This window comes from Centipeda infelix ATCC 43532 (assembly GCF_000234095.1).
GTDB classification, from domain to species: Bacteria; Bacillota; Negativicutes; order Selenomonadales; family Selenomonadaceae; genus Centipeda; species Centipeda infelix.
In genome coordinates, this window is sequence record NZ_JH376797.1 from 251,836 (window position 1) to 365,370 (window position 113,535).

Genomic DNA, 113,535 nt, shown 5'->3' on the forward strand with positions numbered 1-113,535 from the left:
ATGGCGGAAAAGATTTTGGCGAGCGGAAGATAAGGCGCACAAAAAAACGGACAATATCGTCCGTTTTTTTTAGAATTACACATTCATGCGCGGCGGTGCAGATACACCCGAGGAGGTAATGCCCGCAGCTTTATCCTTCTCACGCTCTTCTTCGAGGTAGTAAGAAGGATCAACGCCAAGCTCATGAATGAAGTGGTAGAGGTCATTGCCCGTCGGGACGACCTGTATGGAGGCTGCGCCGTCCTTTTCCTCCGAGAGGTCGATGACCGTCCGTTGATCGAGCAGCTTTCCGTTGGCGTCGGCGAAGAGAATGATGACGGGGGTCGTCGTCCGTCCAAACTTGCTTTCCTTTACAACGGCAAAGCCAAAGGTGGTCTTGAGTACCGCGCCCTCCGGATAGAGAGCGACATTGTTAAAGAAGGTCTCAAGAAGTTTTTGGTCGAACTGCCCTTTGTTGATGTTGTGCATGATGTTGTAGGCAATGTTCGGCATATACGCCTTCTTATATGGGCGTTCACTTGTCAACGCGTCGTAGACATCGGCAATCGCCGCGATCTTGGCGTAACGGTGCATTTCCTCGCCCTTGAGCCCGCGCGGATAGCCCGTACCGTCGATGTGCTCGTGATGCTGTCCTGCAATCGCCGCAAGGATGCTTGCCTTCGGCAAATCTTTCATCTTCAGGATGCGGCGTGCGCCGTCTGCAGGATGCTTCTTCATGATATCGAACTCGCTCTTCGTCAAGCTGCGGTTCTTCGTGAGGATGTCCGTGTGCACGTCGATTTTTCCAAGATCGTGCAAGAGACCGCCGAGCGTGATGAGGGACAGCTCCTCCTTCGGCAGGTGACAGAGCATTCCCATCATCGCCGAGAGAACAGCGACATTGACACTGTGTGCGAATGTATAGGCATCGTGTGTACGGATGTCCGTGAGCTGTACGAGGTTCGTGTGGTTGTCGAAGAGATCAAAGACGATGGAATCCGTCACCTTTTGCAGGGCGGGAACGTCCAGTGTTCCGTTTTCTTCGATGGATTGAAACGTGTTGTAGACGGCACTGATTGCGTTGACGCGCGTCTTTTCCTCGATGACATCCGGCGGCGGTAAAAGTTTGTGGTTCGGATCCATTGATGTCACTGTGATCGACTGGATACCAAGCTTTTGCATACGGCGGATATAGTCAATCGTGACGGGTTGTCCCTTGACGAGGTAGCTGCCCCCTGCGGTATTGAACAAACTCTGTCCAAGTACCATGCCATCCTTTAACTTCGAGATAGGAAGTCGTAGCATTTTCTCCCCCTTGTTGCGTTTCCTTGTGTATCGCCGCATCCTGCGTGATATTGGCGCAGTTTCCCCGACTGCGGAAGATACAGAGTGTGCCTAAGGAATCACTGATAAAATGGAGTCCGTCAAGATGGCGCGGCTGAATTTATTAGTGTTCCCCTAATATGTATGCGTTTTTAGTTTACATGAAATACTATTTTTTGTAAAGCTGTATTATGGTGTACGAAGTTCCATTTGATTTGCATGGAACTTTTGTTTTTGTTATACTGTAGAGAAATCATCTGGAAGGACGATATACGGAGTGAAACAGGGGAAAACGGCGCATCTGTCAAATGAACAGAATCATGTGTTTCTAAAATATGCAGGAGCGGTCTTTGCACTCTCCTTTCTGCTTGTTTGCGCCATTTATTATTACGGAAACCATGTCATGTCAGGATCGCTGCGCGATATGAATGCATTTGCGGATATGGCGGAGAACGATCTCGGCTATGTGCTCATCATGGGGATTGACCGCAGGGCTGAGGATATCGGACGCAGTGATACGCTGATGCTTGCGGCGGTCGACGAGAGGCAGGGACGTGCCGTGCTGCTTTCCATCCCGCGCGATACGCGCATCGAGGTTGGCAGCTACGGGTATGATAAGATCAACCATGCCTATGCGTTTGGTGGGCACGAGATGACACTTGCCTCCGTGGAAAAACTCGTGGGCGTTCCCGTGACGCATTACGTTCTGATCGATACGTCGGCATTTGAGCGTATCGTAGATGCCGTCGGAGGCGTGGACATCAACGTCGAAAAGCGGATGTACTATGAAGATCCGTGGGATGATAATGGCGGTCTTGTCATTGATTTGCAGCCCGGCGAGCAGCATATGAGCGGCGCACAGGCGATCCAATATGTGCGCTACCGCGACGGCGAGGGGGATATCGGACGCATTGCGCGTCAGCAGCATTTTATGCGCGCGTTGCTCGCACAATTCATATCCCCGCAGGTGCTTCCGCGTATTTCCTCTGTGATTGACGAGGTGAAAAACTCTGTCGAAACCGATCTGAGTACGCGTCAGCTCCTGACACTTGCAAATCGGATGAAGGACATTGCGTCGGGTGGCATGACGATGCAGATGGTCGCAGGTACGCCTGCCTACCTCGGTGATATCAGCTACTGGATTCCGGATCTCGTAGAGACACGGAAGGAACTTTTTGCAGCGATGGGCAGGGAACTGCCTGCACGGATGCAGGAGCAGGCGGAACGTGATGCGGCTGCTTACCGCGCAGATATGCCGGAGCGACTGCGTGTCATGACGGAGCCTGACAAACGGGAACTTCTGCCCTCATCTGACGAACTCTTGGCGGAGGGGGATCGCGTCATCGAGGCACAGCGCACGGAACGTGGGATTGTGGCGAAGAAGTCCGACGAGAAAGAGAACACGGCAGCACGCAATGAACATGCGGCAAAGGATCATACGAAGGATACGGCGCAAGACATCTCCGTCATGATTATCAACGCGAGCGGCATTGACGGTGCGGGGGCAGAGATTGCGGATACCCTGCGTGCAAAGGGATTTCGCATCAGCGGTGTGGAGACGGGCAGTGCTTCGGATCGACCAAAGACCGCTGTGATGACAACGGAGGCTCATGTGAACCTGTTCTATGGGATGCCGTTTCCCTGCGTCATCATGCCCGTTGACGGAGCGGGCGAGAAGCAGGCAATTGTAATCATTGGGCGTGACTATCGCCCTGATGCCGTGCATGGAGATGGAGACAAGTAATATGGGAAGTTTGAAGGTTATCGGGCTCGAGAAGGCGTTTGGTATACGCACGCTCTTTTCCCATGTGAATTTTGAAGTCATGCGCGGGGACAAGGTGGGTCTCGTCGGGGCGAACGGCACGGGCAAGACAACACTGATGCGGATTCTTCTCGGCTGCGACGAGAGTGACGGCGGACAGATCGTGATGGATCGCGCCGATACGGTCGGCTATGTCGAGCAACAGGCATCGTTCACCCATGATACTCTCTATGAGGAACTGCGCAGTGCCTTCTCGGATCTCATCGCACTGCGTACAGAGAAGGAGCGGATGGAGGAGGAGATCGCTGCGGGGCGTGCAGGTTCGGAGGAGCTGACTGCCTATGGGAATCTCGTGACACGGTTCGAGGCGATGGATGGCTACGACTTTGAGAGCCGTATCCGCCGTGTGGCGTTTGGGCTTGGTTTCTCCGAGGTTGACCTTACAAAGGATGTGCGACATTTTTCGGGTGGGCAGACAACGCGCATCTGCCTCGCAAAAGCCCTTCTGCGTGAGCCGGATTTTCTCTTTTTGGATGAGCCGACAAATCATCTCGATATCGGCATGATCGAGTGGCTTGAGAAATTTCTCCAATCCTATCGCGGCGGTGTGCTCCTGATCTCGCATGACCGCTATTTCCTCGACCGTGTGGCAACGCGTATCTTGGAGCTCGACCACGCCGAGGTCACGGCGTACACGGGCAACTACACGCACTATATGCGTGTGAAGAACGATCGGCGCGCGGCACTGCAGAGTGCGTATGAGAAACAACAGATGCAGATCAAGAAAACCGAGGAATATATTGCGCGCTATAAGGCAGGCATCAAGGCGAAACAGGCACGCGGACGGCAGAGTCAGCTGAACCGCCTTGAGCGGATTGTGCTCCCCCCCGAAGCGGCACGCTTCAAGTACTTTACGTTCGCGAAGCCGACGGAGTGTGCGCAGCGTGTGGCGGAACTCGAGGACATTACATTCGCATATCCCGGCGGGCAACGTGTGCTTGACCGAATCTCTCTCCTCATCCGCAAGGGGGACGGCGTGGCTCTCATCGGCGAGAACGGTGTCGGCAAGACGACGCTGCTGCAAATCCTTGTTGGGGAACTTGAGGCGACGGGGCGTGTGAAAATCGGCAGCCGCGTGAAGATCGGCTATTTCTCACAGCAGCATGAGGGGCTTGATCCCACAAAGACCATATTGGATGAGATCTGTTACACATACAGTCTGGATGAGGAGACGGCACGCGGCTATCTTGGTGCGTTTCTCTTTCACGGGGACGATGTTCTGCGGCTCATCGGTGCACTCTCGGGCGGCGAACAGGCGCGTGTGGCATTCCTCAAGCTCATGTTGACGGGCGCAAACTTCCTCGTGCTCGACGAGCCGACGAACCATCTCGACATCCCTGCACGCGAGGCAGTGGAGGAGGCGTTGATGGCATTCCCCGGCACGTTTATCGCCGTGTCGCATGACCGCTATTTTCTCGACAAAACGGCAAACTGCACTCTTGAGCTAAAGGATGGCAGGATCACGGAGTACCTCGGTAACTACAGCTACTATCTGTTGAAGAAGGAAGCCGAGGGAGAGGCGGCTGCGGATGTGCCGTGCGCGGAGAAGAAGGCGCAGAGTGCGCCTCTCGTACAAGAGAAAAAAGTCCGCGCGGAGGCACCTGCTGCGCCGAAAGCCGCGGTACACAGTGCCATCCCTGCCGCCCGCCGGCAGGAGATGATTGAGCGCACAGAGGCAGAAATCGCAATGGCGGAGGCGGAACTCAAGGGGCTTGAGTACGAGATGAACCGCCCCGAGACGCAGGCGGATCCGGAGCGCAGTCATGCGATCGCTGAAGCATATGCAGCGAAGGAAATTGAGATCATGCAGCGTTATGAGAAGTGGGAACAGCTGACGGAGGCGTGACATGGAACTCCAACAAAACCTTGGGTTTCACACCGAGGAAGAAGAGCTGACAGGCGTTGTTGATCATGTCATCTTCTCTGCGGGCGACGGTGCATTCGCCGTCTTTCGCCTGCGTATGGAGCACGCGGGGAAATGCACGGCGACAACGAAGGGGGGGGCTCCGTTGGTCGGGCAGGAGGTTCGTCTGACGGGGAGCTGGATCACGCATCCGCGTTTTGGGCGGCAGTTTCAGGCAGTGCGTATGCGTGTCAGTGCTCCGACGAGTGCGGGCGGAATTGAGCGCTTTCTCGCATCGGGCACCATCGACGGGATTGGTCCCGCAATGGCACGGCGGATTGTCGAGAAGTTCGGTGCGGAGGCACTTCTCATCATCGAGCGTGCGCCGAGCCGACTCAAAGAAATTTCGGGCATTGGCCCGAAGACCGTCGAGAAAATCACTGCCTCCTATATGCGCCAGTCCGAGCTGCGCGACATCATGCTCTGGCTTGAGGAGCACGGTGTGAGCGGCACCTACGCGGCGCGTATTTTCAAGGCATACGGATCGCTTGCGGTCGAGGTGATGGAGAAAGCTCCCTATCGTCTCGCGCAGGAGATTGACGGGATCGGCTTCATTACAGCGGATACCATTGCCATTGCCGCAGGATGGGAAAAAAACTCCTCTCCGCGCATTGCTGCAGGGCTTTCCTATGAGCTTACACAAATCTCCTCGGGCGGACACTGCTGCATTCCCGAATCCATGCTTGCGGAGCAGGCGGCGAAGCGTCTTGGCGTCACGCGCAGTGAGGTCATGGAGGTGCTCAGCCGTGAGGTGAAGATGAGCCGTCTCTATGCAGTGGACGAGATGGGGGAGCGTCTCATCTACGCACCGCAGCTCTACAAGGCGGAGGCGGAGACGGCACGGCTTCTGCGGATGCTGCAGAGAAAGGCGGATCACATCCACGTTCACGATACTGCAGCCCTCGTTACGGCGTGGGAGGCGGAGCATCGTGTCAGCCTCGCTGCAGCGCAGCGTGAGGCGGTCATTGCCGCGCTCGAACACGGCGTTCTCGTTCTGACGGGAGGCCCGGGCACGGGCAAGACGACCGTCGTGCGCAGCATGATCGACATCCTCGGGGCGCAGGGGCTTGAGATCCTGCTTGCCGCCCCGACGGGACGCGCGGCAAAGCGTCTCGCGGAGGCGACGGAATGTCCTGCAGCGACCGTTCATCGTATGCTTGAGGCGCAAGGCAGGGAGGACGGCGAGATGCGCTTTGGGCGTGACGCAGAGACGCAGCTTGAGGCCGATGTCATCATTGTGGACGAGGTCTCCATGATGGATATTGTGCTCATGCAGCATCTCCTCACCGCCGTCCTCCCGGGGGCGCATCTCATCCTCGTCGGCGATGTGGATCAGCTCCCTGCCGTCGGTCCGGGTTCCGTGCTCAAGGACATCCTGCGCTCGGGTGTCATTCCGAGCGTCCGTCTGACCGAGATCTTCCGTCAGAACAATACGGGCACGATCGTCCTCAATGCACACGCCATCAACTCCGGCCGCGTGCCATCCTTCACGGAGGCGGATTTTTCATTCGTCACAGCAGTATCGAGCGAGGATGCTGCCGCGCAGATTGTTTCCATTTGCGCACAGCTCATTCGCACAGGCACTGATCTCATGGATCTGCAGGTGCTCTCGCCCATGCGGCGCGAGGCATGCGGTGTGGATCTGCTCAACCGCAGTTTGCAGGCGGCACTGAATCCGCCTGCGGCAGACAAGGCGGAGGCAGTCGGATTCCGCCTCGGCGACAAAGTCATGCAGACGCGCAACGACTATATGAAGAATGTGTTCAACGGCGACATCGGACGCATTGTCCAAATCGATTCGGAGCACCTTGTTGTCGCATTTGCGGAGGATGTGGAGATTCCCTATACGCGGGACGAGTTCGGTGCGCTCACGCTTGCCTATGCGATGAGCGTGCACAAGAGCCAGGGCAGCGAGTACGACATCATCATCCTCCCGCTTGTGCGTGCGCATCACATTATGCTGCAGCGCAATCTCCTTTACACTGCCGTCACGCGTGCGAAGAAGGGGGTCATCCTCATCGGCGACCGCACGGCACTCTTTTCCGCCGTCAGCAATGACCGCACCCGTCGCCGCTATACCCTGCTCGCGGAACGATTAGCGGAGAAAATCTAATGCTGGATCGCCATGCAAGCGGTTGATTTTTGTATTCGAAAACGGTATAATGAGAAAAATAAAAGGGCACTGTGGCAGTGCTTCCGAACATATCACCTTTTAAGAGGTCCTGTGAGGCCTTAAGGGAGTTTTCAATGAAACACACAACACCATCCGTCTATCCAATTTTAGAATGCAAAGCTTTCTTACGCCTTTCTTTTGGCATTGGAAAGCTTTTTTAGTGCGTGAAAGGGGATGCACATGAGTCAGGAGTTATCACTCAAGGGACGGGATGTTCTTGCGCTCGAAGATTTTTCGGCGGAGGAGATTCGTCTCGTTCTGAACACGGCACGCGAGATGAAGAACATTGTCGGCCGCGACATCAAGAAGGTGCCGGCACTGAGGGGAAAGGCGATCGTCACGCTGTTCTACGAGCCGAGCACACGCACGCGCACGTCGTTTGAACTCGCGGGGAAATATCTCGGTGCGGATGTCGTGAACATCACGGCGAGTGCGTCCAGTATCGTGAAGGGAGAGAGTCTGCGTGACACGCTCTATACGATTGAGGCGATGGGAACGGACGCAATCGTCATGCGGCACAAGGCGGAGGGCGCTGCCGCGTATGCTGCCGATGCTGTTTCTCCCGTGATTATCAATGCGGGCGATGGCGCACATGCACATCCCTCACAGGGACTGCTCAACCTCTATACAATCGAGGAGAACAAGGGAAAGCTCGCGGGGCTGAAGATCGCCATTCTCGGGGATGTGCTGCACAGTCGTGTTGCACGCTCGGATATTCAGGGCATGCGCAAGATGGGCATGGACATACATATTGCGGGGCCGCGTCCTCTCCTGCCGCGCTTTCTGCATGAGGAGGAGGGCATCACCATCCATGACCGCATCGAGGACGCGGTCGAGGGTGCAGATGTCATTGAGGTGCTGCGCATCCAACTCGAACGCATGAAGGGCGGACTGTTCCCGTCGACACGTGAGTATGCACGCATCTATGGGCTGAATGAGGAGCGTCTGGCACTGGCAAACGATGCGCTTGTTCTTCACCCCGGCCCCATGAACAAGGGGTGGGAAATCTCGGAGTCCGTTGCGTACGGCGTGCAGTCACGGATTCAGGAAGAAGTGAAAAACGGAGTTGCCATCCGCATGGCACTCTTCACATTGGTTCTGATGGGAGGGAAAGCCTGATGAGCGCATTGATTTTGAAGGGCGGTCGGGTGATTGACCCCGCCGCACAGCGAGATGAAATCTGTGATGTCCTCATTGCGGACGGTGTCATCCGTCAGGTTGGGAAAGATCTGGGTGCAGATGGTGCCGAGGTCTATGATGCCTCCGGCAAGATTGTCGCACCCGGCTTGATTGATATGCACACGCATCTGCGTGAGCCTGGACAGGAGGCGAAGGAGGACTTTGCCTCCGGTTCACGTGCAGGTGCGGCGGGCGGCTATACGACGATTGCAACGATGCCGAATACGCGTCCCGTCGTGGATGATGCGGCACTCATTACGAGCCTCATCAAACGCGCGGAGGATGCTGCCGTCATCCATATCCGCATCATCGGTGCGGTGACGAAGAATCAGGAAGGCAAGGAACTTGCGGAGCTTGGCGATATGGTCGAAGCGGGGGCGGTTGCGTTCTCGGACGACGGTCATTATGATCCGTCGGCAAAGGTGCTGCTCAGTGCGTATGACTACCTCGTTCCCTTTGACAAGGCCATCATCAATCATGAGGAGGACACCTCCCTCGTCGAGGATGGCGCGATGAACGAGGGACATCGCAGTGCGATGCTCGGCATCAAAGGGCGTCCGATTGTGGCGGAGGACATTGCCGTCGCGCGTGATGTCATGCTCGCGGAGTACGCAGGTGCGCATGTGCACGTTGCACACATCAGCTCGGGGCGCGCCGTGCAGCTTGTCCGCGAGGCAAAGACGCGCGGTGTGCGTGCGACAACGGAGGTCACACCGCATCATCTGACACTGACGGATGAATGTGTAGACCCACGCGACAGCTCGACGAAGGTGAATCCACCGCTGCGCACGGAAAGGGATGTCGAGGCGATGGTCGCAGGGCTGCTCGACGGAACGATTGAAATGGTCGTTACCGACCACTCGCCGCACGCACCCGAGGAGAAAGATCGTGAGTACATCTATGCGCCAAGTGGATTCCCAGGGCTTGAGACAGCACTTGGCGTACTGCTGACCGACCTCGTTCACACAGGGAAAATCCCGCTTGAGACACTGATCGAACGCATGACTTACGGCCCCGCGCGCGTCTTCAAGCTGAACGCAGGCACACTCAGTGAGGGTGCGCCTGCCGATGTCACGGTGATCGATCCCGATCTCCAATGGACAGTTGACGTGAACAAGTTCTATACGCGGGGCAGACACTCTCCGTTCAACGGACGGCAACTCAAGGGAAAAGCGGTGCTCACCGTGGTTGATGGCAAGATTGTTATGAAGGATGGGGTCATAGTAGTATGAAAGGGAAACTGATACTGGAGGACGGTTCAATCTACACAGGTGAACTGTTATGCAGTGATACAACAGCCGTGGGTGAGGTTGTGTTTACCACGACGATGACGGGATATCAGGAGAGCCTGACCGATCCTTCGTTCTGCGGACAGATTCTCACGATGACGTATCCGCTGATCGGTAACTACGGTGCGGCGGCGAAGTTCATGCAGTCGCGCCAGTCTTTTGTACGCGGTTTCGTCATCGGCGAACTCTGTGACGCGCCGAACAACTGGCAGTCAGAGGAGAGCCTGACGGACTTCCTGACCGAGCACAAGATCCCATGCCTTTACAATGTGGATACGCGTGCCATCACGCGTCACATCCGCTCTGCGGGTGCCATGAAGGGCGTAATCGTTCCCGCAGATCTGGGGGAGCGCGAGATTGCAGCATTGCAGACGGAGGAACTTCCGCGCAACGTCGTGGAAATCGTTACGACCCCCGAGGTCTACACACTTGAGACAGAAATGCCCGATGCACCGCATATTGTGGCAATGGATTTTGGTGTGAAGCGCAGTATTCTACATAACATCAATCGGATCGGAGCAAAAGTTACGGTTGTACCTGCGCAGACCAGTGCAGAAGAGGTGCTTGCACTGAACCCTGACGGAGTGTTCCTCTCGAACGGTCCCGGCGACCCGACGGATGTGCCGGAGATTGTGGAGGAAATCCGTAAGCTCGCGGAAAAGAAGCCGATCTTCGGCATCTGTCTCGGACATCAGCTGCTCGCGCTTGCGTTTGGTGCTAAGACGTACAAGATGAAGTTCGGACATCGCGGCGGCAATCAGCCCGTCAAGAATCTCAAGATGGGCAAGGTGCACATCTCTGCACAGAACCACGGCTATGCGGTCGATCCTGCCTCACTTTCGGGCACACCACTTGTTGTTACACATACAAATGTCAACGACGATACGATTGAGGGACTGCGTCATACATCGCTGCCGATCTTCTCCGTGCAGTATCATCCGGAAGCTGCGCCGGGACCGGACGACAATATGTATCTCTTTGATGAGTTTTGGAATCTGATGAAGGGGGAGTGACGTATGCCGCGCAAGGAAAATTTGAAGAAGGTCATGGTCATCGGCTCCGGCCCTATCATCATCGGACAGGCAGCAGAATTTGACTATGCGGGCTCGCAGGCGTGCCGTGCACTGAGGGAAGATGGTCTTGAGGTTGTGCTTGTCAACAGCAACCCCGCGACCATTATGACGGATTCGAATATTGCAGACCGTGTCTACATCGAGCCGCTGACGCCGGAGTTTCTTGAGGAGATCATTGCTAAGGAAAAGCCCGATGGTCTCCTGGCGACGCTTGGCGGACAGGCGGGGCTGAACCTCGCCGTACAGCTTGCCGAGAAGGGCGTTCTCGCGCAGCATGGCGTGGAACTGCTCGGAACTTCACTCGAGGCAATCGAAAAGGCGGAGGATCGGGAGCGATTCAAAGAAACGATGGAAAAACTCGGCGAGCCAATTCCCGAGAGCACAATCGTTGAGGATGTCCATGCAGCCGTCGAATTTGCAAAATCAATTGGATATCCCGTCATTGTACGCCCCGCGTATACGATGGGTGGTACAGGCGGTGGAATTGCCGAGAATGAGGAAGAGCTCATTGCGACGGTCATCAAGGGGCTCAACTATTCGATGATCGGTCAGGTACTCATCGAGCGCAGCGTCGCCGGATGGAAGGAAATCGAGTTTGAGGTCATTCGTGACAGCAATGACAACTGCATCACTGTTTGCAGTATGGAGAACTTTGACCCCGTTGGCGTTCATACAGGTGATAGCATTGTTGTTGCTCCTGCACAGACACTGACGGATCACGAGTATCAAATGCTCCGCAGTGCGAGCATTCGCATCATCCGCGAACTCGGCATCGAGGGTGGTTGCAATGCGCAGTATGCACTCGACACAAAGAGCAACAAATACTATGTCATTGAGGTCAACCCGCGCGTCAGCCGCTCCTCGGCACTTGCGTCCAAAGCGACAGGGTATCCGATTGCAAAGGTGTCCTCAAAGATTGCGATCGGATACACACTGGACGAGATTGTTAACTCGGTCACAAAAAAGACGAAGGCATGCTTTGAGCCTACGATTGACTACTGTGTGGTGAAGTTCCCACGCTGGCCGTTTGATAAATTTATCTACGCAGACCATACACTTGGCACACAGATGAAGGCAACGGGCGAGGTTATGTCGATTGATCGCAGCTTTGAGGGGGCAATTCTCAAGGCAGTGCGTTCGCTTGAGATCGGCGTGAACCGTCTCTACATCGACCGCTTTGCTACGTGGGACGATGAGCGCGTGGAAAAGCAGCTCGCACTTGTCAATGACGAGCGCATCTTTGTTATTGCCGAAGCTCTGCGACGCGGTAAGCTGTCCGTTGATGTCATCTCGGATATCACGAAGGTGGATAAATGGTTTATCCACAAGCTCAAGCACATCACGGATGTGGAGAATCAGCTTGCCGCCTCGCCGCTCACACCGAAGCTGCTTGCAGCAGCGAAGTGGGTGGGGCTTGCCGATGTCTCCATCGCCGAGCTCACGAAGAAGACACGCGATGAGATTCGCACGATGCGGCGCACGCACAACATCCTGCCATGCTACAAGATGGTGGATACCTGTGCTGCCGAGTTCGAGGCAATGACACCGTACTATTACTCCACGTTCCATGGCACGGAGGACGAGGTTGCTGTCTCCCATCGGAAAAAGGTGATCGTACTCGGCTCGGGGCCCATCCGTATCGGGCAGGGAGTCGAGTTTGACTACTGCTCCGTGCATTCGGTCTGGGCACTGCGCGAGATGGGCATCGAGGCGATCATCATCAACAACAACCCCGAGACGGTCAGTACGGATTTTGACATCTCCGACCGTCTCTACTTCGAACCACTGACGGTCGAGGATGTGCTGAACATTGCTGACAAGGAGAAACCGGACGGCGTTATTGTTCAGTTTGGCGGACAGACCGCGATCAATCTCGCGGCGGAACTTGAACGTGCAGGGCTCCGCGTCTATGGAACATCTGTCAACGATATCGACCGCTCCGAGGACCGTGAGCGTTTTGACGAGGTGCTGACACAGACGGAGATTTCACGTCCCGAGGGGATCAGTGTGACAAATCTCGCGGACGCTGTGGCGGGAGCAGACCGCATCGGCTATCCCGTCATGGTGCGTCCCTCTTACGTCCTTGGCGGGCGTGCGATGGAGATTGTCTATAACGAGGAAGAACTGCGCGATTATATGAGCCGTGCGGTCAAGGTCACGCCCGATCATCCCGTGCTTGTCGACCGCTATATGCAGGGAACCGAGGTCGAGGTCGATGCCATCTCCGATGGGGTGGATGTCGTCATCCCCGGAATTATGGAGCATATCGAGCGTGCCGGCGTCCACTCAGGCGACAGCATCGCAGTCTATCCGCCGCAGACGCTGCCCGCGCGTGTGATCTACACCATCATCGACTATACGAAACGGCTTGCCGTCGCGCTCCATGTCAAGGGCCTGCTCAACATCCAGTTCGTTGTCGCACGTGATGAGGTCTTTATCATCGAGGTCAATCCGCGTTCGAGCCGTACCGTACCGTTCCTCTCCAAGATCACAAACGTCAACATGGTCGGTGTTGCGACGCAGGTGGCGATGGGGGCGACGCTAAGAGAACTCGGCTTCCACTCAGGGCTGATTCCGCCGCGTCCCTATGTTGCGGTCAAAGCTCCCGTCTTCTCCTTTGCAAAGATGACGGATGTCGACATCTCGCTCGGCCCTGAAATGAAGTCGACGGGTGAGGTCATGGGGCTGGACTATCACTATGCGCGGGCCCTCTATAAGGCGATTGTCGGCTCGGGGTTGAACATCCCGACAAAGGGCTGCCTGCTATTTACCGTTGCGAACAAGGACAAGGAGGAGCTCAAGCAGCTCGCAAAGGCATTCTCCGAGTTCAACTTTGACATTGTGGCGACGGAGGGCACGGCAAAGGCGATCGCATCCCTCGGCATTGACGTGGAGGTGGTCGGCAAGGTGCATGAGCGCAGCTCGGACATCATTGAGATGATTAAGAGTGGCAAGATCAACATGGTGATCAACACGCTGACGCAAGGAAAACACTCCGCACGCGACGGCTTCAAGATTCGCCGCGCCACCGTGGAGCATGGCATCGCCTGCCTTACCTCACTTGATACGGCATGGGAGGTGCTGCGCGTGCTTGAGTTTATGCGCAATCGTCGTCTTGTCTATACACTCGCATTACAAGACTATGTTGGCGGAGGGGATGACCTTGCCTAAGGTAATCGAGGAGGCACGGATTCTTTCGCACGAAGCACCGATTTCGGGCGTCGATATTCTGACGCTCACCGCTCCCCAGATTGCACAGACATCCTTGCCGGGGCAGTTCGTACAGGTTTCCGTACCGGCGGATGCGGGATTTTTGCGCCGTCCGCTCGGCATTGCGGAAGTCTCGCGCACAGAGGGGTGGATTCGCCTCATCTATCGACAGGTGGGGCGCGGAACGAGGGGACTTGCGAATGGTGTGGCAGGAACACTCGTCTCCGTCCTTGGCCCTCTTGGGCATGGATTCAATACTGCGCTCAAACATCCGCTCCTTGTCGGCGGGGGCATGGGGCTTACGCCGCTGCTCTTCTTTGCGACGGCGCACCCGAATGTCTCCGTTCTGATGGGGGGGCGCACAAAGGAAGAAGTTTTCTGGGAAGAAATTTATCATCCCCATGTGCGCGAATGCTTCATCACGACGGACGATGGCTCATATGGAACACAGGGATTTGTGACAACACTTCTGCCGAGACTTCTTGCGGATGGCAGTTATGACGGCGTTGCGGTCTGCGGCCCTCCCGTCATGATGGAGCGCGTCGCCGATATTGCAAGCAAATACGGGATTCCCTGCGAGGTTTCGCTTGAAAAGCGCATGGCGTGCGGGCTTGGCGCGTGCCTGTCCTGCGCTGTGGATACAAAGAGCGGGCGACGTAAGGTCTGCAAAGACGGCCCTGTCTTTCCGGCGGGGGAGGTGTACTATGCCTCCTAGTACAGCAAAATATCCGTATGATGACCTCCTGCGTACGAATATCGCCGGCATCGAGATGAGAACCCCCGTCCTCACAGCATCGGGGACGTTTGGCTTCGGCGAGGAGTTCGCGGACTGTGTCGATCTGGCACGTCTCGGCGGTGTCATGGTCAAGGGGACGACGCTCGCCCCTCGTCGAGGAAACGATGGCGTACGCATTGCAGAGACACCGCAGGGAATGCTGAACTGCATCGGACTTGAAAATCCAGGGGTAGAGCACTTCCTGACGGAAATCCTGCCACGTATCCAACCGTACGGTATGAATGTGATCGTCAATATTTCGGGAAGTTCTGTCGAGGATTACGCGGAAATCGCCGAACGTCTGAATGTTGATGGCGTTGCTGCGCTTGAGATCAACATCTCCTGCCCGAACGTCAGGGAGGGGGGCATCGTCTTTGGCACAGACCCGCGTGCGGCGGCAGATGTTGTGCGTGCGGTGGTGTCGGCATCCGAAAAACCTGTCATTGCAAAACTCTCGCCGAATGTCACGAGCATTACGGAGATGGCACTTGCCGTCGAGGAGGCGGGGGCAGATGCGATCTCGCTCATCAATACGCTCGTCGGAATGCAAATCGACATCCATCGCCGCTGCCCAGTTCTCGGCAACAGAACGGGAGGGCTTTCGGGACCCGCTGTAAAACCCGTTGCCGTGCGTATGGTCTGGGACGTGGCGCATGTTGTCCACGTTCCCGTGATCGGGATGGGCGGAATTTCCTCGTGGGAGGATGCCGTCCAGTTCTTTCTCGCAGGCGCATCTGCTGTCGCCGTTGGGACGGCAAACTTTGTCGATCCCACCGTCACGATGAAGATTTGTGACGGCCTTGGATATTACTTGCATGAAAATCATTGTTCCAATATCGCCGAAATTATAGCAAAGGCGTGGAAATGACATGGCTTTATGAAAAAATTTCTCACAAAAAGGATTTCATGTTCGTAAGGATTCATCTCGGCCTATACCGTACAAGGGCTAGGGTGAATTTTGACACCTGCACCCCATATGTGGTATAATCTTCGCGTTGGTATGAGAAACCGAGACAATCGCGTCCATCTATGGGCGAGGAAAGTCCGAGCTCCACAGGGCAGTGTGCCGGATAACGTCCGGCGAGGGCAACCTTAGGGACAGTGCCATAGAAATTTATACCGCCGATCTTCGATCGGTAAGGGTGGAAAGGTGCGGTAAGAGCGCACCAGCAGTCGGGTGACTGGCTGGCTTGGGTAAACCCCACACGGAGCAAGACCAAATAGGGAAGGGCTAAGGCGGCCCGTCGACCTTCCGGGTAGTGTCGCTTGAGGCATCCGGCAACGGGTGTCCCAGATAAATGATTGTCACCGTCCTTTGGACGGCACAGAACTCGGCTTATTGGTTTCTCACATCAATGCTATGAAAAAGCATTTATTGTGCTCAGGGTTTCCCCGGGCATCCGTGGAAGGAAGTGTTTGCTTGCGAAAGAAAATTAAGATTCTTGCATTATCCGCAATGCTTCTCTGCTCCGCATCCATTGCGAGCGCAGAGTCATTCCAGCTTGGCGATCAGGGAACGGACGTAGCTGAAATTCAAGGGCAGCTGTCCAGCTTTGGTTATGACGTTGTCGCTGACGGTGATTTTGGACCTGCAACGGCAGAGGCTGTCAAGGATTTCCAGGCGTCGCAGGGGCTCACAGTCGATGGGATGGTCGGTCCAACGACATATCAAGCACTTCTTGGGAAAACCATGCCGCAGGTCAGCCGCGGTTCGAACTACATCGTTCGCCGCGTGATCTCAGACTCCATGCAGTACATTGGGGTTCCGTATTCCTTCGGTGGCACAACGCCTTCCGGCTTTGACTGCTCGGGCTTTGTGCGCTACGTGTTTGCCAATGCGGGCATCTATCTTCCGCGCACGGCAGATGCACAGTACGATGTTGGCTATCCTGTCTCGTCGTCGGAGATGGTTCCCGGTGATCTCGTCTTCTTCTCGACGTATGAGTATGGTCCTTCGCATGTCGGCATCTATCTCGGCAACGGCAACTTCATCAACGCCTCGTCGAGTCGTGGTGTTGCGATTGACAACCTGTATGGCGGCTACTGGGGGGCCTGCTATATCGGAGCACGTCGCATTATGTGATGATACAGAATCTTGGGAGGGGCATAGCCCCTCTTTTTTCATAGGAGGAGACAATGTCCGATCTATTTCTTTGCCTTCTCATCTTCCTCATGCTATACTATGTGTTCGGTGACGAACTCTTCCCACGATAAATGTACTACATTAAATAGAAAATATTCCTGCCGGTTGCAATCTGCTATAAATTTATGTAATATGGGGAGCGTGCAGTCATGGAAGATCGATGGTATTTAGCCGCACTCCTGCAGTGCCGCCAAATGGGAAGTGTCCGAATGCGTCGCCTGTGTGCCACCGTATCGGACATGCGTACGATTTGGTTGATGAATGTGGGAGATCTCCGAGAAACAGGTGCGCTCACGGAAGCGTTTGCCGAGGCACTTGCCCGTCACAGTGCGATGCACCCTGAACTGCCCGCGCAGATCAGGGAGGATTGTACGCGGCTGAACATGGGGCTCATTACGATCGACGATGCGGATTATCCTGTTGTTCTGCGTGAAATCTTTGATCCGCCGCTCGTCCTCTATTATCGTGGAACACTCGTCCCAGATGCACGCCGGATCAGCATGGTCGGAGCGCGTAAATTTACCGCCTATGGAGAGGCTGCAGCAATGGAGTTTGCCGAGCGTCTTGCGGCGGCAGGGGTCACCGTTGTAAGCGGTGCGGCACGCGGCATTGATACGCGTGCACATCGCGGTGCACTGCGCGGCGGGCGAACGGTCGCCGTCCTTGGCTGCGGCGTGGACATTGCCTACCCGTCTGAGAATCACCGTCTGCTTGCACAGATCGTCGAGATGGGCGGCGCGGTCATCTCCGAGTATGCGCCGGGCACACAGCCGCTGCCCGTCTTTTTTCCTGCGCGGAATCGAATCATCAGCGGGCTCTCCGAGGGAACACTTGTCATCGAGGCGGCACAGCGCAGTGGCTCGCTCATCACAGCAGAGATGGCACTCAGCGAGGGGCGGGACGTGTACGCAGTTCCGGGGAGCATCTACTCACCACAGAGCGGCGGCTGTCACAACCTCATCCGCGCGGGGGCGCGGTTGGTCGAGTCTCCGCAGGAGATCCTTGAGGAGATGCGTTTGGTTGAACCCCCGCGTCGTTCCGCGCGCGAACAACTGACACCGGAAGAAGCCCGTATTTATCAAGTATTGTCCTTCGATTATGCACTGAGCATGGATGAGATCCTGGATAGTATGCCGGAGCACGATGGGGCAAATATCCCACTGCGCCTGCTGCAAATGCAGCTCAAGGGAATTATTACAGAGAATGAAATGCACGCCTATCGGCGCGCTGAAAGGAACTGACGGATTGGTTACGCTGAAATCTGCATCCAAAACGAAAACATCGAAAACAAAAAGCTCCAAAAACACAAAGACAACGGAAAAAAAGTATTGCCCAAAACGCTTGTGATTGTAGAGTCTCCGGCCAAGGCAAAGACCATCGAGCGGCATCTCGGAAAGAACTATATTGTCAGAGCTTCCATGGGACATCTGCGCGATCTTCCGAAGAGCCAGTTCGGCATCGATGTCGACAATGAATTTTCGCCGAAATACATCAATGTACGCGGTAAAGGCGAGCTCATTCGTGCGCTCAAAAAAGATGCGAAGAATGCGGACAAGATCTATCTTGCGAGCGATCCCGACCGTGAGGGGGAGGCGATCGCGTGGCATTTGGCGCACATCCTTGGGGTCAACCCGAATGATGACTGCCGCATTGTTTTCCATGAGATCACAAAGCCGGCGATTGAGGAGGCGGTGCAGCATCCGCGCCCCATTCACATGGAACAGGTAGATGCGCAGCAGGCACGCCGCATGCTCGACCGCATCGTCGGCTACAAGCTCTCGCCGCTCCTTTGGCGCAAGGTTCGCAAGGGGCTGTCTGCGGGGCGCGTGCAGTCTGTGACCGTACGTCTGATCTGTGATCGGGAGCGTGAGATCGAGGCATTCCGGTCTGAGGAGTACTGGACGGTTGAGGCGAAGCTGAAAAAGGGAAAGAATGCGTTCATGGCAGATGTCACCCATGTGCGCGGAAAGAAACTCACGCTGCGCAGCGAGGAAGAGACGAAGCAGCTGACTGACGATCTCGCACGGCAGGAGTTTATCGTCAAGGAAGTGAAGCACAGCGAACGCCGCAAAAAACCTGCACCGCCGTTTACAACCAGCTCCCTCCAGCAGGATGCGGCGCGCAAGCTCGGTTTTACCTCGGGACGGACGATGATGATCGCTCAGCAGCTCTATGAGGGCATTGCCTTAGGGCGGCATGGATCTACAGGTCTCATCACCTATATGCGAACCGACTCGACACGCATTTCAAATCTTGCCATCGACGAGGCGCGGAGCTTTCTCAGCGAGGAATACGGCAAGGACTATATCCCGACGCGTCCCACCATCTATGCAATGGGCAAGAAGGCGCAGGATGCGCATGAGGCGATTCGCCCGACGAGCATTCTGCGAACCCCGAGTGAGGTAGAGCAGTATCTGAACCGCGACCAACAGCGCCTCTACACGCTCATTTGGCAGCGCTTTGCGGCGAGCCAGATGTCCGCCGCCGTCTACGATACAATTGCTGCGAAGATTGCGGCGGGGGACTATCAGCTGCGTGCACACGGCTCAAAGCTTAGGTTCAAGGGCTACACTGCCGTCTATGTAGGTGCAGAGATTGCGAAGAAGGAGAAGGATACCATCCTGCCGGAACTTGCGGCGGGAGAAGCTCTCGCACTCTCTGCGCTGAAGCCCGAACAGCACTTTACCGAGCCGCCGCCGCGCTATAACGATGCGTCCATTGTTAAAACACTTGAGGATATGGGGATCGGTCGCCCAAGCACCTATGCGCCGATCATCGAGACCATTCAGAAGCGCGGCTATGTGGAGCGGCGTGAAAAGCAGTTCCGCCCGACGGAGCTCGGCTTCATTGTGACCGATATGCTTGAGGAATATTTCAAGGACATCGTGGATGTAAAGTTCACGGCGAATCTTGAAGGGGAGCTGGATGAGGTCGCGGACGGCACGCTCAATAAGAATACCCTCCTCCGTAAATTCTACGATCCGTTCGAGGAGACGTTGAAAAAGGCGGAAGATGTCATCGGCGAGGTCGAGATTCCCGACGAGGTCACGGACATCCCCTGCGATAAATGCGGGCGTATGATGGTGGTCAAGCAGGGGCGATTCGGTAAGTTCCTCGCTTGCCCCGGCTTCCCCGACTGCCGCAATGCAAAGCCACTTCTGCGCGATACGGGAGTTGCCTGTCCGAAATGCGGCGGCAAGATCGTTGAGCGCAAGAGTCGACGCGGACGCGCCTTCTTCGGCTGTGATCACTATCCAGACTGTGACTATACAACGTGGGATGAGCCACAGCAGGAAAAATGTAAGGTATGTGGTTCATTCATGCAGAAACACCGCTACCGTACAGGGCGAAACATCCTCTATTGCAGCAACGAAGCGTGCTCCTCACGCATTGGCAGCCCCATTGAGAAGGAGCTGGCGCGCCAGAAAGAGCGTGCACAGGCGGCAAAAAAAGCCCCCGCCGCACCACCCGCTGCAAAGAAGAAGTCTACACGCCGCAAGGGGACGCACGCATGAGAAAGATCATCGTCGTCGGTGCCGGACTCGCGGGATGCGAGGCAGCATGGCAGACCGCCGAAGCAGGTGCGACGGTCGAGCTCTGCGAAATGCGCCCCCTGCGCAGATCGCCCGCCCACCAAACGAATAGATTTGCCGAACTCGTGTGCAGTAACTCCCTGCGCGGTGCGGGACTTGAGAACGCCGTCGGTGTCCTCAAGGAGGAGATGCGCCGGTTCGGCTCGCTCATCATGGAGGCTGCGGATGTAACCACTGTCCCTGCAGGCGGAGCACTCGCTGTGGATCGCACGAAGTTCAGCGATTATGTCACAGCGCGCATTCAGGCACATCCGAATATCACAGTACATCATGAAGAGATCACGGAGATCCCACAGACGGATGACAAGATCGTTATCATTGCCTCGGGCCCGCTGACCGATGGGGCGCTTGCTGATGGAATCGCCGCCCTCCTCGGTAACGATTCCCTCTATTTTTATGATGCAGCAGCACCGCTCGTGAGTTTTGCAAGCATTGACATGAGTACTGCCTACCGTGCCTCACGATATGGGAAGGGCACGGCGGCATACATCAATTGCCCGATGGACGAGGAGCAGTATGAGGCATTCTACACGGCACTCACCACAGCAGAGACGATGCAGGCACACGCCTTTGAAAAGGAGATCTTCTTTGAGGGGTGTATGCCCGTCGAGGTCATGGCATCGCGTGGAAAGAATACTCTGCTCTACGGCCCTCTCAAACCCATGGGGCTTGAGCACCCCGAGACGGGCATACGCCCGCACGCTGTTGTCCAGCTGCGGCAGGACAACACCGAGGGCACGATTTACAACATCGTCGGCTTCCAGACACGGCTGAAATGGGGCGAGCAGCAGCGCGTTTTTCGGATGATTCCGGGGCTTACACATGCGGAGTTTCTGCGCTACGGCGTGATGCACCGCAACAGCTTCATCAACGCTCCGCGACATCTGCGCCCAACCTTTCAGACACAGACGAACGCTGCCTTGTTCTTTGCGGGGCAGATGACGGGGGTGGAGGGCTATGTCGAGTCGGCGGCATCCGGTCTGACGGCGGGTGTGAATGCCGCACGGCTTGCGGCAGACGAGGAGCCGCTTGTGTTCCCGAAGACAACCTGTCATGGAGCACTTGCACACTATATCACCTCATGTGATCCCGCCCATTTTCAACCGATGAACATCAACTTTGGGCTTCTCCCTCCGATCGAGAATCCGCCACGCCGTATGCGTAAGCCGGAGAAAAAACGGATGCTTGCGGAGCGTGCGTTGACAGCACTCGCAAGATTTCAGGCAGAGCATATGAAAGGACTATGCACAGTATGACATTTCATGCAACAACCATTGTCGCAGTCAAGAAGGGAAACAAGGTAGCCATTGCGGGCGACGGACAAGTGACCTTTGGGGAACGCGCGATTATGAAGGCAAACGCACGTAAGGTACGCCGTCTCTATCATGGAAAGATCCTCGCGGGATTTGCGGGTTCGGTCGCGGATGCATTTACCCTGTTTGAGAAATTCGAGGTCAAACTCGAATCCTACAGTGGGAATCTGCAGCGTGCCGCTGTCGAGCTTGCAAAGGACTGGCGCACGGACAAGGTACTGCGCAAGCTTGAGGCACTGTTGCTGGTCGCGGACAAGGAAGGCATTCTCATGATCTCCGGAAACGGTGAGGTCATTGAGCCTGACGGAGACTGTACCGCAATCGGCTCGGGCGGCTTCTTTGCACTCGCCGCAGCGCGTGCACTCACCGCTCACAGCACGATGGACGCATCTGAGATCGCGAGGGAATCCCTGTCGATCGCAGCGGATATCTGCGTCTATACCAATCATAACATCACGGTGGAGGTACTGGAATCATGAGTCAAATCGGAGTCAATGAACAGACCCCGCGCGAGATTGTTGCCGAGCTGGACAAATACATTGTGGGACAGCATGAAGCAAAGCGCTCCGTCGCCATTGCACTCCGCAACCGCTGGCGCAGCCGTCAGCTCGACGATGAGATGCGTGAGGATGTCATTCCGAAGAACATCCTGATGATCGGCTCGACCGGTGTCGGCAAGACCGAGATCGCACGCCGTCTTGCGCGTCTCGTGCATGCACCGTTCCTCAAGGTTGAGGCGACGAAGTTCACAGAGGTCGGCTACGTCGGGCGCGATGTCGAGTCCATCGTGCGTGACCTTGTCGAGACCTCCGTGCGCATGGTGCGTCAGCAGAAAATTGACGAGGTGCAGGAAAAGGCGAAGGAGAATGCCGAGGAACGCCTCATTGATGTCTTTGTCCCTCCGGCAAAAAAAACAGCCAATCCCCTCAGCAGCATTTTCTCCTCGGATACGGAGGAGAAACAGGAGACCGAGGAACCGCCGAAGTATCAGGCGGGGCGTGAGTGGGTACGTAAGCGCCTACAGAGGGGCGAACTAGAAAACGATGTCATCGAGATCGAGGTGGAGGAGTCGGCGCGTCCTGCCGGCAATATGTTCTCCGGCTCGTCGCTTGAGGGGATGAGCGACAACCTCCAATCCATGATCGGCAAACTCGTTCCAAAGAATCGCCGCAAGCGCAAGGTCACAGTTGATCAGGCACGCAAGATCTTTGCGGCGGAGGAGGCGGACAAGCTTGTCGACATGGACGCAGTCGCCGAGGAGGCGGTGCATACGGCCGAATATAGCGGCATTGTTTTCCTCGATGAGATCGACAAGGTAGCTGTCAGCAATGGACGCAGCGCAGGTGCGGACATCTCACGTGAGGGCGTGCAGCGCGATATTCTGCCCATCGTCGAGGGCTCGACCGTCATGACAAAGTACGGTCCCGTAAAGACCGACCACGTCCTCTTCATCGCGGCAGGAGCGTTCCACACGGCAAAGCCCTCCGACCTGATCCCGGAGCTGCAGGGGCGTTTTCCTATTCGCGTGGAGCTGAAGTCGCTCGTCAAGGAGGACTTCGAGCGCATCCTTACGGAGCCGAAAAACGCGCTCATCAAGCAGTACAGCGCACTCCTCGGTGTCGAAGGAATCTCCCTCCGCTTCGCGGACGACGCCGTCAGTCGGCTTGCCGAACTCGCGGAGACCGTCAATGAGCAGACCGAGGACATTGGCGCACGCCGACTCTATACTCTTTTGGAAAAATTACTTGAGGAGCTGTCCTACGATGCCCCCGACCTTGAAGAGAAGGACATCGTCATCGACAGTGCCTATGTGGATCGTTGTCTTGCGGATATTGCTGGTGATCACGATGTATCTCGCTTTATTTTGTAAATCACAGAATCCCCCGTCAGTGCGGGGGATTTTTTATTATCGGTAGATTGTAAAATCAAGTTGCACATATAAAAAGTCCATAGCGGAAGCCTTGTGGTAAAATAGGATTGAACAGACCAATCTACCAAAGGAGAGCCGCTATGGATCAACTAAAGTGTATCACAAAATCGCCGCATTGCAAAGGGGCACATCTCACATTCAAAGTACGTTTATTCGCAAAATAGAATTTCCGCACAGAACATCTTTTGTGCAGCAATCCCATTTTTCTTGTGTGAATCGAGAAAAAGCGATAGAATATAGATAAGTAGATTTATCGATCTTTTTCTGTTGCCTAAGTTCCACTTTTATGCGATAATTCATTATGAGAAAATATGGGAAGCACTGATAAAACTCAGCGATTCTTACGCGTATAGGAGGTGAGCGCAGTAATGGACGAACAGGGCGGACTCTTTGAGCATGCTGCATATCAGCCGCTTGCGGAGCGCGTTCGTCCACGTTCGCTCGAAGAATTTGTTGGACAGGAACACCTCCTTGGTAAGGGGAAGGTATTGCGCCGCCTAATCGAGAGCGATCATATCACCTCTATGATTTTCTGGGGACCTCCAGGCGTTGGCAAGACAACGCTCGCACAAATCATTGCGGCGCAAACACAGGCGAAGTTCATCAATTTCTCTGCGGTGACGAGCGGGATCAAGGATATTCGTATGGTTATGCAGGAGGCGGACCGCCGCCGTATGTACGGCGAGCGCATCATTGTCTTTGTCGATGAGATTCACCGCTTCAACAAGGCACAGCAGGATGCCTTTCTGCCATTTGTCGAAAAGGGCAGCATTGTGCTGATCGGAGCAACGACGGAGAATCCTTCGTTCGAGATCAACAGTGCTCTCCTGTCGCGCTGTCGTGTCTTTGTCCTGCAAGGGCTGAATACGGAGGACATCGGGCGCCTGCTCCGCCATGCGATATCCTCCGAGCGTGGGCTTGGAGGTCAGCGTATTCATCTCTCTGAGGACGGACTGGCAGCGATTGCCACCTTTGCAAACGGCGACGCGCGGAGCGCACTCTCCACACTTGAGATGATCGTCCTGAATGCAGAGGAGCGCGATGGAGAGATCTATGTGACGGAGGAAAATCTCGCCCAATGTATTTCGCGGAAATCCCTTCTTTACGATAAGAGCGGTGAGGAGCACTATAATCTCATCTCGGCACTGCACAAGTCGATGCGCAACTCAGATCCCGATGCGGCGGTCTACTGGCTTGCGCGGATGCTTGAGGCAGGGGAGGACCCCCTCTATGTCGCACGGCGTGTGGCGCGCTTTGCGGCGGAAGATGTCGGGCTTGCCGATCCGAGAGCACTTGAGCTTGCTGTTGCGGCATATCAAGCCTGTCACTACATCGGATTCCCCGAGTGCAACGTTCATTTGACTGAGGCGGTGATCTACCTATCTCTTGCGCCGAAGTCCAATGCGATGGAGACGGCATACCTAACCGCCGCTGCAGATGCGCGGAGTATGTTGGCCGAACCCGTTCCGCTCGTTATTCGGAATGCGCCGACCAAGCTCATGAAGGATCTCGACTACGGGAAGGGCTATCAATACGCACATGACACGGAGGAGCATATCACGAATATGCAGTGTATGCCGGACAGTCTTGTCGGAAAAACATACTATCATCCGACCGAGCAGGGGATGGAAAGCCGCTTTCGAGAACGTCTGGATTGGATTAAAGACTGGAAAAAAAGTCACTCCAAAAGCGATTGAAATAAATAATATTAAATAACTAAAAAATACGATAAATAATAAAAAATAAAGTATATCATGACGATTCTATGCGTCACAGAGAGAAAGGAAGGAACTCCGGCATTGGATGGGAAGCTGAAATTATATGGGTTTAACAACCTCACGAAGGCGTTGAGCTTCAATATCTATGATATTTGCTATGCGAAATCGGCGCGTGAACAGCGGGATTATATTAAATACATTGATGAACAATATAATTCCGATCGTCTCACAAAGATTCTTTCGCAGGTTACGGATATGATCGGCGCACGGATTCTCAACATTGCCAAGCAGGACTATGAGCCGCAGGGAGCAAGCGTTACGATGCTGATTGCGGAGGAGGCGGCGGTCGTCTCCGGCAGCAAGAAACCTGTAAAAGAAAAGCCGCCCACGTCGGAGACCATCCTCGCACATCTCGACAAAAGTCATGTCACCGTGCATACCTACCCAGAGTATCATCCCGATACGAGCATTGCGACGTTCCGCGTCGATATCGACGTGGCTACCTGTGGGGAAATCACACCGCTGCAGACGCTTGACTATCTCATCAGTCAGTTCGACTCGGATATTATCACGATGGATTATCGCGTACGTGGATTCACGCGTGATCTGCAGGGGCGCAAGCTCTTTATGGACAGCAAGATGACCTCTATTCAGGAGTTTATCAAGCAGGAGACCTTGGACGAGTATGATGCCGTGGACATCAACCTTTATCAGGCAAGTCTTTTTCACACGCGTATGCTCATCAAAGAGCCGCAGCTGCAGAACTATCTCTTCAATACAGATGTTGACGAGATTCCTCCGAAGACGCGTCTGCTCATCAGCACTAGTCTACGCCGCGAGATGATCGAGATCTTCAGCGGAAGGAATGTCTACTGACGATTGCTTTCATCTGTTTATTGCCACCGTATGTGGAGGGGGGACAATCTTATGCCCATGTTCAAAAAATCTCTCCTCATCCTTCTTGTTATTGCACTTGCGGTTCTCGGCGGCACGATGTACGGATCTTATGCGGGGCAACAGGCAATCACATTGGATGAGGGGACGCGTGAGAAGGCTTCTATGCCACGCTCCGTTGTTGTCTATGTGACAGGCGAGGTGAAAAAGCCCGGGCTTGTCACCCTGACGGAAGGGCAGCGCATTGCCGATGCGGTAAATGCGGTGGGGGGCGTGATTGAGACAGCGGATATCGAACGTGTCAATATGGCGGCGCTCCTTGAGGATGGTATGCAGGTTCGTGTGCCGGAGCGCATTGGACGAGATGCTACACCTGTAAAAAATGCATCGGTGGGGAAAACTGCAGGAGGGCAGATCAATCTCAATACGGCGAGCGAGAAGGAACTGCAGGAACTGCCCGGCATCGGCCCCGCCATGTCTGCGCGTATCATTGAATACCGCGAAACAAACGGCGATTTTCAAACAATCGAGGATATCAAAAAGGTGCGTGGTATCGGCAATGCTAAATTTGAAAAGCTGAAAGACAAGGTGACTGTATGAAGATGGGGCAGTATCCGCTCTCCTTCCTCTGCGGTCTCCTGGCGGCGTTTGGTCTGGGAACTTTTTGTAGTGCGTGGCTGCATATTTCTTTTGTAACATATGCGCCGTATTTCATCTCGTTGCTCTTGGCAGCAACCCTTACATCGGCAGTCCTCGCTTTGAATGCAAATAAGCGGACGTGGATTGCCTTTGTAGGGCTTTTTTTCATATTGGGGCTTTTTCGCTTTGCCGCTGCATACGAGCTCTCCGCGCATGATATTTCTCATGCAGCAGGCGAGCGTGCGCGCGTTGTTGGGACGATTGTGGCCGCCCCCGTGGTCCGCACGGATGCGAATCAGGTGCAGCACATACGCTATACGGCGGAAGTTCACCATATAACGCGGGGACATGAGAAACATGCAGTCAGCGGAAAAATCTATATCTATATGCGTCATCAAGGGGATAATGCTCTGTCATACGGACAAATCGGCGATGAGATCACGGCGGAGGGGACGATTCGCCGTCCGCACAGCTATCAGAATCCGGGACTGATTGATACAGTATTTTTACTTCGCTGTGATGGAATTACGGCACGTCTCTTTGCAGAAAACAGCGAAATAGAGATCGTCCCCAACGAGACACCGACCTTTGCACAGGAATTTCTTCGGTATGCGGCACTGGTGCGCGTGCATTATATCGACCGTATGACGGAGGTCATGCCACGCGAAGATGCCGCCGCAATCTTTGCCATGCTTTTCGGTGGATACGAGGGCATCCGTCCGGAACTGCTCGAAGCCTTTACGGTCACGGGGATTGTGCACATCCTATCGGTCTCTGGCTCTCACATCAGCCTCCTCGCCGCAGTCATCGCGTGGATTGCGTTATTTTTTCGACTGCCGCGCGCCCTTTCTGCAGCAGCGGTCATCCTTGCGATTATCATCTATGTGATCCTCGCGGGTCTTGTTCCTCCCGCCATACGCTCGGGCATTATGGGGGCAGTTGCATTTCTGGGACTTGTGCTCGGACAGGAACGCGACGCACGATATATGCTGGTTCTTACGGGACTGCTCATGTTGATGGTCTCGCCTCTGCTCTTCTTTCATATCAGTTTTCAACTGTCTTTTTTGGCGACAACGGGGCTGCTCTTTCTTGCTCCCGTCCTTCGTGAACGAATGAAGCCTCTGCCACGCATACTCGCGGCAAGCCTCTCCATTACAATGGGAGCGCAGCTTGCGACACTGCCTGTTCTCGCGTGGCATTTCAACCAGATCTCCGTATCGTCGCTCCTTGCAAATCTCATTGTCGTACCTCTTGTTGATGTTATTATTATTCTCGGACTAGGCGGCGGTATTGCTGCCTTTTTTCTTCCATTTCTCGGTAAAATTGTCTTTGGTTTTGACAGCCTTCTGCTTGGTATGACGTTTGAAATAACGCGGGGGGTGGCAGCATTGCCCCTCGCACAGCTCGAACTCCCCTCCATGGGGGTATGCGCAGGGCTTTTTTACTATGTGTTTCTTGCATTCTTTATTTTACCGCAAGAAAATCAGATAAAAATATTTGAATTGATACGACGCTTTTATATAATTATCGTTACTATTCTTGTAGTGCTTGTTGTTGCTGTATTTTCTTGGCATATTGTGCGCCCCAATGAGATGGAAGTTCATTTTATCGATGTTGGACAAGGGGATGCAGCTCTCGTTTTGACACCGCACGGTCATGCTATGCTCTTTGATACGGGCGGCACGCGGGATGGTACGTTTGATATCGGTGCGCGTGTCGATGTTCCGTATCTGCGCCATCATGGGATTCACGCCGTGGACTATATATTTCTCTCACATGCGCACGAGGACCATGCGGCAGGTGCAGGTGCCATTCTCTCCCGTCTTCCGGTAAAGCATGTCTATACCGCCGACGAGGGAACTGCCGCATACGCACGAAGTATGCGACTGGGGGATGGAAATCCTCTCCTGATGAAATTGGGCAGGGCGGAGGCAGGGCAGTCAATTGTTTTGGACGGGGTGACGGTTGATGTTCTCTATGCCCCCGGCTATGGGGAGGTGGAACATGCAACGGGCAATGAAGTGTCGAATGTCTATCGGGTTCGCTATGGAAATGCAAGCTTTCTTTTTACGGGCGATCTTGTGAAGGAGCACGAGGAAAAAATGATTGCACAGGGAATAGATCTCCATGTGACGGTGCTCAAGGTGCCGCACCATGGTTCGGATACGTCCAGCAGTGAGGATTTTGTTCGTGCGACGCACCCGCTCTACGCTGTTTACTGTGTGGGTGCGGACAATACGTTTGGACATCCGCGCACCTCTGTGGTGGAACGATATGAACGTATGGGCGTGCGATCTCTGCGTACAGATCGGGACGGTGCGGTTGTCTTTCGCACGGACGGGGAGCATCTTTCGGTCAGCACCTTTGTCGAGGGGAAAATTTTGCGTGACTGATGACACAACTTGGCTTTTTCTTTTTATTTACTTGTGTAACATATCTATTGTAATCCTACAAAATCCTACATATCTCACAAAATAAATACTTGCTTTTTTTGCGAAAAGTTGATAGAATACTACCTGTTGTTGTCGGGATGTGGCACAGTTTGGTAGCGCGCATCGTTCGGGACGATGAGGCCGCAGGTTCGAATCCTGTCATCCCGACCATCTATATCGACACATAAAGACCAGCCGACAGGCGGGTCTTTTTCTGTTTATACACGGAATGTGAGGTATGTATGACATTCGAGGAAAAACGCTGTGCGGAAGAATTGGTTGACTTTATTGAGGCTGCGACATCGCCGTATCATGCGGTGGAGCAGAGCAATAAATCCCTGTGCGCTGTTCCCATGGAGGAAAATGAGAAGGTCGCTGCAGGACAAATTTATTCTTTTCCGCTCTACCACACCGGGATGGTTTTTGTTGTGATTGGCGAAAATGCGGCGCAAGGACCGCTTCGCATTGCATGCGCGCACACAGATTTTCCATGCCTGCGTGTAAAACCCAACCCCGTACTCCGAGAGCATGGCTATGGCAAGCTGAATGTTGAGGTATATGGGGGACTGATCCGCAGTACATGGCTGGATCGTCCGCTCTCGCTCGCGGGTGCGGTCGCTCTGCGCGGTGTGGATCCCTTTGCGCCGACATTGCGGCTTGTGGACTTTCGCCGTCCGCTCATGATTGTGCCAAATCTTGCAATTCACATGAACCGCAAGGTGAATGAAGGGGTTGAGCTGAAGCCGCAAAAGGATCTTCTGCCATTGTTCTTCCAAAACGGCGACGGCGATGAGGATGATACGAAGAAACTGCTTGTCCTGCTCGCGGAGGAACTCGGCGTTTCGGCGGAGGATATTCTCTCCTATGATCTGAATGCCTATCCCTATGAGTGCGGCTGTCTTTTGGGATGCGACGACGCTTTTCTCTCCGCACCGCGCCTTGACAACCTCTCATCAGTCAAGGCGTGTATGGATGCCATCCGAGAATGGAACGGTGAAGGTATTCGCGTTGTGGCTCTCTTCGACAATGAAGAGGTGGGGAGCCGCACAAAGCAGGGCGCAGGCTCAACGGCACTCGCTATCCTGTTGGAGCGTGTCTGCTACAAGCTGGGGCTTGACCGAGAGGAATATCTCAGAAAAGTTATGGAAGGGTTCTGTCTTTCTGTAGATGTTGCACATGCCCTGCATCCGAATGCCCCCGAGAAGGCAGACCCGACGAATCAGCCTGTGCTGGGCGGCGGCACTGTCCTCAAGGTCGCTGCGAATCAGTCCTATGCCGGCGATCCCGAAGCATTTGCCGTTGTTGCGGGGCTTTGTGAAGGTGCGGGGATTCCGTATCAGGTCTTTACAAATCACTCCGATGCGGCGGGCGGTGCGACACTTGGGTCGATTCTCTCCACGCAGGTTCCGATGCGGACGATGGACATCGGCGCACCAATTCTTGGAATGCATTCGGCACGCGAAACAATGGGAGCACGGGATCAGTTCGCCCTCACGCAGCTGCTTATGTCTTTTTTCTCCGCTTGAGAGACATTCACATAGAAGCGTGTTATAATAGGAAATATTGGGTAGAAAGAAGGGATTTCTTGCGTGCGGTCGTCACACGAGTGAAAGAAGCGTCCGTCGAAATTGAAGGACGTATCTGTGGGCAGATTCAGGTCGGCTATCTTATTTTGCTGGGGATTGCCCCCGAGGATACATGGGAGGATGCTGCGCATCTGGCGGAAAAAGTCGTTCATCTGCGTGTGTTTTCCGATGAAAACGGAAAGATGAACCGTGCGCTTGCCGAGGTGGATGGTGCGGTACTTGTGATTTCACAGTTTACCCTGTTTGCCGATCTCAAAAAGCGTCGCCCGGGATTCTCCAAGGCGGCAAAACCGGAGCATGCAATCCCGCTCTATGAAGCGTTTATGAAGGAGCTCAGGGAGCGCTGTGTGCATGTCGAATGCGGAGCGTTCGGCGCGGATATGCAGGTGTCCTCGCTCAACGACGGCCCCGTCACCCTGCTCTTTGATACGACCGAGGTATGAAATGAATACGGATTTATTAAAAAAATACGCAGCTCTTGTGGTTCGTGTTGGCGTCAACCTCCAGAAGAATCAGCCGCTTGTCATCCATGCACCGATTACGTGTGCGGACTTCGTACACGCGCTCACATCAGAGGCATACGATGTCGGTGCCTATGATGTTGCTGTCAACTGGAACGATGAGGAGTTCTCCCACATTCGCTTTCAGAAGGCAAATGAGGAGCGCTTTCGCGAATTCCCTGCGTGGCGCAAGGCGTTTTATGACGAGCATGCGGCACAGGGTGCGGCATTCATCTCGATTGCGGCATCGGATCCCGACCTCTATTCGGACATCGATCCGAAGCGTCTCACGGAGGCGAGCCAGACGGCGGGCAAAGCTCTCATGGACTACCGTGCGCGTCTGATGAGCAATAAGAACACATGGTGTGTTATCTCTGTGCCGACAACAGCATGGGCACGCAAGGTGTTTCCAAATTGCTCGGATGCGGAGGCGGTGGAGCGTCTTTGGGGAGAGATCCTCAGTGCTGTGCATGTCTCCGAAAATGAGGATGCCGTATCTGCGTGGCGCACGCACATTGATGTTTTGCAAAAGAGGACAGCCTTTCTCAATGCACAGGCATTTACGGAGCTGCACTATCGGAATCATCTTGGTACGGATCTGCGCATTGAACTGCCAAAAGGTCATATCTGGATGGGCGGTGCGGAAAAATCCGCAGAGGGAACGCTCTTTGCCGCCAATCTTCCGACGGAAGAGGTATATACGCTTCCGAAACGCGACGGGGTGAACGGTACGGTCGTTGCCTCGAAGCCGCTCCACTACAACGGGAATCTGATCAGCGGATTCACGCTTACGTTTGAGGCGGGGCAGGTTGTCTCCTACAAGGCAGAGCAGGGGGAAGAACATTTGAAGGAACTGCTCCATACGGATGAGGGCGCGTCCTTCCTCGGCGAAGTGGCACTTGTGCCGTATGACTCTCCGATCTCGCAGAGCGGCATCCTCTTTTACAATACGCTCTTCGATGAGAACGCATCCTGCCACCTTGCCTTTGGGAAGGCCTATCCGACCTGCATAAAAGGCGGAGAAAGTATGACAGAGGATGAACTTCGTCAGCACGGTGTCAACCATTCGCTTGTCCATGAGGACTTTATGATTGGCACGAAAGACCTCACGGTGGTCGGACGGACATCATCCGGCGAATCCGTTACCATCATTGAACATGGAAACTTTAGGAATCACTGATAAAATGAAGTCCGTCAGATTGGCGTAGATTTTTTCATCCGAACAAGAAGGCAAACCGGACGCATAGCCAAAGCTATGTGGAGGATTTGCCGACGAAGTGCGGGCAAAAAAGATGCGTCAAGATGGCATGGCTGAATTTATCAGTGCTTTCGTTACCTTCTAACGAGGCATGAGGTGAGAGGATATGCAGAGATATTTTCGTTACAGTGTGCTGATGCTTCTTTGTCTTCTTTCTTTCCTGTTCACTTTGGATGGAGAAGCTGCGGGCAAGATCAAAGCAGAGGACTTTTCCTATCAGAACATATCGCTCGGAAACTCTGAGGAGAATCTGCGTGCACGCTGGGGAGAGCCTGATGTTCAGACCGAACAAGTCATCTGGGGCATTCATCTCAAGACTTTTACCTATGGGGATATTGTCGTTTCAACTACAGTTACAAGCGGAAAGGTGGTTGATATCAATCTGATCGGTGAGAAGTATCGTCTGCGCAAGGATGTCCACTATGGCTCGACGAGTAGTTATCTCATGAAGGTGTATGGAAAAATGCCGCGTCATTTTTTGGACGGCAACACTTGTTATGTATTCTCCCATCCAGAACATCCACGTGAGCGTTTGATTTTGAATCTCGATGCAGAGAACCATGCGCTTACATCGGCGCGTATTACAATGCTCCCACTCAGTGACGAGGAAGCTGACGAGATGGCTCTGTCCGATGACGAATCCTTTGTCGAGCTCGATCTGAAGCACAGCTTTATTGCATCCAAGGAGATTGATGTGTCCAATCTTCCAAAGAACGACAATGTGAAGCTGGGAGGCTATGTCAAATGACACATGAGCTGCATATGCGCGTACTTGGACACCGCGTCATGCGCTATGCCGGAATCGCTCTCGGCTGCCTGATCGCAAGCTGCTCAATCAATCTCTTTCTCGTTCCTGCCCATCTCCTCACAGGCGGTGCAACGGGCATTGCGATGATAGTATATTATCTTTTTGGTCTGCCCATCGGTCTTCAGACATTCGTCTATAATATCCCGCTGCTCTTCATGGCGTGGCGGTTGATGGGACGGGCGTATACCGTTGATATCATCATCGGTACGGCGATCTTCTCGTTCTTTCTCGACTTGACGCGACCACTCAATGCCTATGCGCCCGTGAGTGACATGATGCTCACCACTGTATACGGCGGTGTCTTTGCAGGGCTGGGGTACGGACTTGTCTTCCGCATGAACGGCAGTACGGGTGGTTTTGACATCCTCGCTGCGATCGTTCGCAAATACTATGACCTGCATATGGGCGGCGTTCTTTTCTCGATGAACTGTTTCATCATGCTCATTGCGGCGTTTCTGTTCGGGATGGCCCCCGCGATGTTTACCCTCATCTATATGTTCATCAATGCAACGGTTGTAGATAAGATTGTCGCAGGCTTCAATCATCGCAAGGCGGTTCTCATCATATCAAATAAACACAAAGAAATTGCCGAGAGCATTATTGATGAAATGCACCGTGGCGTCACGTTTCTGCATGGACAAGGGGCATACACGCGCCGCGAACGAAATGTAGTTTTCGTTGCGGTCGGTACAACGCAGGTCGGCAAACTAAAATTTATTGTGCACAATGTTGATCCCCATGCCTTCGTCATCATCATGTCCGCGAATGAGGTCATGGGACGCGGCTTCGGGCGAATCAATCAAAATGATGCTTCGGCATCAGACGATAACTATGAAGAAAAGGGAGGGAAATAAACGCTATGGACGTAACCTATTTGCTGAACAGTGGTTTTCTCGTGCGTGTGGATGATGTCCTGCTGGTCTTTGACGCATTTGACGACCCTGCGGGTGTGCTCGATCAAGAGTTGGCAAAAGACAACTTTACACATCTGTATTTCTTTGCCTCCCATGCACATTTCGACCACTTCAATCCGATGATCGCACGTTATGCCGATAAGGTGCAGCGGTATCTCCTGAGTGAGGATATACGACGAACTCCGGGGGCTGCACGTATCCCTGCGGACCAGATCAGCTGGATTGGTCTCTATGACGCATGGCAGGATGATCGTATTACGGTGACAAGTTTTTCTTCGACTGACGAAGGGACATCCTTCCTTGTGGAGACCAACGCCAAACGCATCTTCCACGCCGGGGATTTTAACTGGTGGGATTGGACGGGGGAAACTGACGAAAACCGAAAACTTGCGGAGAACGGCTTTCGTAAGCAGATAAAACGGCTCGCGGGCCTGTCCTTCGATCTTGCATTTTTTCCCGTGGATGGGAGGCTCGGTCCGTCGATGGAACGCGGTGCAAAGGTGTTCTGTGCTGAGACGCACCCAAAGGCTCTCGTTTCCATGCACTCCGTCGGCTATCCCGCATGGCACCCGTCCGAAGGATTCTTTACGGCAGGACGTGAGATTCCGATCTGGTCGCCGACCAAAGCGGGCGAGCAACATTCTTTTTGAAATATAGGTTGAAATATAGGAGGGCATTCGGTAGAATGGGGAAGAAATTTTATCTTTTGACAGTCGGCGTTCTTGTTGCTATTGCTGCAGTACTATTTGCAGCACACAGCGGGAATGCTGGGATGTCATTCAATATGTTGTTGGATCAGGAAAAAGGAGAGAACAGAGCAGTGACAAAAAATCGCATTGCAGAATTTACAACGAACAAGGGCACGTTCGAGGTGGAACTTTTCGAGGACAAAGCTCCCATTACAACAAAGAACTTCATCGATCTCTCGGAAAAGGGCTTCTATGACGGGCTGATCTTCCATCGCGTCATCGACGGTTTCATGATTCAGGGCGGTGATCCGAGCGGAAACGGGACGGGCGGTCCAGGATATACGATCCCCGATGAGTTCGATCCCTCTCTCAAGCATGACGATGAGGGCATTCTCTCTATGGCGAACGCAGGTCCCAATACGGGCGGCAGTCAGTTCTTTATCACACTTGCTGCCACCCCGTGGTTAAACAACAAACACGCGGTCTTTGGCAAGGTTATTGAGGGCATGGACGTGGTGTGCGACATCGGTCATACGCCGACTGGATACGCTGACCGCCCCGTGCACGATGTCGTGATTGAGAAAATCACGATTAAAGACGCGGTAAAATGAACTATGCCTACCTTTTGTTGTGTGCGGACGGGAGTCTCTACGCCGGTTGGACGAACGATCTCCGGCGGCGGCTTCGCGCACACAACGAAGGAAACGGGGCGAAGTATACGCGTGCCCGTCGACCTGTCTGCCTCGTCTATGCCGAGGCATTTGAAACGAAAGAGGAAGCGCAGAAACGAGAATGCCAATTCAAGAAGCTGCGCCGCCCACAGAGGCTTTTGCTCATTCGTGCAGGACAGGAAAACGCGGAGATCACTGCTTTGGTAGAAAGTATCAATTCGGTGAATATACAATAAAGGGGATTATTTCATGACAGAGAAGAAGGTCATGCTGACCGAGGACGGCTACAACAAGCTCGTCGAAAAGCTCAATTATCTCAAAAGTGTACGCCGCATCGAGGTTGCCGAACGGCTGAAGGCTGCCATCGCGCTCGGAGATCTCTCCGAGAACTCCGAGTATGATGATGCGAAAAACGAGCAGGCATTCCTTGAGGGCGAGATTCAGGAACTCGAAACGAAGATCCGCAACTCCGATATCATCAAGGCGGGCGATGGCAAGACTGTCACCATGGGCAGCCGTGTGACGGTAAAGGATCTGGAATTCGATGAGGATGAGACCTTCCTCATCGTCGGTTCGACCGAAGCAGATCCGGATGAAGGGAAGATTTCAAACGAATCGCCGCTCGGCATGGCATTGCTCGGGCAGCAGATTGACCATGTAGTCAATGTCAATGCACCAGCCGGTATTATTCAGTACAAGATCATGGATATCAAGAAGTAAGGAGCAGGGATGGCAGAAGAAAGAGAAAGCACAGCAAATACACCCGAACAGGATTTGAGTGAGATGATGCGCGTTCGCCGTGAAAAGATGGATGCGTTTCGTGCAATGGGGGTCGCTCCCTTCGGACATCGCTTCGAGGTCACAGACTATGCAGCGGATCTGAAGAAGAAGTACGACTACCTTGCCGAGGATGAAGAGGGCGCAGAAGTGCACGTTGCCGGGCGACTAATGGCAATACGGGGTCATGGCAAAGCATCGTTCTCGACACTTAATGACCGCACAGGAAATATACAGATCTATTTCAAACTGGATGTTCTCGGCGAGCAGAAGTACAAGGAAGAATTCAAACGCCTCGACCTCGGCGACATCATCGGGGTGCGCGGTGTTGTCTTTAAGACACGGCGCGGAGAGGTCACCGTACGTGTGGAGGATTTTGATCTGCTCTCGAAATCCCTGCGTCCTTTGCCCGAGAAGTTCCACGGGCTCAAGGATGTGGACACGCGCTACCGGCAGCGCTACCTCGATCTTATGGTCAACCACGAGGTACGCGAGACCTTCCGCAAGCGGACAAAGATCATACAGTCCATCCGTCGTTACCTCGACGAGCGGGATTTTCTCGAGGTGGAAACGCCCGTGCTCTCGACGCTTGCGGGCGGTGCTGCAGCACGTCCCTTTATTACACATCACAATGCACTTGACATCGATCTCTATCTCCGCATTGCGACGGAGCTCAGTCTCAAGCGTCTCATTGTCGGCGGTCTTGACCGTGTCTATGAGATGGGACGTATCTTCCGTAATGAGGGCATGGATGTACGTCATAATCCAGAGTTTACCTCCATTGAAATCTATCAGGCATTTGCCGATCACCGCGATCTCATGGCGATCACAGAGGGGATTGTCCGTCAGGCGGCGGAGGATGTGCTCGGGACAACGAAGATTACATACCAGGGGGTCGGGATTGACCTGAACAATGTTCGTACAATTAGTATGAATGACGCTGTACGAGAGGCGACAGGGAAGGACTTCCTCTCCTGTAACACTGTCGATGAGGCGCGTGTGATGGCGCGTGAGATTGGCGTTCCGTTCGAGGAGCGCCACGGCATCGGCGGTATTCTGAACGCCGCATTTGAGGAAAAGGTCGAGGATACCCTGATGCAGCCGACCTTTATCACGGGACATCCAACCGAAATCTCACCTCTTGCAAAGCGCAATGCGGACGATCCGCGCATTACGGATCGCTTTGAGTTCTTCGTTTATGGACGGGAGCTTGCGAACGGTTTCACGGAGCTGAACGATCCGATCGATCAGGAACAGCGCTTCCTCGAACAGCTCCGGCAACGCGAAGCAGGGGATGCCGAGGCTCATGTTATGGATCGTGATTTCATCACGGCACTGGAGTACGGGCTTCCCCCGACGGGAGGACTTGGCATCGGTGTTGATCGCCTTGTTATGCTACTGACCGACAGTGCATCGATCCGCGACGTGCTTCTCTTCCCGACGATGAAACCGCTTGCGGAATAATTTGAGAAACGCCTTGACAAGCAAGCCTCTTATCGCATATACTTGTCAAGGCTCACGGGTAGGTGGCCGAGTGGTTAAAGGCAACAGACTGTAAATCTGTCATCTTCGGATTACGATGGTTCGAATCCATCCCTGCCCACCACCGGCGGCATAGCTCAGTTGGCTAGAGCATGCGGTTCATACCCGCAGTGTCCGGAGTTCAAATCTCTGTGCCGCCACCATACGAAAATAAAACTCAGTTGATCGGAGTGATTGGCTGAGTTTTTTCGTGTCTGAGAAAAAGCTCTGTCCAAATCCTTGATAGATGAAAATGAAATCATTTTCCACGAAAGTTTGAATAATTCTCCAAAATAACTAATTGATTTTTCTGAATGAGAATGCTATAATGGTTCCATAGTTAAGAGCTATTGGTATACCTTGTTCCGAATCGTGTCACTTATTGCTAGGGATGGGTGACAGGAGAGTTGTTTAAGGAGGAAATACTATGAAGGTAACTGTTGTTGGTGCAGGTAACGTAGGCGCAACTGTTGCGAACGTCGTCGCGCTCAAGAAGTTTGCACGCGAAGTCGTCCTCATTGATATCAAAGAGGGGGTCTCCGAGGGCAAGGCGATGGACATGATGCAGTGCTCCCATGCGCTGAACTTCGACACGACGGTCAAGGGTGTTACGAACGATTATTCTGCTACGGCGAACTCCGATGTCGTAGTTGTTACCTCCGGTCTCCCACGCAAGCCCGGTATGACGCGTGAGGAGCTGGTCGGTGTCAACGCAAAGATTGTCAAGAGCGTTGTTGAGCAGGCACTCAAGCATTCCCCGAATGCGATCTTCATCATCATCTCCAACCCGATGGATGCGATGACCTACCTTGCACTGAAGTCCACTGGTCTGCCGCGCAACCGTGTCATCGGCATGGGCGGTATGCTCGACAGCAGCCGTTTCCGTTACTATCTCTCCGAGGCCCTCAACGCGGCAGGACATCCCGCAACCCCGAGCGATGTGGACGGCATGGTTATCGGTGGTCACAATGACAAGACGATGGTTCCGCTCGTCAGCATCGCAACGCTGCGCGGCATCCCTGTTACACAACTCCTCTCGAAGGAGGTACTCGCCGATGTTGTCCAGAAGACGAAGGTCGGCGGTGCAACGCTGACGGGACTTCTCGGCACATCCGCATGGTATGCACCGGGCGCATCCGCAGCAACGCTTGTCGAGGCAATCGCACTGGACTCCAAGAAGGTCATTCCGTGCTGCGTCTATCTCGAGGGCGAGTATGGCGAGAAGGAGCTCTGCGTCGGCGTTCCCATCGTGCTCGGCAAGGACGGTTTCGAGAAGGTCGTCGATGTGAAGCTTGAGGGCGAGGAGAAGGCGAAGTTCGACGAGAGTGTCGAAGCGGCACGCGCAGTCAACGCACAGCTCGGCGATGCGCTGAAGTAAGTCTCTTTCGAAAGAATGCAAAAGGTCTTTGTGGTTCGCCACAGAGACCTTTTTGTTGGAATACGGATATTTCTGTGCGAATGAGAGATTTTCCCTTGACATTCTGACAGTATTTCCACTATAATAGCTATGCGTTTAGAGCGTGCAATGACTCACTAGCTCAACTGGCAGAGCAACTGACTCTTAATCAGTAGGTTCACGGTTCGATTCCGTGGTGGGTCACCATGTGCCTTTTATCCGCTTCGCGGTTTTGAAAAAGCAGGTTGGTATGCCAACCTGCTTTTCGTATATATATGCAAAACAGGAGGATCATTTGTGAACATCTTGATACTAAACGATGACGGCATTGCGGCGGATGGAATCCGAACGCTCGCACGTCATCTGGCCCAACGCCATGCTGTCACTGTTGCAGCACCCATGCACCAGCAGAGTGGTACATCACATGCATTGACGATCGGACGTGCGATTGAGGTACGAGCCGATGAAAATTTTGATGAAGAGTATGAAATTTGCGCATGGGCGATCGATGGCACACCGACAGACTGTGGCAAGCTCTATCTCGATGCAATCGCCAAGGAAATGCCGGATGTAGTGCTCTCAGGCATCAATCATGGTTCGAACCTTGGGACAGATGTCATCTACTCGGGAACGGTCGGTGCAGCCTTTGAGGGGTTCTTTCACGGGATTCCGTCGTTTGCACTCTCCCTGATCGAGAGTAGTGAAATCTCGTATGCAGAGGTAGCGGTGTATTTCGAGCCGTTTATGGATAATGTATTGGCGACAATGGATCAGCCGTTTCTGCTCAACATCAATTTTCCAAAGAGACTCGCGGGAGATGCCCCGCAGTTTGTCTTTGCCCGACAGGGCGAGCGCGATTATGTCAACGCTTTCGAGCGCATCGAGGAGAACGGACGTATACATTACAAGGTTGCGGGCGAGGTTTCGGATACCGACAAGGGGGTAGGTACGGATATCTATGCCGTGGAGCACGGGCTGATTTCTGTGACACCGCTCGGTGTAGATATGACGGACTATCCACTGCTGGAGGAATTCGGCAGATTAGGGAAACGTTGATAAATTCAGCACCGTCATCTTGACGCATCTTTGCCCATCTGACGGACTTCATTTTATCAGCGATTTCCTAGTTGTACCTGACTAATATACTCATTGATAATCACTATAAAGAGAGGGGATTGCTGCTTCTCCTCTTTTTTTTTATGCCCATTTGCGGTATAATACGAACGTGAATAGGATTCATGTTTTGCTTTGGGGGAATCTGTGTGCTGTATCCGATGAATGTTGATCTGACCGGGTGTCTTGTCATCATCATCGGTGGTGGTGCGGTCGCGGAGCGCAAGGTGCGTGGTGTCCTTGCGGCGGGAGAGACGGCGTTCGTGCGCGTGATTGCTCCCGAGATAACGGCGCAGCTTCGTACGTCTGTGGACGATGGACGCATCGAGTGGCATTCGGTGTGCTACACATATGGTATGCTCGAAGGGGCATTTTTGGTCTATGCGGCGACGGACAGCGCTACGATCAATGCCAAAGTTGCAGCCGAAGCAAAAGAGCGAGGCATTCTCGTCAATGTGATCGATGATCCATCTGCATCCTCGTTTCAGATTCCTTCGTCGGTACGACGCGGAAACTTTCTGCTGACGGTATCGACGGGCGGGAGAAGTCCTGCACTTTCGCACGCGGTTCGGATGGAGCTTGAGCAGCTCTATCCCGCTTCTTTCGGTGTGTGGCTGGATTGTGTGGCGCGTCTGCGCCGTGAGATGTGGACAATGCTGCCGACAAGCAGGGAGCGAACGGAATTTTGGCGCATGGCACTGCGTCCACATATTTTGAACATGGTTCACGATGGAGAGTTAGAGAAAGCGGAGGTTGAGTTACGTAATGCAGCTCTTGATATTGGGGCTAAATCATCGGACAGCTCCGATTGATGTGCGTGAGCGGGTCTCATTTTCTCGTGAGGAACTGCGTTCGGGGCTGATGAGTCTTGGAGAATATGATGGTCTGAGCGGTCTGGTGGTTCTATCCACCTGCAACCGTACGGAGCTTTATGCGTCTGTAGACGATCACGAATGCGGCGCACAGGCACTGCGGCAGTTCTTGAACGATCTTGCGCAGGGTGGAGACGACCTTGACGAATACCTTTATACCTACGTCGATGATGAGGCGATTCGTCACCTCTTCCGCGTAGCCTCCAGCCTTGATTCGCTGGTGCTCGGTGAGGGGCAGATACTCTCGCAGGTGAAGGAAGCCTATGCGATTGCACGCGAGGCGGGAGCGACGAGTACGGTGCTTAACTTACTCTTTCACCGTGCCATCGCAACGGGCAAGCGTGTACGGACGGAGACGCGCATCGCGTATCGCTCGGTATCTGTGAGCTATGCTGCGGTGGAGCTTGCCGCAGCCTCGCTCGGCGGGTTGGGCGGGTGCAGCGGTCTGATCTTCGGCGCGGGCAAGATGGCGGAGCTGACTGCGGAACATCTGCGTTCCCATGGGATCGAAACGATCTTTGTCGCCAATCGCCATATTGAGCGTGCCGAGCGTCTTGCCGAACGCATCGGAGGGGAGGCAATTCCCTTTGACCGCGCACTGGACTATATGACCTGTGTCGATGTGGTCGTTACCTCGACAGGAGCACCGCACTATGTCATCAAGGCATGGGAGGCGCGCCGCGTCATGGCGCGGCGGCAGGGGCGCAAGCTCTTCCTCATCGACATTGCCGTTCCGCGTGATGTCGATCCTGAGGTTGCGGGCATCAAGGGGATTGAACTCTATAACATCGATGCTCTCGAGGCTGTTGTGGACGAGCATCTCAGTGAGCGTCAGGCGGAGGCGGTCAAGGCGGAGAAGATCGTGAACGAGGAGGTGGCATCCCTTCTCGAACGCTTCAAATATCTGTCCTTTCAGCCGCTCATGGCTCTTCTCTCGGGACGCTGTGAGCGGATCCGCGAGCGTGAGCTCAAGCGCGTGAGCGCAAAACTGCCGGATCTTTCGGAGGAGGAACGGCGACAGGTGGAGCATATGAGCCGCATGATTGTACGAAAGATTTTGCGCACGCCCATGATGAAGATCCGCGCCTCGGCTGGCACGAAGGACGAGGCATTCTACATCGAGGCGATGCGTGCCCTCTTTAAGTTGGATGCGATAGGAGAGACAGGGACAAGTGAACAGCGACACAATCACTATCGGTACGCGGGCAAGTAAGCTGGCACTGTGGCAGGCGGAATACGTCGCTGCGGAGATTGAAAAACAGCATCCCGCTGTGCGTGTGGAGCTCAGGAAAATGACGACAAAGGGCGACCGCATCCTCGATGCCCCGCTCGCAAAGATCGGGGGCAAGGGGCTCTTTACGAAAGAGCTTGAGCAGGCGATGCTGGCGGGTGAGATTGATCTTGCCGTACACAGCCTGAAGGATATGCCGACGGAAGTCCCTGCAGGGCTCGTCATTGGGGCGATCACGGAGCGGCTGGATGCAGGGGATGCCTTTGTCAGCGTTCATTATCGATCGATGGAGGAGCTCCCACAAGGGGCGAGGGTCGGCACATCGAGCCTTCGACGACGTGCCCAGCTGCTTGCCGTGCGCCCAGACCTCACGATCCTTGACCTGCGCGGCAATGTCAATACACGCCTTGCGAAGCTCGATGCAGGAGAGTTCGATGCAATCGTCCTTGCGGCAGCCGGGCTGAAACGCCTTGGGCTTGGTGATCGTATTCGTACGATTCTCCCACAAGCCATGATTCTTCCCGCCGTCGGGCAGGGGGCACTCGCGATTGAGTGTCGTGCGGACGATATGCAGGTTCTGGGGTTGATCGACTTCCTGCGTGATCCGCAGATGACGGCGGCAGCAGCGGCGGAGCGTGCATTTCTGCGCCGCGTCGAGGGGGGCTGTCAGATCCCCGTCGGGGTCTATGCCGAGGTCGGCGAGGGGAACATGCTCCATGTCGAGGCAATGATCGCCTCTATCGACGGGATGCGTGTCTGTCGGTCGCGTTCCATGGGAGCTGTGGATGCGGCGGAGAAGATCGGCGTTGCTCTGGCAGAGGAGCTGCTGGATGCCGGCGGTCGGGATATTTTGAAAGAGATAGGTATTACAGCATGAGCGGAAAAGTATTTCTTGTCGGCGCGGGTCCGGGCGATCCGCGCCTTTTGACGGTTGGTGCAATGAACTGCCTGAAGGCGGCGGATGTTGTCGTCTATGATCACCTCGCGGATGAGAGTATTCTCTCCTATGTACCCGCCAACGCAGAGCGTATCTATGTCGGAAAGCAGTCCAACAAGCATACAATGCGGCAGGAGGATATCAACGTCCTGTTGGCGGACAAGGCGGACGAGGACAAGATTGTCGTTCGGCTCAAGGGCGGTGATCCCTTTGTCTTTGGACGCGGGGGCGAGGAAGCACTTGTGCTTCTTGAACGCAATATTCCATTTGAGGTATTGCCGGGCGTGACCTCGGCGATCAGTGTTCCCGCCTATGCGGGAATCCCCGTGACACATCGCGGTGTCGCAGTCTCCTTTGCCGTCATCACGGGACACGAAGATCCGACAAAAGCGGAATCCCATATACGGTGGAAGCATCTCGCGACGGGTGTCGATACGCTGGTATTCTTGATGGGGGTTGCAAATCTCCCTGTCATCACAAAGAATTTGATCGAAAACGGACGCCCTGCCGAGACTCCTGCGGCAATCATCCGCTGGGGGACGCGTGTCAATCAGGAGACTTACGTCACGACTGTGGGCGAGGCGGCTGCGATGGCAGCGCGTGATGGCATTCGCCCGCCCGCGATCTTCATCGTCGGTGAGGTTGTAAGGCTGCGTGAGCAGCTGCGCTGGTTCGACCGTCCGGATATTCGCCCGCTTCTTGGCAAGCGCATCCTTGTCACGCGTGCACGCGCACAGGCATCTGCACTGACGGAACAGCTGACGGCACTTGGTGCGTCCTGCATCGAGACACCCGTGATCCGCATTGCTCCGCCGGCAGATGGCTATGCGGCACTGGATCATGCCATCGAGGACATTCATGTCTATCAATGGCTGATCTTTACGAGCGTGAACGGTGTGGAACATTTCTTTGTACGCCTTCACCATGCAGGGAAGGACACGCGTGCCCTTGGCTATGCGAAGATCGCGGCAATCGGCTCTGCAACGGCGAAAAGACTCCGCTCGTTTGGCATTCATGCGGATATTGTCCCCGAGGAGTTCCGTGCCGAAGCTCTTGTTGAGACACTGACTCCCATTTTGCCGCCGCGTGCGCGTATTTTGCTGGCACGTGCACAGGAAGCGCGCGACGTGCTGCCAGAGTCGCTGCGCGCGCATGGGGCAACAGTCGATGTCGCACCTGCCTATGAGACAGTCCCCGAACTGGACGGCGGTGCAACACTCGCCGATCGCCTGACGCGTGGCGAGATCGACGTTGTTACCTTTACCAGTTCCTCCACGGTCAAGAATCTCGTACAGCAGCTTGGGAATATCACGCCGCTGCAACAGACAAAAATTGCCTGCATCGGACCTGTTACGGCAGATACAGCGCGGAATTATGCGCTCGAACCTGACATTGTGGCAGAGAATTATACGATTGATGGCTTGGTCAATGCGATAAAGGAGCACATGCAATGAATCTGATACAGCGTCCGCGCCGTTTACGTATTTCCTCAGGGATGCGCGATCTCGTACGCGAGACAGAACTCTCGCCGCGTGATTTTGTCTATCCGATCTTCGTCGTGCCGGGAGATCATATCAAGGAAGAGATTCCAAGTATGCCCGGTTGCTATCACTACTCCGTGGATCAGGTCGCAAATCTTGCACGCGAGATTGCCGCGCACGGAATTCCTGCCGTCGAGGTGTTCGGACTGCCGGAGTACAAGGACGAGATCGGCTCAAGTGCATGGGATATGACGAGCCCCGTGCAGCGTGCGATTACTGCGGTCAAGGAGGCTGTTCCACAGCTCCTCGTAGTCGGTGATGTCTGCCTCTGTCAGTATACGAGTCACGGTCATTGCGGTGTACTGCATGATCACTATGTGGACAACGATGTAACCCTGCCGCACCTCGTTCAGACTGCAGTCAGTCAGGCGCGAGCGGGGGCGGACATCGTCGCGCCATCTGACATGATGGATGGGCGTGTGTCTGCCATCCGTGCGGGGCTCGATGCTGAGGGTTTTGTTAACACGAGCATAATGAGCTATGCGGTAAAATATGCCTCGGGCTACTACGGTCCATTTCGCGATGCAGCGGACAGTACCCCCGCATTCGGCGATCGCCGCCAGTATCAAATGGATCCCGCAAATGTGCGCGAGGCTCTGAAAGAAGCGGCACTTGACGTGCAGGAAGGTGCGGACATTATCATGGTGAAGCCTGCACTTGCCTACCTGGATGTCGTACGTCAGGTCTACGAAATGACGGATCGTCCGATCGCGGTCTACAATGTCAGCGGCGAATATGCAATGGTAAAAGCCGCCGCTGCAAACGGCTGGATTGATGAGCAGCGCATTGTCTTGGAGACGCTTATGAGCATGAAGCGTGCCGGCGCAAAGATCATCATTTCCTACCATGCGATGGATGCTGCTGATTGGCTCAATGCATAAGGAGGTTTGCTATGCGGAGTACAGAAAAATCGAAGACCGCCTTTGCCGAGGCGAAGCAGCATATGCCGGGCGGCGTGAACAGCCCCGTCCGCTCCTTTGCGAACGTGGGCGGGAATCCGCTCTTTATCGCCCGAGCCGAAGGCTCCAAGATCTATGATATTGACGGAAACGAATACATTGACTACGTCGGCTCATGGGGACCGATGGTTGTCGGTCATGCCCATCCACAGGTGGTAAAGGCCCTTCAGGAGGCTGCAGCGCGAGGTACAAGCTACGGTGCGCCAACCCTTCTCGAAACGGAGCTCGCAAAGCTCGTGCAGACCGTCTATCCGTCCATTGAGGTCATTCGCATGGTGAACTCGGGGACGGAGGCGACGATGAGCGCGCTCCGTCTTGCACGTGGCTATACGGGGCGCGACAAGATTGTAAAGTTCATTGGCTGTTACCATGGACACAGCGACAGTCTGCTTGTCAGTGCCGGCTCGGGGATGGCGACGTTTGGCGTGCCGAGTTCGCCGGGCGTGACGAAGGGGACTGCCGCCGATACAATTGCCGTTCCGTACAACGATGAGGATGCCATTCGTTCTGTCATGGAACGTGAAGGCGATCAGATTGCGGCAGTTATCATAGAGCCGGTGGCGGGCAATATGGGGCTTGTCCTGCCGCGTCAGGGCTATCTCTCGCTGCTGCGTGAGCTTACGGAGAAGCACGGCGCACTGCTCATCTTTGACGAAGTCATGTGCGGATTCCGCGCCTCGCTCGGTGGTGCGCAGGCAGCGTACGGGATTCGTCCAGACCTCACCTGCCTCGGAAAGATCATTGGCGGCGGCCTGCCCGTCGCGGCATATGGTGGACGGCGTGAGATTATGGAGAATATTTCGCCCTCCGGTCCCATCTATCAGGCGGGCACGCTCTCTGGTAATCCGCTCGCGATGATAGCGGGCATTGAGACGCTGAAGATCCTCACGACAGAGCCCGAGGAGGGGAGGGCGGATTACAGCCGCGAACTGACGATCAAGACAAAGGAGCTGCTGCTCGGATGGCAACATGCTGCAAAGGATGCGGGTGTTCCGATCTGTGCGCATCAGGCGGGCTCGATGTTCGGCATCTTCTTCATCGACCGTGAGGTCTATGATTACAAGGATGCAGAGGCAGCGGATCAGAAAGCGTTCCGCATCTGGTTCGAGACCATGCTTGACGAGGGGATCTACCTCGCACCGTCGCAGTTTGAGACAATCTTCTTCTCCGGTGCGCATACGGATGACGATATCGCACGGACGATTGCTGCAGCCGAGAAGGGCTTTGCTGCAGTGAAGAAATCACGCGGATAAATTTTATCGGTATGAGGCTGTTGCATGAGGCTTACCTGCTTTGTGCAACAGCCTCTTTGTTTTGAGAAAAGTGCGATTGATCGTAGGAATGGCATATGTTATAATTCAATAGTAGTTTATTGATGATTGTATTGAGGCGGTGTTTCTCATTCGTGAGATAGATGTTGCTGAAGGGAAAAGCAGCAAGGGAGAATCCTTCCTCAAGGGAACTTTTGTCCTGACGATCGCGGGCTTCGTGGTCAAGGTCATCGGTTCACTCAACTGGATCTTCGTTTCCCGCATCCTCGGCGGTGAGGGAATTGGTCTCTATCAAATGGCTTTTCCCATTTATTTTTTTGCCATGACGGTCTCGCAGGCAGGTGTTCCTGTCGCTATTTCGATCATTACGGCAGAACGCGTGGCTCTGAACGATATATATGGCGCGAAGCGTGTCTTTCGCATTTCAATGATGCTCATGCTTTTTACGGGGCTCTTGTTTTCGATTCTGACCTATCTCGCTGCGGACTGGCTGATCGATTGGCAGCTGATCCGAGACGCGCGCGCATACAAGGCTGTGGTGGTGCTGGCACCGACGGTCTTCTTCGTGACTCTGCTCGCCAGCTCGCGCGGCTATCTGCAAGGCTGGCAGCGCATGACCCCGACGGCGGTATCGCAGATTGTGGAGCAGATTTTCCGCGTGGTGACGATGATCGTCCTTGCAAGCCTTCTCATGCCATGGGGGCTGGACTATGCTGCGGCGGGAGCATCGCTCGGAGCGTTTGCAGGTGCGGTGACAGGGCTCATTGTCCTCGTCTATTTTCACATCAAACTGGAGCGTGACATTGCGCGTGACTACGGCACGGAGCTGAAACCTCTGCCAGGGGCGGCGTACGAGTCTCGGCTCTCCATTATCAAACGAATCTTTAAGCTCGCACTGCCCGTTTCGGCGGCGAGCATCATGCTGCCCGTCGTATCGAACCTCGACCTCATGATCGTTCCGCAGCGTCTGGAGGCGGCAGGCTACAGCATCAGCGAAGCTACGGAACTATTCGGCTATCTAAATGGCATGGCGGTGCCGCTTGTCAATCTTGCAACAATTCTGACTGCATCCATGGCAATGAGCATTGTGCCCGCGATCTCTGAGTCGCGCGTACTCGGTGACCGCTCGCGTGTCTACGATCAGACGGCAGCGTCCGTTCGTATCTCAAACTTTGTCTGTTTCCCTGCGTTTGTCATTGTGTTTGTGCTGGCGACACCGATCTCGGCACTGATCTACAACGCGCCCGGAGCAGGTCCCGCTGTCATGATCTCGGCAGTGAGCATCATTCTGCTCGGACTACATCAAGTGTCGACGGGAATTTTGCAGGGACTTGGACATCCAACGATCCCGATGGTGAATATGCTGCTCGCGGCTGTGGCAAAAATTTTTCTGAATTGGCATCTCACGGCGATCCCGTGGCTCGGCATCATGGGTGCAGCCTGGGCAACAGCGGCGGATATGGGAGTTGCGGCACTCATCAATCTGTATTTCATCTATCGATTCATCGGTTATCGGATCGAACTGTTACAGTTCATCAAGACAATCTGTGCTGCTGCGATCATGGCGGGCGCAGTCTATCTATCCTACGAATGGACACTTGTATGGTGGGGAATCCCTGCTATCTCCACATTCGGTGCTGTGTTCTTCGGCTGTGCTGTCTATATCGCTGCGATGCTTCTCCTGCGGGCTCTCATCGAGGATGATCTGCGCCGTCTGCCGATGATCGGCAGTGTCGGAATTCGATTCTTGCAGCGAATTGGAGTTTTTAAGGCATGAAAAAACTTGGGCTGATCTACAACCCCGTTTCGGGTCATGCGCTTTTCAAGGGCAAACTGGATTCCCTAATTGATATGTTTCAGCGTCATGGAATTGTGCTCTTTCCTTACCGCACACGCGGCGGAGGACAGGACAATCTCGGGCACTTCCTCCGCGAGATGTGCCCCAATGGCGTACTTGCTGCAGGAGGCGACGGCACGGTACATGCCGTAGTGAACGCCATGCTTGCCGCTGATATGGATATTCCACTTGGCATTCTCGGCAGCGGAACATCCAATGACTTTGCAACGCATCTTGGCATTGAGGACTGGGAGGCATACATCGAACGTATCGCGGCAGATGAGGCACGCCGCGTTGACCTTGGAATGCTCGAAGGAATAGGAAAGTATTTTGTCAATGTCGTCAGTGCGGGAATGCTGACAGGAATTGCCCATGAGGTTAAATCCACATATAAGAATGCACTTGGAAAGGTCGCTTACTATCTGAAGGGAATCGGCGAGATCCCGCGTCTGCGCTCTTTCCATGTCCAAATCACAGCAGATGATGTAGCGTATGATGCGGATGTTTTTCTGTTCGTCATTGCAAACAGCCCCGTGGTCGCTGGAATGAAGAAAATCGGTCATGACATCGCTATCGACGATGGGATGCTTGACCTCCTTGCCGTCAAAAAAACAGGTCTGCCGCAGTTTATGTCTGTTGCGGCAGACCTGTTCGCCGGGAAGCCGGTGACAGAGCGCGAGAACATCCTGCACATTCGTGCAAAATCTTTCGATATTCACGCGGAGGAAGATCTCTACAGCGATATCGACGGAGAATGTGGACCTCTGCTTCCGCTGCGTGTGCGAACGCTGCCGCTTGCACTCTCCGTGTACTGTTGAATTTATCTGTACTTCCTTAGTGGATTCCGAGGTAGTAGGCTACAAATTGCTGAGCCGTGCGCCCGCTGCGTCCGCTGTGGGTCATCTCCCAACGAAGCCCCGCGATGCGCAGCTCCTCAGAAGAGAGATGGATGCCCTTCTGCGTCAGCATATGGTCGATAATCGCAAGATACTCGTCCTGATTGGGCGTATGAAAGTGAACGACGAGTCCGAAACGATCTGAGAGAGAGATCGTTTCGTTGATACTGTCGTCGCGATAGAGTTCATCCTGCTCGCGGTCGCGCCATGTCTCACGTACAAGATGGCGTCGGTTGGAGGTTGCATAGAGGCGTACGTTCGGTGGGCAGGAGGAGACACCGCCTTCGATGGCGGACTTAACCGCCTTAAATTCGGCATCAGAGTCCTCAAACGAGATGTCATCGAGAAAGAGGATGAACTTCCGCCCGGCATAGTTTCGCAGCGTGTTCATAATCTCAGGCAATTTGCGCAGCTGCTCCTTTGTGATCTGTACGAGACGAAGCCCGCTCTCTTCATATTCACTGACAAGAGCCTTGACGGCAGAGGATTTTCCCGTACCGCGTGCACCGACGAGGAGAACGTGATTGGCGGGTTTTCCCTGCACAAAGGCACGCGTATTCTGGATGAGCAGTTCTTTCTGCCGCTGATACCCAATGAGATCTCTCATCTGTGTCCGTTCAAAATACTCTACGCCGCGGAGCTTATTCGTTGTGTCATCCCAATGGAAGACGATATACGATGCAAGCTCTCCATAACCATAGCGAGCGTAGAAGGTAAGCAGTGCCTCGGCGTAATCTTTCGGTGTCTGTGCTGCCTCAATCCACGGGATCAGGAAGTCCTCCGTCTTATCGTAGATGTTCCAGGTCGGTTCGTAGTTATCGAGAAGCGGTACACCGAGAAACTCGCTTGTCGGCAGGGTCAGCAGCGGATAGAGCAGTGTGATGTCATGATAGAATGCCTGACGCAGACCGTTCCCCGGCGGCAGTCCTGTCCGCTCCATGGTCTCAGATACGAGGTTTGCGTTATGCGTGAAGATGTGCAGCAGATATTGCGGGAGCAAATTACCGCTGAGTCCCTGCATTTCCGCTGCGCGAACGAGATGTGCAGCAGCTTCCGCTTGAGATGTCGGATCATCTGCGTCCCACTCGAGGAAGCTGAGAACGGGGTCATGATTGAGTTCGTTCAGTACCAGGAGAGAGGAAAGCTTTACATTTTGGCTCATAATTCTGTCCTTTCTTTCTGAAAGAAAATCGGAGACATAATAAAATCCGTGCAGTGATATTTCGTGTGAGCGGTCGGCAGGGTGAGGCTGCGCAACTCGGTCGCACGGGTATCGAAGGCGAGCATACGCTGCAGCAGAGAGTACGTTGCAGCGTCATTTTTGCGTGTGCTGCTTGTTAAAAAAGCTGCCGTACGCGTGATGATGGGGAGCGTAGATATTCCTTTGATCGTACGCAGGAGTCCGCGCCCGCGTGCATTGAATGCAAGGGGACGGATGTATGCCGCGCCGCAGACATCACATTCTTCTGCATGGTCTTTTTGAAAATGCAGGAGCAGATGCATGATGAGGCGGGCGATTCTGCTCCGCGGATAACGCTTTGCGGATGCTGTTTCAAGAAAGACCTTGTAATCCGTCGCCGTTTCCAAACTGCGGATCAAACGATGCTCAATGCCCTCCGTAACACCATATGTTTTCATGAGTGCCGAAACATCTGTGACAAGCAGCAGGTAGCGCAGAAGCTCAAGCAGACTGTCCTCCTGCGGAAGCCCCTGTCGATGCGCCTCCTTGAGATCGTCCCACACATACGGCGATACGCTTTTTTTTAGCTGATCCCATGCGGGGAACGGTGCTCTGAGTGCGTAACGGATGGAGGAGGCACTGGTAATACCCGCATGAAGCTTCGGATCGCCATGCTGTGCCGATATGCGCTGGATGCCGAGCGGCAGGATCTGCGGCGCAAGGAGTCTCAGTGCACGCAGATACTCGATTGCGAGAATGTTGTTCGGCGCGCGCAGCAGATCTTCAGAGATGACTGCATTGTCCACCAGTGCGCGCGTAAGTGCACTGGCATAGGAACAGCCTTGTCCGAGGAATTCGCGAAGCTGCATCTGCACGGGAGATGTGTCAATCCGTGCTGCAAGCTCCGAAAGCAGTTCCGTACCCTCCGCTTCCGTGCCAAAGGCAAGGTGCGTGACAATCCCAAGGCGCGAGAGCAGGGAAATACCACCACGCGCAAAGTCCTGTGCACTGCGGCAGGCATAGACAAAAGGGAGTTCGAGAACGAGATCTACGCCGCCGGCAATCGCATGACGCGCTCTTGTCCATTTGTCAAGAATGCACGGTGCGCCGCGCTGGGTGAAGCTTCCGCTCATAACAGCAACGACGTATGCTGCGGGATGTTGCCGACGTACAGCTTCCATCTGAAAGCTGTGGCCACAGTGAAAGGGATTGTATTCGGCAATGATGCCAACAACTGCCATAGCACCCCTCCCCACATTTATTTTCTCTATATTTTATCAGTGATTCCTCAAAAAAACAATATTTGTATAGGGCCGTCGAACAAATACAATTTCTTGTGTTTTCAGTGCGTGAATGCTATACTAAACGCACATTTATATAAGATAACATTGTATTGGAGAGAACGATGAAGAAGGAGCGTGTTGTTGTCGCAATGAGCGGTGGAGTGGACAGTTCACTCGCTGCAGCATTGCTTTTGGAGAGCGGATATGACGTTGTAGGCATGACCATGCGGCTCTCGGATGAGACCCGCATGGTCGAGCCGAATGCGCTGAGCAGTGTAGAGGATGCGCGGCGTGTGGCGGATGTGCTCGGTATATCTCATCAAGTCGTAGATTTTACCGAAACCTTTGAGCATACCGTTGTTGACTATTTCCTCGATGCGTATCTCGACGGGCGTACGCCCAATCCGTGCGTTGTCTGCAATCACCACATCAAGTTCGGGAGGCTTCTCCGCGCGGCAGAAGACATCGGTGCACAGTATATCGCGACGGGGCACTATGCACGCATCGATCGGAATGAGGAAGGTGTTTATCGTCTGTGTAGGGGAATGGATCATGATAAGGATCAGTCCTATGTGCTCTACCATCTGAATCAGGAAAAACTGGCGCATGTCATCTTTCCGCTGGGCAATCTCCGCAAGAGTGAAACACGCCGCATGGCAAAGGAATACCATCTGCCTGTGGCACATAAGACGGAGAGCCAGGAGATCTGTTTTGTCCCGCATGATGATTACAAGGCGTATCTGCGGAAACACCGCCCGAACGGCACATGTTGCGGTAATATTGTCGATGTGGAGGGGAACGTACTCGGAAGACATGACGGCGTTGCATTCTATACCATCGGTCAGCGCAAGGGGCTCGGAATTGCAGCTCCACAGCCGCTGTATGTCACTGCACTCGATGCAGTAAATAACCGCGTCATTGTTGGAACAGCAGATGCAGTCTATGCACAGGAGCTCATGGCATCGGATCTGAACTGGACAATGTGGGACACGTTGGAGGAAGAACGGACGGTACAGGCAAAGATCCGCTATGGAAAACGGGAGGCGACTGCGCGCGTCATGCAGCAAGGGGATCGCGTACGCGTCTGTTTTGCAGAGCCGCAGCGTGCTGTGACCCCCGGTCAGTCCGTGGTGTTTTACGAGAACGATATCGTACTGGGCGGCGGGATCATTGACGAGGTGATCGCTTGAACGATTGCTGCGAGAAGGGGAGGGGATTATGGTGAGCCGTGCAATGAGGGTAAAGATCGTATGTGCAATGCTGCTTGGTGTTCTGCTGGTGTTTGCAGGACTTTTCTGGTATTTCCGTGTCTATACGAAGACGCCGGAGTACGCACTTCGCTCCATTGAAACGGCATTGGAGCAACATGATGAGGCCCTGTTTCAGCGCCATGTGCGCTTGAATGATGTCCTGAACTCCGGGTATGACGACTTCATGATGGGGACGATGGATGCCGAATTCGGACACTCGCACGAGTCGGCTGCAGCACTTGAGGATTTCTCGAGAATGCTCAAGCCCGCATTTATCCAGATGCTTCAGGATGCCGTGCATACGCGCCTGACAACCGGTGAATGGCCCTCGGCGACGCAGGCCGAGGATGGCACTGATACGGAAAATATTCTTTCCCGCATCGGTGTGCGAGATCTGGTGTTCCATGATGTCTCCAATTTAACACTTCATGAGGACACGCAGACAGCGGAAGCGGATATCCTCGCACATCAGGATGAAGCCGATGCGGACTTCACGTTCAATCTTCTGCTCGCCCCCTCCGAGGAGGGAGACTGGCAGGTAGTCGCCATTCAAAATCTGCATGAATATGCAGTTCTCTTGGAGCAAGCACGCCGCCAACGTATTGAAACCTACTTGGCAGAGAGCGATGCCATCATTGCACGTCATAAACGCATTGTAGATGCAGCGCAACTACGGCTTTACTCCGTTCTCGGGGCAGGTGCGCTCGGCAGTCAGACAACACGCGATATGGCGCGTCAGATCATGGAGAAGGACATCCTTATCGATTGGCAGGAGTGCAAGGATGAGCTCTCCGCTGTTACTGCACCGCGCAGCATGCAGAGTTTGCATCAGCTGAGGCTCAAAATCTGTGATCTGCACATTGCCTATGCGCAAGGATATGCGGCGTGGATGACGGATAAGAATGCGGCGACCATCCGCACTGCGGAAAACAATCTGCGGCAGGCGGAGGTGCTTGAGGTGGAAGCAAGCTTCCTTGAGCAGCGAGCAAAACGTTCATTTGGTGATAAGGCGGAGTAAGGAGTGAGATGATGCTCGACTCGAGCAATGATACGGTGGCAATTCTCTACGATATCGAGAATGCTCCCATAGAAATGCTTCAATATACCATCGATCAGGCACAGCGTTATCAGCCCTGCCGCATGATCGTTGTCTCCGACTGGGAAGCACATCCGGAGCAGAAGCGCTGGGATCGTCTGATGGAGTATCCGGATCTGACCTTTCGGCAGATCAGTCGAACCTTTTTCGGAAAGAATTCGTTGGATTCCGCACTCTACGATTCGGCACAGATCCTCTATCAGGAAGGCGTGCGAAAATACTTCATCATCACAACGGATTCGGATTTCGTACGCATTGCCGAATCTCTGAACGCCGACGATCCATCCTATATCATCGGTGTCGGAACGAAACAGGCAAGTGAGGATTTGCGCAACGCCTACAACGAGTTTTTCGTCTATCCGCCCGAGCCAAAGCAGAGCCAAAGCACAAAGAAGAGCAAAAAGGAAAACAAGACAACAGAGGTGAAGACCGTGGCAAAGAAGAAATCAGCAGAGGACAAGAGTACCAAACAGAAGCCTGCGCAGGAACAGGCGGCAAAGGCAGCGGAGCAAAAGAAGCAGACGGCAGTGACGACAAAGAAGAACGCCGCCCCCGAGAAGTCGGTGAGCGATACGGCAAAGACCACCACAAAGTCCAAGAAAAAGCAGACACTAAAGGCCGCTGTCCCCGTGGAAAATGTGCCGACAACTGCAATGACCGGCTTTTTGACCGTCCGGCTTCCCAAGACCCTGCGCAGCTCGCTGGAACAGAAGATGCTTGAGGAGGAAGTCTCTCTAGATGAGCTTGTAACCTATCTCCTGATGCGCGGACTTACGGCGAAGTAATGGGAAACTCCGCAATAAAAAAAGAAGAACGCGTGCTGCTCTATCAATTTCCAACAGAGCAGATTTCATTGGCGCAGGAAGTTCTTCGTACGCTTGGTGTCCGTGTTCAGATTCTTCCTGCGGATGCATGGCACGAGAAGCTCGGCTATCTGCTCGGAAGCAAGGGATTCAAAGCTGCGCAGCCCCAGCAAGAGCAGAAGTTCGACTTCCCGCACCGCCTCATTCTGTTGGAGAATATTCGTGGAAAGCGACTGACAAAGGTTCTCACAGCGATAGAGAACGCCGGGATTCCGCATATTACGTATAAATCGACGATTACTCCGTACAATACGCTGTGGACACTGCGTTATCTGTGCGAACACATGGCGAAGGAACATGCTGTTTCTGCCGGAGCGATCAAGCGAGAAGGAGATGTATGATGAAGAGATTACTTGCTGCGGCACTTTCTGCTTTGCTCCTCCTCGCGGCAGGCTGTGGGTCGGAGTCGCAGCCAAAGGATGCAAAGCTTTCGAAGATCACCATCGGTCTGATGCCGGATACAGATTCCATCCCGTTCATCATCGCCGCAGAGCGCAGGTACTTTGCAGAGGAAGGTGTCGAGGTCGAGCTCGTCCCATTCAAGAGTGCGATGGAGCGGGATGCGGCTCTCCAGAGCGGCAACCTCGACGGTGCAATCTCTGATCTTCTCGCGGTTATCTTTGCACGCTCGGGCGGCTTTGCCCTGCATGCAACTTCCTACACGGACGGAAATTATAACCTCGTTGCGGGCGGCAATACGGGCATTTCCACCGCTCCTGATCTGCACGGCAAGGAGATCGCCATCTCACGCAACACCATCATCGAGTATGTGACGGATGAGATTCTCGCGGTGAACGGATTGAACGAACGGGAGGTCTCCAAGGTCGTTATTCCGCAGATTCCCGTACGACTTGAGATGCTGCAGAGCGGAAATCTCGCGGCGGCGGTTCTGCCGGAGCCAATGGCGAGCGTTGCCGTTGCCTCCGGCAGCCGCTACGTCACGGGATCGGGGGAGCTCGGCATAAATCCCGGCGTTATCGTATTTGCAGATTCTGCCATCAACGAGAAAGCGGATTCCATTCGCGCCATGTACCGCGCCTACAACAAGTCCGTGGAATATCTCAACCATGCGCCGCGTGCGGAATACATCGATCTTGTCATGGAAAAAAGCGGATTCCCTGCCCCCGCGCGTGATGCCCTTGAGCTCAAGCCCTACCGTCCTGCGGGACTTCCGGCGGAAAAGGATATAGAGGAGGCGGTGCGCTGGGTGAAGAGCAAGGATCTTGCGGGGGACTATCGCTATGACGACCTCGTGTCCAAACTTCTCGTGGAGGAGAAATAATGCCGTACCTCTCGCAGACGAGTGCGCCTATTCAGGAGGCACTTGAGCGCATGAAGCGTGCGCGCCTCGTGCCCTTCGACGTGCCGGGACATAAGCGCGGGCGCGGCAATCCCGAACTCGCTGCATTTCTTGGAAGCGCGTGTTTGGATGTCGATGTCAACTCGATGAAGATGCTCGACAATCTCTGTCATCCCGTTTCCGTGATTCGAGATGCGGAGCGTCTTGCAGCGGAGGCATTCCGTGCCGCACACGCATTCTTTATGGTGAGCGGGACGACAGGCTCGGTACAGGCAATGGTGCTCTCGGCGGTGGGGCGCGGCGATAAGATCATTATGCCGCGCAATGTCCATCGGAGTGCAATCAACGCCCTCATTCTCTGCGGTGCAGTTCCAATCTATGTGAATCCAGGGATCGACGATATTCTCGGCATTGCACTCGGGATGCGTGTAGAGGATGTCGCCGCAGCAATTGCGCGTCATCCGGATGCAAAGGCGGTCTTTGTCAACAATCCGACGTATTATGGAATCTGTTCCGACCTCCACACAATTACGGAACTCGCACATGCCCACGGGATGAAGGTGCTCGTGGACGAGGCACACGGCACACATCTGTATTTCAGTGACCGCCTTCCTGTCGCCGCGATGGATGCAGGTGCAGATATGGCGGCAATCAGTATGCACAAATCCGGCGGCTCGCTGACGCAGAGCTCTCTCCTGCTCTGTTCGGACTCCATGCCGCTCGGCTATGTGCATCAAATCATAAATATCACACAGACGACAAGTGCGTCCTATCTGCTCCTCGCGAGTCTTGACATCAGTCGACGGAATCTCGCCCTGCGTGGTCGGGAGGTCATCGATAAGATCATCGACCTCGTTGCCTATGCGCGCGACGAAATCAATGCAATTGGTGACTACTATGCCTATGGACGTGAGCTAATCAACGGTGCCGCTGTTTTTGACTTCGACACGACGAAGTTGTCCATTTTTACGCGTCCGACAGGTCTTGCCGGCATCGAGGTCTATGACATCCTGCGCGATGACTATGATATCCAGACAGAGTTTGGAGATATTGCGAACCTGCTCGCCTATGTGTCGGTCGGGGATCGCCCGAAGGACATCGAACGTCTTGTCGCGGCACTCGCGGAGATTCGGCGCAACTACCGCAAGGATCCATCCAAGACGCTCAAGATGGAGTACATCGACCCCGTCATCGTCTGCGGGCCACAGGATGCGTTCTATGCGGAGAAAGAGTCCCTTCCGATTGCAAAGTCCTGCGGTCGCATATGCAGTGAGTTTGTCATGTGCTACCCGCCCGGCATTCCCATTCTTGCGCCGGGAGAACAGATCACGGAGGAGATTCTGACCTACATTCGCTATGCAAAGAAAAAGGGATGCCAGATCACGGGTCCCGAGGATATGAGCATACAGTATCTCAATGTGATGACGGAGAGATAAATATGGAATTTTGGTATACAGAACAACATACGCCCGATGTGCGCCTTTCGATTCGCGTGAATCGCCAGCTCTATAGCAGACAGAGCGAGTTTCAGCGCATCGATGTGTTTGAGTCGCCCGAGTTTGGGCGATTTTTGACCCTCGACGGCTATATGATGCTGACGGAGAAGGATGAGTTCATCTATCACGAGATGATTACCCACGTTCCCATGTGCGTACATCCGGAGGCAGAGAACATCCTCGTGATTGGCGGCGGCGATGGGGGAACCGTGCGCGAACTTCTGCGCTATCCTTCCATACGCCATATTGACCTTGTGGAGATCGACGAGATGGTGGTCGATGTCTGCCGTGAATACCTGCCATCGACGGCATCATGTCTCTCGGATGGGCGCGTTCACATCCACTACGAGGATGGGCTGCGCTTCGTGCGCAAACCCATCGACACATACGACCTCATTATCGTGGACTCGACGGATCCATTCGGACCGGGGGAAGGTCTTTTCACGAAGGAGTTCTACGGAAACTGCTTCAAGGCTCTGAAAGAGGACGGCATCATGATCAATCAGCATGAGAGCCCGTTTTATGAACAGGATGCCTATGCAATGCAGCGTATGCACCAGCGCATTGTCCACTCATTTCCATTCAGTCGTGTATATCAGGTACATATACCGACCTACCCATCGGGACATTGGCTCTTCGGATTCTCGTCCAAGAACCGCCGCCCTGTCGAGGGCGTGGACTTTGCGCGTTGGAAGTCGCTCGGCATAAAGACACGCTACTATAACACACAACTGCACGCAGCTGCATTTGCTCTGCCGAACTATGTGGAGGAGATACTCGAAGATGTGGAACCGCAACATTGAAACGTTTCTCGGATGTGACGGGACGTATGAGGACAGCCATATCGTGATCTTCGGCGCACCGTTTGACTCGACGACATCCTATCGCCCCGGAACGCGCTTTGCTGCGCGTATCATGCGGGCAGAGTCCTACGGACTGGAGACGTACAGCCCCTATCAGGATCTCGATCTTGAGGATGCACACGCGTTTGACGGCGGCGATTTGGAGCTCCCGTTCGGAGACACGGAGCGTGCGCTGGATATGATCCATACATTTACGAAGAATATTTTGACGGACGGACGGCTGCCATTTCTGATTGGCGGCGAACATCTTGTGAGCCTGCCCGCAATCAAGGCGGCGGCGGAAAAACACCCCGATCTTGCCGTGATTCATTTCGACGCGCATACGGATCTCAGAGATGAATATCTCGGCAACCACCTCTCTCATGCGACGGTAATCCGCCGTGTCTGGGATTTCCTCGGCGACGGACGCATTCATCAATTCGGCATTCGCAGCGGGGAGCGTGCAGAGTGGCAGTGGGCACGGGCAGGGCATACGAATATCCATCCGTTCACCTTTTCCGGACTATCCGAGACGATTTCGGGGCTCAAGAATCGTCCCGTCTATCTCACCATTGACCTCGATGTGCTCGATCCATCCGCATTTCCTGGCACCGGAACCCCCGAGGCGGGCGGTGTGACCTTCATTGACCTCATGAAGGCCGCTCTTTCCGTCATTCATGGGTGCAATGTCGTTGCCTGTGATATGGTCGAACTCTCGCCGCCACTCGATCCGAGCGGTACATCGACGGCGACGGCACTCAAGCTCCTGCGGGAGATGATCCTTGCACACGAGGCAGATTTTCTTCGCCCGCAAAGAGTATGAGGATTTCGTTTGATACCTGCAGAACGATTTGTTATAATGATTCGGATATGACAAAGAAAGACGGTGGAGGCATGAAGGTAACGGAACAGGATCTCACGACAACGGCGCATCTCTCGCGCCTTGCGATTCCTGTAGAGGAAAAAGAAGAAGCACTCAAAACATTGGGGGATTTTCTAACGTATGTGGATAACCTTTCCAATGTCGATACAGAGCATGTGCATCCGACGACGTATGCACTGCCCATCGAGAATGTCTTCCGTGCCGACGAGGTGCGCCCGTCCCTTTCCAATGAGGCGGCACTCTCGAATGCCCCTCTTGCAGAGGACGGCTATTTCAAAGTACCGAAAGTACTCGAAGGGTAAGGAGGAGCTGTTTTGAGTCTATATGAAAAACCGGCGCATATCCTGCACGATATGCTTACGCGCAAGGAGATCAGTGCACGCGAACTGACCGAAGACGTACTTTCGCGCATGGACGCGGTCGAAAACGAAGTCGGCGCATATCTTTTGGAAAACCGCGAGGATGCACTTGCTGCCTCGGATCGCGTGGATGCGAAGATCGCAGCGGGGAAGGAGATTCCTTTCCTCGCGGGTATCCCGGGCGCGATCAAAGACAATATCTGTACGAAGGGCGTGCGTACGACAGCCGGATCAAAGATTCTGGAGAGCTTTGTTCCGCCCTATGATGCAACGGTTATGACAAAACTGCATGATGCGGACGCTGTCATCCTTGGCAAGGCAAACCTTGACGAGTTTGCAATGGGCGGCTCGACGGAGAACTCTGCCTATCACCCGACCCATAATCCGTGGGACACGGAGCGAGTTCCCGGCGGGTCGTCGGGCGGCAGTGCGGCGGCGGTTGCATCGGGGACGGCGATCTGGGCGCTTGGCAGCGATACGGGCGGCTCGATTCGTCAGCCCGCCTCGTTCTGCGGCATTGTCGGTCTGAAGCCGACCTATGGGCGCGTCTCCCGCTACGGACTTATGGCGTATGCTTCCTCCCTTGATCAGATCGGTCCCCTCACACGCGATGTCACGGATGCCGCGCACCTCATGAACGTCATTGCAGGGCACGATGTCATGGACTCGACCGCAAGCAGGGCAGATGTACCGGACTATACGAAGGCATTGCAGAATGACGTAAAGGGACTCAAGATCGGTCTGCCCAAGGAATACTTCATCTCGGGAATGGACAGCGATGTCGAAGTCTCTGTCCGTAAGGCGATTGCGGATGTTGAAGCGATGGGGGCGGAAGTGCGCGAGATTTCACTTCCGCACACGGACTATGCCGTCTCGACCTACTATCTGATCGCCCCCGCAGAGGCTGCGACCAACCTCGAGCGTTATGACGGTGTCAGCTACGGTGTACGCGTCGATGGGGAAGATCTCGTCGACATGATGACGCGCACGCGCACGGAGAAATTCGGTGCGGAGGTCAAACGCCGCATCCTCATCGGCAACTATGCTCTTTCTGCGGGCTACTACGACGCATACTATCTCAAGGCACTCAAGGTGCGGACGCTCATTCAGCAGGACTTCACGCATGCCTTTGAAGAGGTTGATGTCATCATGACACCGACCGCACCGACCCCCGCCTATAAGATTGGCGAGATGACGAGCCCCCTGCAGATGTACCTGCAGGATATCTCGACCGTGCCTCTCAACCTTGCGGGGCTGCCCGGTATTTCTGTACCCTGTGGCTTTACCGCAGCGGGACTTCCCATCGGACTGCAGATCATCGGACGTCCGCTCGCGGAGGAGACGATCCTACGTGCGGCATATGCCTATGAGCAGGCACATGATTTCCATACGAAAATGGCACCGATTGGAGGAAAGGCATGAAATACGAAACCGTCATCGGTCTTGAGATTCACTGTGAACTCAAGACAAAGACCAAGATTTTCTGCGGCTGTGCGACGGGCTTCGGCGCAGATCAGAATACGCATGTCTGTCCCGTCTGCCTTGGGCTTCCCGGTGTCCTGCCCGTCGTCAATCGTCAGGTCGTAAACTATGCCATCAAGGCGGGGCTTGCAACCAACTGTGAAATCAACGGGTACAGCAAGTTCGACCGCAAGAACTACTACTATCCAGACCTTCCGAAGAACTTTCAGACCTCACAGTTTGACCTCCCGATTGCTGAGCACGGCTGGGTGGATATTGACACGGAGGCGGGCAAGAAACGTATTCGTCTGACGCGCATCCATATGGAGGAGGACGCAGGGAAGCTCGTGCACTCCGGCACGACGATCAAGGACTCCTCTTCGTCCAACGTGGATTACAACCGTACGGGTGTCCCCCTGCTTGAAATCGTCTCCGAGCCGGATATGTCCTCGGCGGAAGAAGCGCGTGCCTACATGGAGAAGATCAAGACGATCATGGAGTACATCGATGTCTCCAACTGCCGCATGGAGGAGGGGAATCTCCGTGCGGATATCAACGTCTCTCTGCGTCCCGTCGGCTCGGACAAACTGGGCACGCGCACGGAGATGAAGAACATCAACTCCTTCAAGGCACTTGAGGATGCCATCAACTACGAAATCGAACGTCAGACCGAGGTGCTTGAGGACGGTGGTCACATCATTCAGGAAACGCGCACATGGGATCCAGAGCGCGGCATCACCCTCTCCATGCGCAGCAAGGAGGAGGCACATGACTACCGCTATATGCCGGAGCCTGACCTGCCGCCGATTGTGACGAGCAAAGAGGAGATCGAGGCGATCTGCAAAGAGCTGCCCGAGCTGCCAGATGCACGCCGTGCACGTCTGATGGACGAAGCAGGGCTTTCCGCTTACGATGCGGGCATCATTACAAGCTCGCGTGCAATGGCGGAATACTACGATGCTATCACGGCGACGGGGGCGGACGCGAAACTCGCGGCAAATTGGCTGATGAGTGATCTCGCAAAGAACCTCAATGCAGAGGGAAAGACAATCGAGGAGTCCCCCGTTGATGCAAAGCGTCTCGGTGAGATGATCCTGCTCATCTCGAAGGGGACGATTTCCTCGAAGATCGGCAAAACTGTATTCAAGGAGATGTGGATATCGCCCGATGCACCGGAAAAGATTGTTGCGGACAAGGGGCTTGTCCAGATCACCGACACAAAGGAGATCGAGGATATTGTCGATCAAGTCATCGCAGCGAACGCAAAAGCCGTTGAGGACTATAAGGGCGGCAATAAGAAGGCAATCGGTGCGCTTGTCGGACAGGTGATGAAGCAGTCCAAGGGTAAGGCAAACCCACAGATGGTCAACGAACTCTTGGCAAAAAAACTCGGCTGAGACAAACAGCCTTTTCCGAAAGGGAAAGGCTGTTTTTGTCAAAGGGGGCATTTCCATGAACTATAAAGCCGCTGTATTTGATTTGGACGGAACACTTGTCAACTCACTGGACGATCTGGCGGACAGTGCCAACGCCACACTTCGCGCACACAGCTTTCCCATGCATGAGGTGGAGGCATATCGCTATTTTGTCGGAGACGGCACACGAAAGCTGATGGAACGCATTCTCCCGCAGGAGAACGCTGCGGATACGACCTTTGTGGAGCAATTTATGTCGAAGTACAAGGATCGCTATGCGCGGAATCTGCTCCAAAAGACGAAGCCGTATGACGGCATTATGGAGATGCTTGAGGAACTACGACGACGCGGTATTCCGATGGCAGTCTGCACAAACAAACATCAGTCTGCGGCAGAGATGATTGTGAAGACGCTTTTTCCGCATGGGATTTTTCAGGAAATCATCGGCGATCAGGAAGGACTGCCGCGTAAGCCCGACCCGCAAAAGGTGCTTCACATCATGAGAAATTTTGGGGTCACGGGAGAGCAGACCGCATATTTTGGCGATACAGACGTAGACATGGACACAGCACGCAATGCAGGAGCGTTTGCGGTCGGCGTTCTCTGGGGATTCCGGCCAGAGGAGGAACTCGTGGCACATGGGGCGGATATTCTCCTGATACACCCGATGGAACTATTTGAAAAGGTGACGTTTGCAGAGCGATGAAACATAGAAAAACGATAAAGCAAGCCGCGCAGACGATTCCCGTCTGCAAAGGGCGAACCTATGAACTTCAAATTGATCGCCTCGGAACGAGCAGTGAGGGGGTCGGACGATACGAGAATTTTACTGTCTTTGTCCCGAATGCACTCCCCGGCGAGAACGTCTCCGTCATCATAGAAGAAGTAAAGAACAGCTATGCACGCGGACGCATCAAGCAGATCCTGCATGAGAGTGTCGATCGCGTTGCACCGCTCTGTGAACTCTACGAGGAATGCGGCGGCTGTCAGCTCCAACACCTCTCCTATGAGGCACAGCTGCGTGCAAAACGTGCACAGGTCGTAGACGCATTGACCCATATCGGCAAGCTCCCGCAGATTCCCGTGATGGAAACGCTGCGTGCAGAAGAACCGTGGAACTATCGGAACAAGATGCAGTTTCCAATTGGACGAAATATCGGAAAGATCGTGATTGGCTGCTTTGCACAGGGCAGTCACAGGATTATCAATACGGAAAACTGCCATATCCAGCGTGCGGAGAACAACGACCTTGCAAATGCTGCACGCGAGATTGCAGAGCAGCTTCACATTCCTGTCTATAACGAGGACACCCACAAGGGCGTTCTGCGCCACATTGTCGGGCGCGTCGGACGCAGCAACGATCTCATGGCGGTCATTGTTACTGCAACAAAGCAGCTCCCACGCGCCAAGGACTTTGTTCGCATGATGCGTGAGCGTCTGCCAAACCTCGTCAGTGTCCATCAGAATATCCAGACCTATCGCAACAACGTCATCATGGGACGCGACACACAGCTGCTCTGGGGACGACCGACAATTATCGATTCTTTGGGGCGGCTGAACTTCCACATCTCCCCGCGCTCCTTCTTTCAGGTCAATACAAGACAGGCAGAACGCCTTTACGAGCAGGCACTCGCCTATGCTGACCTGCATGGGACAGAGACTGTCATCGACGCCTATTGCGGTACGGGAACAATTACGCTGTTTCTTGCTCAAAAAGCTCGAAAGGTCTACGGCATTGAAATCGTACAGCCCGCCATCCTTGACGCGCGAAAGAATGCACGTGACAACCATGTAAAGAATGCCGAGTTCATCGTTGGCGACGCGACTGCCGTCATGCCTGCACTCTACAAACAGGGCATTCGCCCCGATGTCGTCGTTGTCGATCCGCCGCGTGCCGGATGCACCGAAACCGTCCTGCGCACCTTCGCCAACATGAAGCCACAGCGCATCGTCTACGTCTCCTGCAACCCTGCCACACTTGCGCGCGACCTCGCCATCCTGAAAGGACTCGGCTATCTCGCACAGGAAGTTCAGCCCGTCGATTTATTCCCTCAGACATCGCACGTCGAGAATGTTTGCCTGCTAAAAAAACAAAAATAACGGAAATCCAAGAGGTTTCAGCAGATTGCTTGATTGCGGGCAGTCTGCCGAAATCTCTTTTTGTTCAACAGATTGATTTTTCGTTCAAAACTAAGTATGATTGAACGAAAAATAGAATGCCGAATGAAAGGACTTTGGGAAGCTTCGCCCAAAACAAAATCCATATAACAATCATATAAGGGAGAGGTATCAATATGCTGCCAAGATATGACGAATTTTATATGCCATTGCTTCGTGTCCTGCAAGACGGGAAAATCTACACAATGAAGGAGGTCAAAAAACTCATAGCAGAGAAGCTCCATATCTCAGATGATGCTCTCTTAGAGAGACTTTCTAGTGATAGGCAAACGGTCTATGACAATCGTATTGGTTGGGCAAAGACCTATTTGAAAAAAGCAAAAGTTATTGAATCTCCAAAACGTGCTCAAGTTGTGATTACAGATCGTGGAAAAACATTGCTTGCGAGCGGTGAAATCATTACAAATGCACTTCTAGAGCAGAAATATCCAGAGTTTGCAGAATTTCGTGGGAAGAAAAATATTGAAAAAAAAGTCGCTCTCCCAACACTTCCTCTGAGTGAAGAAACACCGCAGGAAATACTGGATCGTGTCTATGGAACCATCACCGACCAATTGGCAGATGATCTTTTGACTGAAATTATGGCACAAAGTGCTAATTTTTTTGAAATACTTGTCGTTGATTTAATGAAAGCGGTGAATTATGGGGATGGCTTTGTCACAAAAATGAGTGGTGATGAGGGAATTGATGGCATCATCCACGAGGATAAACTTGGTTTCAATTTGATTTACATACAGGCAAAACGCTGGAAACCGGAAACAACCATCGGAAAGCCCGAAATTCAAAAATTTGCCGGTGCGATGATGGGACCGCCAAAGATAGAAAAAGGTCTTTTTATTACGACCGCAAAATTTTCTCAAGGAGCAAAGGCTTTCGCAGACGCGCAACATATTATTCTTGTCGACGGGAAAAAACTGACAGAGTTGATGATCGAACACGAGTTAGGTGTATCAACACAAAAATCATACCGTATCAAGCGCATCGACACGGATTATTTTGCAGATAATTGAGGATTTCATAGATGGAAAACAACAACATAATCGACATCCCCAGTCTCCAGTGGTACCCGGGGCGAATCTGGAAATAGGGAAGTAGACCCTTGTATTTCAAGGGCGCAAGGTTTTTCTTGTCTCCCGTTTTAGTAAAATGTCTCCCATTTGTCTCCCAATTTTCGAGGGAGACAAACGGGAGACGGGGACGGAGTATTGCTATTTCTTCGATCATGGAGTATAATAGCCATAGAAAAAGGTGCTATCGTGTAAACGGTCAGCCCCAAACTTATCTCGGTGAGAAAATCCCGCCTAAACTTTAGCTGGGGTCAGGCGGGTTTTCTTATGCCTTTAATGCAACGATACAGATCGTCACCATGAACACTAACGCCAAAAAGTCGTATAGCTCCATCGGCATCGCCCCCTCTCAGGGGCTAAGATTGACCGCCTACCGAATAGATAGCACCTGCTCGGATTATATCACATCCACAGGCTTTTGGGCGGTCTTTTTTTGTGGAGTTACAGTACATTCTTCACCTTGCCCGAGATGATCTGCACGGGGACGGCCTGCATCTCCGGGCGGTTCTCGATGTAGCGGAGCGTTGTGTCGTAGTCCGAGTGCCCCGCACGCGCCATGATGTCATTCGGAGCCGCCTGTGACTCTCCGAGCATGGTGAGGTTCGTGTGCCGCATGCAGTGGAAATCGAAATCATGAACACCGAGCTCGCGGATCCTCTTGCACTGATACCCCAAGGTCGTCGGCTTGATGTACTTCCCGTTCGGCTGCGTGCAGATGATATCAATGCGCGGTCCAGGGGCAGGATAGCCCTTCTCCAAGGACACAATCTTTTTGATGTCCCGTCCTTGATAGTCTTTTGCCGGGACAATGTAATTATAAAAGTAATCCTCTCCGTAGTAGAGCTCGTTCTTCGCCTGCTGTCGCTTCCAACGCTGCAGGAGGGGGAGAATGACCTGCGCATCGAAGGAAAGCGTCCGACGGCTGCTATCGGTCTTGAGATCGCACACATAGTGCAGGCCAATCTTTCCGCGCATAGCAAGCCGTTGTATTTGCTGTGTGACTGCAATCGTCATGCGTTGCATATCGCAATTATCCCATGAGAGACAGAGTGCCTCGCCGATGCGCGTGCCGAAATAGAGACCAATGACAAGCGGCATGTGAAAGGTTGTACCGAACGGATGCCGCTGGAAGATCAACGCAAGCTCGCTGTCCTCGATACGCCGACGCGGCTGCCGATGACTGAGCGGGGCAAACTCTTTGCCCGGCACCTTGATAAGGCGTGCAGGATTTTCCCGCAGCAGCTCCATCGGATAGATCGCATAGTCGAGTGCCGTGGAGATGTTGCTGAGGATCCGCGCGACGGTCTCATAGGCATAGCCGTCCTTGCGCTTCTCTTGGACGAATCGGTCGATGATCGCAGGCGTGAGAGAGGATAGGCGGTACTCACCAAGTGCGGGCTTGATGTGCAGCCGGATATTCTTCTCGCGCAGCTCCAACGTGTTGTTGCGTGCAGAGAGCCGCGTGCGCTCATACCAGATATCGAGATAGTCCGCGAAGCTGATGCTGGTATCGTTCTTTTTTGTGCCGCCGCCGATGTAGGCATTGTATGCTTCGACTCCGGCCATTAGCGCATCCTGCTCTGTGGCATATCCACCGCCTTCGCCGCGCCGACGTTTGCCGTCAACCTTTGCCTTCTCGAAATAGTATGCCCACGATGCTCCGCGTTGCTTTACGCGGACGTGATCGAGTGGGTTATTTGATTTTTTTGACATGATAAAAGCCTCCCATGTTGAAAATTGGAGGCTAATCCCATATAATAGGTGTTGGCGTAGATGTGATTAGCCTCACATTTATTCTTTGCCGTCCGGAGGTGGTGCTCCGGGCGGTCTTTTATGTGGGAAGAAAACACAATATTTTCCCTCTTGATTGTTCAATTAGGGAAAAAGAGCCGATTTTTCCCAGTTGGTTGATGTTCTGAACTATGCTATACTGGATGCGTTGCCGCCCCTACACATGGCAATGGGAGGGGGTGTGCGTATGAGTGTTATCGCGTTTCTTCTCTCCATCATGGCGGGTGTAATCGCCAACTACATCTGCAAATGGCTCGATGAGAGAGACTGACGGCGACGAGCCTAGGTGTTAGTCCCTGCCTGCACAATGGGAACAGAAAAGCCCCCGAGCTGCTATCTCGGGGGCTTTTCGTGTGCTTAAGTGCTATCGCGTTTGCCATAGATAGTATAACACAAGTCCCCAATGAGATGCAAGCTATGAAAATGCTTCAATACGTCTGCGTTCCTCTGCCTGTAGTTCCTCGGCGAATGCAGCGAATCCCTGCAAATCCTCCGTATTGAGATAGTTGATGTACTCCTTGCGCCGCTCCACGGGAATCACAATCGGCGTCATGCCGGCGAGGAAACAGCTGTACACCATCAGCGCACGGCCGACCCGTCCGTTGCCGTCCGGGAACGGATGAATATGCTCGAATGCGATGTGCTGGCGGCAGATGGCGAGCACCTTATCTGAATCGGATGCAGCGGCATCCATCTGCGCAGCGAGGTTGTCGATCCAGTCCGTCAGTGCCGACGGAACGAGGTAGGGCGGCGTAGGTGTGAAGTCTGCGCCAATGATCATATTCGGGCGCTGCTTGAACTGTCCGGGTACGCTCTCGATCGCATCCTTGCAGAGGATTGCGTGCACCTCGCGGATCAGAGAGAGGGAGATCGGTGTGCCAGATGTCGACTGCTCGACAAGAAACGTCATGAACGCCTTATAGTTCAGCACCTCGTTCAGCTCGCGCATATCCATCGCACGCGGGACATAGCCATCAATGAGCACGCTCTTTGTCTCGCCCTGCGTCAGCGTGTTGCCCTCGATCGCGGTGGAGTGATGCGCCATCCGCACCATGAGATCACTGAGATATTCGGGTGAGTATGTCATCGTGAGCCTCCTTTCTAGCCCTCCGAGAGGAAGCGGTACTTGTAACATTTGGCAAAAACGTCGCCTTGCACTCAATGAACCTGCACTCTACGGAAAACAAGAATAGGGATAATTCTGTAGACAGAGGATTGAAACAGCTGATTCAAAGAATCGGACATCACATCGATGGCATCATCTAATGAGGAAATATCCGTCGAAGAAGAAGCCCTGTCAGCTGTGTCCAAAATTCCAAGTGTAAACCATTCGCCAGGGATTTGTGTTCCATATGTACGATTAATATCGCTTTGCGCAATGGAAAGCCCGCCGCTTTTCAATGTACCTGTTACAGAAAAACCATCTATTTCAAGGGTGAGGGTTATTGTGTTTGGGATTTGTGCAAGAATATCTGTGAATATACGCATCATAGATTTAGCCTCCCTTGTCTGGGGGACGCCAAATGTAGCAGCGTTCTTTGTGAAGATTGGCATCATAGACTTGATGGACTCGATGTCCTGAATTTTGATACGGGATTGAAGTAAAACCAGCCGCCCTGTACAGCTTGTTGGGAGTTGACTTAACGGGTGAATACCCAAGTCATTAAGTAATTGTATGATCTGGCTGTGGTATGGATCGTATTCCTCAGCAGCTTTTTCGTTCGATTCGTTGCGTTTTCCCCACGTTCCCTGTACGACTTCGATAGAGCCTTTCGTAGACAAAGAAGAACCCTCGGAAGTGCCTATTGTTTTTGTCACACTTCTGAGGGTTCCGTTTCGGATTTGGGATATAAAGGAATCGGTACGTTCCTTGTCGATATAAAGAAAATCAATCAAGGTTTGGGCATCAGAAAAGTTAGTTTCAACGGCTTCTTTTGTCCCCATTTATTTACCTCCTCGGCAATTTGCCGACAACGGGAGGCGTGTTCGTCATATTGCTTTTTGATAGCGAGAGGGTCAAAATGGAGCACTTTCACTTCAGTTTGATTTTTCATAACACAACCTCCTTTCTTGTATTATATACGGAAATTCGTGAAATGTGAACCTTATTTTATTGTCTGTGTACAATTGACTGCCTCTGAGCGGCCTTTTTTATGTTCTCCATCCCTCCGAGAGGAACTGGCTCACATAATATTCGTCCAGATTGTAGCGGTAGGCCATCAGATATGTTGCAAACTCATCTGCCTCTCGCTCAATACGCGTATTGGAGTATGAGACGTTTCGCATCGAGAAGGCGGTATATCTTCCATGGCATACGATGTGCCCGAGCTCGTGACAAAGGACAGCCGCTTGCTGCCATTCAGGGAGATTCTTGTTGATTGCGATTGTCCTGCGCCGCAGTGTTCGTTTCCAGAAGCCGTTGACCGTTGACGGGAGGTCGAGGAAATAGACGCTGCAGTTCAGTTCCTTTGCAATTCGGTACGGGTCTGATGTATCGTGTCGAGCTACTAGATTTCTGACGCGTAAAGGGATATTCAGAGACACTGACAGCACCTCCCTACATTTCTCTCTTTCCCTTATTTCTTGCGTTTGTTTTTCTCTTTGACATCCCAGAAGATGAGTTCGAGTGCCTTTTTTACCTTTTCTTTGTCCTCTCCGTTGAGGACAACACCGTTGTATGTGAGGTTATCGTCATCGAGAACCGCCTCAAGCTGGCGGCGCGTACGTGCGTCGATCTTTTTCCCCGTGGGGGACACGTCGGGCAGATCGTCGGATGCGGGGGCGGAGGATTGCACAGGAGATCGTGGATCGTCATTAACTCCCATTAAGTAGCTTGGGGATACATTCAGTGCCTGCGCTATCTTAAATATATTCCGCTGTTTTGGTTCATAGTTACCCGATAAATATTCACTGATTGAAGCCTTGCTTATGCCCGTCCGCTCATGAAGCTCGACTGCTTTCATGTTTGCAGAATCCATTGACGCGCGTAGACGTTCTGAAAACGTACCCATATGGACAACCTCCTTGATGTGATTATATAGCAGAAATTCGGAAAACACAACTAAAAATACCGTTTTTAAGAAAAAAGTTCGGAAAACTTGAAAAAAGATATTGCAATAATTTCGTGAAGGTGGTATTCTATCTTTAGTTAAGAAAACCGAATAATGGAGGCGAGGTGAAATTGGTGAGTTTTTCTTACGATAAGCTGCGGGGGAAAATCAGGGAGGTATTTGGCACTCAAGACCGATTTGCTGAGGCACTTGGTATGTCAAAGTCTACGCTGAGCCAGAAGCTCAATAACAGCTCGGAGTTCACGCAACAGGAAATGATGGACTCGATGAGGCTGTTGAAACAAAGCCTTACGCAACTCGATGAATATTTTTTTACCCCAGAGGTTCGGAAAACCGAATAACAGTAACCGCGAGAGGAGGTGAGTGGATGGAGGTCATCATCAAAGGCGAGGCAAAAGAAATCGCCGCCCTGCTACTGGAGATAGAGGGGCGGCGAACGTTGACCAAAGAGGAGGACGTTGATGTTGTGGTTCAGTCTTTCGTGAGTGCTTTGCAGAGCACGCGGAACATGAACTCTCTGTTGTAATCCATTGTGGCACGGATCGCGAGAGCTACGAGTTTTTCGGCATCAGTACCTTCCGGAAGTTTTGCTGTTACTTCGTCGAGCGAGACTTTTAATCTGCTTTCGAGGTCATCTTGAAGCATTTCGGACGGAACGGATTCGAAAATGCTAACCAGTTCTTCTTTCGTCATCTAAACCACCTCCTTTCCGCGCTGATTATAGCACGGCGGGGAGGGAGCAACAACCCCGAGCGTGGAGACAGACGGAATCCGCGCAACAGAGAGGAGGTGAGGGGATGACAAAAGAGGATATGGATTTGGCGGTCAAGGAGATTCACGAATATCTCCTTGATAAGGGGGCTTTGTATTGGCAAGCGAAATGGGTTTTGCGGATACTGAATCAAGAGTATGAGAAAAAAGGCTGCCAACTTCTTGACCTAATGGAGATTAAGGAGTTGGCAGAGGTAAAAAAAGAGCGTGGGAAAGAGCGACTATTTTAGTCGCGCGGAAGAACATCATCGGCAGCGTCGAACAGGTCTGTCATGATGTTGTGGAGATTGTGAATCATATCGGGATAGGACATTGCAGACAGGTCATGTTTAGCGGCAAGAACCTCTACTGCAAGCGTCGGAATCATATCCTTCACAGTCTCGATCGTTTGATTTGTAGCCATATTAGCACCTCCTTTCCGTGTTCAGTATACCACGGTGGGGAGGAGCACAACAACCGCGAGAGGAGGTGAGGGGATGGCAAAAGAAAAGCCCCTGCACGAGCAGGGGACTATGGGTGATCGCCAACCAATCTATCTGGCAGTCAATATTCAATTCCCTGAGCAGGTGAGCTTTTATCGGGATGTTCGTGCATTGTTCCTGGGTTTTGTCATGATGCTTGGCGAGATGCTAAAAACAATCCGGTTATCCTACTATCCATATTTGGAGAAACTTCGTATTCGACGAAAGCGGTGACGCTGATAGGAAACAGAGATCTCGAAAGGAGAAAACCAATGAGCAACAACCAGAAACACCCGCGTTGCCATGCCCGCACCGTCGCTGAGATCGTGCAGGACATCCGCATCACCGCAGCCGCACTCCGTGAAATCTTTGGCATCGAGCGTCATGTCGCAATCAACAAGGCGGTCTGCCTCGCAGAGGAGGCCTACGGACTTGAGATGTCTGCGATCAAGCCGGTTGTCTATGGACCCGTGAAAGGAGTCAAGCACATGGAAAAGTCACGTTTTGAGGTCTACCTGCATAGTGTCCTAACAGAGGCTCAGATCGGGCTCCTGAAGGAATCTCTGCTTGCAGGTCGGCGGATTTACTTCTACGGCGCGGAGGGGACAGGGAAGTCGATGCTGTGCAGCATTCTCCGTCATAACGGGTTCGATGGAGTATTTGAGCCGGGTTCAGTCGTGATAGGCGGATCTGATGATCCAATCGGTCCATTTACTCTCCCGAAGAATCCGCGCGGAGTTGTCCTTCTGGAACTCTACGGATTGAAAAAGCACCTCGATCTGACCGAGGTGCTTGGATTCAGCCGCAGCGATATTGTTGCATGGCTCACGGCTTGAGTACGTTCGGGACGCGTGCATTGAAGTACCAGTTTGGCTCTGATTCATCGGTGCGCTTCCTTTTGAAACCAGCGGCAACCATCGCCTCAGAGAAACATTCACTGGTGACGTGCTGATCTGGGAATCCTTGAGTACTCACGAAATGCTGTTTCAGTCCGTACGCCGAGTGCCGGCGGTTATACCCGGACTGCACTTTGAAGTTAAGGGCAATGTAGTCAAGAAGTGCGTCCTGCATATCGGTTGACAGATCAGCAAAATGGTCAACATTTGGCATATCGTCATCTCCCTTCTGTGCTCAGTATAGCATATCAGTGGGAGGAGAAGAAAAGGTGATTCGTGTGATTGACAATAAATTTTCTGCGATTCTTGGCAGCAGGCTCATCAAGATCAGCCAAGTGGCACGGGACACAGGAATCTCACGCACGACACTCACGAACATCTACTACAAGCGCAGCACGTACATCACGTTCACCGTACTGAACAAGCTGTGCAGCTACCTTGAGTGCGGCGTGGATGACCTGTTTCTGTATGTCGCTGACAGCGATGCATACCGAAAGGAGGGATGCTGCATCAGTAAATCATCAGACGGTTGAGTATGATGTGAGGCTAAGGAGGTGCAATGATGGACAGTGCAGCAATGGAGTCCATCATCGCCAGTGCGATCGAGCGCGCAAGCAGATCGGTCGCTGTTGTGAGGGAGCGTCAAACACCAGACGAGCTCCTCACGGTCGTAGAGGTCGCCGAGGTACTCGGTGTTGGAAAGAACTACGCGAACATGCTGGTACAGTCTGGTATTATCCGGGGCATCAAGCTGAACGGCATGAAGGTACGCCGGCGTGAGCTTGAGCGCTGGATGGCTGCAATGGACGGGATGGACTTGGAGGATCCTCGGAATCCCGTCCCGATCGGGAGAAGGGAGGCGGTCGCATGACCGCGCAAAAAGTTATCGTTGGGTGCTGCATCGCAGGGGCGGCGATCCTCTGCTCTGGCGCGGTCAATCCATGGGAGGACGGCAAGAACGCCGTCCTCGTTGAGGAGGTCTACACGGTCAAGAGCGGCGATACGCTCTGGAATATCGCCGAGGAGTATCTCCAGAAGAACACCGGTACTCGGAGGTATATCTTAGAGTACAAGAGCGGTATCGAACAAAACAATCCGTGGCTGCTTGAGCGGCACGGGATGATCTATCCCGGGGACAAACTGACGCTGACCTACTGGGTGAAAGGAGATACGCAATGAGAAGTGAGTGGAAAATCTCAAGTATGTACCTCGGCGGCAAGAAGGTGTATCAGGTCTACCGTATCAAGGATATGCGTGTTGTTGATCACAGCGGCAACCGCGAATACGCAGGTGGTCTGCTGCACGATGAGCGTGAGGCGATGGCACACGCAGAGAAGCTGAACAAGGAGGCGCACGATGTCTAAGTGGTATGTGGAATATTACTTTCACCACGGGGGAAGCGGCTCAACGCGTCGGTATCGAGTTGTCCGACTGATCGACCCCGCTAAACCGGATAGCTATGAAAACAAAGAATACGCAGGTAGCTACATCAAAAAGAGTGAGGCGAATGCAGAAGCAAAGCGCTTGAACAGCGAAGGAACGCCATGAACCGCCGAGGACGCGGGTGTCTCACCTGCACGGCAGCAGTATGCGACGGGTGTCCGGGTGTTCCGCGTACACGGGAGGAGACGGCAATGCGCCGCAGCGCAGAGCTGCCGCGCCGAAATGTACACACAAAAAAGGCGCCCAGACCGGTAGCCGCCAGTCTGAGCACCATAGGAAAAAAGATATTCTGTGCTTATTGTAGCACGCCAACAGGAGGTAATGCAATGTGAAGATCAAACAGATTCTGCGTCAGTATCGTCGGGATTTTTGGGCAATTTTTCGCTGTGAGGCCTGCGGGCACGAATGTGAGGAGCGGGGCTATGACGATGCCAATTTCCACGTGAATGTTATTCCCGATATGAAGTGCCCACAGTGCGGAAAGACGGAGCGGGAGATCGATCCAAACTACCGTCCGCTCAGCACGAAGTATCCCGAGGGAATGCTGTTGTGAGATAGGAGATACAACATGACAATCAACATTAACATCACTGGTATGGATCTCGCGGCAGCAGGTAAGGAGGGCATAACCGCCCTCGTGAATGCCTGCACGGCATTCGCCGGCGCATCGCTCGGCACGGAGATCGAGATGTCGGACAAGCCGCACAAGATGACGTCGGGCGACGGCATCGTCGTGCCGGAGAAGGTGTATGCGGACGAGCCGATTCCGGCAAAGGCAGAACAGGCGGCACCTGCACCGATTGCTCCGCCGGCTGCCTCGGAGACCATGGTACCTGCTATGCCTGTCACCCCCACGACACCTGCACCGATTCCGACAGCCGCCGCGCCGACGTATACAGTTGAGGAGCTACAGACGGCATGTGCGCCGCTGATGGACGCGAACCGCATGGCAGATCTGCAGCAGGTTCTCACGAAGTTCGGCGCGACATCGCTGCCGGATGTTCCAAAAGAGCAGTACGGTGCACTCGCCGCCGATCTGCGTGCATTGGGGGCGCGTCTTTGATGGCCGCCGCACACGCACTTCTCAGCGCGTCGAGCGCACACCGCTGGCTCGTATGCACCGCCGCCCCGAAGCTTGAGGCTGAGTTCCCCGACACGACGAGCACCTACGCTAAGGAGGGTACGCTCGCACACGAGATCTGTGAGCTGAAGCTGACGAAGTACATCACAACAATGCCGCGTGGGACGTATACGAAGAAGCTCAACGTGCTCAAGAAGCACGAGCTCTATGACCCCGAGATGGACGAGACGACGGACACCTACCTTGACTACGTGAAACGTACGGCACTCGGTTATGCAGTGCCGCCGAGCATTCAGATCGAGCGGCGTGTGAACTTTAGCGACTACGCCCCCGACGGTTTCGGCACGGCGGACTGCCTCCTGCTTGCAGGAGATACACTGCACGTCATTGACTATAAGCATGGCAAGGGCGTTGTCGTCGATGCGGATCACAATCCGCAGATGATGCTCTACGCACTCGGGGCGATACACGACTTCGCCCTGATCTATCGCTTCAAGATTGTCAAAATGGCGATCGTGCAGCCACGCGTCGGCAGTATCAGCGAGTTCACCTGCACGGCGGACGAACTCCTGCACTGGGGTGAGACGGTCGTGAAGGTCAAAGCGGCGGAGGCTCTGGGAGAATCCCCCGTCTTTGCAGCGGGCGAGCACTGCCGTTTCTGTCGAGCAAAGCAGCAATGCAAGGCGCGCTGTGAGTACTACGATGCGGCACTGAATACAATTCCCCTGCACAGAGATCCGAGACTAATTACACTAGAGGATTTGGGGTCCTACCTCAAGAGTGCTGGAGAACTCAAGAAATGGGCAGAGGATCTCCAAGAATACGCCCTCAGCGAGTGCCTTGCCGGGAGCAACGTCCCCGGCTGGAAAGCTGTGGAGGGACGCGGCAGCCGATCCTTTACGGATATGGATGAAGCCTTCGCCATCCTCGAGAAGGACGGCATCGAAGAATGCCTGCTCTGGGAGCGCAAGCCGCTGACACTCGCGCAGGTGGAGAAGACGGTCGGCAAGAAGCGTTTCGCGGAACTTGTCGGCACGATGGTGGTCAAAACTCCGGGCAAGCCAACGCTCGCCCCGGAGTCTGATAAACGTCCTGCGGTCACGAACGTGCCGCAGGCAGCAGATGTGTTTTCATAAGGAACAAAAGGAGAAAAAGAACATGAGTTACCAAACACGACCCTCGGATGTACTGCTGCGGAACGTGCGTCTCTCGTACGTCCGGTTTGACAAGGCGGTCTCGCGCAACCCCGGGCAGGAGAAGAAGTACAGCTGCACGATCCTCGTACCGAAGACGGATCTGGCGCAGAAGCAGGCGATCGATAGCGCCATTGAGGCCGCAATCGCCATCGGCCGTGAGAAGTACGGCAACGCCGTTCCCCCGAAGCCCAAGACAGTAATCTGGGACGGCGACGGCTACACGCAGTCTGGCAAAGAGTTTGGCCCCGAGGCAAAGGGGCACTGGGTGTTCACCGCGGGTCTTGCAGAGGCACGCGGTCCTGTGCAGGTGGTTGACCTGAGCCGCAACCCGATCCTCAATCAGAGTGAGATCTACAGCGGGATGTACGCCAACGTCCTCGTCAATTTCTACTTCTACAAGAATGAATCCGTCGGCGTCGGCGCTGGGCTCGGCCCCGTGCAGAAGGTCGCGGATGGTGAGCCTCTGGGCGGTGTCCTTCCCTCGGCGGATGATGTGTTTGGTGCGCCGGACGTCGCAGCTCCAATCGGGCAGACATACGCGGCAGGGGCTCCGCCGTACGCGCAGCCGAGCGTACCGCCCAGTGTCGCCTCGGCGGCGATGCAGCCGCAGGTTAACCCACTGACCGGCGCTCCGATGTAACCCAAAGATCTGTAGAACGAGGGGGCAGCCGCCCCCTTTTGAGGACTTATTTATGCGACATCTATCCATTGATCTTGAAACCTACAGCGAAAACGACATTAAGCTGGGCATCGCGAAATACGTGGAATGCCCGAACTTCAAAATCCTATTATTCGCATACGCGTGGGACTTCGGCGAGGTACACGTTGTCGATCTTGCCCGTGGGGAGGAAGTTCCCGCCGACGTGATCGACGCGCTCACAAATCCAGAGGTCACGAAGCACGCATTCAACGCGGCGTTTGAGCTGCACTGTCTGCACCGCAGCGGTATACTGACTCCTTACAGGCAATGGGCGTGCACGCAGCTCCACGGCCTCTATCTCGGTTATCCCAAAAGCCTTGACGGCATCGGCAAGGCTCTCGGGCTACCGCAGGACAAGAAAAAGAGTGCGAGCGGTAAAGCCCTCATCCGTTACTTTTGTCTGCCGTGCAAACCGACGAAGCGCAACGGGGGCAGGACGCGCAATCTGCCGGAGCACGATCCCGACAAGTGGGAGGCGTTCAAGGCGTACAACGCGCAGGATGTTGTGACAGAGATGGAGGTCTGCCGCCGTCTTGCGGCGTTCCCCGTTCCCGGCGCGCTGCAAGCGGAGTGGGTGACTGACCAGAAGATCAACCGGCACGGGGTTCTCCTTGACCTGGATCTCGTACGCGGTGCACTCCAAATCGACGCCGACGAAAAGCAGCATCTTATGCAGGAAGCCGCAGCGATCACGGGGCTTGACAACCCCAACAGCCGCGATCAGCTGCTCAAATGGCTCAACGACAACACGAACGTCGAGATGGAGAAGCTGACGAAGGAGAGCGTCGCCGAGGCACTCGAGGTCGCTGACGATACTGCTGCGAAGGTGCTGGATATCCGCAGACGGCTCTCAAAGACCTCTGTCAAAAAGTACGAGATGATGAAAAATGCTGCAGCCAACACCGACAACCGTGTGCGCGGTGTGCTCCAATTCTACGGCGCGAATCGTACCGGCAGATGGGCGGGGCGACTCATCCAGGGGCAGAACCTGCCGCGCAACTATTTGAGGAACCTCGACCTTGCCCGTGATCTCGTACGACGGGGGAATCGGGAAGCGGTCGCACTTCTCTTCGGCGATGTAGGTGATACGCTCTCACAGCTCATCCGCACGGCGATTATCGCACCCGAGGGGAAACTGCTCTGCATTTCGGACTTCTCCGCGATCGAGGCGCGTGTGCTTGCATGGCTCGCGGGGGAGAAGTGGGTGCTTGAGGCGTTTGATCGGGGAGAGGACATCTACTGCGCGACCGCATCCGGTATGTTCCACGTCCCCGTCGAAAAACACGGCGCGAACAGTCACCTGCGCCAGAAGGGAAAGATCGCAGTGCTTGCAAGCGGGTATCAAGGCGGTCCGAACGCGCTCATCAGCATGGGTGCTCTCAAGATGGGGCTCACCGAGGAGGAGCTGCCCGACATCGTCAGCCGCTGGCGCAAGGCGAACCCTCGCATCGTGGATTTCTGGCAGAAGGTCGAGAACGCCGCACTCTATGTGATGAACACGGCGCGTCCCGTCGGTCTTGACCACGGTATTCTTTTCGCACGCGAGAGCAACCCCGCCGATGGAAGCGACTTTCTCACGATTACGCTGCCATCGGGGCGAAAGCTCTTTTACCCAAGCCCGCATCTTGCGGTCAATGCCTTCGAGCGGCAGGCGCTCCATTACCGTACGCAGGTCGGCGCGAACTGGGGCACAAACAGTACCTACGGCGGCAAACTCACGGAGAATATCACGCAGGCAGTCGCACGCGACTGCCTCGCTGCGGCGATCACGCGCCTCACGGAGGCGGGCTATCCTATTGTCATGCACGTCCATGATGAGGTCGTGATCGAGATCGACGAACTGAATCCGGAGGAAACGCTCGCAGCGGTCAATGCCATCATGGCCGAGCCGTTGCAGTGGGCGCTAGGACTGCACCTGACCGCTGCGGGATTCACCAGCAAATACTACATGAAGGACTGAGGGAGGCGATGATTTGCAAAACGATCGCATCACACATATCAGCGTCGGACGAAGTCGTACCTCGAAAGAGTGGCAGCGCACCGAGTATCTCTGGAGCGAATTTGTCGAACGGCTCCGCACACCTGCGCGAACGGATGAAACCGTTGAGCAGTACCACGCTCTACCAAAGAAGGAGCAGGGCAGGCTAAAGGATGTTGGCGGCTTTGTCGGCGGTACGCTCAAAGGTCTCCAGCGTAAGGCAGCGAACGTCGAGAGCCGTGATCTCATCACGCTAGACCTCGATGCAATCGCGCCCGGAGAGACCGACGCAATCATTCGCCGCATCGCAGGCCTCGGCGTCGCGTACGCCGTCTATAGTACGCGCAGCCATACCGAGCATCATCCGCGTCTTCGTGCGATCTTCCCGACGGATCGGAGCGTCACAGCGGACGAATACGAGCCGATCGCGCGCAAGATTGCAAGCCTCATCGGAATTGATCTTTGCGATCCGACGACGTTTGAGGCGAGCCGCCTCATGTTCTGGCCAAGCTGCAGCAAGGACGCCATCTATGTGTTCTCGTATGAGGACAAGCCGTTTCTTTCATCGGACGGGATTCTCAGCACGTACGAGGACTGGCACGATGTGCGGACATGGCCGCAGGTGCCGGGTGCAAACGAGGCGAAGGAGCGGCTGGCACTCTCCAAGCAGTCGGATCCGACGAAGAAAACGGGCATCGTCGGCGCGTTCTGCCGTACCTATGACATTCTCGGCGCAATCGAGAATTATATCCCACACGCCTACGAACCGACGGACAGTAGTGACCGACTGACGTTCGCGATGGGATCCACGGTCGCAGGTGCGGTGCTCTATGACGATAACAAGTTCCTCTATTCGCATCATGCGACGGATCCATGCAGCGGTCAGCTGGTCAACGCGTTTGATCTCATCCGCCTGCATAAGTTCGCAGAGCTGGATGAGCCTGCGAAGGAGGGAACGCCAAACAACCGGCTGCCGTCGTTCCTTGCGATGCAGAAGGAGGCACTCGCAGATGCAGCCGTCGCCACGGAGCTGCAAACGGAACGCGCCGCACAGGCGGCGGACGTGTTCGGGATGGCAGAGCCTTCGGAGCACACGGAAACGGGCGGCGGGGTGGAGAATCCTGCAGTCGATGTGAACTGGATGCGCACAGCAGGAATCCAGTTCAGCGACACGGGGAAGCCGAAAAAGACAATGGACAACATAGTGCGGATTCTTCGGAACGATCCGCTGCTGAAAGGTAGGATCGCCGTCGAAAAGTTCTCCCTGCGGATGCTTGTCTTTGGTACACTGCCATGGAACCCGTCAGACAAACAGCGCGTGTGGTCGGATCACGACGACGCGGGCGTGCAGTGGTATCTGGAATACCGTTTCGATATCACCGGCAAGGATAAGATTCTCAGCGCAGTTCAACTTGCTGCCGAGCAGAATGGATTCAACGCCGTAACGCAGTACCTTGAGGGGCTGACGTGGGACGGTGCTGCGCGTCTGGATACCCTCTTTCACGATTATCTGGGTGCCGTGGATGAACCCTATACGCGAGCCGTCTGCCGTAAATCGTTCGTTGCCGCTGTCGCGCGAGCGATGCACCCCGGATGCAAGTATGACTATGTACCCGTTCTCATCGGGCGGCAGGGGCTTGGCAAGAGCACACTTCTTGCGAAGATGGCAAAGGAATGGTTCAGTGACAGTTTTTCCTCCTTCGACGGCAAGGATGCGCTCGAAGGGATTCAAGGAAAGTTGCTGATCGAGCTTGCCGAGATGACGGGCTACACGCGGTCAGAGGAGAATATGATCAAGCAGTTCCTCTCACGCACAAGCGATTTCTTCCGTATGCCGTTCGGGCGCAGAGCAGCCGAATTTCCCCGTCAATGCGTTTTCTTTGGGTCAAGCAACGATCACGAGTTCCTAAAGGATTCGACTGGAAATCGCCGCTTTTGGCCGGTGGACGTTGGAAAGTGCCCGGTGCAAAAGAGCATCTGGGAGGATCTGCCGCATGAGGTTGACCAGATCTGGGCGGAAGCTGTGGCAAGATTTAGGCAGGGCGAGGCGCTCTATCTGGACGATCAGGAAGTCATTCAGGCGGCATTAGACAACCAAAGCGGGCACCGAGAAGTCAATATCAGGGAAGGCCTGATTGCCGAGTTCATCACGCGCCCCATTCCAACGAACTGGAACATGATGAAGCTGCCCGAGCGAAAAATCTTCTGGAGCGGCGTCATGGAGGATCGCGGTGACCTCATCCCGCGCGATCGGGTCTGTGCGCTTGAGATCTGGTGCGAGTGCTTCGACGGCGAGCCGAAGTTCATGCGGCGTGGCGATGCGAAGGAGATCAACAAGATCCTAGAAAACCTTCCGGGCGTTATCCGCGACGATGCCACAAGGCGATTCGGGTACTGCGGCGTGCAGCGCGGATTCCATATCATAAACTGAACAGATGTAACACAATAAGAGTACGCCGTAACAATGAAGGTTTTTTATGTTTCTTCATTTTTGTTGTTACGCTTGTAAATTACGCGCTAAACCCTTATATCTCTAAGGATTATACATATTATGTAACATGTAACTTATATTTATATAAATATATAAATTAGGGGATTAGGGGGCATTACACATAGCCTACACCGCCTAATTTATATATCTATATGTGCGTGTGTGACATTGTTACACGGAAAGGAGCTCGGGATGAAAGAACGAGATATCGAAGTGCTGCTGCGCGATGGCGTCAAGCAGTTGGGCGGCAAAGCCTATAAATGGACATCGCCGGGGAATGCAGGTGTGCCCGACCGCATCGTTATTCTTCCGGGAGGGCGGATTGTATTCGTGGAACTGAAGCAGGAATGTGGGCGTCTGACACGGCTGCAGAAGGTGCAGCAGGAACAGCTGACCCGCCTCAAGGTGCCTGTGGCGACGCTGTACGGCATCGCAGACGTACGCAAGTTTTTGGACTGGGCAAAGGAGCACAGCACGTATGATCTTCAAAGCACATCCGTACCAAAAGTACTGCATTGATCGGCTCATCGTTGATCCGCGCGTTGCTCTCTTTCTGGACATGGGGCTTGGTAAGACGATCATCACGCTGTCGGCGATCTATCACCTGAAATACGCACGGTTCGCCGTCCGTAAGGTGCTTATCATTGCGCCGAAGAAGGTCGCGGAGGCGACGTGGCAGCGCGAGGCGGCAAAATGGGACGGGGTGCACATCCTCCGAATGCAGATGGTTCTCGGCACACAAGCACGGCGGTTGCGGGCGCTGAATACGCCCGCCGACATTTACATCATCAATCGCGAAAACGTGTCGTGGCTCGTGGAGCATTACCGAAATGACTGGCCGTTTGACATGGTGGTCGTCGACGAATCCAGCAGCTTCAAGAATCCGCGTGCCAAACGATTCAAGGCGTTGTCGTACATGTATCCGCACATCAAGCGGATGGTGCTTCTCACGGGGACGCCAAGCCCGAACGGGATCATCGACCTTTGGAGTCAGATCTATCTTCTGGATCGGGGCGAGCGTCTCGGCAGCACGTTTTCAGGCTTTCGTAATCGGTATTTCACACCCGGGGAGCGGTCGCGTGACATTATCTATACCTACGACCCGAAAGATGGTGCAGAGGACGCTATTATGAGCGCCATCGGCGACATCGCAGTGAGTATGAAGGCGGCGGACTATCTGCAGCTGCCGCCCGTGGTCGAGGATACGATCCCCGTCGTACTGGATGTAAAGGCGCGCAAGGCGTACGACACGATGGAGCGGACGATGGTGCTGGAACTCCTGCAGAGCGGCGAGCAGATCACGGCGGCGAGTGCTGCGGCACTCTCGAACAAGCTGCAGCAGCTTGCCAACGGGGCGGTCTACAACGAGGAGCACAAGTCTCATGCGGTGCATGACTGCAAGATTGAGGCGTTCATGGAGCTGATTGAGCAGTTGGGCGGGAAATCTGCGCTGGTCTTTTACAACTTTCAGCACGATCTTGCGCGGCTTCTCGAAGTACTGCGTCAAACGAAGCTGCGCGTGCGCATCCTGCGCGGAGCAGAGGATGAGCTGGCGTGGAATCGGGGCGAGGTGGATATTCTCCTTGCGCATCCTGCGAGTGCCGCCTACGGGCTGAACCTGCAGGACGGGGGCAGCCATGTCGTCTGGTACGGGTTGAACTGGAGCCTTGAACTGTATCAGCAGGCAAATAAGCGTCTGCATCGGCAGGGACAGACCCGGACGGTTATCGTGCACCATCTCGTCTGCGTGGATACGCGCGATGAGGACATCCTGCGTGCGATCGGCATGAAGGAGCGGGCGCAGGAGTTCGTTCTTGAGAGCCTCAAGGCTCGCATCGATAAGTACAGAGTACACTGAGGAGGACTACGAAATGCTGATTTTCATGAAGAATGCCAAGAAGTTTTTGGATCTGAAAAGCGATAACGAAAAATTTCACGCACTGCATTATACGGACTGTCGTGTGTATGCCTCGAATCCGTACATGATGGTCTGGATTGACGGAGCCTTCGGCAAGGGGGGAGCCTATGATTTTTTGACGGGGGCGGAACTTGACGCAGAAATGCCGGATTTTGCGAAGGTGATTCCTCCGGTTAAAGATACCTCGGCCTATGCCATCTATTCGGCGGCAGAAATTGAGGAGCTGCATACGTTTCTCAAAGGGGTGGTCGCTATGTCTGCAAAGAGAAAGGATCCGCTGTCTGTGCAGCTGGAGTGGGAGCCTGTGATTATGGCGTTCAAAGTACGCGAGCCGAAGCTGCAGGTACAGTATGATGCGGCATCGTATGCGAAGAACCATCCGCACGATGAACACGAAAAGGCTTGTGCCAACGTTAAGTTCCTTGCCGATATCGTCGGTTACTTCGCACAGCGCAAGACGGAGGTACGTATGTATGCACCGCTTCGCGTATCGCTGCAGACACCTATTCTCTTTACTGCGGAGGGAACAGGAGCAGTATTGAGTCAGCGGCGTGATATGACGATTTATAAGCGTGATTAGGGAGGGTGAAAAATGGCAGATCAGAAATATCCGCAGAGTGCGGAGTCGAATGAATACAGATACATTGATTTTGAGTGGTTGGATGAGATTGCCACGGGACTGACAGCGGGCGCGGAGAAGCATCCTGGCGAAACATGGCACGATATCCCTGCGAAGGAGCACGCTGCACGGGCTCTGCGGCATCTCTCGATGTGGCTTGCTGGCGATCGGAGTGACAGACATATCATCAACGCGAGTATGCGCTGCATGATGGCGCGGGCGATGGAGCGTGAGGGAGGAAAAGAATGACGGCGAAAGAATATCTGAGACATATCCGCGATGCAGAGAGTGATCTGCGGAGTGCAGAGGCGGATTACCAACGCGCACGAGATGATGTTATGAATCTCAAGGCGATTGAATACGACAAGGACAAGGTCAGCAACTCACACATCGGTGATCTTTCGGATGCGATCGCAGCACTTGAGAAATACGCTGAGCGGGTCAACGCGAAATGGGATGAGCTGATTGCCATGCGCGAGGAGGCGAAGGAGAGGATTGGAGAGATCGCAGACGGACGCTACCGTGAGGTGCTGATGCGGCGATATATCTGGGGTGAATCATGGGAGTACATTGCGGTAGGGATGGGATATAGCTTTCGGCAGGTAACACGATTGCACGGAGGTGCATTGCGGGCGATTGCGGAAAAGATGTCCTAGAATGTCCTATACGACCTGTGATATAGTATAACCTGGCAAGAGAAGATGCTGAGGCGGATTCTCGGAGGGCACAGCTGCGGCAGTGCTCTTTTTTGTTGCAGAGGAGGCGGATATGTGGACAATATGAAAAACCCGCCGTGTGGCGGGTAGTGCGTCTTATGCAAGAGATATTTTTTTCTCGTAAAGAGCGGTGAGTGCGTCTTGCAAGACTTTTGAGATGTTGAGTTGCTCGGCTTCGGCGAAGGTGTTGAGCCATGCGGGGATCGTGAGATTCTTACGAACGGATTTGCTGCCGTACTTTGCGGCGTATGCGTCCATGTCGAGAGAAAGCAGGGAGACAAAGCCCTCGCCAATCTCTGGATCCGGGTGAATGTCCTTGATGTTGCTTGCGGGCGGGACTTCGTTGCCGTCCTCAAGTTCACCGAGGATCCACCCCGAGGCGGCATCCTCTCCCATAGCAATTGCATTCGTAAGGCTATCCCCTTCGCTGATACAGCCGGGCAAATCGGGGACAACGACGGTAAAGCCGGGGTTCACTTCACAAGGATAAAATACGGCGGGATATACGAGGTTCATATAAAAGCCTCCTTTCGGAGACGGGCTTTATTTTAAGCCCGTCATCCGCAAGACAGATTTGACAGTTTTCGGGTCGAGGTCGCCGGGATGATTCGGTATCGTGACTTTCCCTTTCTTCTCTCTATGCTTGTAGTGCATATGCGAGCCGTTGGAGCTGTCGAGATACCAACCGTCCTTCTTGATGATGCGTTCAAGTTCCTTGAATCTCATCGTGTTCCCTCCTTCTGACTGTATTATACGCATTATACGCATAAAGGTCAACATGTTTTTGAAATATTTCTTTTGGAAAGACAAACTATTTCGTGGGGGATATTATGCTGAATCGAATCTGTGATATTTGCGGACGGACGGTGGTACAGGGGCGGAGTTGTCCATGTCAAGCACAACGGCATCGCACCTATGACCGTGAGCGGCGGGACAAGAACAAAGCTGCGTTCTACCACGGGAAAGCATGGCAAAGAACCGCCAAGGCGGCGCGCATACGCGCCCGCTATGCGGATGAAGTCATATATGCAGAGACAGGGCGCATTGTTCCGGGCGCAGTCGTCCACCACATCGAGCCGATCGGGGAAAATCCTGCGCGTAAATTGGACATGGATAATCTTATTTTTGTATCGGCGCGGACGCATAAAGAGATTCATGACGCCTATCAAAAGAATCCGCGTGCAAAGCGTGCAATGCAGGAAAAGCTCGCGGCAATCCGCAGGAAAATAGATGGGGCGGGGGAGGGGTAAAAAAGTTTGGAGCAGGAAATATAAAACCGCGTCCGGTCTTTTTTCTTGGAAAAATGCCAGAAATGAAATTTTTAGGGACGATTGAAATAATACAGAACAATAAGAGAGGAGGGGCAGCGATGGCGGGACGACCGCGCAAGGCAGTCGGTGTTTCCAAAGGGAAAATCGGCAAAGAGAAGCAACTGAATCGAAAGGTACAAGAATCGAAGATCAAGGTTGACCGCCTCCAACTCGAGGAGGGCGCACCGGATTGGCTCTCGCCCGATGCGGCTGAGGAGTATATGCGCATTGTCCATGAGGCGGGCAAGATCGATCTGCTTGATAACATCGACCGTGCGTTCCTTGCCATCTACGCAGATAATTATGACCGCTATACGAAAGCAAGTGCCGCGCTGCAAAAGGAGGGGTTGACTGTGATGACGGAGGACGGCGAGTTCCCGTCTCTGTACATCAAGATTGCAAACGACGCGGCGACGCAGATTCATCGATGTTCGACGAAGCTGGGACTTGCGGCGACCGACCGTCTGAAGCTCATTGTGCCGACGGCAACGGATGATAAGCCGAAAAACAAATTCTTGAAATTTCTGTAGGAGGATGCGACATGGAGAAAAAGAGGCGACGTTCCCCGCCCATACACGGGGACGGGCAGTGACTGACAGGACAACGGCGTATGCGCGGCGGATTGTCGACGGGAAAAAGATATGCGGTTGGACGGAGTATCAGGCGTGCAAACGCCACCTTGACGATATGGCGGATAAGGATTTTCCCTATATCTTTGATGTGAAGGCGGCGGAATATCACATCGACCTCGCCAATCAACTCACCATCGGCGAAGGACGGACGACGGCACGCCTGACAACGCGCGGATTTCAGAACTTCATCATCGGGAGTTTGTTTGGCTGGCGCAGGAAAAGATCAGTCCTGCGCCGCTTCCGTGAGGGCTATATTCAACTCGCACGGCAAAACGGGAAGTCGTTTCTCGCCGGGGAGATGTGCAATGACTTTGCAACGTTTGCGGGCTATCAGCACGGGCGCATCTACTGCACGGCGACGAAACAAAAACAGGCGAATATAGTATGGGAGGAGGTCGTTAAATTTATATCCTCCGACCCTGATCTCGCAGAACTGTACAAGGTGCGTGAGTATGACCACACCATCCGCTCCCTTGTCACAAATACGACCATAGAAGCCATTGGCAGAGACACAAAGTCCGCCGATGGCTTCCGCTCTATTCTGGCAATCGTGGATGAATACCATGCGCACCCGACTGACCAGATGTATAAACTCATGCTGGATGGTCAGATTGCCGTGGACAATGCGCTCACGCTTGCCATAACAACGGCGGGCTTTAACCTGAACGCACCGTGCTATGAGCAGTATCAATTCTGCAAAAAGATACTATCGGGAAACGTTCGCAAGGATTCGCTCTTCATTTTCATCACGGAGATGGATGAGGATGATGATATATGGGAGCCGAAGAACTGGGCAAAGGCGAATCCGCTGAACCTATGGAATCCCGATGATACGCTCAATGATGAGATGATTGCCCGTATGGCGGAGAAGGCAATCGACGCACGCGAGAAGCAGGGGAACGACCTTGTGAACTTCCAGACCAAAACACTGAATCGTTGGGTGGAGTACACTGGCGGCGGACTTCTTGACCTTGCGGCGTGGCGTTCGTGCGCGTCGGATGAGACGCTTGCGGATATGCGCGGGCGTTCGTGCTATCTCGGCATTGACCTTTCAAGCGGCGGTGATCTCACCAGTATCGCACTGCTCTTCCCAGGTGAAGATGAGGAAGTTTATCTATGGTCGCACAGTTATCTGCCGGAGCTGCGTCTTGCCGAACATATCCGAACGGATGACGCTCCCTATGGTGTATGGAAAGATGCGGGACTGCTCACGCTCACGAGTGGTATCTATGGTGTCAAGACAGATTACAAATACATCATCGCCGACCTTGTGCGCATCATCGAGGCGTATGAGATCGAGATTATCGGTTGTGGCTACGACAGTCACAATGCGAGCGCATTCCTGTCCGACCTGGAGGCGGTTCTTCCCTGTGACCTCACCGAGATCAAACAGTCCGCGCGTGCACTGAACGACGCAACGAAGGATTTTCAGTTGTCCGTGAAGGCGGGTAAGGTGCGCTATGACCGTCAAAACGCACTGCTCACATGGAGCATGGTGAATGCAGTCATATCCGCGCCGAACTCGTTCGGTGAGATCAAGATTGACAAGATGACGCAGACGAATCGGATTGATCCGTGTGATGCTGTCATGGACGCATGGGCGGTGTATTTTCACGGACACAACAACGCTGTTGTGGATGCGGAGGAGGCACTGTCTATCTGGTTGGAAGTAACAGCAGGGGGAGGTGAAGAAAAGAGTTGAAAATCATGGACAATGTCAAGCGGCTCTTTCGCAATGAGGCAGAGGGCGGTGTGACGCTTGCGGATATGCACGATTTTTTCTTTCGCGGAGGCAGTGCGGGGGATGGTCCCGACCTCTCGGAGATCACCTATTTTACCTGCCTCAAAACGCTTGGCGAATCCATCGGGAAAATGCCTGTCTACCTCATGGACAGCAATAAAGAGCGCGTCACGGGGCACGAGACGGCACGTCTCTTGAGTGTGCAGCCGAACAGCATCATGACGCCACTCCAATTTTTCACAACGCTTGAATATCACCGCAACCACTACGGGAACGCCTATGTGCTGATTGAACGTGACCGTGCCCGCCTCAAGAATCTGCATATCCTGCATCCGCAGCGCGTGCAGGTGTGGGTGAACAATACGGACACCTACACTGACCGCCGCTATTTCTACCGATACGCCGACAACCAAACGGGAAAGGAATACTGGATTTCGCCCGATGATATGCTTCACCTAAGGGCGTGGGTTACGGATGATACGGGGCTTGTCGGAAAGTCTGTGCGGCAGATACTCGCCGAGAATATGGCTGGAAACAAAGCCTCGCAGAAGTTTTTGAGCGACCTCTACCGCAAAGGCCTCACGGCGAATGCGGTTGTGAAATATGTCGGCGACCTAAAAAAACAGGGACAGGACGCGATGCTCAAACGCCTTGACGAACAGGCACGTGACAATTCGCGGCGGCTCATCACACTGCCCATTGGGGCGGACATCCAGACGCTTGACCTAAAACTCACAGATTCGCAGTTTTACGAACTGAAACGCTATTCCGCGCTGCAGGTCGCGGCTGCGTTTGGTGTCAACCCCGATCATCTGAATGACTATACGAAGTCCAGCTACAACAACAGTGCCATGCAGAACCTTCAATTCTACGTGAATACCCTGCTCTATAATGTCTCGCTCTATGAACAGGAGATGAACCGCAAGCTCCTCACGGAAACTGAGCAGATGGCGGGGAAGGGCTTCAAGTTCAATGTATGGGTGATTCTGCGCGGTGACCCGTCGCAGCAGGCAGACATTCTACAAAAAATGGTACAGTCGGCAATCTACAGCCCGAACGAGGCGCGCGCCAAGCTCGACAGTCCGCCGTGCGCGGGCGGTGATGTGCATATGGTGAACGGCTCGTATGTGAAGCTGGAGGATATCGGAAAGGCATACGCTGGGAGAGGAGGTGATACACATGATTGAAATACGAAACGAGACGGCGGAGAGTGCAGAACTCTACATTTCAGGCAATATCATCGACGATGACACTGGTGGGCTGATTGATGCGTGGTATGAGAATAGCACGGGCTATCAATGGCCGGATAAAATCCGGCAGCAGCTTGACAGCCTGCGTGGGAAAGACCTCACGATCTATATCAATTCGGATGGCGGGAGCGTACCGGCGGGTGTTGCCATGGCAAACATGATTGAACGACATGACGGCCGTACAACGGCAATCGTAGACGGATGGTGCTGCTCGATTGCAACGCAGATATTCTTTGCGGCGGATGTGCGCAGGATACCGGCAAACGCCTATTTGATGATTCATAAACCCGCCGTCTATGGCGCGGCCGGCAATGCGGATGATCTGCGCCGCGAAGCCGATGTTCTGGATACGATTCAGCAGGGACTTGAAGCGACCTATCGGAAGGCTGCGCATGAGGAGGTGACCGATGCGGACATTCACGCGATGGTCAATGAGGAGACGTGGCTGACAGGGGAACAGGCGGCGGAGTTTTTTCATGTAGATGTGCTGGAATCCGCGCGCATGGCGGCATGCGTCGGCAGCGTGAAATTCATGAAGGATGTTCCCGCCGATGTGCGTCTTGTTGAGCATAAAGAGGACGCTGCCAAAGAGCAGCAGGATGAGAAAAAATGCTGCCAAAAGGCAGCGCAGGTAAGCAAGGCACGGGTGGCAATCGCCCTTGCCCTCGCGAAAGGAGCGACAATCTAATGAAAAAGTCGGATGAACTCAAGAAGATCGTGGACGAACTGCGCCGTGAGGTCGAAAACCTCCAGCAGGAGGAACGCTATGAGGAGGCGGCCAAGCAGGCGAAGGAGCTGACGAACGCCGTTCATCAGTATGAGGCGGCGGTCGCTATGGAGACTGCACAGCGTGCGGACTTTGTAGGGAGTGCCGCGCCAATTCAAACAGCCCCTGTGAGTGATGCGGTCATGCGCAACCGTGTTTTTAACAAGCTCGTTCTGGGGCGTACATTGGACGAACAGGATCTTGAATTTGTGAATCAGATTGGCTCGCCGGGCATGGTTGAAGGGACGCCGGGCAAGGGCGGCTACCTCGTACCTGAGGAGCAGATGACGCAGATTCGCGAATATCGCAAGGCGTACACCGCGCTGAAGGATTTTGCGCATGTGCAGCAGGCAGGCAGCACGTCGGGCAAAATGCCGACGCTCGGCGATGAGACCGGAAAGCTCGTTGCGTTTGAGGAGCTGAACAGCATCCAGCAGTCGGACTTTGACTTCGGGCAGCTGAAGTACGAGATCAAGGACTATGGCGATATCATCCCCGTGTCGAATCAGCTGCTTGACGATGCCGATGTGAATATCACGGGAATCATCGGTCAGCGTTTCGCACGCAAGGCGGTCAACACCGAAAACGATGAGATCCTGAAGCTCCTCAAGAAGCTCACTGCGGAGGCGGTGACGGACGCGAAGGGCTTCATGAAGGTGCTCAATGTGAGCCTTGACCCCGCCTACTATGCGAACGCGCGCATCCTGACGAATCAGGACGGCTTCCAGTGGCTCTCCGAACTCGAGGACGCGCAGAAGCGACCTTTGCTTGTGCCCGATGTTGCCGCGCCCGACACCTACCGTTTCCGTGGTAAGGAGATCATCGTCGTATCGAACGGGACACTTCCGACGCCGGCGAAGAAGGTGCCGTTCTACATCGGTAGCTTTGCGGACTATGTCGCATTCTTTGAGCGCGCGGGCGTTGAGATTGCCGTTTCGCAGGACTTCCTTTTCGACAAGTATGCAACCGCTCTGCGCTGCGTGGAGCGTTTCGGCGTTGTTGCAGATGATAAGGACGCCGTGAAGCTGGCACAGGTGACATTGGCGTAAGGAAGGAGGTACGTCATGGCGGTGACGCTTGAGCAGGTCAAGACGTACCTGCGCGTTGACCTTGACATTGAAGATGACCTCATCAAGTACTGTATGCAGGGCGCGGAGTCGTACCTTGTGAATGCGATTGACAATTTCACGAAAAATTGCAAGCACGAGGACTTCGCGGCGTCGGCGGACATCCTGCGCCTTGCGGTCATCGCTGAGATGTACGTCCATCGCGACAGCCTCGACGAGAAGACGCAGGAGTTCCCGTATTTCATTCGTTCGATGATAACGCAGCTACAGAACTATGTTCCGGAAGGTGCGCCATGATTCGCGCGGCGCGCCTGCGTCATCGAATCGAGATCCTGCGTCCCTCATATGGGGAGGATGTAGGATTCGGCGGGTTGGAGGGGTATGCGTCCGAGGGCATGGCTTGGGCGGAGTTCCTGCGCCCACGTTTCACACAATCGGATGCGATGGGAAGCGGAGTCGCGACTGAGATCACACAGGGCATACGGATCCGACCTCGTCCCATTGAAAAGGGGTGGAAAGTCCGGCGCGGCGATGAGGAATTCCATGTTCTCCATGTCGATGACAGTACGGCGGGTGAGATTATCCTGACAACGAAAGGAGTTGACCCGGGTGGCTAAGTCTATCAAGATTTTTGCGAACATCAGAGAAGAAGCATTTCGTGCGATGGTGGACGTACAGAAATACGATGAAAAGACGCAAAAGGAGATTCGACAGGCGACGCGGGACGGTGTTGCAGCTGTCCATGCCGCCGCCGTGCGTACCGCCCCAATTCGGGCGACGGGTAATTTGCGTAAGGGCATTGAGCAGGAGTTCGACGAAAAAACGTGTTCGGGCAAAGTTCGTGCAACCGCGCCACATTCTCATCTTGTGGAATTTGGCACGCGTGAGCGCGTTACGGCTCCCATTCGTAAAAAGGCGCTGAAAATTGGTGAGGGATTTGTGCGTGGGTGGACGTTTACCGGGAAAATGCCAAAGAAACCGTTTATGCGCCCGGCCATTGAAAAAGAACGTCCCAACATCGAGGCGCGCATAGAAAAGGCGGTGAAGCCGTGAGGGTCATACGGGAAGTCCCTATGGTCGCACTCCACACGGCACTCGTGAAACTCCTCAAGGCGGGGCAAACCTGCCCCGTACACGGGGAAGTCCCATCGAAAGCGGCGCGCCCGTATATCACCGTCGGAGACGCGACATTTAAGCCCGTCGGCACAAAAGAGTGCCTGATATGGCGGGTGACGACGAACGTAGAAGTCTGGGCGGCGCGTGAGCAACGACGACAGCTCAACGAGGTCATGAATGACATCTCGACGCTTGTCACGGAATATTGGAACAAACTCACAGTCGATGGCTTTTACGTCATGGACTGCGACATTGATTTTCTTGAAACATTCGAGGAAAACGGCGGCGGCTATCATGGGATTGTTACCGTCGTGACAGATTTACAGAAACAGGAGGAATAAACATGTTGACAGACCAGGAACTCAAGAAGCTCCCCGATAACCCGTCCAAGGCGACGGCATCGCCGGGGAAAGACACACTGCTCTACATCAACAAAGGGAAAGAGAATGCTCCCGCATGGGTGCTCGTCGGAGGGCAGCGCAATACGCCGCTCTCGCGTAAGGCGAACACGCTGGACGCCTCCCATAAGGCGTCAGGCGGATGGGGTGCAAATATGCCGGGGCTGAAATCGTGGTCGATTGAGTACAGCGGACTTGTCATTATGACTGATGAGGGGCTGCAGATTCTTGATTATTGCTTCACCGAAAGCAAGCAGGCCCACGTCAAGATCGAATATCCCGATAAGAAGTATCGCACCGGATGGGCGTTCATCACGGACTACAACGAGGACAATGCACATGACGGCATTTCGACCGTCAAGGTGACACTGCAGGGGAACGGTCCGATCAGTGAGCTCAAGAGCGATGCGGTTACCCCACCGTCGGGACCTTGATGGGAGGATTAAAGCATGAAGAAAACGGTAGTGGTGGCGGCGGCGGGGAAGACGTGGGAACTTTGTTTCACGATCCGTTCCCTTGCCGCATTTGAACGAAAGATCGGAAAGTCGATAATTTCGATCGTTGCGGGCGGCGTTGTCCACATGATTGAGCAAATGAATATTGACGCCACCGTTGCGGGGCTACGCTGTGCGCTTTCCATCTCGGAAGATGAGGCGTATGACCTCATTGATGAGATTTGTTCCGGTGGAGGGAACTTGGATTACATCAACGGGTGTATCATTAACGCCATCCTCGCGACGGGGCTTTTTGGTCAGGATAAGGAAGATACGGAGACGGAGGATGAAGACGCGGGAAAGCAGTAAGCTCTTTCGGTGAGTGGGTGGAGGCGGCGGAGGAAATTGCCTACGCCGAACTCACCTTAAAGCCGAAAGAGTTTGAGGAATTGCAGCCGCGCGAGTTCTATGCCCTCATACGAGGGTGGAAGCGGCGCGAAAAGGCACGGGACTATAAGAAAGCATATTTCGTTTCGTGGCTGATTGCACCTCATGTGAAAGAACCAATCAATGCGGAAAAGATCGCGGAACCACTTTGGCAGACTCCGGCAGATGTGCAAAAAAAGGCGGAAGAAGACCGCCGTATCCTATATGAGGAGTTCGGATTGACAGAATGATGGAAAGGAGGTAGCGATGGCAACAATATCGGAGATGGTGATAAAGATCGGCGCGGATGCGTCGGGATTGAGCGCGGGTCTCAACAAGGCGCAGCAGGACATCAATAAGACGTTCTCTGTGAATCCTGTCAATGAGTTCTCCGATGCACTCACGGGAACGACGGGGAAAGTAGATAAGCTCATCGGCTCGTTCTCCTCGCTGGCGAAAATCGCGGCGACGGGATTTGGGCTATCCAGCCTTATATCGGGTGCGGTGGAGGCGGGCGAAGCCGCCTATCAGCTCGCGAATCGTCTGCAAATATCCTATGCCGAAGCTGGGAAGTTTTCGCGTATTCTAAAGCTCACGGGCGGGGATGCAGACACATGCGGCGCGGCGTTTATGCGTCTGGACAAGACGCTCATGTCGGACGGTGAGGCAGGCGAGCGTGCACGCGCAATGCTGGATGCGGTCGGTGTTTCCCTCACAGACAGCGCGGGAAAGATTCTGCCGCTCAACGAACAGCTGAAGAACCTGTCGGAGGGCTATAAGAAAGCAGTCGAGGCGGGATACGGGCAAGAGTTCATTATGAACACGCTCGGCGTCCGCGGCATGGCACTCACAAAAACCCTGCAAAACTACACAGAGGCAGCGAATAACGCTGCAAAAATCAAGAGCATCGGGCTTGACCCCGAGGAAATGCACCGTATCAGCCAACAGCTGAAACTCGTCGAAATGCAGGCAGGACAGCTCAAGAACGTCGGCGGTGCGGTCATTGCCCCGATTGCTGCCGATGTATTCCCTCCCATTATCGAGGGGCTCGCGACGACGGCGAAATTCGTTGCCGAAAACAAGAAAGAGCTGAAAGACCTCGCGAAGACGGGGCTGGAAGTTGTCGCAGTCTATAAGACAATGCAGGCGGCGGCAAAGATCAGCGCGGGTGTATCGGGTGCATGGAAGGCAGCACAGGCTGCGCAGATGGCGCAGAATGCGCCGCAAGCGGATCCGGCCGCACTCACAGCGGCACAAGAAAAAAGCATTGCACGCCGTATGCGGCGAATTGACCAGCTCACCGAAAAAGAGATCAAGGCGATGGAAAAAACCGTTGCGAAGATGGCTCTCTCGGAAGAGGAAAAAGTACGCCTTGCTACAGAGTCGGCAATGCGCATTGAGCAGGCGGCTGCACAACGTGCAGCGCAGGAACAACTGTACATGGCTGAGATGTACGGGAAGATCAACCTGCAAGCCGCGCAGAGTGCTGAAGCGCAGATTGCGGCGATGCAGACCGTACGTGCCGAATCGGCGGGGACGGCGGCACAGGTCATAGGGAACAACGTACGGGTTACTGAAAGTACGGGGGGCATTGTCGGAGCAAATGAGGCGGTCATCGCATCGGAACGCGCAAAGGGCGCGGCGGCAATGGCTGCGGGGGCACAGAGCATTTCTGCAAGCGAAGCAGCAGCGGCGGCGGCACGTATGCAGGCGGGAGCGGTGGAAACGGTCGCGGCAGCAAATGCGGCGGCTGGGGCATCTGCCGTAAGCGCAGGAGCGACAACCGTCACAGCAATGGGAACAGCTACGCGCATGGTACGCGGTGCGGCGTCAGCAGTGTTTGCACTCGCGGGCGGGTGGCTGGGTGTTGCGGCGGCAATTGGATACGCTGCCTATAAGCTCTGGGAGTATAACAAAGAGCAGAAGGCAACGCGTGAAAAAAACACGTACGAGGTCAACGGGCAAAAGTATCTGGAGCGAAACGGTACATTCTATCGACTGGAACAGGATGTTGACCCAATCGCTATTGCAAATGGAAATATGATGGGCTCCATGACGCGTGAATATGAGGTGGAGGAGACCGATGCGGCGACGCTGGAAGATCTCAATTCCGCGTGGTTTGAGCGGCACAAAGACGATGAGGACTATCTTTTAGAGCTGCAAAAGGAGGCGGCAGAAAAACAGAACGAGGCGGCTGATTTAGCGCTAAAAGCCGCTATGGAAGAACTGGACAACATGAAAAGCGATAAGGGTGAAAAACACACCCTGCCAAAAGAAGATACCGTCAAGACTTACGAAATCGAAGTGCAAATAGGGGAAGAGGTCTTGGACGAAGCCCGCGCCCGTATTGGTACAGAATATCTATTAGGTGGACTTGGCGACGATGGAGGCGGGCTTGCAACGGATTGCGGCAAGCTCGTTCTGGACGCCTTCACAGCGGCGGGCGTTGCTTTTGAGAACAGATATGTCCCCGACATGATCGAAGAGGCAAAGCGGAAAGGCGCATGGCATGCAGCGGGCGACGGTTACGTGCCGCAAGCAGGAGACGCCGCCGTCGTGCTGGGAGATGAGCACATTGTTGTATCGAACGGAAAGGGCGGATACGTCGGTGCGAACAGCAGCACGGGTGTTATTGAGAAAAACAGCGTTGAAGCAGATTTCGGGAAGGTGACCGGATACATCTCTGTTGCTGAACTCACGGGCGGCGCGACGGTCAGAAAAACCGTCGGCGAGAGCGACAAGGCAGCACAGGAGGCAATCAAGAAGCTCAATCAGGCGAAGACACAAGCAACACGGCTCTTTCAGACAATGGAGAGCGAGATCACGAGTGAGACGAAAACCGCATATGAGGCAGGCATGGCAAAACTTGCTGAGAACGTCCGCGCCAAACAGCAGGAGATCAACAAGATTGCACAGGCTGGCGTAGATACGACCGTGCTGCAGGCTGAGCTTGCGGAATACGAACATGTTCTTACGGAAAAGATTGTCAATCAGCAGAAAGAGGCGCTGGCAGAGGTACAACGCGAGGAGCAGAAAATCACCGCCGAGATGGCGGGGGACTATGCGGCACTTGCAGAAGCTCAATATCAGGAGACCATCGCACGCATTGAAAAGGAGCGCAAGGAAAAGTACAAAGCAATTGCTACCGACAAAAACATCTATGAGGAAGAACTAGCCCTCAATAAATGGTACAATGCCGAAATGCTCAGCGCTGCCAAGACGCGGGAAGATGCTTTACGCGAGGTCAACAAGCGGCGCTTGCAGGACATGCAGGACAAAGGAAATATCATCGGCATAAAGAGCTACCTCACCGAAAACGGAGATCGACAACAGCAGGATCTCGACCTCGCGGGGCAGTCTGAGCTTGCAAAAGCCTACGTCAAAATTTGGAATGATGCACATAAGAGCGTTTCCGGTTACCTCGCCGATGCGGCCGAAAATGTATATGGAACATTGTCGGACTCCTTGACGGATTTTATCAAGGGGACGAAATCCGCGCAGGATGTATTCCGAGACTTCGGGAACAGCGTGCTCTCCATGATGGCGCGGATTGCGGCGCAACGTTTTGCCGCGAACATCATGAACGGGCTCTTTGGAAATATGTTCGGCGGCGGGAAAACAGGAATGTCGGCATCGACCGCCTACACATTTCCTACGGGGGTGACGCCTGTTCATGCGCCGACATATACGCTCCCGAGCATCCGTGCGTTTGCAAAGGGCGGCATTGTCACTGCGCCGACACTTGGACTAATCGGCGAGGGCGGCGACCGTGAAGCAGTTATCCCACTCAACGAGCGCAACCTGAGTGCGCTTGCAGGTGGACAAGGAAAAGGAGCCAACGTCGTAGTCAACATTACAAATCGTTCGGAAAGCAAGGTGCGGGTCGAGAATAATCGCTATGATGCTTCTTTGAACCGTATGATTTTAGACATTGTAGTGGATGGAGCCAATCGCAACGTTGGAGGCTTCGGCACAAACTTACGAACTGCGTTGGGAGGCGGCTAAATGGCGGACGCAATCAAATTCCCTGACATCGGTCATCCGTGCCTTCCTACATCGTCCGGAAGCGGGAGCTCCCATACGGTGAATGTGCAGGATAGCACGATCAGCACAACAAGTGACGCGAACTACAAGCACACACGTCCGCGCACAACGCGCATGATTCGGACATGGACGTTTGCATGGAACGGCGTTCCCGAGGTCCTGATGAAAAAGCTGTTGGCATTTTATCGTCAGGTTGGAACCTTTCAGGCATTCTCCTTCACAGACTGGAATATGGGAGAAACGCATACCGTACGATTTGCGGAGGCTCTTTCCTATCAATTCAATTATCCGGGCTATAGCTTTACATTGAAATTCGAGGAGGTGTGACAGATGAATCATTTTTCCAAGATCGCGACGCTTGAAAAAAACAAACTTTCGACGGATGCGCCGTTTTTGATTTTGGTACAAGTGAATCATACGGCGCTCATCGAACCGATTTATCTCGTGCGCAACACCGAGGATGTTGTTTGGAAGGGGAAGACGTGGACGGCATTCCCAATGGAGCTGGATAACTACGAAGAAGATGGGAAGACATTGCCGTCTCTGAATCTGAAAATCAGCTCGGGCGGCGGGCTGCTCACAACATACTTACAAAAGTACGACGGACTCGTAGACGCAAGGGCGAGCCTCTACATTGTGAATGCAAAGCTCTTGGATGTTCCGGAGCCTGAAATGGAGCTTGCCTTTATTGTTAATTCTGCAAACTATGACGAACAATGGATTTCTTTCACACTGGGGGCATCTCCGGAGATTGCGGATAGATTTCCGGCGTGGCGTTATCTTACGGATTTTTGCCCGTTTGTTTGCGGTGATATTCGATGCGGCTATCTGGGTGCGAAGCAGTGCAGGAATAACCTGGAATCCTGCCTTATCCCGGAACGATTCGGAGGAGAGCCGGGTATTCAAGAAGGGAGGTGATTACATGAAATACGATGATCTGATTGGAACACCGTTCATCGATGGCGGGCGCGACAAAGAAACAGGGCTTGACTGTTGGGGGCTGGCGCGCGAGATGTTCCGGCGTCAGGGCATTGACGTGCCGGACTATCACATCAGCGCCATGCGTACGGCAGAGATTGCACAAGAAATGAACGCAGAGGAAATGGACTGGCTGCGTCTGGATGAGCCGGAAGAAGGCTGCCTTGTCCTGCTGCGCCTTGATGCTGGAGTCTGGGCGAATCATGTGGGCATCTGTCTTGGTGATGGGAGATTCATTCACGCGTACAGTTCGGCGGGAACGTGCATTGACCGCTTGGCACGATGGCGGTCGCGGATTGTCGGATTCTACAGACCAAAGGAGGCGAGACGATGATACAGATTGTGATGGTGGAAAATCCCTTCGAGATGAAAAAGGAAATCCACTCCGGATGCTACAATCAGGGGAACGTCTGCGCCTACGTGGATCCGACGGCGAAGGATATATACCTAAACGGTGTATTGGTCGAAGACGTGGAGCATACATATCCACAAGACGGCGCGCAGCTCATTGTCATGCCGCACATCGAGGGCGGCGGATTGAAAAAAGTGTTGGGATTCGTGGCGATGATCGCCTTGACCATGTATGCGGGGAGTATTGCGGGCGGTCTTTGGAGAGGCGCGCTTGGGAGTGCGTTTGCAGGCGGTACGGTTGGAGCGACACTGGCATCCGGCGCGGTCATGTTTCTTGGTGGTAAAATCATCAACTCTATCTTCCCGCAACAAACACCGAATATGAGCTGGATGAGCGAGCAGGAAACGAGCCGTTCCTATGGCTGGGATATTCCTACACCGACAGCGATGGCGGGGCAAGTCGTAGGAGAGACCTACGGCGAATGTCTGCCCGCGCCGCAGCTTTTGGAGGCGCACGTCGAGACCATCGGAGATAAGCAATATTTAAACCTGCTCTACTCTGGCGGCTACGGTCCCGTCGACTCCATCGACAACATACGCATTGATTATACGGATATCAGCGTTTTTAGCGGTGTGGAGCTCGAGACGCGCCTTGGCACGAATGACCAAACGCCAATTTCGTTTTTCAAGAATACACCGCTCGATCAGTCCGTCGGCGTGGAGCTTGTGAAAGGATCCTCGGTCGTTCGAACGAGCAACAGTAAGAGAGCCTCCAAACTTGAGGTTACGCTTGAATGGCCGGGCGGCTTGTACCACATCAACGATGAGGGCGGGTATGAAAACGCAACAGTCAAATTCATACTGAAGTACCGCCGGGGCAAAGATGATGCGTGGCATAATTTCAAACATCAAGGAAACACAGAATCTGAGTATAGTGTGACGATGGCGACGGCGGACGCCGTGCGCAGGACTTTTTCTGTAGAAGGATTGGAGCCGGGGCAATACGATGTGCAGGTCACGCTGACAGAACGTCCGACAACGACACGATATCAGACGATGACACAATGGACGATCATGACATCCTACACAGACGGCGTATACAGCCGCCCGAACAAGGTGCTTGTCGGGCTGCGGATTCTTGCGACCAATCAGCTTTCGAGCGGGATTCCATCGGTCAACTGGCGTCAGAAAAGAAAGACGGTGCATGTATGGGATCCTGTTGCAGGAGAATATGTCGAAAAGGCAGCGGATAATCCGATCTGGGCGGCGTATGACATCCTGCACCATTGCCGCAAGTTGAAAAACATCCATACGGGCATGTATGAATTCGTCGCCGATGGTGTCGCAAAAGAATCTTTAGGCGCATACTGGGAGGAATGGGTATCGGCTGCAGCCTATGCGGATGAAGAAATCCTTAATCAGGACGGGGAAAAAGAGCCGCGCTTCCGCTTTGACGCCATCTTCGATACCGCGCAAAAACGCATGACCGCTGCACAGAAGGCGGCGAACATCGGTCATGCCGTCATTATCCCGCACGGTCGGAACTATGGCGTTGTCGTAGATCGTCCCGGTACAATGACACAGATTTTCGGTGAGGGCCGGACGACCGTCTCGACCGTCAAGGGATCCTTTTCCTCGAAGGAGGATAGAGCGAGGGCAATTGAAGTCACCTATAACGATGGGGAGAACGACTTCAAGAATACGGTCATGACGATACGCTCGCCGAACTACAACAAGGACAGCGCATGGACGGACAATACAGCGCCGCTTTCGCTCTTTGGTGTCAGGCGACGCTCGCAGGCGTATCGCGAAGCTATTACAGCGCTTGCGACCAATGAGCGGCAAGTGCAGACCGTCACACTCTCGGCGGATATTGACGCAATCGTCGCCGAATACGGGGACATTGTCGGATTCAACCATGCTGTCAGCCGCATCGGCATCGCGTCCGGGCGCATCGTCACGGCAACGAAATCGACAGTCACGCTGGACAGGGAGGTGGAAATCAGCGCCGCGAAGACGTATGAGCTATACATCCAGACGGCAGCCGACACGCTCATCAAGCGCAAGATTGCAGCCCGTGACTACAAAGGCGACACACTGCTCCTAGAAACGCCGTTTGACGATGACCGGATCCCGGAGCTGCATGACAACTACGCATTTGGCGAGACGAACAAGGCGGTCAAGCCGTTCCGCATCGTCGGCGCGGCACGGAACGGCGACATGCTCGTAGACCTGACGCTTGCCGAATACGATGAGGCGATGTATGCGACGGAACTTGACTATGCCAAATATCCCGAAGTGGACTATACGGATACATCCGAAACAGCGAACGTTCTGACCGTTGTTGCGACGGAGAGAAGCTACGAGGCAGGCGACGCCGCCGTTGTAGATGTTTTTGTCAAATGGACGATGAGTAAGTCCGGAAGAAGTCCAGACGGTTACATCGTTGAGCTTTCCGGGCGAAGCGGTGACTATAGCGACCAAAACCGCACGGAAAAGACAAGCTACACATTTCACAACGTCAAGCAGGGCGAGACGTACGACATTACGGTAAAATGCGTGTTTGGTGAAATCACCATAGGTGGCGCGGCAACCATGCTCAAGGTCAGCGCCGGCACGAAAGCGCCGACGGTAAAGCCGGACGCGCCGCAGAAGCTAAATGTCGTCATGGGACGGACGGTCAAAGTATTTTGGAACGAAGTGACCAATACACATATCGCTTGCTACGAACTGAGGACAAATGCAGACAAGGGGAAGACCGAAGGACTGCTGCTGCAAACGAAAGACATACAAGCGTCCGTTGAGTTGAAAAATCGAAAAGGGACGCTCTACCTGTTTGCCAAAAACCGTATAGGTCAATACAGCGACCCTGCAAAGATTGATTATGAAAAGACCGTGCCGCGCGCGCCGAAATGGCTGAATGTTGCGGGTAAGATGGGTGCCGTTGCCATTACAACAGAAGCCGTCCCGAACGATTGCATCGGCGTGGTTGCGAAACTCAAAGGCGTGAGCACGCCGGAGAGGACCGTCAAGTCGGAATCGCCGGACATGCTGATCGCGGCGGAAGCGGACATCTATGCCGTGAAAGTTGCCTTTTATGATCAATTCGGTGAGGGCGCGGAATCCGCACAGCAAGACGTGGCAGTCAAAGCAAAGATTGACAAGGCAGACATCGAGAACCTTTCCATCGTCTCGGCTGATCTCGATGCGGTACTTGCGAAGCAGCTGCAGGACATGCAGACGGACGCGGCATCTGCCAAACAGACAGCAGGTGAGGCAAAGACAACGGCGAATAGCGCCAACACAGCGGCGGGTGCAGCGCAGACCACCGCGAATGCGGCGAACACAAAGGGCGATAACGCCATCAAATCCGCGAACGACGCGAAGAATACCGCTGCTGCTGCACAGAAAACGGCGAATGATGTAGTCGTACGTGTCAAGGCGACGCAGGACAGTGTCACCTCCATCGTCGCCAAGCTCTCTGGCAACCCGCAGACATCGGGATACAGTGCCATCACGCAGATCTATAGCGGACTGCAACTCAAGGTGGACAAGAACGGTGTCGTCTCAGCGATCAACGTCGCGCCGGGCGGTGTGCGCATCGACGGGAAAGTCCTGCACGTCACCGGCGCGACACAATTTGACAACAATATCATAGCGAATCGTATGATACAGGCGAGGGCAATCACAGCGGATAAGCTCAATGTCGGCAGTCTGTCGGCGATATCGGCAGACATCGGATTGTTACGAACGCGTACAAGCGGTGAACGTGTCGAGATGGAGAACAACCAGATACGTGTGTACGATGCAAATAATAAACTGCGTGTGCGAATGGGGGTATGGTGATGGGCGTAGGACTGCAGGTGTTTGGGGAGAGTGGTGAGATAAAGCTCGACCTTACCAAACGACTGCCAAAGATTATTGGCACAAAAGAAATAACAGGGAGCGGGGAAATTCGATTTGATCAGTATCCAGGCATGAAGCCTTGGTATTTAACAGGCGGAAGACTTGATGCTGCTGAGGAGGGAAAGACGCCATTTTTGAAAATTGATAACATAAATCGGCGCATTATCTGGGGCGATCTTGGTAATAAAACGCGAAGCATCCTTTACGGAGTATATTGATATGGCGAAATACTTTGAAGCAGTCAATCCGAACAACGAGTCCATTGTGATCGATGATACATTTATGTGTCTGGAGCTTCGCGGCGTTTTTCCGCTTTCGGATTTTCGCCGATATCCAGGAGACACATATCACAATCCCTATTATGAACAAAAGCATAACCTAGGAGGGGACATTCTTTGGGGATTTGGCTTGAATGGGCTTGCGGGGAAATCATTTTGCCCAGAGATTATGCCATATTTAGGCAGCGTGTCCGTCTATTTTCGCAATCCAAACGCAGGAAATTTTCACAAAGATAAAATTCTACGGGACGATATTACCACATCAGCAAAACTATATGCATTTTCTCTGGACGCGCGATCCCCAACAGAACATATGGCAGGCCTGGAGGTTTATAATGATCTCGGGGAAGTCGTATATTCATCTGCCTACGGGCATTTGCATGTGTTAGCGTGTGGCTGCGAAAATGAGGTTACTATTTCTCATAACGGATCACCTGTAGTGTTTGTTTTGGGGAAAGATATCTCGTATGACTACCACGTATCCCACAAAAAGGGCATTGTCGGCGCAGAGTATGCAATGTATCCACAAATTACTGTGGGAGATAATAGTGTCTCGATCAAAAAAATCACAAAAATGATCGCATATGCCGGCAGTATAAATGATGTTAAGAAAGACCCGAAGTATAAACACTATCGGGGTTCATGGCTTGCTTTTGGATGGCTAGTCGGTGAGGTTATCTAACATAGGAGGACAAAATGAAAAAGAAGTACATCGTCAATGGGAAGATCACCTACCCACAGGGGGACAGCACTCTCACGAACTTCACATTCACAAACGTGGAGACGGGCGAGATGTTCAGCCTTGCGACAACAGATCAGACGGAGGCGGACGAAATCACCTACGGCGATCACGTTGTCATCGAGGTGAAGAAGGATCCTGACCCGCCGAAGGTGCGGGAGTAGTAGCGGTCAAAGAGGCGTGCATCATACGGTGTACGCCTTTTGCATGTCTGGAAAGGATGAGCCTATGGCAAGAGGAGAACTATTCGCCGAACTTGAGGGAATCAAGGCGCAGATCAAGGCACTCGCGGAGAGTCTGCCGATGGGGCGCGACCAACTCTATGCGATCAACGAGCGTATCGCCCGCCTCGAGGAAAGCACCAAATCCGCACATCATCGTCTGGATGAATTCAAGCATGACGTGTGCTGGACAATCGGTGTATCGACAACCATTGTCGGTATGTTCGCGAGCGTCTTGACGTGGGCGCTTGGGAGGTGAGCAACGTGAAACAGGAGCGGCTTCCTCCGGTCGATTGGATGGTCGGGACAGGACTTGTCATCGTGGCAGTCCTGTCCGTTTTTTATGGGACGCCCGAGCTTTCGAGCAACGTCACATCGGGACTGATCGGATTTCTCGGGCGGTCGGTAATCAGTAAGAAAGGAGCAAGATAAATGGCACATGTACTTCATCCGTCGCAGATGCGGCGCGTATCGCCCGCAGAACTTGAGAGCCTCGCCATGTACTACCGTGAAGCAATCGCCGACGCAGCGCGGAAACAGGGGCGTGAGACGAAATTGTACCTTCACTGGTCTGCCGGACACTACGGGCAGTTTTGGGATGATTATCACGTCCAGATCGACAGGGACGGCGAGATCTACGTCATCGCTGATGGGGAACTGGATGACATTCTGGCGGCAACCTACTGCCGCAACAGCGGCAGTGTAAGCATCTGCCTCCTTGGCTGTGTGGGAGCAACAACCAACAACCTCGGACAGGAGTCGCCAACGCCGCTGCAGATCGAGGGTATGGCAAAGGCAGTCGCGGCACTCTGTAACGGTCTCTGGCTGACCATCGACAAGCAGCGTGTACTCACGCACGGTGAGGCGGCGGACAATGAGGATGGCATCTGCCCGCACGACCCGTACGGCCCAAAGTCGACGTGTGAGCGTTGGGATCTCGAATACCTCGGTACGATGGAGAGCCCAAAATACCACCCGTGGGCAGAGGACGGCGGACGCGGCGGTGACGTGCTGCGTGGAAAAGCTAATTGGTACCGTAAGTATTGGCAGGAGAGCGGCGGCACGCCGTGAAAGGAGATTACATCATGAGCAAGTGGACAGACATCCGTGACAACATCGTCAAGGAACTCAACGTCGAGCAGGTAACGGAGGAGGCCAAGCAGCGGATCACACGCGCTATCCTCGCCGAGGGCTTGCCGCTGATCGAGCAGAGCGTCGATAAGTTCGTAGCGCAGATCAAGGAGCAGGCAAAGGATGAGCACGGCTGGTGCTACTGGCGCGATGCGGTCGTCCTGCCCGCAGTCATGCAGGGCTCTGTGTGGCTTATCAAGATGGTGCTTGATAAGTCGCTGGCACCGACGGTCAAGACTGTGTGAGACAATAACATAGAGGTGTTCACTGCCCCGGAGCTACGGCTCTGGGGCTTATTTTTGTTGTCTCCCTTTTTGCATTCTCGTCTCCCATTTGTCTCCCGTTTATGGGTTTTTATCTTAAAATATGATATAGTATTGATAATGATGGATTATGATTTTCTCGTGCTATACATATCCGTATGCTGATAAACTCCAGTAAAATCAACATCTGAGAGGAATACACATAATGATTGATAATGACAACGTAATCGACATCCCGAGCCTGCAATGGTACCCGGGGCATATGCGGAAGGCAGAGCGGCTGGTTAAGGAGAATCTGAAGCTGGTAGATGTGGTCGTCGAACTGCTTGATGCGCGGATTCCGATGAGCTCGGCGAATCCCGTGCTGCGCGAAATTGTCGGTGATAAACCGCGCGTTATTGTACTCAATAAGGCAGATCTTGCGGATGAGGCGGCGACACGTGCATGGGTGAAATACTTCGCTGCAGGAGGGATTTCGGCGGTTCCAGTGGATGCGGTCAAAGGACGCGGTGTCAAGGAGCTCGTACAGGCGATTGCAAAATGTGCAAAACCGAAAACGGACAAGCTCGTTCAGCATGGGGCGAAGGCGCGTGCTGCACGCTGCATGATTCTCGGCATTCCGAACGTGGGAAAATCATCGCTCATCAACCGACTGTCAGGTGGGGCAAAGACGAAGGTGGAGAATCGTCCCGGCGTCACTCGTGCAAAACAGTGGATTCGTCTCGGTGCACAGCTGGAACTGCTCGATATGCCGGGGATACTCTGGCCGAAGTTCGAGGATCGGCAGGCTGCACTTCACCTTGCCTTCACGGGGGCAATCAACGACAATGTCTACGATGTGGCGAGCGTTGTTCTCCTTCTTCTCGATACGCTTCGCACAAAGTATCCTGTCTACCTCAAGGATCGCTATCGACTGGAGGGGGAGGTTCCAAGCGGCGTAGAGCTGCTTGAGGAAATCGGACGAAAACGCGGCTGTCTGCGTGCGGGCGGCAGGGTCGATGATGAGAAGGCACAGCAGATTGTATTGACAGATTTTCGTTGCGGGCGACTCGGGTGCGTTACACTGGATGCGCTTCCGTCCAAAGATTCCGCAGAGGACACGCGGTAAAGGAAATGACAAATTTGACGATAAAAGAAATAGAGAACATATTTCTTCATGGCGATGTGACAGATGACTTGATTGAATCCTGTCGAAGGGATGCAAGGAAATCTGTGCAGACCATTCTGCGCCGCTACGAGCGTACACAACGGGAGCGGGAGCGTCTTGATGCGATGTATGTATATGAGCGTGCCGCCGTCGCGGCGGGGCACACGCTTGTTGCAGGTGTGGATGAGGCGGGGCGCGGCCCTCTTGCGGGTCCTGTGGCCGTTGCCGCTGTCATCCTGCCGCATGAGGCACATCTGCCCCGGATCAATGACTCTAAAAAGCTGTCCCCCGCCGTGCGCGAAGAACTCTTTGCACAGATTTCCGATATTGCCATATCCTATCATGTTGCACTGATCGATGCGGATACCATCGATTGCATGAACATTCTTCAGGCGACGAGGATGGGGATGTACGAGGCAATCGCAGCCCTCACGCCCGCCCCCGATGAGGTCTTGATCGATGCCGTGCAGCTGCCGAAACTCTCTATGCCGTCGCAGTCCATCATCAAGGGGGATGCAAAGTCAGCGTCGATTGCTGCAGCATCGATTTTGGCGAAGGTGACACGCGATCGACTGATGGACGAGTACGACTTCACATATCCGAATTACGGCTTTGCAAAGCATAAGGGGTATGGGACACGTGAACATGTCGAGGCGATCCGAACATACGGTGTATGTCCTCTTCACCGCAAATCCTTTGAGCCGATCCGCTCCATACTGAACAATATATAACAGAAAAGGCTGTGAATACCGTGTCGATGGAAGCAAATACTACAACAGCATCTCCCGTCATTCCTGCCGCCTCGCAGATCTCGCAGGGGAGAACGACTGAGAGCGTACAAAACCGCGGAGATCAGGGCGATTCGTCCGCCGCATTCAGTCAACGCACGAATGTCTCGATTGAAACAGCCATCGACCACATGGCAGATGTCCTATCGAAGATCAACGGACGCCAGCAGACGAATGTTCAGCAGATGCCGCAGGAGCTCAAGGAAGTTATCCAGAATATGATTCGGCAGTCCTTTTCCCTTGAGACAACCCTTGGTCAGGGACTTGGAAGCACAGCAGCCAGTCAGCGCTTTTCGACCGATCAGCTGACAACACTCTCCCGTATGCTCAATCAGCTCGGGACGATGTCCGAGGAAGGCAGTGCACCACAGGTGAGTGATGATCTTGCATCCCTCCTCACGGGTCTGAAGACGGCTCTTTCCAAGGAGGCGGGTGGAACATTTGAACCGATCATGCTGACAAAGGCGGCGTTTCAGCTGCTCGATACGGGGAATGCGGAACTTCTTCCAAAAGATTTGCAGACATTTCTCGCCCAACTGAACGCCCAAGGATCTGCTTCCGCCTCCGGCAATGCGGGGGCGAATTCGCTGACCTTCCTGAATCAGCTGGTTCAGCTCCTGATGCCGCGTGGTACGGAAAATACAGCACAGCAAATGCCGCAACCTACAGCGGTGCAGGAGGGTATGGCACAGCCCACAGCGCAAAATTCAGCCGGAGGGCAAGAGGGACGCACGTCTTCGTCAACGCCAAATACATCATCTGCTGTGCCCGAAGAGACAACACCTGAACAGCAAATGCTCCGCACACAGACCCCTGTATCGACAACGAATGCAGGGGCAAAAGAGAGCACCACAGCGACACAGCGGCAACCAGCTGGTATGCCGCTGGAAAATACAGGAAAAGCCCCGCAGCCCCCTGCACAAACGAACTCCTCCACGCCGCAGAGCACACCCCCCGCTGCAAATGAGGTGGGAATTGCACAGAAAGCCGCAGCCGGCGAAGCACCTCAAGGGATAAATGCCCCCGAACGTGTGCAAACTCCTGCTCCTTCCACAGGAAACACACAAAACGCAGCACAGAACGCAAAGGAAACGACAATGCCTCTGCCACGACAAGGCGAGTCACAAACTCCTGTGGAAAACAGACCTGCTCCAGACACCGGCACAAAAACGCCAACCAACACAGAGGCACAGACACAGGCTGCGAAGTCAAATCCGCAAGGGGAGACCGCCGCACAGTCCGTACGTCCGCAGGGAGGACAAGCAGCAGAACTGCCAACTGCCCCAAATACTCCTGCACACAGTGCAGCGCAAATGAAGACCCCTGAGATGCAGAGTACGATTCCGCGATTCTTCACGCAGACGATGGAGAATACGCCGCAGACGATGAACGTCCTGCGGAATCTTGCACAGACGCTGCTGCAGAACGAGAATTTGAGCCAGAAGGAGGCTCTGCTGCTGCAAAACTTTGTCAGTGGTCGCGGTCAAACACTGAGTGAGGGAGATGCAAAGCAACTGCAGCAGCTCATTCAGCTGACCCAGCAGAACATTCCCGGTACGGTTCGTCAGGCGGCGTTTGAGCAGCAGATGCCGGATCTTCCACGCCTTTGGGCGTTTATGCAGATGGCAGATATCGTAAAGACACGCAAAATGACAGCGGAGCAGTACAAGCGTGCAGGCAGGGATGTCGCGGCTCTTGCACTCACCATGCGCAACGCGCTTGAGGGTGAGAATGCTGCGCCGCAGCCTGGACAGCGCTCGATGAACTTTGTCATGCCGCTCTTTATGGGAGCGTCCGAATATCCCGCCTATATCCATGTTTACGATGAGACAAAAAAAGACGAGGAGACAGATCTCATAAAAAAGGAGACATGGCTTCGCATCTGTGTGCTCACGGACAACATTGGAACGGTGGAGCTCATCAACCGTATCTACGAGGAGAATCATGTGGATATGCGGCTCTATTTCTCGGATGCTGATGCCGCGTGGGAGTTCCGTCATGTACTCGACGAGATACGAGAGTCGGCAGACGGAACATCGCTTGTCATCGAGGGCATCCAGATCGGGGCAATCGGCGAGCGTCGTTTCTTCACAAATTGATAACACTGAAAATATTCGTTCTTTCTTGACGTGAAATGAACAGAAAACGTATAATACAGAAGTATGACTAGGGCACAAGGATGGGTGAGAGATGACGGAACAATGGGATAAGGACACTTCACCTGTCGAGGATGGGACGGTCGAGCAGGAGGCACGCGCCGTTGCGATCAAATACGATGTCAAGAACGACAAGGCACCGCGCGTTACGGCGAAAGGACGTTCGCTCGTTGCCGACCGCATATTGGCGGAGGCACGCAAGAATGGTATTCCCGTCTATCAGAACAAGTCCCTCGTCAATATGTTGATGGCACTTGAGATCGACCGCGAGATTCCGCCAGAACTCTATCGGACGATTGCAGAGGTACTTGCACATGTCTATCGCATCGACCGTCATGCGGGCGAACGGAGACCGTCATGAACAACAAGCACCTCGGTGACCGGGGTGAATCCTGTGCAGAAGAATACTTGCGGCGGCAGGGCTATCGTATTCTCATGCGCAATTATCGTACGAAGATCGGCGAGATTGACCTCATTGCGGACGATCACGGCACGCTCGTCTTTATCGAGGTGAAAACGCGCAGCAGTGTGCGCTACGGGGTGCCTGCCGAAGCCGTGAATTACAAAAAGAGGCAGAAGATCATACAGACGGCATATTGGTATTTATACGAACAGCGCAGGGAAAACACCATCTGCCGCTTTGATGTCCTCGAGGTATATGCCATCGGTGACAGTTGGAACGTACATCAGATCAAAGGTGCTTTCGAAACATAATTTTCGTATGATGGCGCAGCTTAGCGGAACTCGCGTCATCTTTTTTATTTTTGCAAAAATTGAATCATATCCACGAGTATGGTATAATGGAAATCAAAGTATGCGGCATGTGGAGGCCGCGATAGGGAGGTATCATTTTGAATGTTGCAAAACCGATTTATGTCATCGGGCATCGCAATCCGGATACAGACTCCATCTGTTCCGCAGTCGGATATGCACATCTAAAACAAGCGATGGGTGTCAATGCCGTTGCTGCACGCGCCGGAAAGTTGAATAAGGAAACGAAGTTTGTCCTTGAGTATTTCCATGTGGAACAGCCACTTCTCATTCCCGATCTTTACCCACGCGTCAAAGATATTGCGATGGACTGCAAAATTGTCGTTCGTCAGCACGACACACTTCGCAACCTCGGCGAGGTGCTGCGTGAGAACGATCTGCGTTCCATCCCTGTGACAGACAGCAAGGGAATTCTTGTCGGCATTGTTTCCGTCAGCGATCTGGCAAAGCGTTATTTCCAGGAGCTCGGCATGACGAATCTCTCGGATATGCGCGTCCGCTATCGTGACATCATCCGCGCGACGGACAGCAATGTACTCGTCTCGGGAGAAGAGGGCGAGACAATCAAGGGTCAGATTCGTATTGCTGCCGGCAGTGTTGAGACGATCCACAAGCTCATCAAGGAAAATGACATCGTTCTTGTCGGCGACCGCCGTACAGAGACGATTCTCGCCTGCATCCGGCAAGGCATCTCATGTCTCATTATGACAGGAGACGGACGCGTTCCTGCGGAGGCTCTGGAGGAGGCGGAGGCGCGCGGCACCTTTGTCCTGTCAACGCCATACGATACCTATACAGTGGCGCGTCTCATCAATCAGTGCGTACCGGTTCGGCGTATCATGCACGATAATCCCGTCTGCTTCAAGCCACTCGATCTTCTCTCCGACATCAAGGGAACGATGGAGGAGACGAATTTCCGCAACTATCCCGTCCTCGAGAACGGGCGCATTGTCGGTCTTGTCAGCCGTGACCGTCTCGTTGTCTCAGAGCCGGCGCAGGTCATCCTCGTGGATCACAACGAGCGCAATCAAGCAGTCGAGGGCATCGAGGAAGCGAAAATCGTCGAGATCATCGATCACCATCGCTTCGGCGGCATCAGCACGAGCGAGCCAATCTACACGCACGCTGAGCCGGTTGGGTGCACCGCGACCATTGTCTCTAATATGCATTGGCAGAACGACATCGACATTCCTCCTTCGATTGCAGGTCTTCTACTATCTGCGATCATCTCGGATACCGTGCTCTTCAAGTCACCGACCTGCACGCCGAAGGATAAGAAGGCGGCCGAACGCCTTGCGGATATTGCAAATGTTGATCTCAATGCCTATGGCCTTGAGATGCTCAAGGCAGGCTCAAGCATCGGCAATATGTCGCCGATGGAGATTGTGCGCAACGACCTCAAGGAGTTCACGATTGGAGCATACCGTGTTGTCGTGAGCCAGACCTCCGTCATGGATACAAAGGAAATCATGGCGAAGGAGGACGAGCTGCTCGCCGCGATGAAGACCATCTGTGATACAGAAGGCTTCGATCTGAGTCTCGTCATGATTACAGACATCCTCGAGGAGGCGACCTATCTGCTCTTCACGGGGTCGCCACGCACGCTCATCGGTGAGGCGTTCCGCAAGGATACGAGTGGAACTCATCTCTAT

Annotated in this window: 119 protein-coding genes, 4 tRNA genes and 1 other RNA gene (2 of these 124 cut by a window edge); 110 read left to right on the plus strand and 14 right to left on the minus strand. The window is 53.9% G+C overall.

Annotated features, from left to right (window positions below; translation table 11 throughout):
• Positions 1-33 carry the 3' portion of an energy-coupling factor transporter ATPase gene (locus tag HMPREF9334_RS01190; RefSeq protein ID WP_006691683.1) on the plus strand. 822 nt of this gene lie to the left of the window's left edge, so the window shows 33 of its 855 coding nt (coding positions 823-855); its start codon lies off the left edge, out of view; its stop codon occupies positions 31-33.
• A gap of 42 nt (positions 34-75) precedes the next feature.
• On the opposite strand, the gene HMPREF9334_RS01195 is transcribed toward HMPREF9334_RS01190, so the two are convergent.
• Positions 76-1,284: an HD-GYP domain-containing protein gene (locus tag HMPREF9334_RS01195; protein ID WP_039957089.1), complete on the minus strand. Its 1,209-nt coding sequence runs from the start codon at positions 1,282-1,284 to the stop codon at positions 76-78.
• A 295-nt stretch (positions 1,285-1,579) separates the two neighbouring features.
• Between HMPREF9334_RS01195 and HMPREF9334_RS01200 the strand changes: the two genes are divergently transcribed.
• The 44 genes from HMPREF9334_RS01200 to HMPREF9334_RS01410 all read left to right on the plus strand — a co-directional run bounded on the left by HMPREF9334_RS01200 (position 1,580) and on the right by HMPREF9334_RS01410 (position 50,087).
• Entirely contained in the window at positions 1,580-3,046 is a 1,467-nt protein-coding gene (locus tag HMPREF9334_RS01200) for an LCP family protein (RefSeq protein WP_006691685.1), read from the plus strand.
• Position 3,047: 1 nt separating this feature from the next.
• The gene (locus HMPREF9334_RS01205; RefSeq protein WP_006691686.1) at positions 3,048-4,970 is read left to right on the plus strand and encodes an ABC-F family ATP-binding cassette domain-containing protein; all 1,923 of its coding nucleotides are present in this window, start codon (positions 3,048-3,050) and stop codon (positions 4,968-4,970) included.
• Position 4,971: 1 nt separating this feature from the next.
• Complete coding sequence (gene recD2 / locus HMPREF9334_RS01210) at positions 4,972-7,140, plus strand: SF1B family DNA helicase RecD2 (protein ID WP_006691687.1); 2,169 nt, start codon at positions 4,972-4,974, stop codon at positions 7,138-7,140.
• Between the two features lie 234 nt (positions 7,141-7,374).
• Positions 7,375-8,319: an aspartate carbamoyltransferase catalytic subunit gene (locus tag HMPREF9334_RS01215; RefSeq protein WP_006691688.1), complete on the plus strand. Its 945-nt coding sequence runs from the start codon at positions 7,375-7,377 to the stop codon at positions 8,317-8,319.
• The gene (locus HMPREF9334_RS01220; RefSeq protein ID WP_006691689.1) at positions 8,319-9,611 is read left to right on the plus strand and encodes a dihydroorotase; all 1,293 of its coding nucleotides are present in this window, start codon (positions 8,319-8,321) and stop codon (positions 9,609-9,611) included. Before HMPREF9334_RS01215 ends, HMPREF9334_RS01220 begins: the two co-directional genes overlap by 1 nt.
• Positions 9,608-10,681, plus strand: coding sequence for a glutamine-hydrolyzing carbamoyl-phosphate synthase small subunit (gene carA, locus HMPREF9334_RS01225; RefSeq protein ID WP_006691690.1), 1,074 nt, complete (start codon positions 9,608-9,610; stop codon positions 10,679-10,681). The genes HMPREF9334_RS01220 and carA overlap by 4 nt, the downstream gene beginning before the upstream one ends.
• Positions 10,682-10,684: 3 nt before the next feature.
• The gene (carB, locus tag HMPREF9334_RS01230) at positions 10,685-13,912 is read left to right on the plus strand and encodes a carbamoyl-phosphate synthase large subunit (protein ID WP_006691691.1); all 3,228 of its coding nucleotides are present in this window, start codon (positions 10,685-10,687) and stop codon (positions 13,910-13,912) included.
• Positions 13,884-14,666: a dihydroorotate dehydrogenase electron transfer subunit gene (locus tag HMPREF9334_RS01235; RefSeq protein WP_039957091.1), complete on the plus strand. Its 783-nt coding sequence runs from the start codon at positions 13,884-13,886 to the stop codon at positions 14,664-14,666. The genes carB and HMPREF9334_RS01235 overlap by 29 nt, the downstream gene beginning before the upstream one ends.
• The gene (locus HMPREF9334_RS01240; RefSeq protein ID WP_006691693.1) at positions 14,656-15,594 is read left to right on the plus strand and encodes a dihydroorotate dehydrogenase; all 939 of its coding nucleotides are present in this window, start codon (positions 14,656-14,658) and stop codon (positions 15,592-15,594) included. The genes HMPREF9334_RS01235 and HMPREF9334_RS01240 overlap by 11 nt, the downstream gene beginning before the upstream one ends.
• Positions 15,595-15,727: 133 nt before the next feature.
• Positions 15,728-16,080, plus strand: an RNA gene (rnpB, locus tag HMPREF9334_RS11355) — RNase P RNA component class A.
• Positions 16,081-16,146: 66 nt separating this feature from the next.
• Positions 16,147-16,809 carry a C40 family peptidase gene (locus tag HMPREF9334_RS01245; RefSeq protein WP_006691694.1) on the plus strand — a complete coding sequence of 221 codons (663 nt, stop codon included), beginning with the start codon at positions 16,147-16,149 and terminating at the stop codon, positions 16,807-16,809.
• A gap of 209 nt (positions 16,810-17,018) precedes the next feature.
• Entirely contained in the window at positions 17,019-18,110 is a 1,092-nt protein-coding gene (gene dprA / locus HMPREF9334_RS01250) for a DNA-processing protein DprA (protein ID WP_006691695.1), read from the plus strand.
• A gap of 102 nt (positions 18,111-18,212) precedes the next feature.
• Complete coding sequence (topA, locus tag HMPREF9334_RS01255; protein WP_425358150.1) at positions 18,213-20,384, plus strand: type I DNA topoisomerase; 2,172 nt, start codon at positions 18,213-18,215, stop codon at positions 20,382-20,384.
• Positions 20,381-21,718, plus strand: a complete 1,338-nt coding sequence (trmFO, locus tag HMPREF9334_RS01260; protein WP_006691697.1) for a methylenetetrahydrofolate--tRNA-(uracil(54)-C(5))-methyltransferase (FADH(2)-oxidizing) TrmFO — start codon at positions 20,381-20,383, stop codon at positions 21,716-21,718. Before topA ends, trmFO begins: the two co-directional genes overlap by 4 nt.
• On the plus strand, positions 21,715-22,254 hold the full coding sequence (hslV, locus tag HMPREF9334_RS01265; protein ID WP_039957201.1) for an ATP-dependent protease subunit HslV: 540 nt from the start codon (positions 21,715-21,717) through the stop codon (positions 22,252-22,254). The genes trmFO and hslV overlap by 4 nt, the downstream gene beginning before the upstream one ends.
• On the plus strand, positions 22,251-23,645 hold the full coding sequence (gene hslU / locus HMPREF9334_RS01270; protein WP_006691699.1) for an ATP-dependent protease ATPase subunit HslU: 1,395 nt from the start codon (positions 22,251-22,253) through the stop codon (positions 23,643-23,645). The genes hslV and hslU overlap by 4 nt, the downstream gene beginning before the upstream one ends.
• Positions 23,646-24,073: 428 nt before the next feature.
• The gene (locus tag HMPREF9334_RS01275) at positions 24,074-25,402 is read left to right on the plus strand and encodes a replication-associated recombination protein A (protein ID WP_006691700.1); all 1,329 of its coding nucleotides are present in this window, start codon (positions 24,074-24,076) and stop codon (positions 25,400-25,402) included.
• A 102-nt stretch (positions 25,403-25,504) separates the two neighbouring features.
• The gene (gene speD, locus HMPREF9334_RS01280; RefSeq protein ID WP_006691701.1) at positions 25,505-26,299 is read left to right on the plus strand and encodes an adenosylmethionine decarboxylase; all 795 of its coding nucleotides are present in this window, start codon (positions 25,505-25,507) and stop codon (positions 26,297-26,299) included.
• 51 nt (positions 26,300-26,350) lie between these two features.
• Positions 26,351-26,917 carry a helix-hairpin-helix domain-containing protein gene (locus HMPREF9334_RS01285; RefSeq protein ID WP_039957095.1) on the plus strand — a complete coding sequence of 189 codons (567 nt, stop codon included), beginning with the start codon at positions 26,351-26,353 and terminating at the stop codon, positions 26,915-26,917.
• Entirely contained in the window at positions 26,914-29,349 is a 2,436-nt protein-coding gene (locus HMPREF9334_RS01290) for a DNA internalization-related competence protein ComEC/Rec2 (RefSeq protein WP_006691703.1), read from the plus strand. Before HMPREF9334_RS01285 ends, HMPREF9334_RS01290 begins: the two co-directional genes overlap by 4 nt.
• 133 nt (positions 29,350-29,482) lie before the next feature.
• Positions 29,483-29,559 (plus strand) — tRNA-Pro (locus HMPREF9334_RS01295).
• 71 nt (positions 29,560-29,630) lie between these two features.
• A complete protein-coding gene (locus tag HMPREF9334_RS01300) occupies positions 29,631-30,914 on the plus strand; it encodes a M18 family aminopeptidase (protein WP_006691704.1) in 1,284 nt (427 codons plus the stop codon).
• 59 nt (positions 30,915-30,973) lie between these two features.
• Positions 30,974-31,417 (plus strand): D-aminoacyl-tRNA deacylase, encoded by a 444-nt coding sequence (gene dtd, locus HMPREF9334_RS01305; RefSeq protein ID WP_006691705.1) that lies wholly within the window; start codon positions 30,974-30,976, stop codon positions 31,415-31,417.
• 1 nt (position 31,418) lies between these two features.
• Positions 31,419-32,654: an aminopeptidase gene (locus tag HMPREF9334_RS01310; protein WP_006691706.1), complete on the plus strand. Its 1,236-nt coding sequence runs from the start codon at positions 31,419-31,421 to the stop codon at positions 32,652-32,654.
• Between the two features lie 184 nt (positions 32,655-32,838).
• Complete coding sequence (locus tag HMPREF9334_RS01315) at positions 32,839-33,480, plus strand: hypothetical protein (protein WP_006691707.1); 642 nt, start codon at positions 32,839-32,841, stop codon at positions 33,478-33,480.
• On the plus strand, positions 33,477-34,394 hold the full coding sequence (locus HMPREF9334_RS01320) for a YitT family protein (protein ID WP_006691708.1): 918 nt from the start codon (positions 33,477-33,479) through the stop codon (positions 34,392-34,394). The genes HMPREF9334_RS01315 and HMPREF9334_RS01320 overlap by 4 nt, the downstream gene beginning before the upstream one ends.
• Before the next feature lie 5 nt (positions 34,395-34,399).
• Entirely contained in the window at positions 34,400-35,104 is a 705-nt protein-coding gene (locus HMPREF9334_RS01325; RefSeq protein ID WP_006691709.1) for an MBL fold metallo-hydrolase, read from the plus strand.
• Positions 35,105-35,139: 35 nt separating this feature from the next.
• Positions 35,140-35,754: a peptidylprolyl isomerase gene (locus HMPREF9334_RS01330; RefSeq protein WP_006691710.1), complete on the plus strand. Its 615-nt coding sequence runs from the start codon at positions 35,140-35,142 to the stop codon at positions 35,752-35,754.
• Positions 35,751-36,050 carry a GIY-YIG nuclease family protein gene (locus tag HMPREF9334_RS01335; protein WP_006691711.1) on the plus strand — a complete coding sequence of 100 codons (300 nt, stop codon included), beginning with the start codon at positions 35,751-35,753 and terminating at the stop codon, positions 36,048-36,050. The genes HMPREF9334_RS01330 and HMPREF9334_RS01335 overlap by 4 nt, the downstream gene beginning before the upstream one ends.
• A gap of 13 nt (positions 36,051-36,063) precedes the next feature.
• Positions 36,064-36,534 (plus strand): transcription elongation factor GreA, encoded by a 471-nt coding sequence (gene greA, locus HMPREF9334_RS01340; protein WP_006691712.1) that lies wholly within the window; start codon positions 36,064-36,066, stop codon positions 36,532-36,534.
• 9 nt (positions 36,535-36,543) lie between these two features.
• The gene (lysS, locus tag HMPREF9334_RS01345; protein WP_006691713.1) at positions 36,544-38,055 is read left to right on the plus strand and encodes a lysine--tRNA ligase; all 1,512 of its coding nucleotides are present in this window, start codon (positions 36,544-36,546) and stop codon (positions 38,053-38,055) included.
• 56 nt (positions 38,056-38,111) lie between these two features.
• Positions 38,112-38,197: transfer RNA gene (locus HMPREF9334_RS01350), tRNA-Tyr, on the plus strand.
• Positions 38,198-38,199: 2 nt separating this feature from the next.
• Positions 38,200-38,276 (plus strand) — tRNA-Met (locus tag HMPREF9334_RS01355).
• Positions 38,277-38,539: 263 nt separating this feature from the next.
• Positions 38,540-39,490, plus strand: coding sequence for a malate dehydrogenase (mdh, locus tag HMPREF9334_RS01360; protein ID WP_006691714.1), 951 nt, complete (start codon positions 38,540-38,542; stop codon positions 39,488-39,490).
• A gap of 149 nt (positions 39,491-39,639) precedes the next feature.
• Positions 39,640-39,715, plus strand: a tRNA-Lys gene (locus HMPREF9334_RS01365).
• A gap of 90 nt (positions 39,716-39,805) precedes the next feature.
• Positions 39,806-40,564: a 5'/3'-nucleotidase SurE gene (gene surE / locus HMPREF9334_RS01370; protein ID WP_006691715.1), complete on the plus strand. Its 759-nt coding sequence runs from the start codon at positions 39,806-39,808 to the stop codon at positions 40,562-40,564.
• A 206-nt stretch (positions 40,565-40,770) separates the two neighbouring features.
• Entirely contained in the window at positions 40,771-41,433 is a 663-nt protein-coding gene (locus HMPREF9334_RS01375) for a precorrin-2 dehydrogenase/sirohydrochlorin ferrochelatase family protein (RefSeq protein WP_006691716.1), read from the plus strand.
• On the plus strand, positions 41,387-42,706 hold the full coding sequence (gene hemA, locus HMPREF9334_RS01380; RefSeq protein ID WP_006691717.1) for a glutamyl-tRNA reductase: 1,320 nt from the start codon (positions 41,387-41,389) through the stop codon (positions 42,704-42,706). The genes HMPREF9334_RS01375 and hemA overlap by 47 nt, the downstream gene beginning before the upstream one ends.
• The gene (gene hemC / locus HMPREF9334_RS01385) at positions 42,666-43,601 is read left to right on the plus strand and encodes a hydroxymethylbilane synthase (protein WP_006691718.1); all 936 of its coding nucleotides are present in this window, start codon (positions 42,666-42,668) and stop codon (positions 43,599-43,601) included. Before hemA ends, hemC begins: the two co-directional genes overlap by 41 nt.
• On the plus strand, positions 43,598-45,115 hold the full coding sequence (cobA, locus tag HMPREF9334_RS01390) for a uroporphyrinogen-III C-methyltransferase (protein ID WP_006691719.1): 1,518 nt from the start codon (positions 43,598-43,600) through the stop codon (positions 45,113-45,115). Before hemC ends, cobA begins: the two co-directional genes overlap by 4 nt.
• Positions 45,112-46,083, plus strand: a complete 972-nt coding sequence (gene hemB / locus HMPREF9334_RS01395) for a porphobilinogen synthase (protein ID WP_006691720.1) — start codon at positions 45,112-45,114, stop codon at positions 46,081-46,083. Before cobA ends, hemB begins: the two co-directional genes overlap by 4 nt.
• A gap of 11 nt (positions 46,084-46,094) precedes the next feature.
• Positions 46,095-47,414: a glutamate-1-semialdehyde 2,1-aminomutase gene (gene hemL, locus HMPREF9334_RS01400; RefSeq protein ID WP_006691721.1), complete on the plus strand. Its 1,320-nt coding sequence runs from the start codon at positions 46,095-46,097 to the stop codon at positions 47,412-47,414.
• Positions 47,415-47,553: 139 nt separating this feature from the next.
• Positions 47,554-49,209 carry a putative polysaccharide biosynthesis protein gene (locus HMPREF9334_RS01405; RefSeq protein WP_006691722.1) on the plus strand — a complete coding sequence of 552 codons (1,656 nt, stop codon included), beginning with the start codon at positions 47,554-47,556 and terminating at the stop codon, positions 49,207-49,209.
• The gene (locus tag HMPREF9334_RS01410) at positions 49,206-50,087 is read left to right on the plus strand and encodes a diacylglycerol/lipid kinase family protein (protein ID WP_006691723.1); all 882 of its coding nucleotides are present in this window, start codon (positions 49,206-49,208) and stop codon (positions 50,085-50,087) included. Before HMPREF9334_RS01405 ends, HMPREF9334_RS01410 begins: the two co-directional genes overlap by 4 nt.
• 16 nt (positions 50,088-50,103) lie before the next feature.
• Here the strand turns inward: HMPREF9334_RS01410 and HMPREF9334_RS01415 are convergent, their stop codons facing one another.
• Both HMPREF9334_RS01415 and HMPREF9334_RS01420 read right to left on the minus strand, forming a co-directional pair.
• Complete coding sequence (locus HMPREF9334_RS01415; protein ID WP_006691724.1) at positions 50,104-51,327, minus strand: ATP-binding protein; 1,224 nt, start codon at positions 51,325-51,327, stop codon at positions 50,104-50,106.
• The gene (locus tag HMPREF9334_RS01420; RefSeq protein ID WP_006691725.1) at positions 51,324-52,586 is read right to left on the minus strand and encodes a tRNA(Met) cytidine acetate ligase; all 1,263 of its coding nucleotides are present in this window, start codon (positions 52,584-52,586) and stop codon (positions 51,324-51,326) included. Before HMPREF9334_RS01420 ends, HMPREF9334_RS01415 begins: the two co-directional genes overlap by 4 nt.
• Positions 52,587-52,738: 152 nt before the next feature.
• Between HMPREF9334_RS01420 and mnmA the strand changes: the two genes are divergently transcribed.
• The 14 genes from mnmA to HMPREF9334_RS01490 all read left to right on the plus strand — a co-directional run bounded on the left by mnmA (position 52,739) and on the right by HMPREF9334_RS01490 (position 66,781).
• On the plus strand, positions 52,739-53,818 hold the full coding sequence (mnmA, locus tag HMPREF9334_RS01425) for a tRNA 2-thiouridine(34) synthase MnmA (protein WP_039957099.1): 1,080 nt from the start codon (positions 52,739-52,741) through the stop codon (positions 53,816-53,818).
• Positions 53,819-53,846: 28 nt separating this feature from the next.
• Positions 53,847-54,896: a hypothetical protein gene (locus tag HMPREF9334_RS01430; RefSeq protein ID WP_006691727.1), complete on the plus strand. Its 1,050-nt coding sequence runs from the start codon at positions 53,847-53,849 to the stop codon at positions 54,894-54,896.
• A gap of 8 nt (positions 54,897-54,904) precedes the next feature.
• Positions 54,905-55,759 (plus strand): NYN domain-containing protein, encoded by an 855-nt coding sequence (locus tag HMPREF9334_RS01435; protein WP_006691728.1) that lies wholly within the window; start codon positions 54,905-54,907, stop codon positions 55,757-55,759.
• The gene (locus HMPREF9334_RS01440) at positions 55,759-56,178 is read left to right on the plus strand and encodes a DUF3783 domain-containing protein (RefSeq protein ID WP_006691729.1); all 420 of its coding nucleotides are present in this window, start codon (positions 55,759-55,761) and stop codon (positions 56,176-56,178) included. The genes HMPREF9334_RS01435 and HMPREF9334_RS01440 overlap by 1 nt, the downstream gene beginning before the upstream one ends.
• On the plus strand, positions 56,178-57,119 hold the full coding sequence (locus HMPREF9334_RS01445) for a MetQ/NlpA family ABC transporter substrate-binding protein (RefSeq protein WP_006691730.1): 942 nt from the start codon (positions 56,178-56,180) through the stop codon (positions 57,117-57,119). Before HMPREF9334_RS01440 ends, HMPREF9334_RS01445 begins: the two co-directional genes overlap by 1 nt.
• Positions 57,119-58,573: an aminotransferase class I/II-fold pyridoxal phosphate-dependent enzyme gene (locus HMPREF9334_RS01450; protein WP_006691731.1), complete on the plus strand. Its 1,455-nt coding sequence runs from the start codon at positions 57,119-57,121 to the stop codon at positions 58,571-58,573. The genes HMPREF9334_RS01445 and HMPREF9334_RS01450 overlap by 1 nt, the downstream gene beginning before the upstream one ends.
• A 2-nt stretch (positions 58,574-58,575) precedes the next feature.
• On the plus strand, positions 58,576-59,436 hold the full coding sequence (gene speE, locus HMPREF9334_RS01455) for a polyamine aminopropyltransferase (RefSeq protein WP_006691732.1): 861 nt from the start codon (positions 58,576-58,578) through the stop codon (positions 59,434-59,436).
• Positions 59,417-60,298 (plus strand): agmatinase, encoded by an 882-nt coding sequence (speB, locus tag HMPREF9334_RS01460; RefSeq protein ID WP_006691733.1) that lies wholly within the window; start codon positions 59,417-59,419, stop codon positions 60,296-60,298. The genes speE and speB overlap by 20 nt, the downstream gene beginning before the upstream one ends.
• A gap of 71 nt (positions 60,299-60,369) precedes the next feature.
• Positions 60,370-60,660 carry an Asp-tRNA(Asn)/Glu-tRNA(Gln) amidotransferase subunit GatC gene (gatC, locus tag HMPREF9334_RS01465; RefSeq protein WP_039957101.1) on the plus strand — a complete coding sequence of 97 codons (291 nt, stop codon included), beginning with the start codon at positions 60,370-60,372 and terminating at the stop codon, positions 60,658-60,660.
• Between the two features lie 12 nt (positions 60,661-60,672).
• On the plus strand, positions 60,673-62,139 hold the full coding sequence (gene gatA / locus HMPREF9334_RS01470; protein ID WP_039957102.1) for an Asp-tRNA(Asn)/Glu-tRNA(Gln) amidotransferase subunit GatA: 1,467 nt from the start codon (positions 60,673-60,675) through the stop codon (positions 62,137-62,139).
• The gene (gene gatB / locus HMPREF9334_RS01475) at positions 62,136-63,575 is read left to right on the plus strand and encodes an Asp-tRNA(Asn)/Glu-tRNA(Gln) amidotransferase subunit GatB (RefSeq protein ID WP_006691736.1); all 1,440 of its coding nucleotides are present in this window, start codon (positions 62,136-62,138) and stop codon (positions 63,573-63,575) included. Before gatA ends, gatB begins: the two co-directional genes overlap by 4 nt.
• Positions 63,576-63,630: 55 nt before the next feature.
• The gene (locus HMPREF9334_RS01480; protein WP_006691737.1) at positions 63,631-64,299 is read left to right on the plus strand and encodes an HAD family hydrolase; all 669 of its coding nucleotides are present in this window, start codon (positions 63,631-63,633) and stop codon (positions 64,297-64,299) included.
• Positions 64,296-65,693, plus strand: a complete 1,398-nt coding sequence (gene rlmD, locus HMPREF9334_RS01485) for a 23S rRNA (uracil(1939)-C(5))-methyltransferase RlmD (protein WP_006691738.1) — start codon at positions 64,296-64,298, stop codon at positions 65,691-65,693. Before HMPREF9334_RS01480 ends, rlmD begins: the two co-directional genes overlap by 4 nt.
• A gap of 194 nt (positions 65,694-65,887) precedes the next feature.
• Positions 65,888-66,781 (plus strand): restriction endonuclease, encoded by an 894-nt coding sequence (locus HMPREF9334_RS01490; protein WP_006691739.1) that lies wholly within the window; start codon positions 65,888-65,890, stop codon positions 66,779-66,781.
• 498 nt (positions 66,782-67,279) lie between these two features.
• Here HMPREF9334_RS01490 and HMPREF9334_RS01495 read toward each other — a convergent pair whose 3' ends face one another.
• The 6 genes from HMPREF9334_RS01495 to HMPREF9334_RS12430 form a co-directional block, all read right to left on the minus strand.
• The gene (locus tag HMPREF9334_RS01495) at positions 67,280-68,551 is read right to left on the minus strand and encodes a tyrosine-type recombinase/integrase (RefSeq protein WP_006691740.1); all 1,272 of its coding nucleotides are present in this window, start codon (positions 68,549-68,551) and stop codon (positions 67,280-67,282) included.
• Between the two features lie 493 nt (positions 68,552-69,044).
• Entirely contained in the window at positions 69,045-69,716 is a 672-nt protein-coding gene (locus HMPREF9334_RS01505; RefSeq protein ID WP_039957103.1) for a Fic family protein, read from the minus strand.
• Positions 69,717-69,787: 71 nt separating this feature from the next.
• Positions 69,788-70,573: a DUF6414 family protein gene (locus HMPREF9334_RS01510; RefSeq protein WP_006691743.1), complete on the minus strand. Its 786-nt coding sequence runs from the start codon at positions 70,571-70,573 to the stop codon at positions 69,788-69,790.
• On the minus strand, positions 70,522-70,683 hold the full coding sequence (locus HMPREF9334_RS12240; protein ID WP_169311773.1) for a hypothetical protein: 162 nt from the start codon (positions 70,681-70,683) through the stop codon (positions 70,522-70,524). Before HMPREF9334_RS12240 ends, HMPREF9334_RS01510 begins: the two co-directional genes overlap by 52 nt.
• 97 nt (positions 70,684-70,780) lie before the next feature.
• Positions 70,781-71,182 (minus strand): ImmA/IrrE family metallo-endopeptidase, encoded by a 402-nt coding sequence (locus HMPREF9334_RS11485; protein WP_342626155.1) that lies wholly within the window; start codon positions 71,180-71,182, stop codon positions 70,781-70,783.
• A gap of 23 nt (positions 71,183-71,205) precedes the next feature.
• Complete coding sequence (locus tag HMPREF9334_RS12430) at positions 71,206-71,640, minus strand: helix-turn-helix domain-containing protein (protein ID WP_050803389.1); 435 nt, start codon at positions 71,638-71,640, stop codon at positions 71,206-71,208.
• Between the two features lie 164 nt (positions 71,641-71,804).
• On the opposite strand from HMPREF9334_RS12430, the gene HMPREF9334_RS01520 reads away from it, so the two are divergent.
• Positions 71,805-72,041 carry a DUF739 family protein gene (locus tag HMPREF9334_RS01520; protein WP_211204827.1) on the plus strand — a complete coding sequence of 79 codons (237 nt, stop codon included), beginning with the start codon at positions 71,805-71,807 and terminating at the stop codon, positions 72,039-72,041.
• Between the two features lie 130 nt (positions 72,042-72,171).
• Here the strand turns inward: HMPREF9334_RS01520 and HMPREF9334_RS12080 are convergent, their stop codons facing one another.
• Complete coding sequence (locus tag HMPREF9334_RS12080) at positions 72,172-72,393, minus strand: hypothetical protein (protein ID WP_006691746.1); 222 nt, start codon at positions 72,391-72,393, stop codon at positions 72,172-72,174.
• Positions 72,394-72,497: 104 nt separating this feature from the next.
• Here HMPREF9334_RS12080 and HMPREF9334_RS01525 point away from each other — a divergent pair, with 104 nt between their 5' ends.
• Entirely contained in the window at positions 72,498-72,701 is a 204-nt protein-coding gene (locus HMPREF9334_RS01525) for a hypothetical protein (protein WP_006691747.1), read from the plus strand.
• Here the strand turns inward: HMPREF9334_RS01525 and HMPREF9334_RS12085 are convergent.
• Positions 72,698-72,874, minus strand: a complete 177-nt coding sequence (locus HMPREF9334_RS12085) for a hypothetical protein (RefSeq protein WP_006691748.1) — start codon at positions 72,872-72,874, stop codon at positions 72,698-72,700. The genes HMPREF9334_RS01525 and HMPREF9334_RS12085 overlap by 4 nt on opposite strands.
• A 73-nt stretch (positions 72,875-72,947) precedes the next feature.
• Between HMPREF9334_RS12085 and HMPREF9334_RS01530 the strand changes: the two genes are divergently transcribed.
• Positions 72,948-73,166, plus strand: a complete 219-nt coding sequence (locus HMPREF9334_RS01530) for a hypothetical protein (RefSeq protein ID WP_039957104.1) — start codon at positions 72,948-72,950, stop codon at positions 73,164-73,166.
• A gap of 38 nt (positions 73,167-73,204) precedes the next feature.
• Positions 73,205-73,768 (plus strand): hypothetical protein, encoded by a 564-nt coding sequence (locus HMPREF9334_RS01535; protein WP_006691749.1) that lies wholly within the window; start codon positions 73,205-73,207, stop codon positions 73,766-73,768.
• On the opposite strand, the gene HMPREF9334_RS01540 is transcribed toward HMPREF9334_RS01535, so the two are convergent.
• Positions 73,758-74,042 carry a hypothetical protein gene (locus HMPREF9334_RS01540; protein ID WP_006691750.1) on the minus strand — a complete coding sequence of 95 codons (285 nt, stop codon included), beginning with the start codon at positions 74,040-74,042 and terminating at the stop codon, positions 73,758-73,760. The two genes, HMPREF9334_RS01535 and HMPREF9334_RS01540, sit on opposite strands and share 11 nt — an antisense overlap.
• 55 nt (positions 74,043-74,097) lie before the next feature.
• Between HMPREF9334_RS01540 and HMPREF9334_RS01545 the strand changes: the two genes are divergently transcribed.
• The 16 genes from HMPREF9334_RS01545 (at position 74,098) to HMPREF9334_RS01620 (ending at position 85,910) form a co-directional block, all read left to right on the plus strand.
• Entirely contained in the window at positions 74,098-74,361 is a 264-nt protein-coding gene (locus tag HMPREF9334_RS01545) for a helix-turn-helix domain-containing protein (protein ID WP_211204828.1), read from the plus strand.
• Positions 74,362-74,390: 29 nt separating this feature from the next.
• A complete protein-coding gene (locus tag HMPREF9334_RS01550; protein ID WP_245535200.1) occupies positions 74,391-74,699 on the plus strand; it encodes a helix-turn-helix domain-containing protein in 309 nt (102 codons plus the stop codon).
• The gene (locus HMPREF9334_RS01555) at positions 74,696-75,007 is read left to right on the plus strand and encodes a LysM peptidoglycan-binding domain-containing protein (protein ID WP_006691753.1); all 312 of its coding nucleotides are present in this window, start codon (positions 74,696-74,698) and stop codon (positions 75,005-75,007) included. The genes HMPREF9334_RS01550 and HMPREF9334_RS01555 overlap by 4 nt, the downstream gene beginning before the upstream one ends.
• A complete protein-coding gene (locus tag HMPREF9334_RS01560; RefSeq protein WP_006691754.1) occupies positions 75,004-75,192 on the plus strand; it encodes a hypothetical protein in 189 nt (62 codons plus the stop codon). Before HMPREF9334_RS01555 ends, HMPREF9334_RS01560 begins: the two co-directional genes overlap by 4 nt.
• On the plus strand, positions 75,185-75,376 hold the full coding sequence (locus HMPREF9334_RS01565) for a hypothetical protein (protein WP_039957105.1): 192 nt from the start codon (positions 75,185-75,187) through the stop codon (positions 75,374-75,376). Before HMPREF9334_RS01560 ends, HMPREF9334_RS01565 begins: the two co-directional genes overlap by 8 nt.
• A 223-nt stretch (positions 75,377-75,599) precedes the next feature.
• The gene (locus HMPREF9334_RS01570; RefSeq protein ID WP_006691755.1) at positions 75,600-75,824 is read left to right on the plus strand and encodes an FmdB family zinc ribbon protein; all 225 of its coding nucleotides are present in this window, start codon (positions 75,600-75,602) and stop codon (positions 75,822-75,824) included.
• 15 nt (positions 75,825-75,839) lie between these two features.
• Entirely contained in the window at positions 75,840-76,334 is a 495-nt protein-coding gene (locus HMPREF9334_RS11325) for a hypothetical protein (protein WP_006691756.1), read from the plus strand.
• Positions 76,334-77,488, plus strand: coding sequence for a DUF2800 domain-containing protein (locus HMPREF9334_RS01580; protein ID WP_006691757.1), 1,155 nt, complete (start codon positions 76,334-76,336; stop codon positions 77,486-77,488). The genes HMPREF9334_RS11325 and HMPREF9334_RS01580 overlap by 1 nt, the downstream gene beginning before the upstream one ends.
• Before the next feature lie 22 nt (positions 77,489-77,510).
• On the plus strand, positions 77,511-78,188 hold the full coding sequence (locus tag HMPREF9334_RS01585) for a DUF2815 family protein (protein ID WP_006691758.1): 678 nt from the start codon (positions 77,511-77,513) through the stop codon (positions 78,186-78,188).
• A gap of 52 nt (positions 78,189-78,240) precedes the next feature.
• Positions 78,241-80,208: a DNA polymerase gene (locus HMPREF9334_RS01590; RefSeq protein ID WP_006691759.1), complete on the plus strand. Its 1,968-nt coding sequence runs from the start codon at positions 78,241-78,243 to the stop codon at positions 80,206-80,208.
• 13 nt (positions 80,209-80,221) lie between these two features.
• A complete protein-coding gene (locus HMPREF9334_RS01595) occupies positions 80,222-82,657 on the plus strand; it encodes a virulence-associated E family protein (protein ID WP_006691760.1) in 2,436 nt (811 codons plus the stop codon).
• Between the two features lie 252 nt (positions 82,658-82,909).
• Positions 82,910-83,236 carry a VRR-NUC domain-containing protein gene (locus HMPREF9334_RS01600; RefSeq protein ID WP_006691761.1) on the plus strand — a complete coding sequence of 109 codons (327 nt, stop codon included), beginning with the start codon at positions 82,910-82,912 and terminating at the stop codon, positions 83,234-83,236.
• On the plus strand, positions 83,196-84,575 hold the full coding sequence (locus tag HMPREF9334_RS01605; RefSeq protein WP_006691762.1) for a DEAD/DEAH box helicase: 1,380 nt from the start codon (positions 83,196-83,198) through the stop codon (positions 84,573-84,575). Before HMPREF9334_RS01600 ends, HMPREF9334_RS01605 begins: the two co-directional genes overlap by 41 nt.
• Before the next feature lie 13 nt (positions 84,576-84,588).
• A complete protein-coding gene (locus tag HMPREF9334_RS01610; protein WP_006691763.1) occupies positions 84,589-85,215 on the plus strand; it encodes a hypothetical protein in 627 nt (208 codons plus the stop codon).
• Positions 85,216-85,227: 12 nt separating this feature from the next.
• Positions 85,228-85,503, plus strand: a complete 276-nt coding sequence (locus tag HMPREF9334_RS01615; protein WP_006691764.1) for a dATP/dGTP diphosphohydrolase domain-containing protein — start codon at positions 85,228-85,230, stop codon at positions 85,501-85,503.
• Positions 85,500-85,910: a hypothetical protein gene (locus HMPREF9334_RS01620; protein ID WP_006691765.1), complete on the plus strand. Its 411-nt coding sequence runs from the start codon at positions 85,500-85,502 to the stop codon at positions 85,908-85,910. Before HMPREF9334_RS01615 ends, HMPREF9334_RS01620 begins: the two co-directional genes overlap by 4 nt.
• 156 nt (positions 85,911-86,066) lie before the next feature.
• Here the strand turns inward: HMPREF9334_RS01620 and HMPREF9334_RS01625 are convergent, their stop codons facing one another.
• Together HMPREF9334_RS01625 and HMPREF9334_RS01630 are read right to left on the minus strand one after the other, a co-directional pair.
• The gene (locus tag HMPREF9334_RS01625) at positions 86,067-86,486 is read right to left on the minus strand and encodes a type II toxin-antitoxin system HicB family antitoxin (protein ID WP_006691766.1); all 420 of its coding nucleotides are present in this window, start codon (positions 86,484-86,486) and stop codon (positions 86,067-86,069) included.
• 27 nt (positions 86,487-86,513) lie between these two features.
• On the minus strand, positions 86,514-86,696 hold the full coding sequence (locus tag HMPREF9334_RS01630; protein WP_006691767.1) for a type II toxin-antitoxin system HicA family toxin: 183 nt from the start codon (positions 86,694-86,696) through the stop codon (positions 86,514-86,516).
• Positions 86,697-86,800: 104 nt separating this feature from the next.
• On the opposite strand from HMPREF9334_RS01630, the gene HMPREF9334_RS01635 reads away from it, so the two are divergent.
• The 31 genes from HMPREF9334_RS01635 to HMPREF9334_RS01785 form a co-directional block, all read left to right on the plus strand.
• Positions 86,801-87,220 (plus strand): hypothetical protein, encoded by a 420-nt coding sequence (locus HMPREF9334_RS01635; protein WP_039957106.1) that lies wholly within the window; start codon positions 86,801-86,803, stop codon positions 87,218-87,220.
• Positions 87,221-87,339: 119 nt separating this feature from the next.
• The gene (locus HMPREF9334_RS01640) at positions 87,340-87,810 is read left to right on the plus strand and encodes a phage terminase small subunit P27 family (RefSeq protein ID WP_006691769.1); all 471 of its coding nucleotides are present in this window, start codon (positions 87,340-87,342) and stop codon (positions 87,808-87,810) included.
• A 4-nt stretch (positions 87,811-87,814) separates the two neighbouring features.
• On the plus strand, positions 87,815-89,614 hold the full coding sequence (locus tag HMPREF9334_RS01645) for a terminase large subunit (RefSeq protein WP_006691770.1): 1,800 nt from the start codon (positions 87,815-87,817) through the stop codon (positions 89,612-89,614).
• 5 nt (positions 89,615-89,619) lie between these two features.
• A complete protein-coding gene (locus HMPREF9334_RS01650; protein ID WP_006691771.1) occupies positions 89,620-90,840 on the plus strand; it encodes a phage portal protein in 1,221 nt (406 codons plus the stop codon).
• A complete protein-coding gene (locus HMPREF9334_RS01655) occupies positions 90,833-91,591 on the plus strand; it encodes a head maturation protease, ClpP-related (protein WP_006691772.1) in 759 nt (252 codons plus the stop codon). Before HMPREF9334_RS01650 ends, HMPREF9334_RS01655 begins: the two co-directional genes overlap by 8 nt.
• Positions 91,591-92,718, plus strand: a complete 1,128-nt coding sequence (locus HMPREF9334_RS01660; protein ID WP_006691773.1) for a phage major capsid protein — start codon at positions 91,591-91,593, stop codon at positions 92,716-92,718. Before HMPREF9334_RS01655 ends, HMPREF9334_RS01660 begins: the two co-directional genes overlap by 1 nt.
• Positions 92,719-92,733: 15 nt before the next feature.
• Complete coding sequence (locus tag HMPREF9334_RS01665; protein ID WP_006691774.1) at positions 92,734-93,033, plus strand: head-tail connector protein; 300 nt, start codon at positions 92,734-92,736, stop codon at positions 93,031-93,033.
• The gene (locus HMPREF9334_RS01670) at positions 93,030-93,353 is read left to right on the plus strand and encodes a phage head completion protein (RefSeq protein WP_006691775.1); all 324 of its coding nucleotides are present in this window, start codon (positions 93,030-93,032) and stop codon (positions 93,351-93,353) included. The genes HMPREF9334_RS01665 and HMPREF9334_RS01670 overlap by 4 nt, the downstream gene beginning before the upstream one ends.
• On the plus strand, positions 93,346-93,789 hold the full coding sequence (locus HMPREF9334_RS01675) for an HK97-gp10 family putative phage morphogenesis protein (RefSeq protein WP_006691776.1): 444 nt from the start codon (positions 93,346-93,348) through the stop codon (positions 93,787-93,789). The genes HMPREF9334_RS01670 and HMPREF9334_RS01675 overlap by 8 nt, the downstream gene beginning before the upstream one ends.
• A gap of 20 nt (positions 93,790-93,809) precedes the next feature.
• Entirely contained in the window at positions 93,810-94,193 is a 384-nt protein-coding gene (gene gp17, locus HMPREF9334_RS01680; RefSeq protein WP_006691777.1) for a tail completion protein gp17, read from the plus strand.
• A 2-nt stretch (positions 94,194-94,195) separates the two neighbouring features.
• Positions 94,196-94,684 (plus strand): phage tail tube protein, encoded by a 489-nt coding sequence (locus tag HMPREF9334_RS01685; protein ID WP_006691778.1) that lies wholly within the window; start codon positions 94,196-94,198, stop codon positions 94,682-94,684.
• A gap of 15 nt (positions 94,685-94,699) precedes the next feature.
• Entirely contained in the window at positions 94,700-95,053 is a 354-nt protein-coding gene (locus HMPREF9334_RS01690) for a hypothetical protein (protein ID WP_006691779.1), read from the plus strand.
• A 17-nt stretch (positions 95,054-95,070) separates the two neighbouring features.
• Positions 95,071-95,361 (plus strand): hypothetical protein, encoded by a 291-nt coding sequence (locus HMPREF9334_RS01695; protein WP_006691780.1) that lies wholly within the window; start codon positions 95,071-95,073, stop codon positions 95,359-95,361.
• A gap of 16 nt (positions 95,362-95,377) precedes the next feature.
• The gene (locus HMPREF9334_RS01700; protein WP_006691781.1) at positions 95,378-99,115 is read left to right on the plus strand and encodes a phage tail tape measure C-terminal domain-containing protein; all 3,738 of its coding nucleotides are present in this window, start codon (positions 95,378-95,380) and stop codon (positions 99,113-99,115) included.
• Positions 99,116-99,481, plus strand: a complete 366-nt coding sequence (locus HMPREF9334_RS01705; protein WP_006691782.1) for a hypothetical protein — start codon at positions 99,116-99,118, stop codon at positions 99,479-99,481.
• 3 nt (positions 99,482-99,484) lie between these two features.
• Positions 99,485-100,072 (plus strand): DUF1833 family protein, encoded by a 588-nt coding sequence (locus HMPREF9334_RS01710; RefSeq protein ID WP_006691783.1) that lies wholly within the window; start codon positions 99,485-99,487, stop codon positions 100,070-100,072.
• Positions 100,073-100,076: 4 nt separating this feature from the next.
• Positions 100,077-100,466, plus strand: coding sequence for a C40 family peptidase (locus HMPREF9334_RS01715; protein WP_006691784.1), 390 nt, complete (start codon positions 100,077-100,079; stop codon positions 100,464-100,466).
• Positions 100,463-104,329 (plus strand): TipJ family phage tail tip protein, encoded by a 3,867-nt coding sequence (gene gpJ / locus HMPREF9334_RS01720; protein ID WP_039957109.1) that lies wholly within the window; start codon positions 100,463-100,465, stop codon positions 104,327-104,329. The genes HMPREF9334_RS01715 and gpJ overlap by 4 nt, the downstream gene beginning before the upstream one ends.
• Entirely contained in the window at positions 104,329-104,607 is a 279-nt protein-coding gene (locus tag HMPREF9334_RS01725) for a hypothetical protein (protein WP_039957111.1), read from the plus strand. Before gpJ ends, HMPREF9334_RS01725 begins: the two co-directional genes overlap by 1 nt.
• A 1-nt stretch (position 104,608) precedes the next feature.
• Positions 104,609-105,349 (plus strand): hypothetical protein, encoded by a 741-nt coding sequence (locus HMPREF9334_RS01730; RefSeq protein ID WP_006691786.1) that lies wholly within the window; start codon positions 104,609-104,611, stop codon positions 105,347-105,349.
• Positions 105,350-105,363: 14 nt separating this feature from the next.
• Positions 105,364-105,570: a hypothetical protein gene (locus tag HMPREF9334_RS01735; protein WP_006691787.1), complete on the plus strand. Its 207-nt coding sequence runs from the start codon at positions 105,364-105,366 to the stop codon at positions 105,568-105,570.
• A gap of 64 nt (positions 105,571-105,634) precedes the next feature.
• The gene (locus HMPREF9334_RS01740) at positions 105,635-105,886 is read left to right on the plus strand and encodes a hypothetical protein (RefSeq protein WP_039957112.1); all 252 of its coding nucleotides are present in this window, start codon (positions 105,635-105,637) and stop codon (positions 105,884-105,886) included.
• Between the two features lie 5 nt (positions 105,887-105,891).
• The gene (locus tag HMPREF9334_RS12090; RefSeq protein WP_006691789.1) at positions 105,892-106,059 is read left to right on the plus strand and encodes a hypothetical protein; all 168 of its coding nucleotides are present in this window, start codon (positions 105,892-105,894) and stop codon (positions 106,057-106,059) included.
• A complete protein-coding gene (locus HMPREF9334_RS01750) occupies positions 106,060-106,698 on the plus strand; it encodes an N-acetylmuramoyl-L-alanine amidase (protein WP_006691790.1) in 639 nt (212 codons plus the stop codon). It begins immediately after the preceding gene.
• 14 nt (positions 106,699-106,712) lie between these two features.
• Positions 106,713-107,003: a hypothetical protein gene (locus tag HMPREF9334_RS01755; protein WP_006691791.1), complete on the plus strand. Its 291-nt coding sequence runs from the start codon at positions 106,713-106,715 to the stop codon at positions 107,001-107,003.
• Between the two features lie 223 nt (positions 107,004-107,226).
• Positions 107,227-108,129: a ribosome biogenesis GTPase YlqF gene (gene ylqF / locus HMPREF9334_RS01760; protein WP_006691792.1), complete on the plus strand. Its 903-nt coding sequence runs from the start codon at positions 107,227-107,229 to the stop codon at positions 108,127-108,129.
• A 5-nt stretch (positions 108,130-108,134) separates the two neighbouring features.
• On the plus strand, positions 108,135-108,899 hold the full coding sequence (locus tag HMPREF9334_RS01765) for a ribonuclease HII (protein ID WP_006691793.1): 765 nt from the start codon (positions 108,135-108,137) through the stop codon (positions 108,897-108,899).
• A gap of 26 nt (positions 108,900-108,925) precedes the next feature.
• The gene (locus HMPREF9334_RS01770) at positions 108,926-111,055 is read left to right on the plus strand and encodes a hypothetical protein (RefSeq protein ID WP_006691794.1); all 2,130 of its coding nucleotides are present in this window, start codon (positions 108,926-108,928) and stop codon (positions 111,053-111,055) included.
• Positions 111,056-111,146: 91 nt separating this feature from the next.
• Positions 111,147-111,473: an EscU/YscU/HrcU family type III secretion system export apparatus switch protein gene (locus HMPREF9334_RS01775; RefSeq protein ID WP_006691795.1), complete on the plus strand. Its 327-nt coding sequence runs from the start codon at positions 111,147-111,149 to the stop codon at positions 111,471-111,473.
• The gene (locus HMPREF9334_RS01780) at positions 111,470-111,826 is read left to right on the plus strand and encodes a YraN family protein (protein WP_006691796.1); all 357 of its coding nucleotides are present in this window, start codon (positions 111,470-111,472) and stop codon (positions 111,824-111,826) included. Before HMPREF9334_RS01775 ends, HMPREF9334_RS01780 begins: the two co-directional genes overlap by 4 nt.
• A gap of 137 nt (positions 111,827-111,963) precedes the next feature.
• A protein-coding gene (locus HMPREF9334_RS01785; RefSeq protein ID WP_006691797.1) for a putative manganese-dependent inorganic diphosphatase crosses the window boundary here: on the plus strand, positions 111,964-113,535 show its 5' portion. 75 nt of this gene lie beyond the right edge of the window; the window shows 1,572 of its 1,647 coding nt (coding positions 1-1,572); the start codon lies at positions 111,964-111,966; its stop codon lies off the right edge, out of view.

What these genes read in the sequence shown, in the direction of transcription:
- HMPREF9334_RS01330 (WP_006691710.1), top strand. Translation starts at nt 35,140, where the DNA reads ATGGGGAAGAAATTTTATCTTTTGACAGTCGGCGTTCTTGTTGCTATT.
- HMPREF9334_RS01620 (WP_006691765.1), top strand. Translation starts at nt 85,500, where the DNA reads ATGACGGCGAAAGAATATCTGAGACATATCCGCGATGCAGAGAGTGAT.
- trmFO (WP_006691697.1), top strand. Translation starts at nt 20,381, where the DNA reads ATGAGAAAGATCATCGTCGTCGGTGCCGGACTCGCGGGATGCGAGGCA.
- HMPREF9334_RS01510 (WP_006691743.1), bottom strand. Translation starts at nt 70,573, where the DNA reads ATGGGGACAAAAGAAGCCGTTGAAACTAACTTTTCTGATGCCCAAACC.
- HMPREF9334_RS01285 (WP_039957095.1), top strand. Translation starts at nt 26,351, where the DNA reads ATGCCCATGTTCAAAAAATCTCTCCTCATCCTTCTTGTTATTGCACTT.
- HMPREF9334_RS12240 (WP_169311773.1), bottom strand. Translation starts at nt 70,683, where the DNA reads ATGAAAAATCAAACTGAAGTGAAAGTGCTCCATTTTGACCCTCTCGCT.
- HMPREF9334_RS01315 (WP_006691707.1), top strand. Translation starts at nt 32,839, where the DNA reads ATGCAGAGATATTTTCGTTACAGTGTGCTGATGCTTCTTTGTCTTCTT.
- HMPREF9334_RS01525 (WP_006691747.1), top strand. Translation starts at nt 72,498, where the DNA reads ATGACAAAAGAGGATATGGATTTGGCGGTCAAGGAGATTCACGAATAT.
- HMPREF9334_RS01585 (WP_006691758.1), top strand. Translation starts at nt 77,511, where the DNA reads ATGAGTTACCAAACACGACCCTCGGATGTACTGCTGCGGAACGTGCGT.
- HMPREF9334_RS01600 (WP_006691761.1), top strand. Translation starts at nt 82,910, where the DNA reads ATGAAAGAACGAGATATCGAAGTGCTGCTGCGCGATGGCGTCAAGCAG.
- HMPREF9334_RS01735 (WP_006691787.1), top strand. Translation starts at nt 105,364, where the DNA reads ATGAAAAAGAAGTACATCGTCAATGGGAAGATCACCTACCCACAGGGG.
- HMPREF9334_RS01685 (WP_006691778.1), top strand. Translation starts at nt 94,196, where the DNA reads ATGTTGACAGACCAGGAACTCAAGAAGCTCCCCGATAACCCGTCCAAG.
- HMPREF9334_RS01235 (WP_039957091.1), top strand. Translation starts at nt 13,884, where the DNA reads ATGTTGGCGGAGGGGATGACCTTGCCTAAGGTAATCGAGGAGGCACGG.
- HMPREF9334_RS01755 (WP_006691791.1), top strand. Translation starts at nt 106,713, where the DNA reads ATGAGCAAGTGGACAGACATCCGTGACAACATCGTCAAGGAACTCAAC.
- HMPREF9334_RS01770 (WP_006691794.1), top strand. Translation starts at nt 108,926, where the DNA reads ATGGAAGCAAATACTACAACAGCATCTCCCGTCATTCCTGCCGCCTCG.
- HMPREF9334_RS01580 (WP_006691757.1), top strand. Translation starts at nt 76,334, where the DNA reads ATGGCCGCCGCACACGCACTTCTCAGCGCGTCGAGCGCACACCGCTGG.
- HMPREF9334_RS01640 (WP_006691769.1), top strand. Translation starts at nt 87,340, where the DNA reads ATGGCGGGACGACCGCGCAAGGCAGTCGGTGTTTCCAAAGGGAAAATC.
- HMPREF9334_RS01565 (WP_039957105.1), top strand. Translation starts at nt 75,185, where the DNA reads ATGTCTAAGTGGTATGTGGAATATTACTTTCACCACGGGGGAAGCGGC.
- HMPREF9334_RS01300 (WP_006691704.1), top strand. Translation starts at nt 29,631, where the DNA reads ATGACATTCGAGGAAAAACGCTGTGCGGAAGAATTGGTTGACTTTATT.
- HMPREF9334_RS01505 (WP_039957103.1), bottom strand. Translation starts at nt 69,716, where the DNA reads ATGACATACTCACCCGAATATCTCAGTGATCTCATGGTGCGGATGGCG.
- HMPREF9334_RS01335 (WP_006691711.1), top strand. Translation starts at nt 35,751, where the DNA reads ATGAACTATGCCTACCTTTTGTTGTGTGCGGACGGGAGTCTCTACGCC.
- HMPREF9334_RS01775 (WP_006691795.1), top strand. Translation starts at nt 111,147, where the DNA reads ATGACGGAACAATGGGATAAGGACACTTCACCTGTCGAGGATGGGACG.
- hemL (WP_006691721.1), top strand. Translation starts at nt 46,095, where the DNA reads ATGCGGAGTACAGAAAAATCGAAGACCGCCTTTGCCGAGGCGAAGCAG.
- HMPREF9334_RS01665 (WP_006691774.1), top strand. Translation starts at nt 92,734, where the DNA reads ATGGCGGTGACGCTTGAGCAGGTCAAGACGTACCTGCGCGTTGACCTT.
- lysS (WP_006691713.1), top strand. Translation starts at nt 36,544, where the DNA reads ATGGCAGAAGAAAGAGAAAGCACAGCAAATACACCCGAACAGGATTTG.
- carA (WP_006691690.1), top strand. Translation starts at nt 9,608, where the DNA reads ATGAAAGGGAAACTGATACTGGAGGACGGTTCAATCTACACAGGTGAA.
- HMPREF9334_RS01715 (WP_006691784.1), top strand. Translation starts at nt 100,077, where the DNA reads ATGAAATACGATGATCTGATTGGAACACCGTTCATCGATGGCGGGCGC.
- HMPREF9334_RS01195 (WP_039957089.1), bottom strand. Translation starts at nt 1,284, where the DNA reads ATGCTACGACTTCCTATCTCGAAGTTAAAGGATGGCATGGTACTTGGA.
- HMPREF9334_RS01310 (WP_006691706.1), top strand. Translation starts at nt 31,419, where the DNA reads ATGAATACGGATTTATTAAAAAAATACGCAGCTCTTGTGGTTCGTGTT.
- gp17 (WP_006691777.1), top strand. Translation starts at nt 93,810, where the DNA reads ATGGTCGCACTCCACACGGCACTCGTGAAACTCCTCAAGGCGGGGCAA.
- HMPREF9334_RS01445 (WP_006691730.1), top strand. Translation starts at nt 56,178, where the DNA reads ATGAAGAGATTACTTGCTGCGGCACTTTCTGCTTTGCTCCTCCTCGCG.
- HMPREF9334_RS01440 (WP_006691729.1), top strand. Translation starts at nt 55,759, where the DNA reads ATGGGAAACTCCGCAATAAAAAAAGAAGAACGCGTGCTGCTCTATCAA.
- HMPREF9334_RS11325 (WP_006691756.1), top strand. Translation starts at nt 75,840, where the DNA reads ATGACAATCAACATTAACATCACTGGTATGGATCTCGCGGCAGCAGGT.
- greA (WP_006691712.1), top strand. Translation starts at nt 36,064, where the DNA reads ATGACAGAGAAGAAGGTCATGCTGACCGAGGACGGCTACAACAAGCTC.
- HMPREF9334_RS01555 (WP_006691753.1), top strand. Translation starts at nt 74,696, where the DNA reads ATGACCGCGCAAAAAGTTATCGTTGGGTGCTGCATCGCAGGGGCGGCG.
- dprA (WP_006691695.1), top strand. Translation starts at nt 17,019, where the DNA reads ATGGAAGATCGATGGTATTTAGCCGCACTCCTGCAGTGCCGCCAAATG.
- HMPREF9334_RS01410 (WP_006691723.1), top strand. Translation starts at nt 49,206, where the DNA reads ATGAAAAAACTTGGGCTGATCTACAACCCCGTTTCGGGTCATGCGCTT.
- carB (WP_006691691.1), top strand. Translation starts at nt 10,685, where the DNA reads ATGCCGCGCAAGGAAAATTTGAAGAAGGTCATGGTCATCGGCTCCGGC.
- HMPREF9334_RS01415 (WP_006691724.1), bottom strand. Translation starts at nt 51,327, where the DNA reads ATGAGCCAAAATGTAAAGCTTTCCTCTCTCCTGGTACTGAACGAACTC.
- HMPREF9334_RS01435 (WP_006691728.1), top strand. Translation starts at nt 54,905, where the DNA reads ATGATGCTCGACTCGAGCAATGATACGGTGGCAATTCTCTACGATATC.
- HMPREF9334_RS01625 (WP_006691766.1), bottom strand. Translation starts at nt 86,486, where the DNA reads ATGAACCTCGTATATCCCGCCGTATTTTATCCTTGTGAAGTGAACCCC.
- HMPREF9334_RS01590 (WP_006691759.1), top strand. Translation starts at nt 78,241, where the DNA reads ATGCGACATCTATCCATTGATCTTGAAACCTACAGCGAAAACGACATT.
- HMPREF9334_RS01605 (WP_006691762.1), top strand. Translation starts at nt 83,196, where the DNA reads ATGATCTTCAAAGCACATCCGTACCAAAAGTACTGCATTGATCGGCTC.
- HMPREF9334_RS01635 (WP_039957106.1), top strand. Translation starts at nt 86,801, where the DNA reads ATGCTGAATCGAATCTGTGATATTTGCGGACGGACGGTGGTACAGGGG.
- HMPREF9334_RS01650 (WP_006691771.1), top strand. Translation starts at nt 89,620, where the DNA reads ATGGACAATGTCAAGCGGCTCTTTCGCAATGAGGCAGAGGGCGGTGTG.
- HMPREF9334_RS01725 (WP_039957111.1), top strand. Translation starts at nt 104,329, where the DNA reads ATGGGCGTAGGACTGCAGGTGTTTGGGGAGAGTGGTGAGATAAAGCTC.
- HMPREF9334_RS01550 (WP_245535200.1), top strand. Translation starts at nt 74,391, where the DNA reads ATGGACAGTGCAGCAATGGAGTCCATCATCGCCAGTGCGATCGAGCGC.
- HMPREF9334_RS01480 (WP_006691737.1), top strand. Translation starts at nt 63,631, where the DNA reads ATGAACTATAAAGCCGCTGTATTTGATTTGGACGGAACACTTGTCAAC.
- gatC (WP_039957101.1), top strand. Translation starts at nt 60,370, where the DNA reads ATGAAGGTAACGGAACAGGATCTCACGACAACGGCGCATCTCTCGCGC.
- gpJ (WP_039957109.1), top strand. Translation starts at nt 100,463, where the DNA reads ATGATACAGATTGTGATGGTGGAAAATCCCTTCGAGATGAAAAAGGAA.
- HMPREF9334_RS01740 (WP_039957112.1), top strand. Translation starts at nt 105,635, where the DNA reads ATGGCAAGAGGAGAACTATTCGCCGAACTTGAGGGAATCAAGGCGCAG.
- HMPREF9334_RS12080 (WP_006691746.1), bottom strand. Translation starts at nt 72,393, where the DNA reads ATGACGAAAGAAGAACTGGTTAGCATTTTCGAATCCGTTCCGTCCGAA.
- HMPREF9334_RS01670 (WP_006691775.1), top strand. Translation starts at nt 93,030, where the DNA reads ATGATTCGCGCGGCGCGCCTGCGTCATCGAATCGAGATCCTGCGTCCC.
- HMPREF9334_RS01495 (WP_006691740.1), bottom strand. Translation starts at nt 68,551, where the DNA reads ATGTCAAAAAAATCAAATAACCCACTCGATCACGTCCGCGTAAAGCAA.
- HMPREF9334_RS01705 (WP_006691782.1), top strand. Translation starts at nt 99,116, where the DNA reads ATGGCGGACGCAATCAAATTCCCTGACATCGGTCATCCGTGCCTTCCT.
- rlmD (WP_006691738.1), top strand. Translation starts at nt 64,296, where the DNA reads ATGAAACATAGAAAAACGATAAAGCAAGCCGCGCAGACGATTCCCGTC.
- HMPREF9334_RS01710 (WP_006691783.1), top strand. Translation starts at nt 99,485, where the DNA reads ATGAATCATTTTTCCAAGATCGCGACGCTTGAAAAAAACAAACTTTCG.
- HMPREF9334_RS01610 (WP_006691763.1), top strand. Translation starts at nt 84,589, where the DNA reads ATGCTGATTTTCATGAAGAATGCCAAGAAGTTTTTGGATCTGAAAAGC.
- HMPREF9334_RS01700 (WP_006691781.1), top strand. Translation starts at nt 95,378, where the DNA reads ATGGCAACAATATCGGAGATGGTGATAAAGATCGGCGCGGATGCGTCG.
- HMPREF9334_RS01690 (WP_006691779.1), top strand. Translation starts at nt 94,700, where the DNA reads ATGAAGAAAACGGTAGTGGTGGCGGCGGCGGGGAAGACGTGGGAACTT.
- HMPREF9334_RS01420 (WP_006691725.1), bottom strand. Translation starts at nt 52,586, where the DNA reads ATGGCAGTTGTTGGCATCATTGCCGAATACAATCCCTTTCACTGTGGC.
- HMPREF9334_RS01320 (WP_006691708.1), top strand. Translation starts at nt 33,477, where the DNA reads ATGACACATGAGCTGCATATGCGCGTACTTGGACACCGCGTCATGCGC.
- HMPREF9334_RS01655 (WP_006691772.1), top strand. Translation starts at nt 90,833, where the DNA reads ATGATTGAAATACGAAACGAGACGGCGGAGAGTGCAGAACTCTACATT.
- HMPREF9334_RS01490 (WP_006691739.1), top strand. Translation starts at nt 65,888, where the DNA reads ATGCTGCCAAGATATGACGAATTTTATATGCCATTGCTTCGTGTCCTG.
- ylqF (WP_006691792.1), top strand. Translation starts at nt 107,227, where the DNA reads ATGATTGATAATGACAACGTAATCGACATCCCGAGCCTGCAATGGTAC.
- gatB (WP_006691736.1), top strand. Translation starts at nt 62,136, where the DNA reads ATGAAATACGAAACCGTCATCGGTCTTGAGATTCACTGTGAACTCAAG.
- cobA (WP_006691719.1), top strand. Translation starts at nt 43,598, where the DNA reads ATGAGCGGAAAAGTATTTCTTGTCGGCGCGGGTCCGGGCGATCCGCGC.
- HMPREF9334_RS01205 (WP_006691686.1), top strand. Translation starts at nt 3,048, where the DNA reads ATGGGAAGTTTGAAGGTTATCGGGCTCGAGAAGGCGTTTGGTATACGC.
- HMPREF9334_RS12085 (WP_006691748.1), bottom strand. Translation starts at nt 72,874, where the DNA reads ATGGCTACAAATCAAACGATCGAGACTGTGAAGGATATGATTCCGACG.
- HMPREF9334_RS12430 (WP_050803389.1), bottom strand. Translation starts at nt 71,640, where the DNA reads ATGGGTACGTTTTCAGAACGTCTACGCGCGTCAATGGATTCTGCAAAC.
- HMPREF9334_RS01645 (WP_006691770.1), top strand. Translation starts at nt 87,815, where the DNA reads ATGCGACATGGAGAAAAAGAGGCGACGTTCCCCGCCCATACACGGGGA.
- HMPREF9334_RS01730 (WP_006691786.1), top strand. Translation starts at nt 104,609, where the DNA reads ATGGCGAAATACTTTGAAGCAGTCAATCCGAACAACGAGTCCATTGTG.
- HMPREF9334_RS01290 (WP_006691703.1), top strand. Translation starts at nt 26,914, where the DNA reads ATGAAGATGGGGCAGTATCCGCTCTCCTTCCTCTGCGGTCTCCTGGCG.
- recD2 (WP_006691687.1), top strand. Translation starts at nt 4,972, where the DNA reads ATGGAACTCCAACAAAACCTTGGGTTTCACACCGAGGAAGAAGAGCTG.
- HMPREF9334_RS01535 (WP_006691749.1), top strand. Translation starts at nt 73,205, where the DNA reads ATGAGCAACAACCAGAAACACCCGCGTTGCCATGCCCGCACCGTCGCT.
- HMPREF9334_RS01560 (WP_006691754.1), top strand. Translation starts at nt 75,004, where the DNA reads ATGAGAAGTGAGTGGAAAATCTCAAGTATGTACCTCGGCGGCAAGAAG.
- HMPREF9334_RS01540 (WP_006691750.1), bottom strand. Translation starts at nt 74,042, where the DNA reads ATGCCAAATGTTGACCATTTTGCTGATCTGTCAACCGATATGCAGGAC.
- HMPREF9334_RS01660 (WP_006691773.1), top strand. Translation starts at nt 91,591, where the DNA reads ATGAAAAAGTCGGATGAACTCAAGAAGATCGTGGACGAACTGCGCCGT.
- HMPREF9334_RS01750 (WP_006691790.1), top strand. Translation starts at nt 106,060, where the DNA reads ATGGCACATGTACTTCATCCGTCGCAGATGCGGCGCGTATCGCCCGCA.
- HMPREF9334_RS01215 (WP_006691688.1), top strand. Translation starts at nt 7,375, where the DNA reads ATGCACATGAGTCAGGAGTTATCACTCAAGGGACGGGATGTTCTTGCG.
- HMPREF9334_RS01325 (WP_006691709.1), top strand. Translation starts at nt 34,400, where the DNA reads ATGGACGTAACCTATTTGCTGAACAGTGGTTTTCTCGTGCGTGTGGAT.
- hslV (WP_039957201.1), top strand. Translation starts at nt 21,715, where the DNA reads ATGACATTTCATGCAACAACCATTGTCGCAGTCAAGAAGGGAAACAAG.
- speB (WP_006691733.1), top strand. Translation starts at nt 59,417, where the DNA reads ATGTGGAACCGCAACATTGAAACGTTTCTCGGATGTGACGGGACGTAT.
- HMPREF9334_RS01615 (WP_006691764.1), top strand. Translation starts at nt 85,228, where the DNA reads ATGGCAGATCAGAAATATCCGCAGAGTGCGGAGTCGAATGAATACAGA.
- HMPREF9334_RS01630 (WP_006691767.1), bottom strand. Translation starts at nt 86,696, where the DNA reads ATGAGATTCAAGGAACTTGAACGCATCATCAAGAAGGACGGTTGGTAT.
- speE (WP_006691732.1), top strand. Translation starts at nt 58,576, where the DNA reads ATGGAATTTTGGTATACAGAACAACATACGCCCGATGTGCGCCTTTCG.
- HMPREF9334_RS01530 (WP_039957104.1), top strand. Translation starts at nt 72,948, where the DNA reads ATGGCAAAAGAAAAGCCCCTGCACGAGCAGGGGACTATGGGTGATCGC.
- HMPREF9334_RS01275 (WP_006691700.1), top strand. Translation starts at nt 24,074, where the DNA reads ATGGACGAACAGGGCGGACTCTTTGAGCATGCTGCATATCAGCCGCTT.
- HMPREF9334_RS01220 (WP_006691689.1), top strand. Translation starts at nt 8,319, where the DNA reads ATGAGCGCATTGATTTTGAAGGGCGGTCGGGTGATTGACCCCGCCGCA.
- mdh (WP_006691714.1), top strand. Translation starts at nt 38,540, where the DNA reads ATGAAGGTAACTGTTGTTGGTGCAGGTAACGTAGGCGCAACTGTTGCG.
- hslU (WP_006691699.1), top strand. Translation starts at nt 22,251, where the DNA reads ATGAGTCAAATCGGAGTCAATGAACAGACCCCGCGCGAGATTGTTGCC.
- hemB (WP_006691720.1), top strand. Translation starts at nt 45,112, where the DNA reads ATGAATCTGATACAGCGTCCGCGCCGTTTACGTATTTCCTCAGGGATG.
- hemA (WP_006691717.1), top strand. Translation starts at nt 41,387, where the DNA reads ATGCAGCTCTTGATATTGGGGCTAAATCATCGGACAGCTCCGATTGAT.
- HMPREF9334_RS01450 (WP_006691731.1), top strand. Translation starts at nt 57,119, where the DNA reads ATGCCGTACCTCTCGCAGACGAGTGCGCCTATTCAGGAGGCACTTGAG.
- HMPREF9334_RS01765 (WP_006691793.1), top strand. Translation starts at nt 108,135, where the DNA reads ATGACAAATTTGACGATAAAAGAAATAGAGAACATATTTCTTCATGGC.
- HMPREF9334_RS01780 (WP_006691796.1), top strand. Translation starts at nt 111,470, where the DNA reads ATGAACAACAAGCACCTCGGTGACCGGGGTGAATCCTGTGCAGAAGAA.
- HMPREF9334_RS01240 (WP_006691693.1), top strand. Translation starts at nt 14,656, where the DNA reads ATGCCTCCTAGTACAGCAAAATATCCGTATGATGACCTCCTGCGTACG.
- HMPREF9334_RS01430 (WP_006691727.1), top strand. Translation starts at nt 53,847, where the DNA reads ATGGTGAGCCGTGCAATGAGGGTAAAGATCGTATGTGCAATGCTGCTT.